Here is a 112811-nt window from a genome sequence, read left to right on the forward strand (position 1 = left end):
ATCGGGTGTGACGGGCAGGGTTGGCGCTGATCACACGGGGTATCCGCGTGGTACCCCTGAGTGGGAAGGATGCGATGACGATGCGCGGACGACGCAACCGCCGTGATCGAGAAGTGCGCGAAGTACGAGAAATCCAGGCCCGACCACCTCATCAGACCGCCAAGTCCCTCCTGTCGCTGCTCGTCATGGCCTGGCTGCTCGCCGGGCTGGTCGCGGCGTTCCAGCGGGACTACTTCACCGACACCCCGACCAACTGCGGTGACTGGGGGACCATCGCGCTCACGGTGGCCGCGGGCCCGCTGAACTATCTCGGCATGAACCCGAAGGTCGGCGAATGCCAACTCCCCGAACCGAGCCAATGACCCGACTACTTGGCGTCCCCGTAACAGTCCACCACCGCCGTGGTGAAGGGGAATCGGACCGGGGTCTGCCCGAACGTGAGCCTGCCCGCGAGGTCGGCGGCCGCCGCGATCGCCTCGGCCACCGCCGGGGCTTCCTCGGCCGGGCAGTGCACGATCACCTCGTCGTGCTGGAAGAACACCAGTTCGGCGCGCATCGGCGCGATCGCCTGCCGTAACGCGGCCAACACGAGTAGGGCCCAGTCGGCCGCACTGCCCTGCACCACGAAATTGCGGGTGAATCGGCCCCTGGCCCGGGCCGCCGAACCGCTGCGTTCGGCCGGTGGCACATCGACTTCTTCCGGCGTGGCCGATACCGGCGGGCAGGTCCGGCCCAGCCAGGTGCGCACCAGCCGACCCTCCTCCCCGGCGTAGGCGGCCTCGTCCACGTAGGCCACCGCGGCGGGGTATCGACGTCGTAGCCCCGCGAGGTGGGTGAGCGCGTCGCCGGAGGTCTGACCATAGATGGCGCCGAGCAACGCGAGTTTGGCCTGGGCCCGGTCGCCGCCGAAACCACGCGCTGCCAGATCCGCGTACAGATCCTCACCCCGCCCGGCCACCTCCATCAGACCGGGGTCGCGGGAGATGGCGGCCAGCACCCGCGGCTCCATCTGATCGGCATCGGCGACGACGAGACACCAACCCGGATCGGCCCGGATCGCCTGCCGGATCACCTTCGGAATCTGGAGGGCGCCACCACCATTGGTCGTCCATCGCCCCGACACCGTGCCGCCGGGCAGGTACTCGGGCCGGAACCGGCCACCGTGCACCCACTGCTCGAGCCACGCCCACCCGTGCGCCGTGTGTAGCCGGTAGAGCGTCTTGTACGCCAGTAGGGGCGCGACGGCCGGATGATCGACGCGCTGCAACTCCCACTTGCGCGTCGACGACAGCGCGACGCCCGCCCGCGCGAAGGCCCGGATGATGTCCTGCGGGAGATCAGGGCGCACCCGGGTGCCGAAGGCCCGCGACACCTCCTCGGCGAGTTCGGCCATTCGCCGGGGCTCCGCACCGCCGGGAAAACGGTCACCGAGCATGGTGTCGAGCAGTTCGCGATGCACATCGGCGCGCCAGGGAATCCCGGCGCGCGACATCTCGGTGGCCACCAGCATGCCCGCCGATTCCGCCGCGATCAGCAACCGCATCCGATCCGGGTGTTCGGTCAGCGCGGCCCGCGTGAGCTGACCCGCGTACACCTCGACGAGCGCGGTCAGCTCATCGGTACCCGGCGGCAGCGGAACCGGACCCGAATCGAACAGGGAGGGTTGCGTCTCGGCGCTGCGTGCGGGCGCGTCCGGTGGGACGGGCAGGTCGCGCGACCGTGCCCAGGCCGCCGCCAGCGAACGAGGCTGGCCGGATTGCCCCTGCTCGTACCCGATCAACAGGGCCTCCGCCGCCTGCACGTCGTAGCAGCGATCCACGCGCACGCCCGCCGCGAGCAGCGCGCGATAGATCTCGGCCGTGCATCGCCACACCCACCGATGCACCTGCGGGCGCGTACGGATCGCCTCGACCAGCGACGACTCGGTGACCACCGGACCCGCCGGGCGACCGGCACGGTCGAGCGGGCACAGGCGAGCGCCACCGTCACCCGTCTCCGCCACCGCCCACCGCATGCGCAGAGTCTGTCAGCAGGGTCCGACAACCACTGTTTACCGGCTCCGGCGCCGGGTAAGCGGCCCACGATCGGGAGAACCCGGACAGGAGGTAACGCGATGGCGCACACGCAGACCGGCCCGCCCACGCAGCACACCCGGTCGGTCACCGAACTCGTCGACGACGCCACCCGGCAGATCACCCGGCTGGTACGCGACGAACTCCAGCTGGCTCGCGTCGAGATGCAGGACCGCACAAAGGGCATCGCCCGCGGCGCCGGTATCGCGGGAGCGGGCGGACTCATCGCGTTCTACGGCGGCATCGCCCTGACCGTTGCCGCGATCTTCGCCCTGGCCCTGGTCTTGCCGGAATGGGCCGCCGCGCTGATCGTCGGCGTCGCCCTGCTCGGCCTCGGCGCGGTCCTGGCGCTGGTCGGGAAGAGGAACGTCAGTTCGGCCGCGCCACCCGTGCCGCAAGAAGCCGTGCACGGCATCAAAGACGACATCGACACCATCAAGAACGGGAGCAGACGATGACAGACGACCCGGAGGCTTTGCGCCGGGACCGTGATCAGGCCCGCCGAGAGCTCGGCGAGACCGTCGCCGAGCTCACCGACAAATTCGACGTCCCCGCCCGCACCAAGGACAAGGTCCACGAGACCACCGAGGCCGCGCGACATCGCGTCACCGACGCCAAATACCAGGCGCTCCACACCGCCGACAAGGCCCGCGACAAGGCCGGACAGGTGGTCGACAAGGTGGAGTCGTCGGTCCCTGACCCCGTGGTCGACCGAGGCAGACAGGCCGCCGACCTCGCCGCCCGCAAACCTCAGGTTCCGGCTGCGGCGGCCGCGGTGTTCGCCGCTCTGCTGGTCTGGTTCCTCACCCGTCGGCGGCGCGCATGAAGACGCTGTACAAACCGCTCGGCATGGCCGTCGGCGTCCTCGGCGGGATCGCCGCGAGCGCGGTGTTCAACCGGGTGTGGGGTGCGGTAGCCGACGGCGGCGATCCGCCGACCTCGACCACCCGCAACGCGACCTGGCGGGAAGTGCTGCTGGCGGCGGCCCTGCAGGGGGCCATCTTCGGCCTGGTGAAAGCCGCGGTCGACCGGGCGGGAGCCACCGGCTACCAGTCGCTCACCGGAACGTGGCCCGACTGACGACAGGAGAACCATGTCCGAACAGGTAGGCGATCATGTGCTGGCCCGGCTACGGGAGTGGGGCGTCGAACAGGTCTTCGGATACCCCGGCGACGGCATCAACGGCCTGATCGCCGCCTTCGGACGGGCCGACGACACACCGCGTTTCGTGCAGAGCAGGCACGAGGAGATGTCGGCGTTCCAGGCGGTGGGGTACGCCAAGTTCAGTGGGCGTGTCGGCGTGTGCGCGGCGACCTCGGGCCCCGGTGCCATCCACCTGCTCAACGGCCTCTACGACGCCAAACTCGATCACGTGCCGGTGGTGGCGATCGTGGGGCAGACCGCGCGCAGCGCGATGGGCGGCAACTACCAGCAGGAAGTGGATCTGCAGGCGCTGTTCAAGGACGTGGCGTCCGAGTACCTCGTCGAGGTCAATGTCGCCGACCAGCTCCCCAACGCACTCGATCGGGCGTTTCGCACCGCCCTGGCGCGACGTGCGCCGACGGCCGTCATCATCCCGGCCGATCTCCAGGAGGAACCCTACGAACCACCTGCGCACGCCTTCAAGGAGGTGCCGTCGAGCCCGCCGAGCGCACCCCTGACGACGTCGGTACCGGTGCGCTCCGAGCTGGAACGCGCGGCGGCCGTACTCGAAGCGGGCACCAAAGTGGCCGTCCTGATCGGGCAGGGCGCACGGGGCGCGGCGGACGAGGTGCTCGAGATCGCCGAGCTGACCGGTGCGGGCATCGCCAAGGCACTGCTCGGCAAGGACGTACTCAGCGACGAATTGCCGTTCGTCACCGGCTCGATCGGTCTGCTCGGCACCCGCCCCAGCTACGAGCTGATGCGCGACTGCGACACCCTGCTCATCGTCGGCTCCAACTTCCCCTACAGCCAGTTCCTGCCCGAATACGATCAGGCCCGCGCGGTGCAGATCGACCTCGACGGCGCCCTCGTCGGGATGCGCTACCCGACCGAGGTGAACCTCGTCGGCGACGCGAAAGCCACCCTGCGCCAGCTGATTCCGATGATCCGGTACAAGCAGGACCGGTCCTGGCGTGACACGGTCGAGGAGAATGTGGCCCGCTGGTGGCAGACGCTGGAGAACCAGTCGATGCTCGACGCCGAACCGGCCAATCCCATGCGCGTCGTGTGGGAACTGTCGCAGCGCATCCCCGACGACGCGATCGTCACCGCCGACTCGGGTTCGTCCACCACCTGGTACGCCCGCTGCCTGCGGATGCGCGGCACCATGCGGGGATCCCTGTCGGGCACGTTGGCGAGCATGGGCGCGGGTGTGCCGTACGCGATCGGCGCCAAGTTCGCCCACCCGGAGCGTCCCGTGATCGCCCTGGTCGGTGACGGTGCCATGCAGATGAACGGGCTGAACGAACTGCTGACCATCCAGCGCTACCAGGACCGGTGGTCCGATCAACGGCTCATCGTGTGCGTGTTCCACAACAACGACCTCAACATGGTCACCTGGGAACTACGCGCCATGGGCGGCGCCCCGAAATTCGAGGAATCGCAGACACTTCCGGACGTTTCCTACGCCGACATCGCGCGCTGCGCGGGCATGGTCGGGATCAACGTGGACAGATCCGAGGACATCGGCACGGCCTGGGACCGCGCTCTGGCCGCGGATCGGCCGGTGCTCCTGGACATCCGGTGCGATCCCGAGGTGCCGCCGCTGCCGCCGCACGCCACCGCCGACCAGGTCAAGGATCTCGGACGTGCTGTGCTGCAAGGTGATCCGGGCGCGTGGCGGCTGCTGGTGCAGGGTGTGAAGACCAAGGCTCAGGAACTGCGTCGCTGAGGGTGGTGGCCGACCACGGGTCGGCCACCACGGCCTCGCTACGGCGTGGAGTAACCGATCAGAGCGCCGATGCCCGCGCCGATCGGAATGGTCACCAGCGCCCCGACACCACCGAGGAAGAAGCCGAGCACAGCGCCGATTCCGGCACCGATGAGCGCGCCGATCCCCGCGTTGTGCTGCTTACGGGCCTGAGTGTCGGCCGCCTCGTCGACGAACTCGGCCATGTTGGCGGTGACGGCGGCGGGCGCGGCCACCGGCGTCAGCGTGAGCGAACGACCGTCGGCGGCGATCGACGCCGCCAGATCGAATGTGCCTGCGGTCGAGGCGATCCGGGTCGGAATCGACGCGACCACGCGGCCCTCGCGATCGGCGAGCGTGACGGTCCCGCCCGCGAGGGTGAAGGTGCCGTCGACCACCGAGGTGGTGAGTCCCGCCCCGTCGGTGGAGGGGCTCGCGGTGAACGCCACTCCGCTCTCGGTGCCGTGGACAACCGGGGCGGCCGTCGGTGCGGCGTGGGCGTTGGTGGTGGCGGTGAGGCCGACAGCCCCGACCGCGAGGACAGCGACCGCGCAGAATCTCTTCATCTTGCCCCTCCAGTCTGCCCGCCTACGTCCGGCGGAACATCCTCTGCCGGACCGGATCTCGGCCCGAGATCATCTTCACACTGTCTGCATCGAATGTGAACCCACCAGCGGTCATACCGGAAAAACATCACCGAATGGACGCATCGGCCGAATGAGATTGCCACACCATAGATTTCGTTGTGCACCGGAAATTGCCATATGCGGGATCCGAATTTTCTCGGCAGGATGAGATTTCGAGTGTTCGACCGAGAGGAACGTCATGACGATCCTGGTGACAGGAGCAACAGGCAGTGTGGGGCGCAAGGTCGTGGATCAACTGGTCGCGCGAGGGGTGTCCGATATCCGGGCGTTGACGGTGAACCCGGCGAAGGCGGCGCTGCCCGCCGGGGTGGTGCCGGTGCGGGGCAATCTGCGACGACCGGAGACCCTGGGCGGAGCCTTCGACGGGGTGGAACGGATCTATCTCGCCCCCGCGCCAGAGGTCGCCGGGGAGGTGCTCGCGCTGGCTGCCGCGTCCGGCGTCCGGCATGTCGTCGACCTGTCCGGCGAACCCGACAGTTGGTGGGGGAGTGTGAACAACGCTGTCGAGGACAGTGGGTTGGCGTGGACACACCTGTGGCCCGCCGACTTCATGGAGAACAGCACGGTGTGGGCGCGACAGATCCGCGAGACCGGCGCGGTCCGCGAACCGCGGCCCGACATGGCCACCGCGCCCGTCGCGATGGACGACATCGCCGCCGTCGCCGCCACCGCCCTACTCGATGACACCCACTTCGGTCGCGCCTACCCGTTGGCAGGCCCCGAAGTCATCACCCGCGTCGAACAGGTCGCCCACATCGCCGACGCCATCGGTCGCGAGATCACCTTCATCGAGTCCGATCGGGCGGCGACCATTGCCGCCCTGGCACCGAGCATGGGCGAGAACACCGAGTGGTTCGTCGACAACGTCCTGCTCGGCTACTCCCCGCCGACCGACACCCTCCCGATCACCAGCGTCGAAGACATCGTCGGCCGCCGCGCCATCACCTTCCGCGAATGGGCGAAAGCCAATGCCGAGCAGTTCATCGGCGGTAAGCCGACACCGCCGACGACTTAGGGGCAACCGAGGCCGCGGACGCGGAGTTCGCGCGCGAGGTGATCGCGCTGTTCGACCACCAGCCGTCGCAAGGCGGCCGGTGCCTCGGTGTTCGCGGTGAGCCAGTTGTCCACGGGCGCAAGGGAGTCGGCGGCAGGGAAGAGGCCGATGACGATGCGTCGGGCGAGTTCGATGCTGCGCTGCTCCCAGGTCGGGCGAAGACGGGCGAAGTACTCCGTGTCATAGGTGGCGATCAGGTCTCGGCGAGCGCCCGCGCGGAAGCCGTCGATCGCGGCGTCGAGGTGGTCGTTGGTGAGTGTTGTGTCGTCGAAGATCTGTGACCATGCGGCGGCTTTGACCTCCTGGTCCGGGCGGGCGGCCATGGCACGCAGGTGGGCGGTGCGACCCGAGGCGGTGTCGTCGCGTTCGAGTTCGGTGTCCAGGTCCTCGATGGACGCGGCGCCCGTCGCGGCCAGCGCCGTCCAGAAGGCCCAGCGCAGATCGGGGTCGAGGGCAAGGCCCTTCGGGGCGGCGGCGTCGCCGAGCAGGATGGCGCGCAGAACGGTGGCACGACTCGCGTCGACGGTGGCGGCACTCGCGGTGGCCCGCGCCCACGCGAGCTGCTCGCCGGAACCTGGAGCAGCCGAATGCACCGCTGTCCAGCAGGATTCGAGCCATTCGTGCCGCCATCTGTCGCGTTCGGCGGTGGGTAGGTAGTGGGCGATGGCGAAGGAGGCGTTGCCGAGGACGGCGGTGAGCAGGGCCATGTTGGATTCGGCGGGAGCGAAATCACGGGCCATTGTCAGATAGCGGCCGACGGCGAGTTCGCCGTCGCGGGTGGCGTTCCACAGCGCCGACCAGATCAGCCCGCGGGCCAGGGGGTCGAGTACGCGATCGAGCGAACGCTCCACGGTGGCGAGGGAATCACCGTCGAGGCGCACCTTCGCATAGGTGAGATCGCCGTCGTTGAGCAACCGCAGGGGAGCGGGGGACAGGGTGACCGGGGTGCGCTCCTCGGCGATGTCGACCTCCACCCGGTCGCGGCGCACGAGGTTGCCGTCGGGGTCGAAGTCGTAGAGGCCGACCGCGAGCCGGTGCGGGCGTGGATCTGTCTGCACGATGTGATTGCCGTCGAGCGACACGGTGGAGACTCCGGTCGTCTGCAACCAGGCCCGCGCCCACCCGCTCAGGTCCCGGCAGGACTCGGCGGACAACTCGGTCAGCAGGTCGGTCAGCGTCGTGTTGCCGAAGGCGTGCGCCCGGAAATAGCGTCGCGCCCCGGCGAAGAACGCCTCTCGGCCGACGTAGGCCACGAGCTGCTTCAGCACGCTCGCGCCCTTGGCGTAGGTGATGCCGTCGAAGTTGAGCTTGGCCGCCTCGAGATCGGTGATGTCGGCGACGATCGGGTGCGTGGTTGGCAGCTGGTCCTGCAGGTACGCCCATGCCTTCCGGCGATTCGCGAACGCCACCCACGCATCGGTCCACTCCGTGGCTTCCGCGCTGGCCAGCGCACCCATGTAGTCGGCGAAGGATTCCTTGAGCCACAGGTCGTCCCACCACACCATGGTCACCAGATCGCCGAACCACATGTGTGCCATCTCGTGCAGGATCGTGTTCGCCCGGCACTCGTACTGCGCGGCCGTCGCGGCACCGCGGAACACGTAAGCCTCGGTGAAGGTGACCAGGCCCGGGTTCTCCATGGCGCCGAGGTTGTATTCGGGAACGAACACCTGGTCGTATTTGCCCCACGGATAGGGGTAGGCGAAATGCTCGGTGAAGAAGTCGAGGCCCTGTCGGGTCACCTGGAGAATCGTGTCCGCGTCGAGATACCGGGCCAGCGAAGCACGGCAGAGCACACCGAGCGGGATCGTGAGTTCCCCTCGGCTCCAAGAGGATTCGACTCGGTGATACGGACCGGCCGCGACCGCGGTGATATAGGTGGAGATCGGCAGCGTCGGTGCGAACTCCACCGTCTGGTCGGCACCCTCGACGGTCACGGCGTCGGCCGACTGGTTCGAGACCACTTCCCAGCCGTCGGGTGCGGTGACGACGAAAGTGAACGGCGCCTTCATGTCCGGTTGTTCGAAGCACGCGAACACCCGCCGCGCGTCCGCAGGCTCGTACTGGGTGTAGAGGTAGGTGCTGTCGTCGGTCGGATCGTGGAACCGGTGCAGACCCTCACCGGAACGGCTGTACTCGCCGACCGCGCGCACCGTGACGACGTTCGTTGCCGACAGCCCGGTCAGGACGATACGTGCGCCGTCGTAGTCGGCCGCTACCTCTTGCCCGTTCACTGTCACCGATTCGACTGCGAGACCGAGGAAATCGAGCCAGGTCTCCACCACTGTCGCGTCGAAGGTGACGGTCGTAGTCGTGGCGAACCCCGCACGTGAGTGATCGGCGGCGCCGGACAGATCGAGTTCGACACGGTAGTCGCGCACGGTGACCGTGGCGGATCGCGCGGCGGTCTCGGAGCGGGTGAGGTTCGCGGTAGTCACGGTCCGATCCTGCCAGCCCTCGGCCAGGGTAGGGGAGTCGTGATCAGAAGAGCCCGAATTCTGCTGGGGCCGAGGAAGGTTCCGTGGGGCCAGGTGGCGCGATGTAAGGCACCGCGACCGCAGTGCATCCGTGAACACCGATAGCAAACAAAGAACATGCTGTTAGGTAGATATGCGCATCTAACCATATATCGACTAATCGACCCCACATGACCGGCTGCGCCGGTCTGCACAGGAAGGAGGGGGGCCCCTTCGGCTCATCGTGAACAAAAGGCTGTTCGCCGCCCGCGGCGACTGGTTTCGTGTGTCCTGTTCGCGCAGGTTCGATCGAAAGGCCCTCGAATGTCCGTTCCAGCCGACACCGTGCGTGTGGTGAAGCTCGGTGCCCACATCGGTGCCCGCGTCGACGGTGTACGCCTCGGTGGCGACCTCGACGCGCATTCGGTCGACACCATTCGCGCGGCACTCGCCGAACACAAGGTGATCTTCTTTCGCGGGCAGGAACATCTGACCGAGGACGGGCAGTACGAATTCGCGCGGTTGCTCGGTGTGCCGACCACGCCGCATCCCACCGTGACCTCCGCCGGGGCGAAGAGTCTGGCGATCGACTCGCATCAGACCCGATCGAACGTGTGGCACACCGATGTCACGTTCGTGGATCGGGTGCCGAAGGCATCGATCCTGCGTGCGGTGACGCTGCCCGAATACGGCGGCACGACCACCTGGGCGTCCACTGTCGCCGCGTACGACTCGCTCCCGGCACCGCTGAAGTCGCTCGCGGAGAACTTGCGCGCGCGTCACACGAATCGCTACGACTATGCGGCCGATGTCGTTGACCGGACGGATGATTTCGGCCGGGCATATCGACGTGAATTCGAATCGAGGTATTTCGAGACCGAGCATCCGGTCGTGGAGGTGCACCCCGAAACCGGTGAGCGGGCGTTGTTGCTCGGTTGCTTCGTGAAGGAGATCGTCGGTGTCTCCAGTAGCGAATCGCGTGCGTTGTTCCGGCTGTTCCAGGACCGGGTGACGCGCCTCGAACACACGACGCGCTGGGATTGGTCGCTCGGCGATGTGGCGATCTGGGACAACCGGGCCACTCAGCACTACGCGGTCGACGACTACGACGGCGCACATCGGAGGCTCACCCGGATCACGCTCGGTGGACCGGTCCCGGTCGGTGTCGACGGGCGCACGAGCACGGTGATCGCGGGCGACGCACGCGACTACGCCAGTGCGGCCTGACGCGAATCCACCGTCGAGTGAGCGGAATCGGTTAGTCTGCGACCGCAGGTGTATCCGGCGATCGCGCGCGAATCGGTCCAGCCCGACGATGGGAATGCCGTGAATTTGTGGAGCTATGTCCAGGGTCGGGGCGAGGTGCTGACCTTTCTCACCTATCAGCACGCGTCGCTGGCTTTTCAGACCGTGCTGGTGGGAACAGTTGTCGCGGTGTTGATCGCGGTGGCGGTGTACCGGCTGCCGTTGGCGTCGGCCTTGACTCTCACGTCGAGCCGGGTGGCCTTGACCATTCCGTCGCTGGCGCTGCTCGCCCTGTTGCTCGTGCCGTTCGGACTCGGTGTCGTTCCGTCGTTTCTGATGCTGGCGTTCTTCGCGGCGCTACCGGTGATCGGTAACGCGATCGTCGGTCTGCGGTCGGTGCCCGCCACGGTGGTGGAGTCGGCGCGGGGGATCGGGTTGTCGCGGTGGCGGATCCTGCTGACCGTCGAGCTGCCGATCGCCTGGCCGGTGATCCTCACCGGGATCAGGGTGTCCACGCAGATGATCGTCGGGGTCGCCGCCATCGTCGCGTATGTGCTCGGTCCCGGGCTCGGTTCGTTGATCTTCAACGGGCTGTCTCGACTCGGCGGGGCGAACGCGCTCGAAATGGCGCTCACCGGAACCATTCTCATCGTCGTCGTCGCGTTGGTGTTCGACGCGCTGCTCGTCCTGCTCGGACGACTCACCATTGCCAAGGGGCTCGCATGACCACGGTGACCAACCAGACCGAACGTGACGTGACCGGTGCGTCCATCGTCCTCGACTCGGTCGTGAAGCGGTACAAAGGTCAGGACAAGCCCGCCGTGGAGCGGCTCGACCTCGAGATCGAGGCAGGTGAGATCGTCGCGTTCGTCGGGCCGTCGGGGTGCGGGAAGACGACGACCCTGAAGATGATCAACCGGTTGATCGAGCCGACGGAGGGGCGGATCTTCATCGGCGGACGCGATGTCACCAGGGAGGACCCGGACAAGCTGCGTCAGTCGATCGGTTACGTCATCCAGTCCGGTGGGTTGTTCCCGCACTGGTCGGTGGCCAAGAACATCGGGGCGATTCCCCGGGTGCTCGGGTGGGACAAGAAACGCATCGCCGAGCGGACCGAATACCTGCTCGATCTGGTGGGTCTCGACTCGGCCACCTTCGCCGACCGGTTGCCCAAGGACATGTCGGGTGGACAGCAGCAGCGGGTGGGGGTGGCGCGGGCGCTGGCCGCTGATCCGCCCGTGTTGCTGATGGACGAGCCGTTCGGCGCCGTCGACCCGATCACGCGAGTTCGCCTACAGGACAGTCTGATCGCGATCCAGCACGAGCTCGGTAAGACCATCGTCGTGGTCACCCACGATTTCGAGGAGGCGACCAAGCTCGGCGACCGGGTGCTGATCCTGTCCGAGGGCGGGCATGTCGAACAGTACGCACGGCCGGAGGAGATTCTGACCGATCCGGCGACACCCTTCGTGGAGGAATTCGTCGGGTCGGGCGCGAAGTTGGCGTATCTGACGGTGTCGCGGGTGGGTGACGTGGCGGTCGATCCGGTGACGACCGCGCGGATCGGTGAACCGGCGAAAGAGGTGATCGGTCGGGCGACGCGCGCCGGACACACCTGGGTGGTCGTGGTCGATTCGGCGGACCGGCCGCGGTCGTGGCCGTCGCTGCGGGAGGTGGCGAGCAAGCCGGAGGTGTCGGACTATCTGGATCGGCGGCTACCGGTGGTTTCGCAGTCGTCCACGCTGAACGACGCGCTCGACGCCATGCTCGCCGCCAGTCAGGGCGCCACGCTGGTCACCGACGGGCGGGGCAGGGTGGTCGGTTCGCTCAGTATCGGCGCGGTGACCGATGTGATCCAGACCAAGCTCGCCGAAGCGCACAATGCCGAGGACGAGACCTCGTACGAGACCTATGTCGACGGTTCGGACCCGACACCGACGCCGGTGGTCGCGGCCGAGCCGGGGCCGGGTGATCCCGCGTGAAGCGGCTGCGGGCGTTGCCGATCGATGTGTGGTTCGAACCGTTGATCATCGCGGTGATCGGTATCGGGTATGTGCTGTGGTATCGGGCCTCGACGTTCACCGCGACCGAGCAGGCGTCGCTGGGGTGGGCGAATCTGCGGACCACGATCGTCGAGCATGTGCGGCTCACGGTGGTGGCGACATTGATCGTGGTGGTCGTCGCGATTCCGCTGGGAATCGCGTTGACGCGGCCCGCGTTGCGCCGGTTCGAGCCGGTGGCGGTGAACATCGCCAATATCGGGCAGGCCGCCCCGGCGGTCGGTCTGCTCGTGCTGTTCACCTTCTGGTTGGGGACCGGGTTCCGTACCGCGGTGGTCGGCCTGGTGGTCTATGCGATCCTGCCGATCCTGCAGAACACGATCGTCGGGTTGCGTCAGGTGGATCAGCGCACGATCGAGGCGTCGCGGGGGATCGGGTACTCCGGATTGCGGACGCTGGTGCAGGTGGAGTTGCCGCTCGCGGTGCCGGTGATCCTCAACGGTGTGCGCACGGCGCTGGTGATTCTGGTCGGCACCGCGACCCTGAGCACGTTCATCGGCGCGACCAGCCTCGGGACGCTCATCACGACTGGTGTCACCTTGTTCCTGCCGAAGCTGCTCATCTCCGGCGCGGTGCTGGTGGGGTTGCTGGCGTTGGTCATCGATTGGCTCGGTCGGCTCGTGGAGCTGGCCGCGACGCCGCGGGGTATCTCATGAAACGGCTGGTGTGCGCGCTCGTGGCGAGTGTTTCGCTGCTCGCGGGGTGTGGGTTGGTGAGTTCGTCGGGAACATTCCACGACGCGAGCCTGCCGGATGGGGCGCGGCCGCTCGACGGGGCGAAGCTGACGGTGACGTCGAAGAGCTTCACCGAGGGCGTGTTGCTCGGCAAGATCACCGCCACGTATCTGGCGGCGGCGGGCGCGACCGTGTCGGATCTGACGGGTGCGCCGGGGTCGGCGTCGTCGCGGCAGGCCCAGCTCAACGGTGACGCGGACATCCTGTGGGAGTACACGGGTACCGGCTGGGTGAACTACCACAACGAGACCGAGACCATCGTCGACCCGCAGGAATTGTGGCAGCGGGTGCACGATGTGGAGAAGCGTGACCACGATCTGGAGTGGTTGGCGCCCGCCAATTTCAACGACACCTATGCTTTCGCGGCGTCGACGCCGACGGCCGAGCGGTTGGGGGTGCGGTCGCTGTCGGCGGTCGCGCAGCTTCCGGTGGCAGAGCGGACGTTCTGTGTCGACGACGAGTTCTTCAGTCGCTCGGACGGGTTCATTCCGATGCTGGCGAAGTACGGCATTCCCTACAACGATCCGAACGGGGTGCCCTCGGGCAACGTCACCAGGATGGACGCGGGGGTCGTCTACACCGCGACCGCCAAGGGTGAGCCGTGCCGGTTCGGCATGGTCTACACCACTGACGGCCGGGTGAAGAACCTGAATCTGGTTGTGCTGGACGACGACAAGAAGTTCTTTCTGCCCTACAGCGGGACCGCTGTGGTTCGTGGTGCGGTGCTCGAGGCGCATCCGCAGCTTCGGCCGCTGCTCGGTGCGATCTCCGAGCGGCTCACCGATGATCTGATGCGTGAGCTCAACGGTCGGGTCGATATCGACGGGGAGGACCCGGCCGACGTCGCCTACGAGTGGTTGAAGAGCGCGAATCTGATCGAGTAGGCGCTGGTCAGAGGTGGTTGTTGAGGCCGACCATTTTGGTCGCGGTGGCCATGGCGGCAGCCAGGCCGAGCGCACCGAGGGCGGCGATGGCTAGGGATCCGGTGAGGGTCGTGAGACCGAACAAGAAGAACACGCAGGTGGCCAACATGATGGCGGTGCTGGTCAGATCCGTACTCGTCGTATTCGGCGTCCGATTACGTGAGTGGGTCATATCTTCACAGTTGCCAGAAACCGGGGTTACTAAACCGTTATTTCTGGCGCGGTCGACGCGTTTCGGCAGCTCCGGCGTGGGTAGCGCCCCAGTGACCGCGAGAGAAGGGCTGTCGAGATGCCGAAGACCACCAGATCGGGGCGGGCACGGACGGCGGGCGCGATCCTGACATGACCGCCGACGGCGATGACGACCAGGCGTACGGCCGTGCCGTGGTGTATGGCGGGTGCGTGATCGGTGCCGCGGCGCTCGTCTTCGCGGCGGTGAACTTCTGGGCCGCGACGCGTACGAATTGCGCGGGCGCGCGGACACATCTGTGTGACACGCCCGCCCAGGCCGCTGTGATGATCGGTCCGTCGCTGGTGCTGTTGGGCGGTGGGATCGGTGCGTTCGTCCACACTTATCAGCGCTATCGCGACGGGCGGTCGTGGCGGGTGTGGCAGGGGGCCGGATGGTTTCTGTTCATCCTGATGACCGCGTATCTGATGATCTCGGCTGGAACCATGTCGACCGGTTGACCAGTTCGGACGGCACCGCAGGGCGGGGGTTGGCCCTGCGGCACCGATCGGACTAGTTCTGCGGCAGGGGGGAGGACGTCTGCCCGCCGGTGCGGGCACGTGGCGGCTTCACGCCGTGCATGATGTCGTTCCACCACGACTGCAGTGGGCTCGGTTCGGGCCAGCTGACCACGGTGGTGTCCGGCTCGGCCGCCGGTTCGGAGGTGTCGAAGACAGGATGATCGGAATAGCGCATCGCACAACTTCCTCGAGAGAACTGAACTGCTTCTTCACTGATGTGTTGGGGTGCCCCGGTCGATTTCGTGGTGTGTCCACACCCGCGGATTCGGTCGGGGCGGATCGGTCGTCGTCGGGATGACGTCGGCCAGGTCTGTGTGCACGGTCAGCCACGGGGTGAGCCCGGCGGCGGTGATGACGCGGTCGACGACCGAGGGGGCCGCTTTGACCACGCTGACCCGGAGGGTGTCGTGGTGCTGTTGGGCACGGCAGGCCAGATCGAGGATCGATCGGCAGGACATGAAGGTGACGCCGTTGAGTTCGACGACCAACTGCCCGCTCTCCGAGGCGCGTCGGAAGGCGTCGTCGAGGACGCGACGCCAGCGGGTGATGGTGTAGGCGTCGATGTCGCCGCGCACGTACAGGACGGTCGTGGTCGACCGTGTTTCGAGGTCGGCGCCGACCCGGGCGGACACATCGGGTGGTTCGCCGTCGAAGGCGGGTAGTTCGTATCGTCGTACGTGGCTGGGATTGGTGTTCACGAGTACTCGATTTCCTCGGCACCGGCAGGCCTCACGCTGCGCCGACCGGTCCTGGATCCTCAAGATCGGCTGGTACTACCCATTTGAGCACGCCGGTACGCCGCTGTCATGGACTGTGACTGACTCGATGCCGAAATTCGCGACACAGTTGTGACTCGCGGCGCACCGTGCGTCGGTCAGTGACGGCCTTCGGCGAACTCCTCGACGATCTTGGCGCAGAACGCGGGTAGGTCGTCGGGATTGCGGCTGGAGACGAGGCCGTTGTCGGTGACGACCTCCTCGTCGACGACGGTACCGCCCGCGTTGCGGATGTCGGTGCGCACGCTGGGGTATGCGGTGAGGGTGCGGCCGCGGACCGCGTCGGCTTCGACGAGAGTCCAGGGGCCGTGGCAGATGACGCCGATCGGTTTGCCGGTGGCGGCGAATTGCTTGACGAAGCCGACCGCGGAGCTGTCCTGGCGGAGTTTGTCGGGATTGGTCGTGCCGCCGGGCAGGATGAGAGCGTCGTAGTCGTCGGGGCTGGCCTGGCTGACGACCTGGTCGACGGTGAAGGTGTCGCCCTTCTCCACGTCGTGGTTCATGGCCTGGATGCTGCCCGGTTCCAGGGAGATCAGGGTCGTGGTCGCGCCCGCGTCTTCGACGGCGGTGCGGGGTTGGACGAGTTCGACCTGTTCGACACCGTCGGTGGCCAGGATGGCGACGCGCTTACCGGTCAGTGCTTGCTGGGGCATGGTGCACTCCTCACGTGGACGACTTTCACGGTGGTCATTTCGTCGAGCAGTTCGGGGCCGTAGCCGAAGCCGTTGCCGGATCGGCCTCGTGGTTGGGCGGCTCCGCCCGGCGCGCCGCCGAATACGGCGTTGATCTTCACGGTCGCGACGGGCAGCGTGCGCCAGGCTCGTTGGGCGTGGTCCATGGAGTTGGTGAGGACGGTGGCGGCGAGGCCGTATTCGCCGGTGGCGGCTTCGTCGAGGCCGGTGTCGAAGTCGGGGACCACGCGCACGGCGGCGATAGGACCGAAGGTCTCCTCGCGCAGCACCCGCATCTGGGGCAGGCAGTCGGTGAGGACGGTGGCCGGATAGGTCGCGTCCGGGCCGTCGGGGATGTGGCCGCCGACGAGGACCTGGGCGCCGTGGTCGACGGCGTCGGCGACGTGGTCGTGCACGTGGGCGCGTTGGCGGGCGTCGACGAGTGGTTGCGGGTGTTCGTTCCACGCGGTGGCGCGGGCGCACAGTGCCTCGAGGAATCGCGGGGCGACGGCGCTGTGGACGTAGATGCGTTCGACCGACACGCAGATCTGGCCCGCGTTGGCGAAGGCGCCGAGCGCGGCTTGCTCGGCGGCCCATTCGGGGTCGACGTCGGCGTCGACGAGCAGCGGGTCGTTGCCACCGTTCTCGAGCAGGACCTTGGCGCCGGTGCGGGCGGCCGCGGCGGCGATGCGTTGTCCGGTGTCGCTGCTGCCGACATGGGCGATCACGTCGACCTCGGGGGAGGTCGTGAGCAGGGCGCCGATGTCGGCGCCGCCGGTGACGGTGGCCAGGACCGCGTCGGGAAAGTGCGGTGCCATGATCTGTCCGAGGAGTTCGCCGGTGCGGGGACAGCGTTCGCTCGGCTTGTGCAGCACGGTGTTTCCGGTGACGACGGCGGCGCCGAGCAGCCCGCAGGCGATGGCGACCGGGTCGTTCCATGGGGTGAGGGCGACGACGAGCCCGCGCGGTTCGGGGATCATGAAGTCGGTGGCCTCGGGGGAGCCCTGGAGGGACCTGCCCCGGTGCAAGGGGCCGAGTTCGGCGTATTGGTCGAGGGTGGCCGCTCCCGCGAGGACTCCCTCGCGGCCGGAGGAGGAGGGCCGCCCGGTTTCGGTCGCGAGGGTGTCGGCGAGTTCGTCGGCGTGCGCGCGGACGGCCGCCGCGGCGGCACGCAGCATGGTGGCGCGATCGGCGGGTGGGACCCCGGCCCAACCGGGCTGGGCGGCGCGTGCCGAGCGCACCGCGTCGGCGATGTCCTCGGTGGGGGTTGGTGCGGGTGCGGTGGTTGTGGTCATGTGCTCGGCATACCCGGTAGGGGGCGGGGTAACAGGAATCATGTTGGGGGAGTGTCGTTTTGGTCGGCGCGGCCGCGCCTGCTGCCGGTGTAGGCGCTTTCGCGGAGCCGGTCGAGTGCGTGCGGGACGAGGGCGACACCGGCCGGGCGGTTGAGGATCGGGTCGAAGAAGTCGGTGCGGTGTTCGCCGGGTTCGGCGCGGCGCAGGTCGAGTTCGCCGACGGGGATCGCCGTGCCGCCGAGGGCTTCGGCGGTGAGGGCGAACCGTAGGAGGCGGTCGTTGTCGAGGTGGTCGCGCAGGGCTTGCAAGGAGGCGGTGCCGGGGAGGTCGTCGAGGGGTTCGGCGAACAGCCACACCGGCGCGTCGTCACCGAAGCGGTAGGGCATGAGCGAACCGAAGCAGGCGCGGTCCCAGCCGCGTGCGGCGGTGACGACGAATCGACCGAGCGTGCCGCGTCCGGTGGTGGCCAGGGCGAAGTCCCAGGGGTGGTCGTCGCGGTCGAGGACGCGGAAGGCCAGCCCGAGTACGTCGGGGATGCCGGTGGGGGTGCCGATGCCTTTGGACAGTCTGCCGATGACGGCGCGTTCGCCCGGCCCGAACCAGGGCACGAAGTCGGCGGCGGCGTGGAAACGTCCGGCCAGGCGCAGGCCGCGCGGATGGAACACCCGCGCGTGCCTGACTTTCGCACCGGCTTGGAAAGCGTTGCGCACCAGAGTGTTCGGGATTCCGGTGAGGGTGTCGATCATCGGCGGTCCAAGGTGGTTGCGGTGGACACGGCGAGCTCCTTTCGGTGGCCGGGCTCACCCGGCCCTTCTTCCTGGATGACGGGCGCATGCCCGCTGGTGTGGGCGGTAAACGCGGGGTCAGGTTTCGCGCAGCTGTGTTTCCACGGCCGCGATGACCTGGGTGGCGGTCAGGGCGAGTAGACCGGGGTCGGGGGTGTCGGCGAACGGGTCGCCGGGTAGCCCTGCCCACAGCGCGTGGTGTCGCCGCAGGTATGGAGGGGGTCCCCACTGGGCCGGGGAGACGGGACCGAACAGCAGGACCAAGGGGGTGGACACGGCGGTGGCCAGGTGTCCGACGCCCGTGTCGGCGCTGACCAGCAGACGGGCTCCTGCCACGAGGTGGACGAGTTCGTCGATGCTGTGGTCGCCCGCGCGCGAGGCCGATGCGGGCAGCCCGGCCAGCATGGCGACGGTGTCGGTGAGGGGGCGTTCGTCCGCGCTGCCGGTGAGCACCACGGTGAATCCGCGTTCGCGCAGATGGGCGGCGACGGCACCGAAGTGGTCGAGGGGCCAGCGTCGGGCGGGCGCCGACGCACCGGGGTGGACGATGACGTGGCCGAGTCGGGGTGCGTCGACGGCCAGCTCCAGTCGGTTGCGGTCGGTGGGAACGGCTGCCCATTCGAGCAGTCGGCACCAGCGGTCGACTTCGTGCGGCGACGGATCCCACGCGGGCCCGGCCAGGTGGGGAAACTCGGGATGCGCGTGGGTGAGCAGGGTGCCCGGGCGGGTGGCGGCCAGCGCGGTGATGCTCTGGGGACCGCTGCCGTGCAGGTTGACGGCCAGCTCGGGCGGTGGGCCTGGCCATTCGAAGGCGGCGAGGTCGGAGGTGGGGTGGAGGGCGTCGGCGCAGTCGGCGCGTTTCAGCAGTGGCTGCAACGACGCGGGGGCGGCGACCACGAGCCGGTCGTCGGGGTGGGCGGCGCGCAGGGCCCGCAGCGCGGGCAACCCGGTGAGCAGGTCGCCGATGCCGAGGGCCCGCAGCGCCAGGATCACCGCCACCCGACCACCTCGACCATGGTGTTCCCCAGGGGCGGTTCGGGTTCGGCGAGCGAGGAGGCGGCACCGTTGCCGACGAAGTCGGCGGCCGCGCTCACCGCGTGGCGCACCGCGGGCTCGGTCGACTCGCCTTCGGCCAGCACCACGGTGACCGCCGCGGCGAACCGGTCACCGGCACCGCAGATGTCGACGCCCTCGGGTGCACGGCAGCCCGGCGGTACCTGGATGCGCAGCCCGGCGGGAAATTCCGCGCCGCACAGGTAGGCGCCGTCGGGTCCGAGCGTCACCGCGACAGCGTGGGCCGACCACAGGCGGGCCAGGGTGCTGGTGTCGCGGATCGTCGAGGCCGAATCGAGGAGCCGCAATGCCTCGCTGCGGTTCGGGGTGACGATGGCGGTGTCGGGGATCGGCAGCGAACCCAGCGGATGCGGATCCCACACCACCGGGATACGCGGCGCGAGCGTGCGCAGCAGGCCACGGATCTGCGGGTGTGCGGTCATGCCGCGGCCGTAGTCGGACACCAGCACCCCGGAGGCGCGGGCCAGGACGCTGTCGATATCAGTGGGGATCGGCCCGGGCGCCACTTTCCCGGTGCCCGAATCGCAGCGGGCGATCACTACGGGCTCGTCGCTGTCGGTGCAGCGGCCGTCGGCGCGCACGCGCTGCTTGCACACCGTCGACCCGTGCAACGGCACGGCGATGACCTGCACGTACGGCTCGAGCAGGGCACGCAACTGGTGTCCGGCGTGGTCGTTGGCGAAGCCGCCGACCAGGACCACCTCGTCGGCGTCACCCGCGGCGAGGCGAGCGGCCAGGCCTGCCCCGCCGGGCCGGTAGCGGGTGGTGGTGACGTCGACGATCGGGGCGTCGTCCTGGCTGTAGCGTTCGCAGTGACCGTCGACGTCGATGTCGAGGAAGACGTCACCGAGCACGACGATCGGTCCGGGGTGGGCGGTCACAGTGCCTCCAAGGCGGCGTCGAGGGCGGTGCACAGGGCGTGGGCGAGCACGAGATGTATTTCCTGGACGGTGGCGACGGTGTCGGCTTCGACCGCGATGGCGTCGTCGCAGACCGAGGCGAGGGTGTTGGGTGGTGGTCCGGTCAGCGCCCAGGTGGTGATGCCCATTTCGTGCGCGGTCTTGGCGGTGGCGACGACGTTCGGGCTGGTGCCGCTGGTGGAGAGCACCACCAGGGCGTCGCCCGGTCGGCCGTGGGCGCGCAGTTGGCGGGCGAACATCTCCTCGATGCCGTAGTCGTTGGCGATGGCGGTGGTCGCGGAGGTGTCGCAGTGCAGGGCGATCGCGGCCAGCGGGCGGCGTTCGGCGCGGAAACGGCCGGTGAGTTCGGCGCTCAGATGCTGGGCTTCGGCGGCGCTGCCACCGTTTCCACAGGCGAACAGCCGACTGTTGCGTTGGTAGATGTCGGTGAGTTGTTCGCCCCACGACCAGATGCGTCGGATCGCGGCGGTGCGGTTGCGTTCCAGGGCGACACCGAGCGCACCGAAATGCTGTTCCAGATCCGACCCGGTCTCGGGGACCAGGTGCTGGGTGCCGGGCGAGTCGTTCATGGCGCGAGCTCCTTTCGGGTGGCGCCCGCCATGGCCAGGGCGACGGCGGTCGGCAGATCGGGGGCGACCAGGGCGGTGGCGTGGGCGTGGTCGATCTCCGCGCGGCGCGTCACCGGGGTCGGCACCAGGATCGCGGCGCATCCGGCGGCCTGGGCGGCGGCGATGTCGGCACCGATGTCGCCGATCAGGACACAGTCGGCGGCCGCGACACCGAGTTCGGCCGTGGCGCGAAGGATCATGCCGGGAGCCGGTTTCCGGCAAGCGCAGCTGTCGTCGGGTCCGTGCGGGCAGATCTGCCAGGTGTCGAAGGAGCCGAGTAGTTGTTCGACGGCGGTGTTGACCGCGCGGACCTGGTTGTAGGTGATGAGGCCGCGGGCGATGCCGGACTGGTTGCTCACCACCCCGAGTGGGATGTTCTCGGCGCGTAGTCGGGTCAGTGCGTCGACGGCACCGGGCACGGGACGCACCAGCGTCGGGTCGCCGAGATAGGGGACGTCGTCGATCAGCGTCGCATCGCGATCGAAGAGCACCGCCGCCGGTGGGGAGGACCGCGACCGGCCGTTTCGAGCGGATCCGTTCGTCCGCGTCAGTGACCAGGTGTTCATGCGGGCCGCCTCGTGTCGGCTGGTGGGACGCACAAGGCGTCGACCGCGTCGACGATCTCCTCGGAGGTGATGGTGTCGAGGCACGGGTGTCCCGGAACCGGGCAGGTGCGGGCTCTGGTGCCTTCGCATGCGGCGGAGCGGCCGAGCACGACGGCGGGAACACCGTAGGGCGCCCACCGGGCGGCGGGGACGACCGGCGCGAACAGGGAGACCACGGGTGTGCCGACCGCGACGGCACGATGCGCGGGCCCGGTGTTCGGCGCGACGACGACCTCGGCGTCGCGCAGGATCGCCGCCAGCGTGGCCAGGTCCGTGCGGCCGCCGAGGTCGGTGGCGAGCCCGTCGGCGACGACGGCGGTGTGCTCGTCGGGCCCACCGGTGACCAGTACCCGGTATCCGGCCCGGACCAGCGCTGCCACATGTCTTCTCATGCGCTCGGGGGCGGGGCGGCGGGCAGGTACGGCGGCGCCGGGATGGACGACGATGTAGCCGGGTCCGCCGGTGCGGGCGGTGACATCGGGTAGCAGGTCTTCGCGGATCCGGAGCCGGTCGCCGTCGCCGGTGAACCCGGCGGCCTCGGCCAGGGCCAGATTGCGGACCTGTTCGGGCCGGTCCTCGTCGCGGGTGTCGCGCACATCGAGCAGTGCGCCGGGGTAGTCGATGCTGATGCCCGCGATGCGACCGACCCCGGCCATGCGCAGCACCAGTGCCAACGGCAGCGGCGACTGGTGGAACGAGGTGAAGACGACGGCTCCGGTCGGTGCGACGGCGCGGATGGTGTCGAGCAGTGCGTCGATGACGTCTCCGGTGACCGGGGGCGCGTCGAAATCGACCCATCCGGCGTGGAATTCGACGACCTCGTCCACGCCGGGCAGCAGGTCGGCCGCGGCGGCACCGCGTGGTCCGGCGAGGAAGGTGACCCGGTCGGCGCCCGCCGCGATCGCGCGGACGGCGGGCCCGGTGAGCAGAACGTCGCCCGCGCTGTCGAGTCTGGCCACCAGGACATGCCTCATCGGCGCGCGCCCGCCACGGTGTCGGTGAGCAGTTCGTTCCAGCGTTCGACGAACTGATCGATACCGAAATGGGTTTGCGCCCACTGCCGGGCGGCCTTGCCGGTGAGCTGGGCCAGATCCGGTTCGGCCACGAAACGGTGCAGTGCGGTGGCCAGGGCCGACACATCGGTGGACACCACCCCGGCCTCGGGCGGGATCGCGGCGGCCGCCTCGGTGGTGGCCACGGCGACGACCGGCATCCCCAGATGCATGGCCTCGAGTACCGACAGGCCGAGCGAGGTCCAGCGTGGGGTGTGGACGAATACGCGGCGGCGGGCGACTTCGACGTGGAGTCGGTCCTGTCGCAGGTCGCCGTGCCCGCAGACGCGGTCGTGAGGTCGATCGAGGGCGGTGTGGACGTGGTCGGTTTCCATGCCGAACACGTCTATCGGGGTGGTGTCGGAGAGTTCGGCGAGCAGGTCGGTGCCGGTGACCCGCCAGCGGCGCACCGGTTCGTTGACGATCGTCGCGGCCCGTTCGAGTTCGCCGGTGTAGAGGGGGCCGGGATCGAGGACGCCGTGCGGGACGACGCGCACCCTGGTGTGCCCGTTGTCCCACATCAACCGGTTGAACTCGGTGACATGGACGAGCGTCAGATCGTCGCGGTCGGCCATCGGATGCCGGGTCGTCGCGGCGTGCCCGGACGGGGTGTTGTGCTCGACGTAGATCATCGGGACGTCGACACCGGGGGTGCGGCCGAGCCAGCGCTGGGCCAGTTCCAGTTCGCGGGGGCGTTGGATCACCACGACATCCACGTGTTCGTCGGCGAGCGCCTCGGGGGTATCTCTTCGGCGGCGACCGGCCACGGTCGTCCGCAGCGGCCGAGGGCCCACCCGCCCCAGCGTGGGTCGTGCGGAATCAGGTAGCGGTGGGTCCCTGGACGAACGAGCTCATCCAGGACCCGTGCACGTGCCAGGCCAGGATCGTCGTCATGGCCACGACGGCTCCGTCGACGGGCACACCATGAGTTCGCGTACCTGGCAGCCCGGTGGTTGGGAGAGCGCGAAGACGACCGCGGCGGCGACGTCTTCGGGGCGGTTGAGTTTCGCGTCGGCCGGTGGCTGGTACTGCGGGGTCCGGTCGTCGAAGAACGCGGTGTCCATGCCGCCGGGCACCAGCAGCGTGACACCGACCTCGCCCGCGGTTTCGGCGGCCAGGGCGCGGGTGAAGCCGACGACCCCGAATTTCGACGCGCAATAGGCGGTGGCGTCGGGCAACGCCCGCATGCCGAGGGTGGAAGCGCAGGTGACGACGGTGCCCCGGCTCGCACGCAGGGCGGGCAGTGCCGCGCGGACGACCGCGGCGGTGCCGAACAGATTCACCTTGACCACATTCTCCCACTTGTCGGCCGATACACCGTCGAGCGGACCGCAGGCGTCGGTCCCCGCGGCGGTGAACACCGCGTCGAGGCGGCCACCGGTGCGGCGGAGTACGCGTTCGACGGCGACCGTCGCCGCGTCGGTGTCGGCGAGATCTGTTTGCTCCCAGTCGATTCCGTCGGCGGGGGCGTTGCGGTCGAGTACGACGGGGGTGCCGCCCGCGGCGCGGATCGCGGCGACGGTCGCGGCGCCGAGACCTGAGGATCCGCCGGTGACGAGGACGGTGCCGAGCGGGCGTGTTGTCGGATTCACGGGGATGGAACTCCTTTCAACGCGGGGTCATGCCGACATCGCGGCCCGGTCGACGCGGCGCGCGGATACCTTGCGGTAGGCGGTGAGGGTTCGGGTGGCGACCCGCTCCCAGGAGTAGGTGTTCTCGGCTCGGCGGCGGCCGGCCGTGCCTCGGGTGGCGGCCAGTCGCGGGTTGTCGAGCAGTGGGCGGATCGCGGCGGCCAGGACCTCGGGGGAGTTGGGTGGCACCAGGGCGCCGGTGGCATCGTCGACGACGGTGTCGAGCATGCCGCCGACAGCGGTGGCGACCACGGGTCGCGCGCAGCCCATCGCCTCGAGCGGCATGATGCCGAACGGTTCGTACCAGGGTGTGCAGGCCACGACGTCGGCGGAACGGATCAATTCGGGCATGGCGGTGTGCTCGACCGAACCGCGCAGGTGCACACGGTCGCCGACGCCGACGCGTTGCGCGCAGCCGCGCAGCCGCCGCGCCTCGGCATGGGGTCTGCCCTTGTCGTCGGCGCCGCCGACGACGACCAGTTCGGTGTCGGGTAACTCGCGTAGGGCGGCGATGGCCAGGTCGTAGCCTTTGCGCGGCACCATCCGCCCGACCGACAGGATGCGGTGCGGTGCGCCGCGTTCGGCGACCGGGCCGTCGGGGTGAACAGATCCAGGTCGACACCGCACGGAACCACCGACACGTGATGCGGTGGCACACCCATCTTGCTCAGTTCGCCGACCTCGTCGGAGCAGGTGGCGATGACCCGCGCCGACCGCGACGCGACCAGGCGTTCGATGCGGATGCGGGCGGGTGGGCTGGTGTCGGCGCGGCCCTGGTACCGGTGTTTGACGGTGCCGAGCGCGTGGAAGGTGACCAGGACGGGGATGCCGGTGCCGTGGGCGGCGAGTTCGGCGGCCATCCCCGACATCCAGAAGTGGGCGTGCACCACGTCGGGGTGTTCGCGGGCCCAGTCGTCGCGCAGAAACGCCGCGAATTCGCCCAGGTGCGGCAGGATTTCGTCCTTGGGGATCGGACGTGGAGGGCCCGCGGGGACGTGGACGACGCGGTAGCCGTCGTCGGTGTGGACGGTGCGCTCATCGTAGGTGCCGTCGTGCCTGGTGTAGACGATCACGTCGTGCCCGCCCCGGGCGAGAGTGGCCGAGAGGGCGGCGACGTGGACGTTCTGGCCCCCGGCATCGGTGCCACCCAGCGGCGCCAGCGGACTCGCGTGTTCGGAAATCATGGCGATCTTCAACGCGGACTCCGTTCGTCGGGCGAGCGGCGGCCGGGAAGTGCACCGCCTTGCGGGGCTGACCGGTTTCTCGCTGTGCGCTATGCCCTGCGAAGACCAGCCCAAACAGCGGCATGCCGGATTCGCCGCCGCTGTTTCAGGGCGGGGCGGCGGGGTACTGCGGCCGAAGCGATCACCGCCACCGAGGAACGTCGGGTAAGGAGTGCCGAGATGACGACCGTGTCCGGCGAGAGCGTTTTCGGGCCGATCGCACCGCCGTTCCCGGAGGTCGAACGCATCGTGGTACTCCGTGGCGGCGGTCTTGGCGACCTGTTGCTCGCCCTGCCCGCGATCCAGGCGTTGGGCGCGGCCTACCCGTCGGCACGGATCACCCTGTTCGGTTCGGCGCTGCATGCCGCGCTGCTGCGATCACGGCCGGGGCCGGTGCACGACGTCCGGGTGCTGCCACCACCGAACTCACCCGCCGAGGACGCGCTGCTCGACGAAACCGCGAGGGAGCGTGTCGATCTCGGGGTTCAGCTGCACGGCGGTGGGGCCTGGTCGAACCGGTTCCTTCGTCGCACGGGAGCTCGGTGGACGGTCGGTTCCCGGGCCGACGGGGCGATCGGGCTGACCAGGACCACCCCGTTCCGGTACTACCAGCACGAGATGATCCGTGCGCTCGAAGTGGTCGGGTTGGCCGGGGCCGCGCCGGTCACGCTCGAACCGAGGATCACCGTCACCGCCGACGACGAGGCCGCGGGCGAACGTCTCGTCGGGTCGGCGTCGGGTCCGGTGGTGACCGTGCACCCGTCGGCGACCGACCCTCGAAGGCGCTGGCCCGCAAGCAAATTCGCCGAAGTCATCGAGCATTGTGTACGGGCAGGGGCCGATGTCGAGGTGATCGGTGCCAACGACGACCGTCCGCTGTTGCGCGAAATCCTCGACCGGGTGGGCGGTTGCGACACCCGCCGCGTGCACTGCCTCGTCGATGCCGACATGACCGAACTGTGCGGGTTGCTCACGCGCACCACGGTTTTCGTCGGCAACGACAGTGGGCCACGGCACCTGGCCAAAGCGCTCTGCATCCCGACGGTCGGGATCTTCTGGATCGGCAATCTCGTCAACGCCGGTCCGCTCAATCGGGCCAACGATCGGGTGCTGACCGCCTGGACCACCCGCTGCCAGCTCTGTGGGGCCACCCTCACCGACGAGGGCGCCCCGCGCTGCGAGCACGACAACTCGATCGTCGCCTCGGTCACCGTCGAGGATGTGTGCCGTGAGGTGGACGAACTCCTCACCGCCGCCACCGTGGTCACTTCGCTGCGGCCGGAACGTCGCTGGCGTGCGGCGATCAGCCTGGACGCCACGGTCGGCGACCGTCGGCGATGATGCCGAGCCGACCGACTCACCGTTCCCCGACGCGGCCGCGGATTCGGTCGATCATCGTGGTCGTCGAATGGTCGGCCAGGTAGTCCAGAACCCGGACCTGCCCGCCGTATTCCGTGACCACCGCGGTCTCGGGCAGCATCTCGGGGCTGTAGTCGCCGCCCTTGACATAGAGCTGGGGCTCGGTGGCGCGCAACAGTTCGGCGGGGGTGTCCTCGTCGAAGACGGTCACGTGGTCCACACAGCTCAGGGCAGCCAGCACCGCACACCGGTCGCCCGCGGTGTTCACCGGTCGTTCGGGGCCCTTGAGGCTGCGCACGCTGCTGTCGGAGTTCACCGCGACCACCAGGATGTCGCCGAGGTTCTTGGCCTCGTTGAGGCAGGCGATGTGACCGGCGTGCAGCACGTCGAAGCAACCGTTGGTGAACACCACCCGCGCACCCGAGGCCCGCTCGCGGCGCACCGTCGCGACGAACTGATCGCGCGAGAGCACCCCGGAGCCCTCGCCGCCGAGGCGGGCGCGCAGCTCGGGACAGCGGCACACCGAGGTGCCGGGACTGCGCAGCACCACATCGGCGGCCGCCTGGGCGAACTCGACCGCGCCGGTCAGCGGCATCGCGTCGAGGACGGCGGCGGTGAGGGCGGCGACGAAGGTGTCACCGGCACCGGCGCAGCGGTTCTCCGGCACCGCGACCGCCCAGGTGCGGTGCGCGGGCTTGCCGTCCACGAGCAGCACGGTGCCGTCCTTGTCGAGGGTCACCACCACCGCGCCCGCCCCGGTGCGGGCCATGAGCTCGGCACGGTGGTCGACGAACGACCCCGCACGGTCGGTGCCGACACTCGTGTCGAGCAGCGCCGCCGCCTCCTCGGCGTTGGGAGTCACCAGATCGGGGCGCAGTGACTGCCAGCGGGCCGGTGCGTGTGCGTCGAGCACCAGCAGGGGAGGCTGTCGCGGCGGGCGCACAGCGCGGCACGGACGGTGTCGTCGAGGGTGGCGCCGTAATCGCAGATCAGCAGGGCGTCGGCGTCGGCGAGGGCGGTGTCGAGCGCGGCGAGCAGGGCGGTGGTGTCGGTGGGTGCCGTGGCGCGGTCCTCGTCGTAGCGCAGCAGGATCTGCTCGTCGGCCAGCACCCGCACCTTCAGCTCGGTGTGCCGGGCGGGGTCGGCGAGCAGGGTGTCGGTGTCCACGCCCGCGTGACGTAGCGAATCGCGCAGCGTGGCACCCGCTTCGTCGTCGCCGACCGCGGCGACCAGCCGCACTCGGGCGCCGAGGGCGGCGAGGTTGACCACCGTATTCGCCGCCGCACCAGGCACTTTCGCGGTGTCGGCGACATCGACCACCGGCACCGGGCCTTCCCGGCACAACCGGTGACAGCGACCCCACTTCCACACGTCGAGCACCGCGTCACCGAGCACGACGACGCGGGGGCGGCGCGCGGCGACGTGATCGACGGATTCGGGGCCGGGCCCACGGAAGCTCGGATCGATCTGGTCGAACGGCATGAGCGTCCTCCCTCGGACGGTGGTCGTCGACGAGGCGATTCCACGTGCGCGGCGCGTCAAACAGATCGGGTCGGAGCGGTGTCGGCGGCGCGGGCGCGGGTAATGGCCAGGGTGCGAACCGAGCCGAGGAGGGTGCGATGCGGGTGGTCGTGGTTGGCGCGACGGGCAATGTCGGCACCGCGGTGGTCGAGGCACTGACCGCCACACCGGCGGTGACGTCGGTGCTGGGAATGGCGCGACGCAGACCCGAGCGTGGGCTCGGCGGCGTCGACTGGGTCGGCGCCGATGTCCGCGATGCCGACCTGGTCTCGCTGTTCCTCGGTGCCGACGCCGTGGTGCACCTGGCCTGGGTGTTCCAGCCGACGCACCGACCGCTCGATACCTGGCACACCAATGTCGACGGCACCGAGCGGGTGCTCGCCGCCGTCGCCGAGGCCGAGGTCCCCGCCGTGATCTGCGCCTCCTCGGTCGGTGCGTACGCACCGCGCGACGACGACGAACCCGTCACCGAGAACTGGGCGACCGAAGGCTGGCCCGCCGCCGCGTACATGGCCGAGAAGTCGTATGTCGAGCGGTTGCTCGACATCTTCGAACGCGACAACCCCGACGTCCGAGTGGTGCGGATGCGTCCGGCGTTCACCTTCCAATACGCCTCGGCCAGCTCACAGCGTCGTCTGTTCGCCGGGCCGCTGCTGCCCAACCCGTTGCTGCGACCCGGTGTGCTGCCCGTGCTGCCGTACCCGTGGGGGCTGCGGTTCCAGGCGCTGCACAGCAGCGATGTGGGGCGCGCCTACGCCCTGGCGGTGACCGAGCAGGTGCGGGGCGCGTTCAATCTGGCCGCCGACGATGTCATCGACCGTGCCGCGCTCACCCGCATCCTGCGCACCAGAACGTTCCCCGTCCCACCCCGCGTTGTGAAAGCCGTGCTCACCCTCGGCTGGTGGTTTCGCTTGGTCCCGGCCACCCCGGAACTGTTCGACGCGATGATGCACCTCCCGCTGCTCGACACCACCCGGGCCCGCACCGAACTCGGATGGGCACCGAGGATCAGCGCCGCCGACGCCCTCACCGAGGTGCTGCACGGATTCGGCGACGGGGCGGGCGGTGACACCCCACCGCTGGCCGCCGACGCGGGCGGCACCCTGCGCTACCGCGAGTTCGCCTCCGGCGTCGGCGGACACGACCCGGTCGACCAGCTCACCCGCCACGCGCACCGCTGACGTTCACGGCCGAAAGACCGCGCGCACGCAATCGCTCTTGTCGTTCTTGAAGATGTCGTAGCCGGTGACCGCCTCCGCCAAGGGCAGGTCGTGGGTGATCAGGTACGAGGGTCCAGCTGTCCGCTGGTGATGAAATCGAACATGCGGGCCACGTCGCGCTGCCCGGACTGTTGGGCCGTGCGCAAGGTGAGCCCTTGTTGGTGAGCACACCCATCGGGAATTTGTCGGTGACGCCGTACACACCGAGCACCGACACCACCCCCGTCTTGCGGCACGCCATGATCGCCTCACGCAACGCGGTGGCCCGGTCGGTTTCCAGGCGCAACAGTTGCTTGGCCCGATCGTAGAGGTGCTGGACGCCGGTGCCGTTGGCTTCCATCCCGACCGCGTCGATGCACGCGTCGGGGCCTCGACCGCCGGTCATCTCGCGCAGCGTCGCGGGCACGCTGTCGACAGCGGTGTAGTCGACGGTCTCGGCGCCCGCGTGGCGGCGGGCCAGGTCGAGACGTTCGGGGACACGGTCGATCACGATCACCCGGCCCGCGCCGAGCAGGCGGCTGGTGTGGGCGGCCATCAACCCGACGCCACCGCTGCCCCAGACCGCGACGGTGTCGCCGGGGGAGATGTCGCAGAAGTCGGCGCCCATCAGCCCGGTCGGCAGCGCGTCGGAACAGAACAGGGCCTGCTCGTCGGTGATCGACTCGGGAATCGGGAAACAGTTCACCTCGCCGAAAGGCACCCGGATGTATTCGGCGTGCGAGCCCTGATAGCCGCCGAAGGGATGGGTGTAGCCGTAGATCCCGCCCGACGGGAAACCCAGGATCGGTTGTTGCAGTGCGGCGTTCGGGTTGGTGGTGTCGCAGGCGGAAAAGTGTCGTGTCCCGCAGTACCAGCACGCGCCGCAGCCGATGAACGACGGAACGACCACCCGGTCACCGACGGCGATCCGCGCCACCTCGCTGCCGATCTCGAGCACCTCGCCCATGAACTCGTGCCCGATCACATCGCCTTCGCGCATGCCGGGCAGGTAGCCGTCGATGAAATGCAGATCCGAACCGCAGGTGGTGCTCAACCGAACCGCGACGATCACATCGTGCGGATTCACCAGGCGGGGGTCGGGCACCGTCTCCACGGCCAGGTCGTTCACGCCGTTCCAGCACAGTGCGCGCATCAGTCTCCTGCTCGCGTCCGCTCGGATTGTGGGTCAGTGTCGGCGCCTCCCCGGTCTGCAGAATCGCGCGCGCCCGATAGAGGGCGGTGAACGCGGCATGGCCGGTGAGCTGTTTCGGCAGCGGGCTGGTGACGCGGATGGTCACCTCGGTACCGAGGTCGCCGGGGGCGTCGGCGAAGGTCAGCCGGATCTGGGACCGGCCAGCCGCGTCGCGACCGCCGACGAAGCGGATCTCGCCGGGAGCGCGCACCGTGCGACTCACCCACCGCGCGGCGGCGGCGGTGTTTTCCACGAACGACCACGTCAAGCGGTCCGGGGCGGTCGATTCCACGTGGGCGATACCGGCCAGCGCGGCGGACAGGTTCGCCGGATCGAGCCAGAACTGCTCGACCGTCGCCCGCGGACACGCGATCGTCACCGCGTGCACACTGGCCCCCGCCGTCGGCGCGACCCGATGCGGCAACTGCCCGAGCCGGTCCTCGACCCAGGTCACAGCGCACCGGTTTCCGGCTGCGAATGGTCCCGTTCGACGGTCATCGTGCCTCCCTGCCGATCAGCGGTGTCGGATCCTGTTCACCGCGCGCTTACCCGGCCTCGCCCACCCGAACCACCACGACGGAATCGCCTGATCTGGCAGGTCAGGGGTGTTCGGGCGGATAGGTGACCGTCGTTCCGTCGACGCGGGCGAAGGAGGTCAGGTGGTGCTCGGGGGCCCGGGTCGGGGTCATGATGTCGCGGACGTCGACACCTCGTACCAGCAGCGCGTCGCCGACCAGGGACTCGGCGGGTCCGGGGTCAGCTGTCGGCGATGGACTTGGCCCGCCGCAGCACCTCTTGCACCATGGCGGGGGTGAGCATGCCGGTGAAGGTGTTGCGCTGGCTGACGTGGTAGCAGCCGAGCACCGTCACCGTTCGTCCGTCGGGGTGGGTGAGGAGCACCTGCGCGCCGTGGCCGAAACGGGGACGCGGGCGGGGGATCGTCCACCCGCCCTCGGCGAGCGCGGTGAACAAGGCCTGCCACCCGAACGCCCCGAGCACGACGATCACCTTCACGGTGTCGGCGAGCAGTTCCAGCTCCCGGCTCAGATACGGCGCGCAGCGCAGTGTTTCGTCACGGGTCGGTTTGTTCTGCGGCGGTGCGCAGTGTACGGGGGCGGTGACGCGCAGGTCGATCAGTTCGATTCCGTCGTCGGCCCGCACCGGATGCGCACCGGTCGACAGGCCGACCGCGTGCAGGGCGGCGAACAGTACGTTGCCGCTCTCGTCACCGGTGAACATGCGTCCGGTCCGGTTGCCGCCGTGGGCGGCCGGTGCCAACCCGACCACGAGGATGCGGGCGTCGTCGGGGCCGAAACCGGGCACCGGTCTGCCCCAGTAGTCCTCGTCGCGGAAGGCGGCCCGCTTCACCCGCGCCACCTCCTCGCGCCAGGCGACAAGACGTGGGCAGGCCCGGCACGAGGACACCAGGGCGTCGAGTGCGGCGACAGTGCGCACGGTACCCGCCGCGAGGGGCGCCTGCTCGGGATCGACCTGGGGCGGATCACGCCTCGATTCGGCGGCCATCACCCCATCCTAAGTGGTGGGAATCCGGTGCCGGTCGCACCGAACGACCCACGCGGTACCAGCGGTACCACGTACTGTGAAGGAATGACGCCCCTCGAGATCGTGACCGCCGACGGAGTCGTGCGCGGTCGAGCGGGCCGCAGTGTCGTGCGCTGGCGCGCCCTCCCGTACGCGGCCCCTCCTGTCGGTGACCTGCGCCTGCGCGCACCTCAGCCGGTGCGCCCCTGGACCGGTGTGCGCGACGCCGACCGGTTCCGGTTCGCGGCGATCCAGCACCCCAGTGGTGCCCGCGTCGGGCCGCGCACGTGGCAACCGGTGGCCGAGGACTGCCTCACCCTCAACGTCACCGCACCGGTCGCGCCCGCGCGGAGCCCGCGCCCGGTGATGGTGTTCATCCACGGCGGCGGCTACGTCATCGGCACCTCCAGCATGTACTCCGGCGCCCGCCTGGCCGTTCGCGGCGACGTGATCGTGGTGTCGGTGAACTACCGGCTCGGTGGGCTCGGTTACGTCGACTTCAGCGAATTCTCCACGCCGGAGCGCCCTTTCGACGCGAACCTCGGATTGCGTGACCAGGTGGCCGCGCTGCGGTGGGTGCGGGACAACATCGGCGCCTTCGGCGGCGACCCGGACAATGTGACGATCTTCGGCGAATCGGCGGGCGCGCACGCGGTGATCAGCCTGATGGCCACCCCCGCCGCGCGTGGCCTGTTCCATCGCGCCATCGCCCAGAGCGCCCCCGCCGACTGGACGTTGCGCCCCGAGGACGCGCAGCGCTTCGCCCGCCGCTGCCTGCAGCGCCTCGGCGCCGACCCGGCCGACGCCGTCACCGCCCTCACCACGACCTCGGCCGGTGCCCTGTGCCGCGCCACCGACCGCGCCCTGGGCCGGGCCCTGCGCGAGGAACCGGGCAGCTTCGCCTACGCACCCGTCGCCGACGGCGAGTTCCTGCCCGAGGCGCCGCTGGACGCGATCGTCGCCGGTCGCGCGCACCCGGTGCCGCTGATCATCGGAACCAACCGCGACGAGGCGACCCTGTTCCAGCGTTTCGTGAAGTCGGTACCGCACACCGAGGACCAGCTCACCACCACCTTCGCCCGCTGCGAAGCCGGTGCCCTCGAACGGGTCGCCGCCTGTTATCCCGGCTACCCGAGCCCGGCGACCGCTGTCCGCATCGGCGGTGACTTCATGTTCCTGCGTCCAACCCTCGAGGTCCTCGACGGACACAGCCCGCACGCGCCCACCTACGCCTACCGTTTCGACTTCGCCCCGCGCGCACTGCGGTTGGCCGGTTTCGGCGCCACCCACGCCCTGGATCTGATCCCCGTCTTCGGCTGGGTGAACACCCCGGCCGGGCGCATGCTGACCGCGGCGGGCGGATACCGGGCCTTCCTCGCCGTCCAGCGCGCCATGCAGGACAACTGGCTCAGTTTCGCCCGCACCGGCAGCCCCCTGCCCACCTGGCCCGCCTACACCGCCGACCACCGAGCCACCCAGATCTTCGACCACCCCTCGCGTGTGCTGATCGATCCCGAACCGGCCATCCGCCGCGCCTGGCGCGGGGTGCGCGTCGCGACCCCGACCGACGGGCAGTCCAGGACGGAGAACGCGGGGTGAGCCTCGATCAGGACACCGGTGCGCGGCGGCTCACCGCGCTGCTCACCGAGGACCCGCAGGTTCGAGCCGCACGTCCCCTCGGCGACGTGCACGCCCGCGTGACCGCTCCCGGATCGCCGCTCGGCGCGATCGTCGAGGCGGCGATGACCGGGTACGCCGACCGGCCCGCCCTCGGGTTCCGGCGCACCGAACTCGTGCCCGACCCACACGGTGCGACGGTCCGGCGGACGGTCGCCGAGTTCGAGGTGATCACCTACCGCACGCTGTGGGAGCGGGCCCGGGCCGTCGCCGCGGCGTGGTACGCCGACGGGGTACGGGCGGGGGACTTCGTGGCGATGCTCGGGTTCACCGGTGTCGACTACACGGTGCTCGACCTGGCCGTCATCCACCTCGGTGCCGTGGCGGTGCCGCTGCAGTCGGGGGCCGGTGCCGCCCAGACCCGCGCGATTCTGGACGAGACCACGCCGAAGGTCGTCGCCGTCGACATCGGGCATCTGGGAACGGCCGTCGAGGTGCTCGCCGCCGCAACCGCGCCGCCGATGCTGGTGGTCTTCGACTACTTCGCCGACGACGACAGCCACCGCGAGGCACTCGGCGCCGCCCGCGACACCGTGCCCGACATCCGCACTCTTGCCGAGGTGCTCGCGCACGGGTCCCGCGTCACTCCCGCCCCGCACGTGGAACCCGACGACGACGCGCTGGCCCTGCTGATCTACACCTCCGGCAGCACCGGCACACCCAAGGGCGCGATGTACACGCGGCGTCTCGTCGCGGCCGGGTGGCAGCCGACGCGACCGTACGCCGTGATCAACGTGAACTTCCTGCCGATGAGTCACATCGCGGCCAGGCTCACCCTCGACGCCGCCCTCGCTCGCGGCGGCACCGCCTACTTCACGGCCGCACCGGATATTTCGACCCTGTTCGAGGACATCGCGCTGGTGCGGCCCACCGAGATCTTCCTCGTCCCGCGCGTGTGCGAGCTGATCCAGCAGCACTACCGCGACGTCCGCGAACGCCATCCCGAACTCACCGACGACCAGGTGCGGACCTCGCTGCGCGAAGAACTCCTCGGCGGGCGCCTGCTGACCGTCTCCTGTGGCAGCGCCCCCATCGCCGCGGACCTGTGCGCGTTCGTCGAATCCGTGCTCGAGCTGCGCCTGCACGACGGGTACGGCTCGACCGAGACCGGCGGTGGAGTCATCTTCGACACTCGCGTGATGCGCCCACCGGTGCTGGACTACAAGCTCGTCGACGTGCCCGAACTCGGCTATTTCGGTACCGACAAGCCGTATCCTCGAGGCGAACTGCTCCTCAAGACAACCACCATGATCGCCGGTTACTACCGGCGCCCCGAGGCCACCGCGGCGGTCTTCGACGCCGACGGTTTCTGCCGCACCGGCGACATCGTCGCCGAACTCGGCCCGACCGGCTGACCTATGTCGACCGACGCAACAATGTCATCAAGCTGTCCCAGGGTGAATTCGTGACGGTCTCGCGCCTGGAAGCGGTGTTCGCCGAGACGGAGGCGATCCAGCAGATCTACGTGTACGGCAGCAGTGATCGCGCGTTCCTGCTCGCCGTCGTCGTCCCGGCCAGCACCGTGCCCGCCGAGCGGGCCGAGGCCACGATCCGCGACGCCCTGCACCGGGCGGCGGCGCGAGCGCGGCTGGAACCGTACGAGATCCCACGCGCGTTCCTCATCGAGCCCGAACCGTTCACCGTCGCCGACGGGCTGCTCTCCGGGGTGGGGAAGTTGTTGCGCCCCAAGCTCAAACAACGGTACGGGCCACGCTTGGAAGAGCTCTACAACGAGCTCGCCGACCGCCAGGACGACGAACTGCGACGATTGCGGCTCGAGGCGTCCGGTCTGGCCATCTCCGACATCGTCGTCAGGGCCGCGGGTGCGGTGCTCGGCCGCGATCCCGCCACCGTGCGTACCGACACCCGATTCTCCGATCTCGGTGGGGATTCGCTGGCGGCGCTGTCGTATTCGACGCTGCTGCGGGAACTGCTCGATGTCGATGTTCCCGTCAACGTCCTGCTCGGCCCCGACAACACCCTGGCCGCCCTCATCGACCACATCAGCACGGGTGCGGCGACCCTCGACGCCGACGCGGTCCACGGTCGCGGCGCCACCGAGATCCGGGCGGCGGAGCTGACCCTGGACAAGTTCCTCGACACCGGCACCCTCGGCACGGCCCCCGGCCTGCCGAGAGCCGCGACACCCGCACGGACCGTGCTGCTCACCGGCGCCAACGGCTACCTCGGCCGGTTCCTGCTGCTCGAGTTGCTCGACCGTGTCGTCCCGCTCGGTGGCACCGTGATCTGCGTGGTGCGCGGCGCCGATCCCGCGTCGGCCCGCGCCCGCCTCGACGCGGCCTACGACAGCGACCCCGACCTTGCCGAACACTTCCGTGACCTCGCCGACCGGGCCCTCGAGGTACTGCCCGGTGACATCGGCGCACCCGAACTCGGTCTGCCCCGACAGCAGTGGCAGCGGCTGGCGCGCGACGTCGACCTGATCGTGCACTCGGCGGCTCTGGTCAACCACGTGTTGCCGTACCACCAGTTGTTCGGACCCAATGTGGTCGGCACCGCCGAGATCATCCGGTTGGCCGCCACCACCACCCGCAAGCCGGTCGGGTACCTGTCCACGGTGGCCGTCGCCGCCCAGGCCACGGACTTCACCGAAGACGGTGACGTGCGGACCATGAGCCCCGTGCGCCGCCTCGACACCGGCTACGCCAATGGCTACGGCAACAGCAAATGGGCCGGTGAGGTGCTGCTACGGGAAGCGGCCGACCGGTTCGGGCTGGCGGTCACGGTGTTCCGGTCGGACATGATCCTGGCCCACAGCCGCTACCGTGGACAGCTCAACGTGCCCGACGTGTTCACCCGACTGCTGCTCAGCGTCCTCATCACCGGGCTGGCGCCGAAGTCGTTCTACCGCACCGACTCCGAAGGCCGACGGCAGCGCGCCCACTACGACGGGCTGCCCGCCGATTTCGTCGCCGCCGCCGTCGCCGCGCTCGCCCCGACCACCGGATTCCGCACCTACGATGTGGTGAACCCGCACGACGACGGGATCGGCCTCGACGACTTCGTCGACTGGCTGATCGAAGCCGGACATCACATCACCCGCGTCGAGGACTACGACGACTGGCACGACCGCTTCGCCACCGCCCTGGGTGCGCTGCCCGCAGCGCAACGCCGACACACCCTGTTGCCGTTGCTGCACGCCTACCGTCACCCGGTCCGTCCCCTGGCCGGTTCGGCGTTGCCCGCCGACGGATTCCGCGCCGCCGTCCAGGACGCCGACATCGTCGGCGCCCCGGACATCCCGAGGCTGGGCCGCGAACTGATCGCCAAGTACGTGCGCGACCTGGTTCAGCTGCGGATGCTGGCCACCGGCTCGGGCTCGGCGTAGCGGACCGGGCGCAGCGCCGGGTCGGGCGCGAACGACGTGAGCCCGACCCGGCGGTACTTCGCGGCCAACCGTTCGTAGCGGCGACGGTTACGCGCCATCGGGGAATCGGTGACGGTGGCGGGCAACCGGTCGAAGACGGTGCGTAGCACCGCGGTGAGCAGCCGGAACTCGAGGTCGTGACGCGCTGTCCAGGTGATCGGCATGCGGTCGCGCACCCGAGGATGCATGATGCCGCAGCCGAGCAACATCACCACGTGACTGAACATCGGGGCACCGGCGCGCCACAGCGGTCCGGCGAGGGCGGGAACGAAATCCGGCCGGGGCCCCTCGCGCACCGAAACGGTGGCGGCGACCAGCGCATCGGTGATGCGCAGTTCCTCGGTGGCCATGCGTTCGTAGTGGGCGACCAGGTCGGTGTAGTCCTCGATCGGGGTGTTGTGGCCGCGCAGGTGCAGGCCGCGAGTCTTGTAGCGGTAGTGGTCCCAGATGGCCTGATTCTGCGCGAGCGTCGGTTCGGTGCCGGTCAACGCGATGTAGGCGCCGCGCTGGACGAAGAAGGTGGAGTACAGAATCCAGTTCCAGGCCTGCGGCTCCAGCGCCGAATAGCGTTGCCCGTCGGGGCCGACGCCCTTGACCTCGCGGTGCAGCAGCATCAGACGCTCGGCCTCGGCGGCCGCGTCGGCGTCGGTGCCGTGGTAGATGAGCTGGTCGGCGGCCGCGGTGCGCACCGCCCGCGCCCACGGCTGGTACCGCGACCGTCCCGTCGCCTCGAGTGCGGCCGACACCGGTGGCAGCATCGGCTGGTCGAACAGCCCGACGCCGAACAGTCCGAACAGCACCGAACCGCCCACTCGCTCGAATCTCTCGACCGCGGCCGAGACATCGTGCGGGAGACCGGCGGCCGACGACGTCGGTTCATGAGGCACGGGACACGTCATGGGTGAACTCCTTTGTTCCAGCGCCCGGACCGCACGGGCCCGGACGGCACACCTCCGCAATTCTGGTGCCGTGCGACACCAGAAACTCGTGTGGTGTCAGGGTGCACCACAATAGGGGCATGGTCAAGAGCGAGGACACCGCGACATCCCCCCGCACCTACGGGGGAGTGGCCGCCGACGAGCGCCGCGCCCGCCGACGCGCGGCCCTGCTCGACGCCGCCCTCGACCTGCTCGCCGCCGACGGCGCGGCCGCTGTCACCAAACGCGCGGTCTGCGCCCGGGCCAAGCTCAACGACCGCTACTTCTACGAACAGTTCACCGATCGCGACGCCCTGCTCACCGCCCTGGTCGAGGACCACACCGCCGAGGGCATCGTCGCCGTCGTCGCCGCCACACACGCGGCCGGACCCGACATCCACAGCCAGGTCCACGCCGCCGCCGACGCCGCGCTCGGCTTCCTGCTCGACGACCCACGCAGACACGCCCTGCTGCTCAACGCCCACAGCACCGAAGCCCTGCAGCGGGCCCGGCTCGCCACCCAGCACGCCATCGCCCGCGCCATGGCCACCGTCAGCCGCGAACTGCGCCCGTCACCGGTGGCACTGCCCCTGGACACCGACATGGCCGCCTATACCGTGGTCAGCGGCACCCTCGAACTCGTCGCGGCCTGGTTGCGCGGCGAATTCGACACCACCCGAGACCATCTCACCGACCTGATCGCCCGCCAATTGCTGCACGTCGACACCGTCCCCGGTGCCTGAGCTCAGGGGGCGACCATGCGCGCCGCCGCGAGGACGGTCGCCGCACGCTGTGTCGCCACATGCGCGCCACCGGCCTGGGCGGCATGTACGGCAGTCGTGCGGGCCAGGTCGGTGAGCATGCGCAGCAGCAGCGCCGCCGGGATATCGGGGGTCACGAGCCCCGCGTGTTGCCCGCGCCGCAACTCGGCCAACTTGCCTGCGACCATCGTGCGCAACGCGCGTGCCACCTCTTCCTCGGCGGGCTCGAGATCGGCCCAGGCCTGCAGGCGCGCGTCGTCGGGATTGGCGAGGAAATGATCGAAGAGCCGCCCGACGTAACCGGGCAGATCCTCGGCGCGCATGGCCGTTCGCGAAGAAGCCTCGCTGGCCCAGCGTTCGGTGACGGCGGCGTAGAGCTCCTTCTTGCCGGGGAAATAGGCGTAGAGGCGGTCCTTGCTGGCGTGCGCGGCCTCGGCGATCCGGTTGATCCGCGCACCGGCGATCCCGAACTCGGCGAATTCCGCCTTGGCCGCGGCGAGAATTCGCTCCCTGGTTGCCTCACCTGCCGCTCGCATGCGCTGGATGTTACCTCTTGCCGAACCATCTGGTTCGGAACTATGGTCAATCCCGAACCACCTGGTTCGGGTAACGGCGAGACGAGGACACCCATGGCCGAACAGCCGCGCTGGCAACAACTCCGGGCACAGACCGAGGCAGTCTCCGCCGCCGAACTCGACGAGATATGGACGCGGCTACGCCCGGCCCGCGCCGAGGACATCCTCGGCCAGTGGCGGGGCGGGGCGTTCCAAACCGGTCACCCACTGTGCCGGGCCCTGCCCGCCAGCCGCTGGTACGGCAAGAACTTCCTGGCCCTCGACGACGCCAAACCGCTGATCTGTCGCGCCGAGGACGGCACCCTGTTCTCCAACGTCGAGATGGGGCAGGGCGAGGCGACGCTGTGGAACATCGAGTTCCGCGGTGAGGTCACCGCGACGATGGTCTACGACGGTCGCCCGGTGTTCGACCACTTCAAATGGCTCGATGACAACACCCTGATGGGCATCATGAACGGCCGCTCCGAGCTGGTGCTCAAGGGCGGTCAGTACTTCTACTTCCTGCTGGAACGGGACAGCTGATGCGCACCACCGCCGTGCTCTCGCGTGATCCCTCGGCGGAGTTCTCCGTCGAGGCGGTCGACATCGACGAGCCACGCGCCGGGGAGATCCTGGTCCGCACGGCCGCCACCGGCATCTGCCACACCGACCTGGCCACCCGACGTGCCGGTGCGGCGGACCGGCCGATCCTGCTCGGCCACGAAGGCGCGGGCGTGGTCGAGGCGGTCGGCCCCGGCGTGCGCACGGTCCGGCCCGGCGATTACGTGGTACTCACCTTCCGGCACTGCGGCGACTGCGCCAACTGCGGCGCGGGCCGACCCGCCTACTGCCTGCACGCGACCACGCTGAACAACTTCGGCCGCCGCGCCCACGACACCCCACGGGTCCTGGTCGACGGGTCGCCGGTGCTGTCCGGCTTCTTCGGGCAGTCGAGCCTGGCCGGTTACGCGCTGAGCACCGAGGACAACACCGTCGTCGTCGACCCCACCGTCGATCCGGCGCTGGCCGCCCCGTTGGGGTGCGGCTTCCAGACCGGGGCGGGCGCTGTTCTCAACGTCCTCCGCCCCCGACCCGGTGCCCGCCTCGCGGTCTACGGTGCGGGCGCGGTCGGCATGGCCGCCCTGCTCGCCGCGCGCACCGTGGACGACGTCGACGTCATCGTCATCGAAACCTCCTCGGCGCGCCGGGAACTCGCCCTCGAGCTCGGCGCCTGCGCCGCGCTCGACCCGGCCGAGGAGACGACGGCGGCGCGGGTACGGGAACTCACCGGCGGCGGCGCGACACACGCCGTCGACACCACCGGAATCCCGGCCGTGCTCGGCGACGCCGTCGCCGCACTCGGCATCGGTGCCACCGTGGTCGCCCTCGGCCTCGGCCGGGGCACCCCACCCCTCGATGTCGGCGATATCGTCTTGCAGGGCAAGACGATTCGCGGCTGCCTCGAAGGCGACAGCATCGCCGCCACCTTCATCCCCCACCTGCTCGACCTGCACGCACAGGGCCGCTTCCCCATCGAGCGACTCGTGAGCCGCTACCACGCCCACGACATCGCCGCCGCTCTACACGATCAGCGCACCGGTAAAGTCATCAAGCCGGTGCTGACATGGTGAACGGCCCGACCCGCGAGACCGAGGACAACGCATGACGATTCTCCACAGCGAAGACCTCGCGACCGGACCGGCAGCGAGCGTGGACGCCGCCCGCGCCCAACGGCGCCAGGTGGTGCTCGACGCCGCCCGTGACGTGTTCGTCGCCTACGGCTACCACGGCACGAGCATGGAGGACATCAGCAGCCGCGCGGGCATGAGCAAACCGGTGCTCTACACCCACTACGCGAGCAAACTCGACCTCTACCTGGCGGTCCTGCAGCGCTACCTCGACCGCATGGTCGGCGGTGTGCGCAAGGCGCTGGCGGGCACCAAGGGCGAGCAGAAGGTGCGCCGCGCGGTCGGCGCCTACTTCGATTTCGTCGACGAGGACGCCGGTGGGCACACCCTGGTCTTCGAATCACCGGTGCCGAGCGAACCGTGCGTGCAGTGGCGGGTGCGCGATGCCATGAACACCTGCGCGGTCCTGGTCAGTGCCGAGCTGCGGGCCGCGGGCATGGACGACGTGCGCGCCTTCGCCTGCGCGTTCAGCCTCGTCGGCGCCAGTCATTCCACGGCACGGCACTGGCTCGACGCGGGCCGCCCGATCCCCAAGCACGAAGCGGTCGAGATGACCGTGACCCTGTGCTGGCACGGGCTCTCGTCGGTGGGTGTGGTCAACCGCGACACCAAGGGCTCAGCCCGCTGACGCGGTGAGCGGCAACGGGCTGCCGTCGAGCAGCTCGTCACCGGGCAACTGCCCCACCAGCACGGCCAGCGCGCGCTTCCAGCGCCGCACCACCGCCTCGCGTTCGCCGAGCGTGCCGGTGAGCATGGCCGTCATCGACAGGCCGGTGAGCAGGTCGATGGTGAACTCGACCAGCAGTTCCGCGCGCGGGTCGGCGGCATAGGGTTCGCCGAGTACCTGCAGGTAGAGCCTGCGCATCTCGGTGAACACCCGCTGTTCCTCGTGCACGAGCCGGTCACGCAGTTCGGCGTCGGTGCGCGCGGCCACCCACAGATCCAGTGCGGTGAAGAAGGCAGGACTGTTGAGGTCGCGCCAGGCCAGATCGACCACCGACTGCAGCCGGTCGCGGCCCGGCGGCAGCATTTCGGCCTCCCGCCGGAACTTCTCGAGCCGCTGATCGACCACCTGGGTGGTCGCGGCCACGAGTAGTTCGGCACGGGTAGGGAAGTGGTGCTGCACGGTGCCACGCGCCAGCCCGGCGCGTTCCTGTACGGCGCTCACCGTGGTTGCCGCGTAACCACTTTCGAGCAGGCACTCGGCGGTGCAGGCCAGAATGCGGGCACGGGTCGCGGCACGGCGCTGCGCCTGAGTGCGACGGGGACGTTGCTCGGTCACGAAAGAAATCGTACGCCCTGCCGAATAGTTACGCGATTCTGTGAGGCCCGTCTCCGACACACCCGGCGGCAACTGGCTATTGACGTGGAAGTGCGGGACTGGTGAAATCAAGAAACCGTACGGAGTAACTGTTTCCTGCATGAAGGGCTGCGATGACGCAGATCTCCCACCACCGCCGTGGAACCGGCGCGCCGATCGTGCTGGTCCACGGGCTCGGCAGCCGCTGGCAGGTATTCGCCCCGATCATCGACGAGCTCGCCGAAACACACGAGGTGATCGCTGTCGACCTGCCCGGCTTCGGCGACTCACCGCTCGTTCCCGGGGTGCGACCAGGACCGCGCGGATACGCGGCGTGGCTCACGCGGTGGCTGGCCGACAACGCGATACACCGCCCCCACGTGGTCGGCAGTTCGATGGGCGGCGGGATCGCGCTCGAACTGGGGCGCACCGGGGTCGCGTCGGCGGTCACCGCGTTCTCCCCGGTCGGTTTCTACGGACCGGCCGAACTGCGCTGGACCAAGGGTCTGCTCACCGGCATGCGCGGTGCCGCCCGGGGATTCGGCGCGGCCCTGGGCCGCACGGTGGATCACCGGGCGGGGCGGATACTGCTGCTCTCGGCCATGTTCGGCCGCCCCGCACTCGTCTCCCCGCCCGCCGCGCGACTCGACCTGGCCGGGCTGGCCGGGGCCAGCGCGTTCACCGCCGCCCGTGACGACTTCGACAACTACGTCCTGACACCAGCGCACGACCTCGGCGCGCTCACCGAGATCCCGGTGACGATCGCCTGGGGCACCCGCGATGTCGTCCTCGTGCACCGCACCCAGAGTGCGCGTGCCCGCACCGCACTGCCCTTCGCCCGGCACCACGACCTACCCGGCTGCGGCCATCTGCCGTTCAGCGACGCGCCGCACCAGTGCGCGCGTCTGATCCTCGAGAGGAACGCATGACACCGTCCATCGCGGTCATCGGCAGCGGTTTCGGCGGCCTGGCCGCCGTCATCGAACTGAAGAAACGGGGCTTCGACGACATCGTCGTCTTCGAGAAGGCCGACGAGGTCGGCGGAGTATGGCGCGACAACACCTATCCCGGCGCCGCCTGCGACGTGCCGTCACCATTCTACTCGTACTCCTTCGCGCCCAATCCGCGCTGGCCGCACCGGTTCTCGCGGCAACCGGCGATCCTGGACTACATCCGCGGCATCGTCGACACCTTCGATGTGCGCCGCCACCTGCGCCTGGGCACCGAGGTGTTCGGCGCAACCTACGACGACGCGAGCGGCAAGTGGACCGTCGCCCTGGCCGGTGGTGAGACCGTGGTCGTCGACGTTCTCGTCTCCGCGGTCGGGCAGCTCTCGCGCCCGGCGCTGCCCAACATCGCGGGACGCGAGACGTTCACCGGCGACAGTTTCCACTCCGCGCAGTGGAATCACGACGTGGACCTGACCGGGAAACGGGTCGCGGTGATCGGCACCGGTGCCAGTGCCATCCAGTTCGTGCCCGAGATCCAGCCGCGCGTAGGCGCCCTGACGGTGTTCCAGCGCACCGCGCCCTACATCATTCCGCGACCGGATCGCGAATTCGGGCGCCTGCACCACCGGCTGTTCGAGAAGGTGCCCGCCACCGAACTGGCCGAACGTGGCACCTGGTATGGCGTCGTCGAAGGGCTCAGCCTGGCCTGGGTCTACGCCAAGCCCCTGGCCCGTGCCATCCGGGCCTGGTCGAGATGGCACATGCGCCGCCAGACCAAGGCGGTGCCGGGACTGTTCGAGAAGGTGTGGCCCGACTACGACGTCGGGTGCAAACGAATCCTGTTCTCCGACAACTACCTCCCCGCGCTCGCCCAGCCGAACGTGCAGGTGTGCACCGACACGATCAGCGAGATCACGCCCACCGGGGTCCGCACCGAGGACGGGCGCGAGCACGAGGTGGACGTCATCATCTGGGGGACCGGGTTCAAGACCACCGAATTCCTGGCACCGATGACGATCACCGGTGCCGGTGGCCGGGCACTGAGCCAGGAGTGGCGGGCAGGCGCGCGCGCCTACTTCGGCGTCACCGTGCCCCGGTTCCCGAATCTGTTCCTCATGTACGGGCCCAACACCAACACCGGTGGCGGCTCGATCATCTACTTCCTCGAGGCACAGGCGAAATACCTCGGGCGCTACGTCGCCCATCTCGCCGCGACCGGTCGGCCCCTGGCCGTGCGCCCCGAAGTGGAGAAGGCCTACGACGCCCGCATCCAGGAACTCCTGGCGGACAGTGTGTGGAGCCGGTGCTCGTCCTGGTACCGCCAGGCCGACGGCCGCATCACCACCAACTGGCCCCTGCTGGGAATTCAATACCGCAAACAGGCGCGGTTCGACCCCGCCGACTACGAGGTGATGGTTCCATGACCAGCTACGACTACGACGTGATCGTCGTCGGTTCCGGATTCGGCGGCAGCGTGAGCGCCCTGCGACTGACCGAGAAAGGCTACCGGGTCGGTGTGCTCGAATCCGGTCGGCGCTGGAACGCCGAGGACTACCCGAAGACGAACTGGAACGTGCCCAAGGCGATCTGGGCGCCCCGCCTCGGGCTGACCGGTCCGCAGCGGATCAGTGCGCTCGGCAAGTGCCTGGTGTTCAGCGGGTCCGGGGTCGGCGGTGGGTCGCTCATCTACGGCAACACCCTCTACGAGCCGCTGCCCGAGTTCTACCGCGACCGCGCGTGGGCCCACATCACCGACTGGAAATCCGAACTCGCCCCGTACTACGACCAGGCCAAACGTATGCTCGGCGTGGTCGAGAACCCGAAGCTGGGACCCAAGGACGACGTGCTGCTGCAGGTCGCCACCGATCTCGGGGTGGCCGACACCTTCCACCGCACCCACGTCGGCGTGTTCTTCAACGAGGGCGCCGAAGGGGTGGAGGTCGAGGACCCGTACTTCGGTGGCGCCGGACCGCGCCGCGCGGGCTGCGTCCACTGCTCGGAATGCTTCACCGGCTGCAAACACAACGCCAAGAACACCACCACCCTGAACTACCTGCACCTGGCCGAAAGTCTCGGCGCACAGGTGCATCCACTGACAACGGTCACCTCGGTGGCGCCCGACGGCACCGGCGGCTACCGGGTGGAGACCGTGCGGTCCAACGGTCTGCTGCGCAAGGACCGGCGCACCTTCACCGCCGAACAGGTGGTGTTCGCGGCCGCCGCGCTCGGCACCCAGAAGCTGCTGCACAACCTGCGCGGCAACGGTGCCCTGCCCGAACTGTCGTCGCGGCTCGGGGAACTGACACGCAGCAATTCCGAGGCGATCATCGGCGTCACCAGCAAGACGCGGCGCGACTTCGCCCAGGGTGTGGCCATCACCTCCTCGATCCACCCGGAACCACAGACCCACGTGGAGGTCTGCACCTACGGCAAGGGGCAGAACGCGCTGTTCGTGCAGACGGTGCCGATGGTCGACGGTGGGGCGTTCCGATTCCTGCGGTTGCTGCTGACCATGCTGCTGCACCCGGTGCAGTTCCTGCGGTCGCAGAACGCGCGCGGCGCCTCGGAGCGGTCGGTGATCCTGCTGGTGATGCAATCGCTGGACAACTCGCTCACCTCGTATCTGAAGGGACGCAGGCTCGTCACCAAACAGGGCGCCGGAGAACCCAATCCGGAGTGGATTCCGCTCGCCCACGACATCGCCCGCCGTTACGCCGGTAAATCCGACGCCATCACCGGCAATATCGCCACCGACATCTTCAACATCCCCGCCACCGCCCACTACATCGGCGGCTGCACCATCGGCGACTCCCGCGACACCGGTGTCATCGACCCGTATCAGCGTGTCTACGGTCATCCGGGACTGCACGTCGCCGACGGCAGCGCCATCACCGCCAACCTCGGCGTGAACCCGTCGCTGACCATCACCGCCCAGGCCGAACGCGCCATGGCGTTCTGGCCCAACAAAGGCGAGCCCGACCCGCGTCCCGAGCTCGGCGCCGCCTACGAGCGCATCCGTCCCGTCGCGCCCCGTCGACCCGCCGTGCCCGAGCACGCCCCCGGCGCCCTTCGCCTGCCCGTCTGAGAGGAAACCCATGTCCGCCGCCGACCGTCTGGCCGCCCTCGAACCGGCCTGCCACCGAGACGACGCGCTCGCCCTGTTCGACAGCCTGCCGCCCGTCGCGCCCACCGACCTCACCGGCCGCTGGCACGGTCGCGAGCTGGCCACCGGCCACGGGCTCGACGGCCTGCTCGCGGCCTCGGGCTGGTACGGCAAACAATTCGACGGCCCCGACGACGTGCACCCGCTGCTGTTCGCGACCCCCAAGGGCGACATCTTCCCGGTGGATCCGAAACGCATCCCGCTGTCGCTGGCCGACAGAGTCCCCACCTCGCTCATCGCGCAGACCCGTAAACGCCTCGACCTGCTCGCACCCACCCTGCGCACCACCCACCACCGTGCCCGGCTCCGCGAGATCAACCACCGGGGCACCGTCACCACCGCGATGATCTACGACCATCTCGCGATCATCGACACGTTCCGCCGGGTCAGCCCGACCACGGTCCTGGGCATCATGGACTACCGCCGCCTGCCCGACCCCTACTTCTTCATCCTCACCCGCGACTGAGCTCAGCCGGTGCAGGCGACGCCGGTCCCCACCCCGACGACCATCGCCCCACCCACACCGCCCACCGCCTCGAGCCGACGCGGCGACCGCGCGAACCACCCCCGCGCGGTCGCCGCGACCACGGCCCACACACTGTCGCACAGCAGTTGGACGACGAGGAAGATCACGCCGAGGACCAGCATCTGCACCGGCAGCGGCCCCGCGTCGACGGCGGTGAACTGCGGCAGAACCGCACCGAAGAACACCGCGGTCTTCGGGTTCGTCGCGCCGACGACGAACCCCTGCCGCACAGACCGGCCCCCGGCACCGGTGTTCGCGGTGAGCGAGAGCTTCTTGCGGTCCCGAATCGCGGTGACACCCAGATAGATCAGATACAGCGCGCCGACGACCTTGACCGCCGTGAACAGCAGCGCCGAGGTCATCAGCACGGTGCCGAGGCCAAGTGCCACCACGGTCAGCGGGACGATCGAACCAACGACCGAACCGAGGACCGACAGCAATGCCTGCCTGCGTCCCAGCGTCAGCGCCCGCCCGATCGCGAACAACACATTCGGTCCGGGGATCACGATGATGAGCAAGGCCGCGCCCACGAAAGCGATCAGATGGGGGATCGGCACCATCATCCGAACCTAACAGCCCGCCCGTTCGCGGCGGTGCCGATCGGCTATCGGACGCCGTACCAGCGGCCCGCGGTCCGGTCGGAGTGTGTCGCCACCGGTTTGCCGGGTATCTGCGGGCTATGGCACATTTTCGTCGCTGGGGAGCTGTCTACCTGCTGATGTTGCTGTTCATCGGCTCGTGGGGCGCGCAGTTCGTGTTCCAGCTCATCGAATACCGCAATACTCAGCAACAGCAGGGACAACCATTCCAGTGGTCGGGTTATTGGCCGGAGTTCCTGTCCAGCACCTTCGAGAACTGGCAGAGCGAATGGTTCCAGCTGGTCTTCCAAGCGGTGCTGCTGCTCGGGGCCAAACATTGGATATTCCGGGTCGACGCCGAGAACGCCGAGCGCATCGAATCCAAGACCGACGACCTGCGCGCCTACCTGGTTCCGCCCGAGCGGCAGAGCCCGGTGCCGGGGGACTGACACCGCCGCGCCCGGCCCGCATCGACGGACCGGGCACGACACGGCTCAGCCGCGCGGTTCGATCCGGTCCCAGGCGCGATGCTCGCCCAAGTCGGTCACCACCTGGGTGGTCGCCTGCGGCGCCTCGGCCACCGTCACCCCCGGTGCGTCGGCGTCGACACCGTTGCGCTGCAGCAGACTCGCCGCCGCACCGACCGCCGCGATCGCCTTCCCGTGCCGCCATATCTCGTTGACCAGCACATCCACGCGCGGATCGGTCGGCGCGCCGAGCGCGACCAACCCGTCGAACTCGATCGAGCGCATGGTGGCGAACGTGCGATCCACCTTCCGGCCCTCGACCTCCCCGCCGTGCGCGGCGACGAGCAACGGCCGCACCTTGGCCTGCTCGAGATCGGCACACACCTGCTGCACCGCACCACCGGCACTGGTCTCGTCAACCAGGACCGCCACGACCCGCCCGTCGACCGGGAACGCGCCCCGCTTCTGCGACAACGCCGGACTCGTCGACAGCTCGACAGCGGTCGCGGTGGGCGCGGGCACATCGACACCGAGCTGGTTCGCCACATAACCGGCCAGCTGCTCGTCGACATTCACCAGCATCTGCACCGCACGCCCCCGAATCGTCACCGAGGTGCATTTGCCCAATTCGAACGAGAACGCGTCGGCCAAGCGCCGCTGCTCACCGTGGGTGAGGCTGCGGTAGAACATGCGCGGCTGGGAGAAATGATCGGCGAACGACACCTGCGCCTTGTCGGTGTTCGCCGAGGTGCGCAGCTTGGCCTGCGGCGGCGGAATCGGGGCAGGCGACTCGACGTACGCCTCACCGGCGAAACTCGCCGCGTACGGGCAGCCACCGTCGAGCGAATTCGGTTTGTACGGTGCCACCCCGGTGTGCACCGCGCTCTGATGCATGCCGTCGCGGAACATGTCGTTGACATCCGTGTGGGGCGTATTGATCGGCAGCTGCGCGAAATTAGGTCCGCCCAGGCGGCTGAGCTGGGTGTCGAGGTATGAGAACAACCGGCCCTGCAACAGCGGGTCGTCGGTGATCTCGATACCGGGCACCAGATGACTCGGGCAGAACGCCACCTGTTCGGTCTCGGCGAAGAAATTCACCGGATTCGCGGTGAGCCGCAACGTGCCGATCACCTGCACCGGCACCAATTCCTCCGGTACGAGCTTCGTCGGATCGAGCAGATCGATGTCGTCGAACACCTGCTCCGGGGTATCGGGAAAGACCTGAACACCCAGATCCCATTCCGGGAAATATCCGGCCTCGATCGCGTCCGCCAGATCTCGGCGATGGAAATCGGGATCGAATCCGGCGGTGAGCTGCGTTTCCTCCCACAGCATCGAATGCACACCAAGGCGCGGCTTCCAATGGAATTTCACCAGGCTCGTCGCGCCGTCGGCGGCGACCAACCGGAATGTGTGGACACCGAAGCCCTCCATCATCCGCAACGATCGCGGCAGCCCACGGTCGGACATGTTCCAGAAGGTGTGCGCGGTGGCCTCGGTGTGCAGGGAGACGAAATCCCAGAACGTGTCGTGCGCCGACTGCGCCTGCGGGATCTCCCGGTCCGGATGCGGTTTGGCCGCGTGCACCACATCGGGAAACTTGATCGCCTCCTGGATGAAGAACACCGGAATGTTGTTACCGACGAGGTCGTACACACCTTCCTCGGTGTAGAACTTCGTCGCGAAACCGCGCGTATCGCGCACGGTGTCCGCCGAACCACGCGAACCGAGCACCGTGGAGAACCGTACGAACACCGGTGTACGCGCGTCGGCGGCGAGGAATTTGGCGCGCGTCAGTGAGGCGGCGGCACCGTTGGACACGAAAACACCGTGCGCGCCGACACCACGCGCGTGCACGGCCCGCTCCGGAATTCGTTCGTGATCGAAATGGGTGATCTTCTCGCGCAGGTGGAAGTCCTGCAACAGCACCGGTCCGCGCGGCCCTGCCTTGAGCTGATGGTCGGTATCGGCCTGGCGCAGGCCCTGTGGGGTGGTGAGCGCATCACCCTGCTGGGCTCGGACGTTCGCCTCACCCGGAATGGGTGCGCCGGTGGGACCACGCAGCTCAGGACCCTGCTGATCCGGTTTCGGGCCGGGCGGCTCGCACTGGCTGCCGTCCTCGTCCGGCGGAACCGGTGGGCGCGTGAACTCCGGGGGAATGTGCTGCTGCTCGGTCATATATGCGCAACCCTTCTGTCCTGGATCGACGTGCTCGCATTCGGGAAAACACCGTGGTGCGGTTACCGCCTCGCGGAGTCGGCAAACGACGATTGGGCTGTCGGATCAGGGGTACGCGCAGACCAGCGGATCCCCTCGAAAGGACGGCCCGGCCATGAACGATGCCGCTCTCCCTCATCATCACAAATTTCCCGACACCGAGCGCACTACCCGTTCGCATGTCGGTGAATCCATCGAAGACGCGTGGAACTGGCCCGGCCTGATCTTGATCGGTGTCGGTGTCGTGTTGCTGGCGCTCACCCTCACCGCCGCCGGATACGGATTCGAAGGGTGGGCGGTGATCGCCGCGATCCTGTGCGTGCTCTGCCTACTCGGCGGCGTCGCGATCGTGCTCGCCGAACACCGCCGGATCAAAGCCCGTGAAGGGCTGCGATTACGCGACCCGTGCGGGCACTGACCTGTTTGCCCGTGTCGCGGTGAGGTAGTCCGATCGAAGACCCGTTCCCGGCGAGGAGGACTTCGATCATGGGATTTCCCGAACAGCAGCAGCAGGTTCCCGGCATCCAATCGAAAATGGACCCCGTGCCCGACTGCGGCGAGAACAGCTACCGGGGATCGGGCAAACTGACGGGCAAAGCCGCTGTCGTCACCGGTGCCGACAGCGGAATCGGACGCGCGGTCGCCATCGCGTACGCCCGTGAAGGCGCCGATGTGCTCATTTCCTACCTCGACGAACACGACGACGCGAAAGAAGTGGCCGACCTGGTGACCGCGGCGGGGCAGCGGGCGGTACTGGTGTCCGGTGACCTCTCCGACCCCGCCCACTGCCGAGCGGTGATCGACAAAGCCGTCGAGGAATTCGGCACCGTCGACGTTCTGGTCAGCAATGCCGCGTTCCAGATGTCGCACGACGACATCACCGAGATCAGCGACGAGGAATTCGCCTACACCTTCGCCCTCAATGTCGGCGCCTATTTCCACCTCGTGAAGGCGGCGCTGCCGCATATGCGGCCCGGTTCGTCGATCATCGGCAGTTCCTCGGTGAACTCCGACATGCCCTCGCCGACCCTGGCGCCGTATGCGGCGACCAAGGCCGCGATCGCGAATTTCTCGGCCAGCCTGGCGCAGATGCTGGGGGAGAAGGGCATCCGGGTCAACAGTGTGGCGCCGGGCCCGATCTGGACACCGCTGATCCCGTCGACCTTCCCGACGGAGAAGGTGAGCAAGTTCGGCGACGACACCCCGCTCGGCCGGGCCGGGCAGCCCGCCGAACTCGCCCCGGCCTATGTGCTGCTCGCCGCCGACGACGGCAGCTACATCTCCGGTGCCCGCATCGCCGTCACCGGCGGTCGCCCGATTCTCTGACCCCACCCCGGCCTACCGGGTCACTGGTAGGCCGGGTACTGGTTCGTTCGCAACAGCCGGGCCAGATGCGCGGCATTGCGTGCCATCGCGGCCGTGGTCTTGCGCACCGCCTCGGGAGTGTCGGGCAGATCCTTGAAATCGGTGCCGCCCATCGCCTCCCCGTTCCAGTAGGTGCAGCCCTGAGCCGGGATGGTGAACCCGATGTCGTCGAGCGCCTGGAAGGTGTCGGCCACGATCTTGTGCGCGCCGTCCTCGTTGCCGACCACCGCCGCGATCCCGACCTTGCCGAGCATGACGGGCCTGCCCGCGTCGTCGGTCTCGGACAGTTCGGCATCCAGCCGTTCCAGCGTGCGCTGAGCCACCGAGGACAGATGACCCAACCAGGTCGGCGTCGCGAGCACGACGATGTCGGCCTCGATGATCCGCCGACGGATCTGCGGCCACTCGTCACCCTCACCCTCGTCGGCACTCACCCCCGGCCGCACCTCGAAATCGGCGATGCGCACCGTCGACCCGGACACATCGTTGGCGGCCAGTTCGGCCAGCACCTGATCGGCCATGAGCTGACTGCTGGATTCGGCGGGCGAGGGCTTCAACGTGCAGACCAGCGCCACTGCGCGCAACTGTTCGGCGGCCACGACAACACTTCCTCTCGGTAGTCGATCAGGACTGGCGGACGACCCGGATGTGGTGCAACCGCGGATCGCTGGCATCGGGCACGTTCATCCCCGCCTCGACACCGGTACGCAGGTATTCCACGACCGTGTCACCGATCCGCTCGCCGGGCACGATCGCGGGAATACCGGGCGGGTAGGGCGTGAGCTGTTCGGCGGCGATCCGGCCAGGTGCCTGTTCGATGGGCACCATCTCGGTGGGGGCGAAGAACGCATCGCGAGGCAGCATCACGGTGTCGAGCTGCAGGTCCTGCGGGGACGGCAGGGTGATGTGGTGCGGTGCCGGGTCGAGACCGGCCCGCCGCCACAGCGCGAGCGCGTCGATGAGGGCCTCCGTGGAGGCGTCGTCGTCGGCCGTCGACATCGTCGCCAGGATCCGCCGGTGATCGCTGAGGCCCACATCGAGATGGTGGTGCTCGCGCAACCAGTCCGCCACCTCGTACCCGGTGGCGCCGGTCGCGGACACATCGACGAGCACCTGCATCAGGTCCAGGTCGTGGGAGGCCTCCACTCCGAGCAGTTCGTCGTGCATCACCGTCAGACCGTTGATCCGGTCGATCTCGGCGCGGGTGCGTTTGGCCAGTCCGAGTGTTCGCCCGAGCAGGTCGTGGCCGAATTCGACCATCTGGCGTCGCCACCCGTCGAGCGCGGCGTAGATCAGGACGTTCGGGCTGGTGGTCATCAGCAGATCCGCGCACCGGCGCAACCGACCCGGATCCACGAGATCGCCTTGGTGATGGAACACCGAACCCTGTTCGAAACCCATGCCCATCTTGTGCACGCTCACCACGCACACATCGGCCCCCACATCCATTGCCCACGTGGGCAATTCGGGGTGGAACGGCAGGTGCGCACCCCACGCCTCGTCGACGATGACGGGTTTGCCACGCGCATGACACACCTCGGTGATGCCGCGCAGATCCGCGCAGGTGCCGTACGGGCTCGGGCACACGATCACCGCGCCCGCCGCGTCCGGGTGCTCCTGCCACGCCTGCTCCACCTGCTCCGGCGAGGGCGGGTGGGAGAAGTGGCGATCGGGGTCCCAGCGCGGGCTGATCCAGTGCGGTTGCACCCCGGAGAAGATCAGCCCCGCGACGATCGACTTGTGGCTGTCGCGCGCCACCAGCAGGCCGCCGTCGTCACCACCGGCCACCGCCAGCATCGCCGCCTTGACCGACAGCGAGCTGCCGCAGGTGGAGAAGAACGCGGTGTCGGCGCCGACGGCGTCGGCCATCAGGTCCTCGGCTTCGGTCAGGTAGCCGTTGCGGGCGAGCCGGTCGTCGAGCCCACCGTTGGCCAGCAGGTCGGCGGCGAAGGCATCGGCACCGAGCGCGGCGAGAACCCGGTCGTCCACACCGCGACCCTGCCGGTGCCCGGGCGGGGTGAACCCGTACCGATGTTTGTTGCGGTAATCGGCGACCGCGGCGACGAGCGGGGCTGTGCTGTGGTCCATGCCCGGGTAATAGCCGATCGGTTGCGGCCGAAACGACGGTGTGTAGCTGCTCGCGGTCGGGGTACCTGCCCGACGAACGACGTACTCCGACCCGTGAGGAGGCTGCGATGACCACCCCGATGGCGACCAGCCCACCGATTCCCGAACCGCGAGACCCGATTCCGCCCACCCCGGACCCCGCGCCCCCGCCGGACCCGGGACGTCCACCACCGCCGCCGGAGCCGGGTCATCCACTGCCGGGCGACCCGCCGCCCGGACCCGGACCGGGACAACCGCCACCCCCGGATGTCCCCGACCCGTTCCCCCCGATCCCCACTCCGGGCGAGCCACTGCCCGAGCCGGGTGCGAGGGCGTGTTGAGCGCCGCGCGGGGGGTGGGGACCGGATCGGGCGCCGCGTGTGTGCGGGCGCGTCGGTCACGAGATACTTCTGGAATGAAGCACAGTGAGGGTCTTCCGACGAGTGGCGCGCGGTCGTTGCGGCGCGTGCTCGGCGAAGGCAGGGCGCAGGACGCGGGCGGATTCAAGTTCTGGTTCGCCGATCAGCGCTGGGAATGGTCCGACGAGGTCGCCCGCATCCACGGTTACGAGCCGGGCACCGTGTCCCCGACCACCGCACTGCTGTTGTCGCACAAGCATCCCGACGACCGCGACCACGTCGCCACCATGATCGAGAAGTCGGTCACCGAGGGCGAACCGTTCTGCAGCACCCACCGCATTCTCGACACCGGGGGTGCGGTCCACGACGTGATCGTCGTAGCCGACCAGATGCTCGACGACACCGGTGTCCTGGTCGGTACCACCGGCTACTACATCGATGTCACCGACACCCTCGAGCGGCGTCGCAAGCAAACCCTCGACGATGAACTCCCGAGCCTCTACGCTGCCCGCGCCGTGATCGAACAGGCCAAGGGCGCGGTGATGCTCGTCTACGGAGTCAACGCCGAGCAGGCATTCGACGTGCTCACCTGGCGCTCACAGGAAACCAACACCAAGCTGCGCGTACTGGCGCAGCGCCTGATCACCGAACTCGGTTCGCTCACCGATGTGTCCGGTGTGCTGCGCACCCGCTTCGATCATCTGCTGCTGACCGTGCACGAGCGCGCCGGGCAGCACGATCAGGGCGCGGACTGAGAAACGTCACGGTCGGGTAACCTGCGACCACGACAGCAACACAGGGAGGCGGCATGCGAGCGGAGGATCGCGAGACCGCGCCCCGGTCGACAACGGTCGGGTTTCAAGTCCCGGCGGAGCTCGAGCAGCTCACCATGGTTCACGCGCTGGCCGAAACAGTCCTGCTGGTAGGAGGTTTCGCGCTCGACGAGGTCACCGACCTACTGCTGGCGCTCGACGAGGTGGTGACCGCGCTCGTTCTCGCCGCGGCACCGGAAGCACTGATCGATTGCGCGTTCACCGGCGGCGGCGGGGCACTCGGCGCGCGAATCTCGACCGTGGCGCGCACCGAGGAAGCCATCGACGAGGACGCCTTCGGCTGGCACGTCGTCGCCACCCTCACCGACGCGCTGCGCACCGAATACGGCCCGTTCGACCCGGCCCGTGACGGCTATCCGACCACCGTCGAATTCGGTTGGATCCGCCGCTCGCACGGGCCGGTCGGGGGGTGATGCGGGCACCGGGATCGAAAGCGTAGGCTTATTTCGCACACAGATCGGGTAGTCCTGAAGCATCCGACCCCACGGAATCGGAGGCACATGTGATGACGACTGCTGAAGCGACAAAAGCCAACGACTCGACCGTCCGGCGCTCCCACTCGAAGGGCGACAGCTACGACAACATCGAGCCATGGTTCGAGAAGCTGCAAGCGCTTTCCCCGAACGACCCCCAGCGTGAACCCCTCCGCGAGGAGGTGATCAGGCTGTGCCTTCCGCTGGCAGACCACATCGCCCGCAAGTTCGCCGGGCGCGGAGAACTCTTCGACGATCTCGAACAGACCGCTCGCGTCGGGTTGGTGCTCGCCGTCGACCGGTACGACGTGAGCCGAGGCTCCTCGTTCCTGTCCTTCGCGATCCCAACCATCATGGGCGAAGTGCGCAGGCACTTCCGCGATCACACCTGGGCGGTGCGCGTGCCGCGCAGGCTCAAGGAGATCCAGCTGCGGATCGGCCCGGCCACCGAGGAACTGTCGCAGCGGCTCGGCCGCGTACCCAATGCCCGCGAGCTCGCCGACGAACTCGAGGTCGACCTGGTCGAGGTCACTCGCGCGTTGGTCGCGGGCAACGGCTACCAGACCAACTCCATCGACGGGGTCACCCAGGACGACCGGGACAACTCCTCGCAGCCGATCACCGAGACCCTCGGCGCCGAGGAACACTGCTACGAGCTCACCGAGGACGCGATGGCGGTGCGCCCGCTGATCGCGGCCCTGCCCGAGGAAGAACGCGATGTGCTGATCATGCGCTTCTTCGAGGGCAAGACCCAGAACCAGATCGCCGAGCACCTCGGTGTCTCCCAGATGCAGGTCTCGCGCATCCTCTCGCGCACCTTGAGCTCGCTGCGTGAGCAGGCGCTCACCGAGGAGACCCCCGTGCAGTGACAGCGGCGGCCGAGCATGCCAGAATTGTCCTAGGTTGAGACTTCCAGCCGACCCCGGTCTTCGTGCATTCCGCACCCGGAACGTCGGTTGCGTGATGGCGTGAAGTCCGGAATCCCCCTGTCGCCCAGGAGGTTCTATGTCTGTCGTCACGGATCCGCGACGCTCGAGCAGGTTGCGTTGGTACCGCGGCTCCGCGGCGCACGACGAAGCCCTGCTCCGCGTCGATCCCGGCAGACAGGGCTGCTGGGTGCTGCGTGCGGGATGTGAACTGGACGCGGCTCGGCAGCCGCAATTCTGCGCCCTGCTCGACCGTGCGATGCGGTCGGGCGCTCGAGTGGTGGTGCTCGACCTGCGCGGCACCGACTTCCTCAGCATCCGCTTGGCCGCCCTGCTCGGACCGGCCAAAGCCACGGCCTGGCAACACGGGGTGGAGTTACGCCTGCTCATCGGCAGCCTGGAGGTGGAACGCGCACTCGAATTGGCCGGAGTGCGCCCGCTGTTTCGCCACTACAGCTGTGTCGAGGACGCCTGCGACCACCCCGTCGATGTTTGACCGGCCGACCGGCGGGTAGGCGCAGAGGGATCGACCCACCCGGAACACGGCATCGGTGAGGAGGCTCCGTCGTGGCTTCGAGCGAGCGGATCGTCGCGGATTCGACCCACGCGACCTCGACCCACCTGCGGATCGACGCCGATCTCGGGCAGTTGGTCATGGTGCGGGCGGTCGCCGAGACCGCGGCCCAGCTGGCCGGTTTCACGCCCGACGAGATCGCCGACATCCGGGTCGCGGTGGACGAGGCGGCGACCAGCCTGATCCTCGCCGCCGTGCCGGACACCCGCCTGCACTGCGACGTCAACGCCGACGGTTTTCGTCTGCGCATCGCCGTGCAGGCCCTGTGTGTGGAGCCCGACGCCGTCGACGAGAACGCTTTCGGCTGGAACGTGCTGCACAGCATCACCGACCACCTGAGCACCGGCTCGGAACTCGATCGCGGTGAGCTCGACGGGTTCCCGGTGACGATCACCTTCACCAGGGTCCGCCGAGTGCCCGCCGTTCACTGAGCGCGCAGTGAGGTGCGCCCGGCGCGCCAACAGTCGAGCACGTGCTCGGCGAAGCGGTCCTCGAGCAGGTCGGTGGCCTGGATCCCGAACACGATGTTCGCCGCCGACGCGGGTTCGGTGCGCAGCAATTCGGCGATGACGTCGCGGCGCATCACCTGCTCGTGCACGGCGTCGGCTTCGACATGCTCGGTGTAGAAGCCGACGCAGGCGGGGTGGGGGAGCAGGGCGCGCGCCAGATCCGCCAGGCGCGCCGAGGCGGGCGAGGACGTGATCTCGTTGGCCGCGAAATGACCAACCGACGCCGCACGCAGACCCCGGTGCAGACCGAACAGCGACATCATGTTCACCAGCACCAGCATGGGAGCTGGCACCTCGTCGAGGTAATGCAGGTAGCCGGGTTCCAGTCCGGCGCCCGCCAGCAGATCCGCGTAGAGGCGCGCGTGCACGCGGTCGCCGTGCCCGCCGCCGTATTCGTCGAATTCGACGGCGACGAGCGCGGCTTTGGCCTGCCCGCGCAGACGCGGGATCACCCACGCGTACGGGTCCGCCTCGATGTGGTGATAGATCGAGCGGTGCACGAAGTACTCGCGCAGCTGATCCGCGGTGCCCTGCTCGGCGAGGTGGGCGGCGATACCGCCGGGAGCCGACGGCTCGAGCAGTCGGTCGAGTTCGGCGTCCACGTCGTCACCGCCGGGTACATCGGCGCGCAGGGCGGCGAGGAACCGCTGTTCGAGGCCTCGCCGCAGACCGAGCAGCCCCGGGTCCCACTCCCAGTCCTCGTCGACGCACGCGAAACCCTGATAGTGCAGCTCATAGCAGGTGTGCAAGGCCAGCGCGGCGTCCTCACCGTAGGGGTCGGTGCCCGGGTCCGGCGGGAGGGCCGAACCCGGTGCACGCGACAGGGCTTCGACAAGGGCGGCCGACAGTTCACCCCTGGGCGCGGGGAGGGTACGGCCGAGGGTGACAGTGCTGGTCATCAGGTGCCGCTTTCGTGGTTGCGTCGGCGTCGCCGCCGGTGGCTGGTATCGCACAGCGGGTAGGTGGCCGAGCGTTTGCACAGGCACAGCGCGACCTGGAAACGGTCGCAGTGCAGCACCGTGCCCTCGCGGGTCACCAGGTCGACGGGTCCGTCGATCAGCGCGGGGCCGTCGTCGGTGAGCACGACCCGCCTGCGTTCAGGCGGGCTCCCCGATGGCCGGGCAGCAGTTTCGTTCGACACGGATCACCACCAATTTCTCATTATGCTGGTCCTTCGCGATCAGCCCGCGCGCGGCCAACCGTCGTGCCCGCGACCGCAATACGGGACCGAACGGCACCGTGTCCACCGCCACCACCTGGGCCTCGGCACCGCCCGACCGCAGCTGGTCCAGGCTGCGGTCGGGATCGCTGATCGCCGAGTGCACGATCAGGCCGACACCGTTGTCGGTGAGCAGGTCGGGCAGCGTCGCGCACAACCGGTCCAGCACGCTGCGCCCGGTCGGACCCGCGTCCCAGGCCAGCGCCCGGCCGCGACCCACCGCGCGCTCGGCGGGCACATACGGCGGATTGGCGAGCACTACGTCGAAACGGGGCAGCCGGGCCGCTGCCGAGAAGTCACCGTGCAGCAACTGCACGGCCACGCCACGCAACCGGCAGTTGAGCCACGTCGAGGCCAGCGCGCGTCGCGACAGGTCGACGGCCGTTACACTGGCGGCTCCGGCCTTCGCCGCCGCCACCGTGACCGCCCCGGTCCCCGCACACAGCTCGAGGACCCGACCGCCGCGCAGGCGGGGCACCGCCCGCAGTGCCTCGGCAAGCATCCAGGTATCGGCCTGGGGTCGGTACACACCCGGCGCCCGCAGAATCATCATCGCTGGGCCTTCACCCTGCGGTGCTCGGCCACTACCAGAGCGGTCCCCGTGAGCAGGCACACCGCGCAGGCCAGACCACCGATGACGGCCCACCCGCCGAAACCGTATCCGGCGGCGGTGAGGGTGATGCCGAGCAGCGCCAACCCGAGCCCGATCAAGATCAGGCCCGGCCAGTTCCTCGTGTCCTCGATCGACTCGCCCGCGTGCGGCCGCATGGTGCGTGATTCATCCGGGAACTCGTGGTCTGGCTGGTTCATCGAGCGCATCCTTTCGCAGGGACAACACAGTCCTGAGGGCCGAATGCCCCGCCGGTGAGAAACCAATCAGCAACTGATGAGGGCCTGCTCACACGGGCGACGGTCACTGTCGATCATGAAGCGCGCGACGCCGTCGCACCGCGATTCCGGCGAACTCGACCGCCTGCGGTGTGAAGATCACCGCGCGAAAGCCCTTCCCTCGCTGACTATTGTCAACTAAAGTCTGCTGCGATCCAGTAAACAGCGGAAGGTGTTCACAAACATGTCGGCAGTCAAGCAGCAGGTACTCGAACTCGGTGGCGCGTTCATGATGTCGCGTGAGGCGCGCCAGTTCGGGGTCGACGTCGGCGTGCCGGGTTTCCACGGCCCGTACACGCGCGGACGTGGCGGAGTGCTCGGGGAGGTCGACGCCGATGTCGTGGTCGGCGCGTTCGGCTTCTTCGAGCCCGAATGTATCCGTGCCGCCTGGAAATCCGTGCCACTTCCCGCCGCCGAGGCGGCTACCGGCTACCTGGCCGCCTGTCACGAATTCGGCCGTCGCAGACTCGACGGCTTCGACGGAGCCGAACGCCTGGCCGAACTGCTCGGCAAGGTCGTCGAGGCGGCAGAGCCCACCGCGGTTCCTCTGTTCGCGGGCTGGCGGGCCATGCCGCTGCCCGACGACAGTCGCGCGGCGGTCCTGCAGCTCACCCACGTCCTGCGTGAGCTGCGGGGCGGCCTGCACCTGGTCGCCGTCCTCGCCCAGGGACTCACCCCACTGCAAGCCGTCCTGATCGCCGGTTCCCCGATCGCCGACGGCCCAACCCACGCGCAGCGGCTCGGCTGGACCGAACCGTTCGAACCGATCACCGACGACATTCGGTTGCGCTGGGCGGCGGCCGAGAAGCTCACCGACGAACTGGTTTCCCCGTTCTTCGCGGTTCTCACCGAGGCGCAGGGCGCCGAGCTGGCCAGTCTGATGGGAGAGGCGCACCGCGTCGCGTTGTCGCGCTAGTTTTTCGAAGCCCGTGTGGCTCGCCGAATCCGGCGACCCACACGGGCTTTGTCGTGCCCCTCGGCCGTGATAACGCACCGGCCCCTCGGATGAAAGAAATCACACTCGACAGCAATCGGAACGGTTGCGGAACAACGCGCGTCCACTTGTTGTGCCAGCGCATGCGATCTACGCCACGTAGGCCCCGATATTTGGTTGATTTCCCCGATCTCACAAACTTTGCCGTCGTCACGGCAGGGCGCACCGCTTCGTGCGCGCCGAATTCGAGGCGCGCGACACTCTGCCTCGCAAATGGCTATCAGCAGCGAGCCATCATCGCCACCGCACTGGCGCCATCGCCACTCACCGACCGCTGCACCTCGACGTGCGGGCAGGGGAGTGGCACTACCGAGGGCCCGCCACGACGATCGGCGTCCTCGAGAGCGTGCACTTCGCCGGTGGCATGCGCTACGACACCCCCGTCACCCGCACCGACGGGTCGTTCGACATCAACCTGTGGACCGGCACCCGACGGATCCGCGTCCTCACCCTGATCGCCGGGCTCTACCAGGGACGTTTCACCGGACGGCCCGGCACCGCCTGCCATCGCGCCTCCGCGCTGGACCTGCGTCCCGACCGGGCCGCCCCCTTGGAACTGGACGGAGAGATCATCATCGCCGAATCGGCACGCCTCGACGTGCGCGATACCGCCGCCGTGTGGAACTGGGTGCGCCAGGCGCATTCTCGGTACGGACGCATCGACGCCGCCGTCACCTTCGCCGCACTCGGCTTCGTCGGCGCCGTGGAGGAAACCGACCCCGACGAAGCCGCAGCCATCCTCGACACCAATGTCATCGGCACGCACCGGGTCCTGCGCGCGGTCCTGCCGATCATGCGCGCGCAACGCGCCGGTCGGGTGATCGTGGTGAGCTCGGGCGCGGGCGCGGTCGCCGAACCCTACGGCGGCTGGTACTCGGCCACCAAGGGCGCGGTCGAACGTCTCGGCGAAGCCGTGCGGAGGGAGGTCGCCCCGTTCGGTGTGCACGTCTCGATCCTGGCGCCCGGCTGGACCGTCACCCCGATCGATGCCTACGACACCACCCGCGCCGACGTCCTCGCCCGTGTCACCGGATATCTCGAGGCAGGTCAGTCACCCGAAGCGGTCGCGCGCCGCGTCCAGTCCATCCTCACCGCCCGTCGCCCCCGCCAGAGCTATCTGTGCGGATCCGACGTCCGCACCTCCTTCTGGACCCGACGCCTCGTCCCGGCCCGGCTCTACGAACATCTGGTCCGCCGGTATTGCGGTCTCTGAGCACGAGACCTTCCGCCCGACAGCGAGTTCAGTGCTGTCGGCGTAATCCGGCGACGATGAGCTCGACGACGCGCCGCGCGTCGTAGCGCTGGTCGGTTTCCGCGCCGATGCACGCATTGCCGATGCCGCGCAGCAACAGGTAGGGCTCGATGTCGGTGCGGATCTCACCGGCCGCCGCAGCGGCATCGAGCAACTCGCCGCATGCGGGCAGCAGCCGGTCGAGGAAATCGGCGTGCAGGGCCTGCAAGGTCGGGTCGTCGGACCGCAATGCAGCGGCGAGACCGTGCTTGGTGACCAGGAAGTCGGTGAACAGGTCGATCCACCTGGTCAGCGCGTCATAGGGGTCGGTGCTGGCCAGCAGTCGCGGTGCGGCTTGTGCGCAGGCCTCGACCTGGTGTCGATAGACCGCGACAATGAGGTCGGCTCGGGTCGGGAAGTGTCGATAGATCGTGCCGACTCCGACACCGGCCGCGGTGGCGATCTCGCGCACCGGGGCGTCGACTCCCGAGGCGACGAAAGTCGCGGCGGCCGCCTCGAGGAGGGTTCGTTCATTCCGCTCGGCGTCGGCGCGCTTGCGCGGAGTCTTCGCCGTTCCGGTGTCCCTGCCTGCCACGTGGCGTTCCCTCCATCGGATTGCTTGAAAAACGGAACGCTGTTCCGTATGTTGGTTATCGGAACAACGTTCCGCTTCTTGCAGGATACCTCCGGGAGAGGAAAACCCATGCAGTACCGCACCTTGGGCCGCACCGGCGTACAGGTCAGCACCCTGGCGCTCGGCGCAATGAACTTCGGCCGGATCGGCAACACCGGCCAGGACGAGGCCACCGCGATCGTCGATGCCGCGATCGAGGCCGGGATCAATCTGATCGACACCGCCGACGCCTACAGCGACGGCCAGTCCGAAGAGATGCTCGGTAAGGCCATCGCCGGTCGCCGTGACGACCTGGTCATCGCGACCAAGGCCTACCTGCCGATGGGCGAGGACCGCAACCGGCGGGGCAGCTCACGCCGCTGGCTGGTGACCGCGCTGGAAGACAGCCTGCGCCGCCTCGACCTGGACCACGTGGACCTCTATCAGATCCACCGGTGGGACCCGAACACCAGTGACGAGGAGACGCTCTCGGCGCTCACCGACCTGCAGCGGGCCGGGAAGATCCGCTATTTCGGCTCGTCGACCTTCCCCGCCTACCGCATCGTGCAGGCGCAATGGTCGGCCCGCGAGCACCACCTGAGCCGTTATGCCACCGAACAACCCGGCTATTCGATCCTGCAACGCGGCATCGAATCCCATGTGCTCCCGGTGACCGAGGAGTACGGCCTCGGAGTGCTCGCCTGGAGTCCGCTGGCCTCGGGCTGGTTGTCGGGCGCCATTCGGGCGGGTCACGAGATCACCACCAGCCGTTCGGGATTCATGCCCCATCGTTTCGATCTCGACGTTCCCGCCAACCGGGCCAAACTCGAGGCCGTCGAGCGGCTGGCGAAGGTCGCCGAGGAGGCGGGGTTGACGATGATTCAACTGGCGCTCGGGTTCGTCACCGCCCACCGGGCGGTGACCAGCGCGATCATCGGCCCGCGAACCATGGAGCATCTGCGTTCGCAGCTCGCTGCCGCCGATACCGTCCTGTCGGCCGAAGTTCTCGACGAAATCGACGAAATCGTTCTTCCAGGAGTCGATCTCTCGGCCGAAGAGAAGTTCGACACGCCACCGGCCATTCTCGACGCCACCCTGCGACGTCGATGACGACCCATCCCCGCGTCCGCGAAACGGAGGTGCCGACAGACAGCGGCGGGCAGTACATTTCCGCTGTGACACAACAATCCTGGGTTCCTGAGGCGCGGAGCCCGCAGGCTTACCTCGACGGCGACTCCATCATCCAACTCGACGACGACGCGGTGACCGCCGTCGCGCGCGACCTGCGGCGAACCGCCCCCGACGACGTCGACTTCGCCCGCGCGGCCTTCAACTGGGTCCGCGACGAGGTCGACCACTCCTACGACATCCAGGATCCCCGCGTCACCCTGACCGCCGGGGAGGTGGCCCGCGAGCGAGTCGGCCTCTGCTACGCGAAATCCCACCTCCTCACCGCCCTCCTGCGCAGCGCGGGCATCCCCACCGGGCTGTGCTACCAGAAGCTCACGGACGGCGACGGCCACGTCCTCCACGGTTTGGTCGCCGTCCACCTCGATGGCGGTTGGCACCGTCAGGACCCGCGCGGCAACAAGGAGGGCATCACCGCCGAGTTCTCCCTCACCGAGGAACGCCTCGCCTGGTCGGTCGACCCCACCCTCGGCGAGATCGACTACCCCCAGGTGCTGGTCGCCCCCGCCGCTTCGGTGGTGAAGACCCTGCGCGACGCCGAGCCCGGCCGCTCGATCCTCGACATCGCGTTGCCGACGTCGTTGGCAGGACACGACATCGGTTGATCCTCAGTCGTTTCCATCCGCGGCGGAGTCGATTCCCCACCGGGCACGCAACACGCCGTCGCTGTCGGGCAGGACGCCGGTGAGCAGGGGGCGAGGCCCTGCATCGCCCGTACCCACGATGCTCGCGGCCCGTGCACGAGCCACGTGCGTCGTGAGGTCGGCGAAACTGGTGTCATCGACGGTCGCGCTGATGATTCGTCCGAGTTCGTCCTCCCAAACCATTTCGACGAAGCCATCGTCGGGGAGGTCGGCGAGGACGGTCTCGACATCGCTGGACAGGTCCGGCCAGAGGATGAGTCGAGAACGAGGGGTGAGCCGGGCGCGGGTCGCCTCGACCGTGTCATCGGTGAGGCGATGCCAGCGCGACGCGCCCTGGATGTAGCGCTCTTCGAGAAGGACAGCGCGATGCTCGGTCACATGGCGGCGGAGCCGCATCCAGAAGGAGTCGTCGGCAGGTCGCCGCTCACCGCACTGGTCGTCGAAGGCGGCATCGTAAGGCGACGCAACCAGGGGTTCGGCGAAGAGTCCGAGCGAGTGTGTGCGGGCGGATGCGTTATCACACACCTTATCGGTTCCGACGTAGACGTATTGGTCCCAGCCGACGTGAACCGCGAACACGTCCTCGACCTCCAACCGGCACCAGGCACCGTTGTCGCGCAGCATCGCACGCACCAACTCCAGGCAGACGGCGATCGAAACCGCCGCGCCGTCGTGGAATCCGGTGAGGTCGGGCGGGAAGAGCCCGGCCAGACCGTATCCTTCGACACTCGGTTCCAGCCCGAAATGGACAACGTCGGGTATCTGGGGTTCCCGAATCATCACGTGGTCGACGCCGACCTCTGCGGCGAACGCGGCCACTGCGCGCAGATAGGCGGATTCGACCGGGCCGTGGTCGCAGCTCGCTTCCTCAGCACCGACATATCGACCACACTCGTCGCGGTCGTCGGGGTCGTACTTGGTGACTCGGTAGGTGTACCGCACATCAACGCCCGACGGGGGCCGCTGCTCGGCTGACCAGGGCCAACTCGGCTCCGGTCAGGGCGGACATCATGATCGCCTCGCCGAGGTTGCCCAGCGGGGGACAGACCGTCGCCGCGCCGGAGGCCACGACCAGCAGCACGATGCCGATCAGGGGAAAACGCAAGTGCTCGGTCCGCCACAGCGACACCGCCGCGGCCAACAGCACGGCGGAGACCACCAGCGCGGGGATCGGGACCGCCGGATGTTGTGAGCCGTAGCGGAAGGTGTCGGCGAACGTGCGTGGCACCAACCGCACATGGGCCAACTCGCCGAGCACACCCCACAGCACCATCGCGACCGTGAGAACCAGTGCCGCCCGGCGCAACCACGCCGTGGCATAGACCCGGTCGACGGCCCACAGCACCAGCAGCGGAGTCAGCAGGGCGTGGGCGACGAACCTGCCGACGCTCAGCCCGTGCAGCAACGCTCCTTCACCGATCAGCGCTCCGAGGCCGAAAACGGCCGAGTCGTAGGCGATGCCGACCCCGACCACCCCGAGTAACAGCACCCGCAGCCGACGCTCCGCCCGCGCCCACAGCAGTCCGACACACAACAACTCGACGCCCGCGACCACGAGCACAGCGAAGGACACCACAGCACAGCTCTCCAGAAAATCGCTCACGTCCGCGCCGGACGGTCGCTGCCACGCTATCCGACACGCGACCGATCACCGACCGACGGTGGGATATCGCCGTCGGACCGCAGGCAACCTGGCTATTGTGGGCGACAGCGGCGGTCCGGCACCGCCCACCGCGTTCTGTCGCCCAATGACCTGCGATGACTGCCTGATTCGAGCCAGGAGGAAGACGTGGACATCACCGAATTGATTCTCGACGACCACCGTGAGCAGCGACGCCTGTTCGCGATTCTGGAGCAGATCGATCCGAAGGACGTCGAGGTACTGGCGGCGATCTGGGACCGGCTCGCGGCCTTCCTCGAACTGCACGCCCAGGCCGAGGAGGAGATCTTCTACCCGGAACTGCTGCGGGTCGGCATCTCCGCGCGGCGCACCCGCCGGGTGGAGGACGAGACACTCGACGCCATCGGCGACCACAACGACATCCGCGACGCGGTCGGGGAAGTGGCGTGCCACAAGGTCGGGTCGCCCGGGTGGTACGCCGCCGTCGCCGCCGCGAACACCGCCAACGGCGATCACATGGCCGAGGAGGAACGCGAGGGACTCACCGAATTCCGCCGCCTCGCCGGTCTCGGGGAACGACATCGGCTCGCCGTCGACTTCGCGGCGTACGAGGCGCGCAACTACGCGGGTGTTCGCCCCGTCGACAAGGACCCCGAAGGCTATGTCGAGTTGGTGGAGGAACAGGCCGCGTCCTGGTCGAAAGGGTCGTTGGGCATCGGCCCGATGCGGTGACGCGGCGAGTTCCGTGGCAGGCGCAACTGCCGACTCAGCCGATCGTGTCCCGGAGGATGCGGGCGAAGGCCTCCGGCTGGCCCGGGTAGCCGGACTCGGGGCCGGTGAACCCGCCATGATGACTGGGAAAGACCACCGGCCGCTCGCCGAGTCGCTCGGCCAGTGCCGTCGAGGTGCGTTCGGTGACCGTGCCGGTCGATTCCTCGCCGTACCCGATGACGATGCGGGTCGGTGCCGCGGTCAGCGCGGCGATGTCGGGGCGATAGGCCAGGACAGGGCGGGAGCGCTGCGACAGCAGCGGGTGGTCGCGGGAGCCGTCGTCGTCGACCGGCAGCCCGAACGCGGCGGGATCCGCGGCGGGCGCGGCGAAGTAGTCGTCGCTGAATTCGCCGTCCCAGGATGTCATCGCGATGAACGTCGCCATTCCCGCGCCGAATCCTCTCGCCGCGTAGGCGGCGCGGTACCCGTCGGCCGCGCGTTCGGCGGCAGCGGCGTCGGGAAGCACGGTCAGCAGGGGCGGTTCGTGCGCAACCAGGGTCGTGACGTCCTCGGGGTGGGCGGTCACCAGCGCCAAGGCGACAATGGCGCCACCGCTGCTGGCGAAGAGTTCGACCGGCCCGGCCCCCAAGGCCTCGATGACGGCGTGCACGTCCTCGGCGTGCACGGCGGGAACGTTGTCGACCGCACCGTCGGAACGGACGCTGCGGCCCAGTCCGCGCGGGTCGTAGGTCACCACGGTGCGATCGGGAAAGAACGCGGCCAGCGCCGCGAACCCGTCGGCTTCCATCGGGAGACCGGTCATCAGCAGCGGCGGCCGCCCATCGGCGGTTGGCAGCGGCCCGTGGACGTCGTAGGTGAGGGTCGCGCCTGCGGTATCGAGCTTGTGTGTGGTCATGTCTCTATTGACGAGGTGGGCGGCGAGAACTCATCGGCCGCAGGCCGCCGCCGAGGTCGAGCGCGGACAGCTCTCTCGACACGCCGCCTCACGTCCAGTCGTATCGGCGCGGATCCATGCGCTGCCAGGCGCGGTTCATCTTGGCGTAGGCCGCCTTGCGGTAGTGGTTCCAGGTGAAACCACCGGCCCGCAGCGCCCGATGATGACCTACCCACACCAGCGCCATGACTACGGCGAACAGGACGCGGTGGGCGATCATGGTGAGGTGAAACCGGGTGCGTGAGCGGTCGGCCAGCAGGGTGGCCAGGCGTTCGCATTGCAGTTGGACGTGGGGGACCTCGTCGGCCAGGATCTGCGCGCATACCGTGCGGATCACCGGTGAAGTGGTGGCCCGCCGGATCGCGTTGTAGTAGACCATCGCGAGGGTTTCGACCATGACGACCGGTGTTGTCCACACCTCGATGTTCGTGATGCTGTACCGCAGGCGACGAAACAGGCTGTCGCCCCAATCGGTCTGTCGGCGTGGAATTCCCGCGTCGTCGAGGATTCGCCCGAGCAGAGCGCCGTGGCGTTGCTCCTCCCGAATGAACAGCGCGATGACCTCACGGTAGGCAGGGTCGTCGGTCTCGGTGGCGAAGCGGTCGGCCGCCGCGGCCAGATGCCGACCGTCGGAGGTCTCGCCCAGCTGCCAGCCCTGTAATGAGCGGCGAATCGGCGCGAGCTCGGCAACATCGACACCGATGCCGTTCTCCTGCCACGGAATAGCGCGCTGCCTGGCGGCATTGCCATGAAAGTGATCCAACCACTCCTGGCTGGACCGCACCCGGCGCGTTTCCGCCCGCGAACGTACCTCCGACGACGAACCGACCCGTTCCCCCACTGCTTCCCCCTCTGTTCGCCTCCACTCCTACCTCATCAGCAGCGAAGACGCCACCACGATGCCGCCTGTCCGCGACTAGCCAGCGCCGTCACGGACGAAGGCCGCGAAGGCCACGGCGATCAGATCAGGGGAAGGCCGACTATCGAGACGGGCCGGTAGAAGCAGCGAACGTCCGTTCAGGTCGCGAAGTTGTTCCGATGCCGGGTCATCGCCCTCCACCATCAGCCGATCGGCGATGCGGATCGTGTAGTCCGGTGTGATTCCCAACAATTTCGCGGCGAAAGCGCGGTGATGGTTGCTACAGAGGAGCAATCCGTTCTCGATGCTCGATGTGGTGTAGAGCTTTCCGGATGCGTCGTCGATGGGCCGTGCGGCATCGACGATATGGACGGCATCGAGGAGTTGAGCGACACCGAGACCGCATACGGCGCAACGGATGCCGTACGCGTGGAGCAAGCGCGCACGGAACTCGGCCGAGTGAACACGATTTCGGGTTTGCTCGGCCCGGTCGGGGACCCGCGCACCGACCTGACCCGGCAGGTCGGTGTCGATGGTGAGCATGAATCGACGACGTTCTCTGTCGTCGGCGACGACATAGACAGGAAAGATCGGCACGTAGGTGCCGTGGCCGATCATCCGGAACAGGATCAACGGCAGCCTGAATTCCAGTGCCTTGCGTAGCTTCTGGTTGTCGCCGTCGATCGTTCCGGAACGGTAGGCGTAACCGAACCCCGAATCGCCGTATTCCTCGTCGCTGGAGTCTTGGCCCCCGCGGGACATCACCGACAGGGTGGCGAGCATTCCGCGTGGGCTGCGGATTGCGCGATTGCGGTCGATGAGGGGGAGCGAGGTCCCGTCGATGGTGAAGTCCAGCAGATCGGCCCTGCTCAGAGTGCCCCGCTGGTCGATAGTTTCTCTCAGACGGCGGAAGATCCGCTGCCGCAGAGCCGCTTCGACACCGACCGCATCTGCGCGGCCGGTCAACGGATCCACGTAGCGCGACTGCTCGACGGTGGGGCGTTCGCCCGAGGTCGGGTCGGCTGGCCCGTCGTGGTCGACAGCCGTGGCCAGTTCGTTCTGCAACTGAGCCCACCTGGCACGCCACCGCTGAGCCACCGCCATGAGCAGTGCTGGGTCGCAGTTCGGGTCCTCGTATCGTGACAGCGCGCGAACGAAAACTCTGACGGTGTCCCACCGTGGTCGGCTCTTGCCGCTCAGCAGGTTGCTGATGCTGCCCTGGGAAATGGCGGTTCCGTCTTCGGCTGTGAGCTTGGCGATCCGCGCATAGGCCGGACTGCCTGCCTCGACCCACCGCTCCTTGACCTCTGCGCTGAACTGCTGCAGAGCCGGATGGGGTGTTCGGGCCACGGCCGCTCCTCGCTTCGCACTGCCCCCGGACGGAGCGCTGATGCACAGGCTAGCCGATTCGCCGATAGTGTTCAATCTTGTTCAATTATGTGGTGATTCAGGAGAGGAGGTGGCATCGTGTCGATCATGAGTTCGAACCGGCCGGGAAGGTCACCAGCACCCTCGATCCGGCAGCACCGCAACCGATTCGGCAATGGAGCGGCCATGGTGGACCTGGGTGCGCTGATGTCCATCATGATCGGCTTCTCGGTGATCTACCTGGTCGCCGGGGCCACGGCATTGGTGCCGGTGGCCTCGGCGACGATCGCGCTCTATTCCCTGTGGAAGGGGCGAAACGCCAAGTTGTAGTGACGAACGCTCGTCGGCGCTACCTGTCCGATGCGGTGTCTCACACGACGAACGTGAGCGCCGCCGCTACCGACAGGGCCAGCATGCCGAGGCAGTTGATCCAGAACTCGGAGCCGAGGAATCGGGCGCGGTAGTGGGCGTAAGCGGCGCACACGAAATAGGCGACTACGCCGACCGCGGTGGCGAACCCGGCACCGGGATACTTCAGTCCGACTAGGAGGCCAGCTGTCGCCGCCAGCTTGATGGTGATCAGGGTCCACCACCAGTCACGCGGAAAGCGGACGCCGTCGAGGCATCGCTGAATGAACATCGGTGGGCGCACCGATATGAGTGCGTCCGAGAACAGCGACAGGGCGAGTAGTGCCGGTAGCCACCATGGTTGGGAAGCGTGGATCATTGGTTTCCTTCGGGATGCGCGATGACGAATTCGATGGTCTGACGTAGTTGGTCGGCCGCCTCGGGCATCGCGATGGCACCGCTGGCAGCGGTCATCAGCAAGCCGAGATAGGCGAGATAGATGGTCCGAGCGCCGGGACCGACCTGGCTGACGGGCAGCGTTGTTCGGGCGAGCACGGTTTCGAGTTCGCCGAGCAGAGCCAGCGCGAGGTCTCGAAAGATCACCGACTGATGGGTTCCGCGGACGAGGACCGCCAGGTACTCGCGTGAGAGCTCGGAATCGAGCGCGAAGTATCCGACGAAGGGCTCGAAGAGCCGCAGCACATCCTCGGTGGTCGCGGTCTCCGTTGAGGGCGTGAGGTCGGTTTGCCTGCTGTTGTGCACCGAGCTGATCCAGTTGTCGAAGATCGAGACGAGCAGTGCGTCCTTTTCGCCAGCTGCCATGACGGTCCCGGTGCTCACGTTCGCTTCGGCGGCGATCTGCCGAATCGTGGTCGCCTTGAAGCCGCGAGTGCGGAAGAGCTGTTCGGCCGCCGCCAAGACCCGCTGTCGCGTCGCGGCTTGTTGCGCCGACCGTGACTGAACATGTTCATTGAACATGTTCAGAATGCTATCCCAAGGTAAGGCGCAGACGCAACGGCAATCTCGTCGACCCACAGCGAGTGGTACCGGCGTACAACCGCACCCAGTTTTCGGCTGCTATCGACGCGGTTACGTAGCGTTGGTTGCTACCAAACGTAAACGGAACAGAGTGGACGTCATGGAGAAGGATCCGTCATCCTGACCCCCGATAATGTTCACTTATCGGGAGTCAGAATGGAACGCCTGCGAACATCAAGCTCGCGACCCGGCACTGTTTTCGTTTCGTCTAATACGTAACTACAAAACGAAATCAACGCTACGATATGCCGGTGTCGAGTGTCTGCAACTACCCCGGATGTGCACGTCCCATTACCCGCAACGGTGGCCCCGGCCGACCGTCGGAATACTGCGACCACCCCGACCACACGCGATGGCGCGCTTGGCGAGAAAGACAACGGCAGCAGCAGGAGGCAGCGGAGGGGGGAGAAACCGTCACTGTGACGGCAGCGCAGGGCCCGGTGACGGTCGCGCGCTTGCGAGCCGACGAGTTGCTCGGACAATTCCGAGGGCTGGCCGAGCAACTCGGCACCACCCTGAACGCCGCCGTGGCGGAACTGGCCACGATCGGGGATCCCTCCGTCGCCGAGGCGCAGGTCCAAGCGGTGCAGGCCGATGCTGCCCAGCGGATCGCCGAGGCGGACGTGAAAGTGGTTGCCGCGGACCGGGCACGGCGGGAGGCCGAGCAGGCGAGAGAGCAGGCGGAATCGGCGGCCGAGGACGCGGCAAGCGTCGCGGAGCAGGCCGACGAGCTCATCGCGGCGGCGCGGTCGGCCCGCGATGAAGCGCTCGCCGAGCTGGAACGCCTCAGCAAACAGACCGCCGATGACATCTTCGCGGCCCGCAGCGCCGCCGAGGAACAGGTGCGCCAGGCTCAGCGCGACGCCGCCGACGAAATCGAACGCCTCCGCGAGGAAACCGCGGCGCAGGTGGCGCGCGCCGAGCAACGCGCCGACACCGAGATCACCCACGTCCGCCGCGACGCCGAAGCCCGGATCAGTGCCGCCCACGCCGAACGTGACCTCGCCGTGCAACGCGCCGCCGATGCGGACCGGGCAACGCAGCGGGCCGAACTCGCCGTCGCCGAACGGGTCGAAGCGGCGAACGAGGCCCGCGAGGAATGGCGTCGGGCTCGCGCGGAACTGGACACGACCCGGACCGAACTCGACCGCACCCGAAGCGAACTGGCGGAGTTGCGACGCACCACCGACGCCGATGCCGAGGCCAGGCGCACCGAGGCTGCCGCGGCACTCGAGCGAGTCAGAACCGAAACCGCCGAACGCTTGGCCGCCCTCGACGACGCACGCGCGCAGACCCTCGCCCGTGCCGAGCGCGCCGAACGTCAACTCGACGAGCTCCTCGCCGCCACCAGGACAACGGATACAGCAGGGGTATCGGCAGCGGCGATCGACACACTCGACTAGCGTCAGCGCACATGACCGAGCAGCCCGGGCCCCTGGAGACGACCCGCGAGTTCGCGGCCGTCGATCTCGCCGACATGTTCAACGACGACGACACCTACACCGGACCGTCGTCCCGCACCAGAATCATCGCGATCGTGGTGGTCGCGGCGCTCGTGCTCGGCGCCGCGGCCACCACCCTCGCCCTCCTACTCGGCTGACCCGGCCCCGGCTCGTGCGTTACGCGGGCCGGTCCAACGGTGTGTCCGGATCACCCGAGTGTCGCAGCGCGATGACCTGTTGCGGCGCCCAATAGATGCGCCCGAACTCGAACTCCTGGTATCGACCATCGTCGTGGGTGATCTCGTCGGACGCGGGCCAACCCAACGGACCGTTCTCGAATCCCGATGCGCGCCACCGTTCGCCGATCGCGCCGTGCACTCGGTGGGCGGGCTGCCCGGCGCGGCGGTAGATCGCGCCACCCTGAAACGCCTGGGCCACCGCAGGCCCGGTGCCGCGCGGGTCGGGCAGCTGTGCGTGTTCGGCGATCGGGTAGCCGAGCGACCCCGCCTCCCAGCCGGATTCGGCGTACTTGGTCATGATCGCGGTCGGAATGGCGTGGGCGCCGGTGGCCGGGTGCCAGTACACGTAGCCGTGTTCGAACTCGGCGAAGCGGCCGAGCCCGTCGGGAGTGGCGATCTCACCATCGGTGCGCCGCACACCGAGCCACGGCGAGGCCGCCGCGCGATCATCGATGGCGTTGGGTCGCCCTCCGGCGAAACCTGCCACGTGCGAAGCGAAGACATCCCAGGGAAAGTTCGGCCCCACGTCGGTGTGGGAGCCGATGCCGAGCGCCCTGGTCACATAATTGTGGTCACTGATGCCCTCGGCGACACGATAGGGGGGTGCGATCACCTCGGTGGAGTACCCGTGCCGGTGTGCGCTGCGCGCCGCGAGATAGGCGGCGATCCGCAGATCGCCGTCGATGGACAGCCACTGCTCGCGTGACCAGGCGACGCGGCTGCCCGCGAAACACAGATTCACCGTGAACGGGTTGGCCGACAACACCGACCACGCCGCCAGCTCTTCCGGCACCACACGTACCACTACACCGTCGCGCACCGTGTAGTGGTACGAAACCCCGTTGGCCGGGTTGTTGAGATAGGCGGCCAGAGACTCGGCGGTGCCGTTGCCCTCCTGGGTGTGCAGCAGGAAGTTGGTGATGCGGGCGCCGTCGCGCGGTGAGTGCGACGGACCGAGGCGGTCGAGCTCGGTGAACTGCGGGATCGTCACGGACCGGTCCTTACTCCACTGGCCGAAATCGGGGGCGAGAATGTCGTTGACGTCGACCCGGGTGCCGTCGATGAGCGGTCCCGGATTGCTCGGGGTGTCGATCACCCGCTGGTACAGCACCGCCCGTGGTTCGCGTTCGGTGCCCGACCACGCCCGCGTCTGCCAGGCCCAGCTGAATTCGCCGCGCGTGCCGATCACTCCGTCCTCGACGGCCCACGCGCATACCCGCGAATGCCCGTAGATTCCGGTCCACGCCACACCGAGCACCGCGTTGACGCCACGGAAGAACTCGACGGCGGCGCTGTTCCACTGCGTCAGGGAGATGTCCTCGTCGACCGCGAAGAAGATCGGTGCCTCGCGTGGTGCGCCGAGGCCCAGATGCGTGGCGAGTGCCTGCTCGGCCATGCGTCTGCCGCCGTCGAAACCGGTGGTCCAATCCGACGGGGTCGGGTCTCCGGGCTTGCCGTACTGCCAGATCGACACGATGTCGAGCCCCGCGGCAGCGAGCGCGCGGGCGTAGTCGACGGTGATGGGTTTGGCCCCGAAATTCGCGCCGGGTCTGCTCGGTGACACATAAGCGAGCACGGCCGAATGGCCTGCTTCGGCGATAGCCGCCGGGTTGATGAGCCGCGCCGCGAAATCGACAGCGGTAGACATGATGACCCCCTGCATGACTGCGTATCCGATGGAATTCCGAGAAATGGTGGAACTACCGAGATGATTCACGCTGGTACCGACAACCGGCACGGGTGACCGAGGAACTCACCCTGGAATGATTCTAATCGAAACATGCACGGCGGCATTCTCATTCGCCGATGCCGGGAGGGTACCCAGGTTCGGCGAGATCTAGACCCCGAAGTCGCCCTGATCCGCCGATGGTTACCGAATGGCTAACCTCTCGCCATGATGCCGGAGTCCCAGCGGCTCGGCGTGTCGCGAAAGATGATGGGGCACAACGGTAGCGGTGCGCGTGGATGCCCTGTTCACTGGTAGCCATGGCCTCCACCCGATCCAGCAAGCAGCGCAACCCCGGTGCACCGGCGCCCGTGGCACCACCTGCGGAACTGATCGTCGTCACCGCCCCGACCGGGCCCGACCTGACACCGGCCGCTGTGCGCGAGGTCGGTGCCGTGCGCGGTCAGGTCGACAGCCTTCTCCCCGGTGACGCGCACCTTGTGCCGATCTTCGGCCCGGGTAACCGGCTCGCGAACAAGCTCGCGGATGCCCCACACGCCGGTTCCTACCTCGGCTATCACCGGGTGGTCGGGCCGATCGCGGACTTGGCGGACGTGGCGGACCGGTTGCGCGCCGAGGACACCGTCACCGCGGCATACGTGAAACCCGCCGCGGAACTGCCGCTCGCACCCCGCACGACCGTCGCCCGCGCACCCGAGGCGCCGTCGGTGACACCGGATTTCCGCGCCAGGCAGGCGTATCTGGACGCCGCACCGAACGGGATCGACGCGGCCTGGGCGCATACCCGTCCCGGTGGCCTCGGCACCGGCGTCCGGGTGATCGATATCGAGGGTGCGTGGCGATTCACCCACGAGGACCTGCGGCACAACCAGGGCGGGATCATCGGTGGAACCGCGTCGACGGACCGAGGGTGGCGCGACCACGGAACGGCAGTGGCCGGTGAGATCAGCGGTGACCTGAATCCGTTCGGCATCACGGGTATCGCGCCCGAAGCCCACATCCGGGCGATCTCCATCTTCGGAATCGGTTCGGCGACGGCCATCCGGTCAGCCGCCGACGCACTCGATCCCGGTGATGTGCTGCTCATCGAACTGCACCGCCCCGGACCCCGATTCGATTACCGGGCGACCCCCGACCAGCGCGGCTACATCGCCGTCGAGTGGTGGCCCGACGATTTCGCCGCCATCCGTTACGCGGTCGGGCGCGGCGTGATCGTGGTCGAAGCGGCGGGCAACGGTGCGGAAGACCTCGACGCGCCGGTCTACGACACGCGACCGAGCGACTTCCCCGCCGACTGGCGCAACCCGTTCCGCGACAACGATTCCGGGGCCGTGATCGTCGGTGCCGGTGCGCCACCACCCGGTCTGCACGGTCGTGACCACGGTCCGGCCCGCTCCCGCCTCGGTTTCTCCAATTACGGCTCCCGCCTGGACGTGCAGGGCTGGGGTCGCGAGGTGACCACCACCGGTTACGGCGATCTGCAGGGCGGTGACGACGAAGACCTCTGGTACACCGACCAATTCAGCGGCACCTCCAGTGCGTCGCCGATCGTCGTCGGCGCGATCGCCGCCTACCAGGGCATCAGCGCCACCGGACCTGGACGCGCCACACCCGACGCTGTCCGCACCCTGCTGCGGACGACCGGCTCGACCCAGACCGCGGCTCCCGGTCGGCCGGTCACCCAGCGCATCGGCTCGTTGCCGGACCTGCGCGCGATGACCGCCCGGCTGTAGCCTGCGATATGGCGATCATTCACCAGACCACGCTGACCCCGAGCAAGCTCGAACTGCTCGAAGCCTGGTTGCCGACACGACGGTGGTATCGCGGTGCCACACCACGGCTGAGCAAAGCGGGTGGTTTCCGGCTCGACGACCCCGACGGCGTGGTCGGCATCGAATTCCTGCTCCTCATCGATGATTCGGCCACCGGCCCGCAGCTTTACCACGTCCCGCTGACCTACCGGGGAACGCCGCTGACCGGGGCAGCGGACGGCTTGGTCGGCACCACCGAGCACGGTGTCCTCGGGCGTCGATGGGTCTACGACGCCACCCGTGATCCGGTCGCGGTGAACGCCGTCGCCGACCTCCTCGCGGGTCGCGCGACCGCCCAAGCCCAGAACTACAGCGAGACCGTCGACTCGACCGTGCGGGTGCGCCGAGTCGACGTGCCGAGGACCGTCGTCGCTCCGGTCGACACCGACACCCACACCGATCTGCCGACACCGTCGGGCCCGACACTGCGCGTCCATCGCCTTCCCGTCGACCCGCTACCGGATTCGACGGGTACGGTCGCCGTACCGTATGTGCTTGCCGGAGTGCGCCGCTCGGTGGTGGAGGTCCTCAGCGTGAGCCCCGCTCCCACCGGACCCTGACGACCACGACCCGGTTACGGCGGGCGTGGGGCCGTGCGTCCGGCACGCCGGGCCGGGGCGGCCGTGTGCAAGGACCGAAAATCAGGTGTGGTCGGGAGCGCGGCGTGGGAGTGTTCGGTGCATGACTTCGGTGCAGACGATTCGGGTACGGGAAGCTACTCGCGCGGACGCGGAGGCGATCGTGCTGTTGCAGGAGACCGGGTTCGGGATGCGGTACGAGGAGGCCGAGCTCGACCACAAGCTGCGGATCTTCCCGGTGGAACGGTCGTTGGTCGCGGTCGACGGAGATCGCGTCGTCGGGCACACCGTCGATATCACCATGAGTGTCACGGTGCCGGGGGAGCGCAGCGTATCGGCGTGTGGTGTGTCGGGCGTGGCCGTGGCACCGACGCATCGGCGCCGTGGCATCCTGCGTGCCCTGTATTCCGCGCAGCACGAACGCACCGAGCGTGACGGGCTGCCGCTGACGATTTTCACGGCCAGTGAAGGCTCGATCTACGGGCGATTCGGGTACGAGACCGCGATCTTCGAGAACACGGTCGTCGTGGATCGGCACAAGGCGGAGTTCCGCGCCGGCACACCCGATCCCGGGGGCGTGGAGATCAGCACGATCGCGCAGGCCGCCGACCGAATTCGCGCTGTCTACGATCGATGGCAAGCGCGCACACCTGGTGCGCAACGGCGACCCGACGCGAAATGGGACCTCGTCTTCACCGATCCACAACGTCATCGCGGCAACGCCACCTCGCTGTTCGTCCTGCTCCACGCCGACGGCTACGCCCTGTACCGTCGGCGCTACGACGAGGGGAAATCGATTGTCGTCGTCGCCGAATGGCGCGCCGTCACCCCGGATGCCCGGATCGCGCTGTGGCGGGTTCTGCTCGGTATGGACCTGGTCGACTCGGTCGAGGCCACCGTCGCCGACGACGACCCGTTGCCCTATCTGCTCACCAATCCGCGCGCCGTTCAGCTGACGAATCGGGGCGATTCGCTCTGGGCCCGCCTCATGGACATTCCCGCGGCTCTCACCGCCCGGTCCTACCGCCACGACCTCGACACGGTCATCGCGATCCGCGACCCCTTCCGCGACGCGGGCGGCACCTTCGCCCTCCACATCAGCGGTGGCCGCGCCGAATGCGCCCCGACCACCCGCCATCCTGCGCTGACGTGCGACATCAATGTCCTCGCCGGGCTCTACTTCGGTGCCAACCGAGCCACGGCCTACGCCGAGGCCCACCGCCTCCACGCCGAGAATCCCGGCACCCTCGAAGCTTTCACCGAGGCCTTCGCCACGCCTCACGCGCCCGAACTCGGCTGGTTCTTCTGAGACCGGAATCGCGAGTCGTCCGAGGTTGATCCGGGGCAACAACCCGTCCTGGGCGTAGAAGATTCGGCCACCCTCGTTATAGAGCACATGCTCTGTTATGCTCAGCTCATGCCCCGGCCTCGGATACACGACCTCGATGACCTGCTGGACGCCGCTGAGCGCGTGGCCGTCGAGTCCGGACCCGCTGCCGTGACCGTGCGGGCGCTATCGGAGGCGACCGGGGTGTCGAATGGAGCGATCTACCACGCCTTCGGGTCCCGAGCCGGACTGCTCGGCCGCACCTGGCTGCGGGCCGCCCGACGGTTTCTCGAGATGCAACGTCGCGCCGTGGACCAGGCGCTGCCGATGAGTCCCTCGTCGGATCAGGCGGTCGAGGCCGTGGTGGCGGCAGCCGACACACCCGCCGAATTTCTGTTGCAGCACGCGGCATCGGGGCGCTTTCTGCTCACCGTGTCGCGACAGGAACTGCTGGGCGCCAACGAGATCCCCGATGACATCGCCGAGGAACTGCGACGACTCGACGAATCGCTCACCGAGTTGTTCGTCGTCCTGGCGCGCGGCGTCTACGGGCGGGGTGATCGGGAAGCGGTCGCCGTCGTGCGAGATTGCGTGGTCGAACTGCCGACCGCCTTGCTGCTTCGTGGCCGCCGCGACCCCGAACCCGCGGTGCGTCAACGGCTTGCCGCCGCTGTGCGCGCCGTTCTCGCCCAGCCGCTGGGCGACTCCAGCATCGAGAAACGAGAGAGGTAACACCATGACCGCCACCCTGCGCTACGAGGACAAGATCGCCGTCCTCACCCTCGGCGACGACGAAAACCGGTTCTCCCCGGACTGGATCGACGGTGTCGACGCCCATCTGGACACGGTCGAACGGGAGGCCCAGGGCCTGATCACCGTGGGCGGCGACAAGTTCTATTCCAACGGCCTCGACCTGGAATGGCTGATGGCCAATGGTGACCGTGCCGACTGGTACGTCAACCGGGTGCAGGAACTGTTCGCCCGCGTCCTCACCTTCCCGCTGCCGACCCTCGCTGCCGTGAACGGCCACGCCTTCGGTGCGGGCGCCATGCTTGCCATCGCCCACGACTACCGGATCATGCGGGCGGACCGGGGCTACTACTGCTTCCCCGAGGTCGACATCAACATTCCCTTCACCGAAGGCATGGCCGCGCTCATCCAAGCCAAACTCACCCCGCAGGCCGCGGTGACCGCCATGACCACCGGCCACCGCTTCGCCGGTCCCGACGCCTCGGCCGTCGGCCTCGTCGACGCCACCGCCGCCGAATCCGAACTGCTCACCGACGCCGTCACCACACTCACTCCGCTCCTCGGCAAGAACCCCGCCACCCTCGCCGCCATCAAGAACACCATGTACGCGACCGTGACCGCTGCCCTGCGCTGACCGGCTCAGCCGTCACGGCTCGACCCGACTTCGTCGTCGGCCCCGCGAAACTTCTCGTGGCGCCGACCAGCCTTCGCCGCTCGAGAGTGCGGCCCCGAGATGCCCTACGCGCGCCGGTAGGCGACGCCACACCACACTGGTTGAGGCGCACCCGGCCGGATCGGGCATAGGGTGGAACGTATGTCCTTGACCGACGGGGAGGGGCAGCACAGCGGGGGGACCCGGCAGGCGATGATGATCGCGGGCGGGGCGTCGTTCGTGCTCGGAGTGGCGATCCTGCTGTGGCCCGAGCGCGACGAAGCCACCCTCGCGGTCGTTTTCGGGGTCGCCTTGCTGATCAGTGCGCTGGTCCAAGGCTTCCTGGCGTTGTGGGCGCGGCTCGGGTTCCTGCTCCGGGTGCTCGTTCTGGTGAGTGCTGTGCTCACCTTCGTGCTCGCGGGCCTGGCGTTCTCGGGCGGCAACATCGAACTGCTCGCACTGTGGATCGGGCTCGGGTGGACAGTGCGGGGAATCGTGCTCGCACTCGTCGCGGTGTGGGACGACGACCGGGCCGACAGCTGGGTGGCCGAGCTCTGCGGGCTCGGGACCCTCGCGATCGGGATCACGGTCATCGCCGTGACGTTCAGGACCGTCACCGGCCTGGCGACGATGTCCGGTGCCGGGCTGATCGTGATCGGCGCGCTGGACCTGCTCGCCGCCGGTATCGTGCGGGCCACGCGCAACGACACCGGGCCCGCCTCGACGATGAGCACTCAGGCGGTCGCCGAGCGTTGAGGCCCAATCACGCACCCGCAGTGCACTTTTCGCGGCGATGGACGAACATCCGGACAACATGACGTTGCCGGGAGCGGAGCGGGTGCTGAACTCTGCGTGCCGGGCCGTTCACAGCTGGGGTAACTGTGCTGCGCGCCGGTAGCGTGGCCCGCGGCGTGCGCAGGTCGCCGCGCGCCGCGTCCGCAGCCCCGAAGTAAGACCAGGAGAATTGTGGTGTCGCGCGTAATCCCCGGCGTAGCTGCCGATGCCGTCGAACGTGAGAAGCAGGCCATGCGGCGCATGACCGAAAGCCTGGTCGAAGATCTGTCGGACAATGTGCCCGTGGAGCAGGTGACTTCGGCCGTCGGCGCCGCCCACACCCGCTTCGAAGGCAAGCCGATCCGGGAATTCGTGCCGATTCTGGTCGAGCGGATCGTGCGCACCGAACTCGCCGATTCCGACCCGACCGTGCGGGTACCCGCACCCGTCGCGCGCACGGCGGCTGCCGAGCAGCCTGCCGAACCGGTCGTCGTCGAGGAGACGTCGGCCGCGTCGTCGATGAGCAGGCGCAAGCTCGTTTCGCTGTCGGTGGGTGCGGTCGGTGCGGTGGCCGTCGTCACCGCCGGGATGACGGTGTTCACCAGCGGTACCGACAGTTCGACCGCCGCACCGGTGCACGAACCGGTCGGCGCGCTCACCCTGGTGCGCGGGGTGGTCGGATCGGAGAAGATGTCGTTCTTCGCCGACGAGCGCGTCGTGAAGGTGCTCGCCGACAACGGGATCCGTGTGGAGGCGCAGCCCGCGGGGTCGCGTCAGATCGCCACCGACGTGAACCTGGACAACTTCGACTTCGCCTTTCCGTCGAGCAGGCCCGCCGCCGAACGCATTCAGCGACTGCGCAACGTCACCGCCAAGTACACGCCGTTCTCCTCACCGATCGCGATCGCCACCTACCGGCCGATCGCCGACCTGCTCACCGCGGCCGGTGTCATCAAGCCCGGTCCGGTCGCGACCTTCGACATGCAGCGCTACCTCGAGCTCACCGCCCAGGGTGTGCAGTGGGATGACCTGCCGGGCAACACGACCTACCCGGTGGCCAAGAACATCCTGGTCTCCACCACCGACCCCCGCAGCTCCAACTCCGCCGCCATGTATCTGTCGATCGCCAGCTATGTCGCCAACGATCACACCATCGTGCGCGGCGGCACGGCCGAACAGCATGTACTGCCGACGCTGTCGAAACTGTTCCTCGCCCAGGGATACACCGACAACAGCAGCGAGGGGCCGTTCACCCAGTATCTGACCAACGGGATGGGTCCCACGCCCATGGTCTGCATCTACGAGGCCCAGTTCGTCGAGGCGGCGGGGCAGGGACGGATCACCCAGGACATGGTCCTCACCTATCCGACGCCGACCGTGCTGTCGAGCCACACGCTCGTCCCGCTCACCGACACCGGCGACCGTATCGGCAAACTGCTGACCGAGAACGCCGAACTGCGCCGTCTCGCCGCCGAACACGGTTTCCGCACGGGCGACAACGCGCAGTTCACCGCGGTGGCCGCCGAACGTGCGGTGCCGGTCCCCGCCGAGCTGATCGACGTGGTCGACGTGCCCGCCTACGAGACCCTCGAGAATCTGCTGGACGGGGTGGCCAAGTCCTACAACTGAGTTCGGTTCGCCGACCTGCGGAGATCCCGGTCCGAAAAAAGTTTTCGCGAACAGCGATGAGTTCTGGCGGCGGGCACCGTCTTTACGGGTGCTACCTGTAGGCCGAGATCCGGGAGAGGCTCATGACCGCCAGTTCCGCCGTCACCACCGGCACCCTCGTGGTGCCGGATGCCCGTTTGTACTACGAGGTCAGAGGGTCGGGGCCGCTGATGGTGCTCGCGGGCGCACCGATGAACGCGGCCGCGTTCGCCCCGCTGGCCGAGCAACTCGCCACCACCAACACGGTCCTCACCACCGACCCGCGTGGCCATCACGCCAGCCCCCTGAACAGCCCGGACCGGGACTCCACCGCCGCGGCTCGCGCGGACGACCTGGCCCGGCTCATCACCCACCTCGACGCGGGCCCGGCGGTGGTGTTCGGTTCCAGCGGCGGCGCGGTGTCCGCGCTCGCCCTCACCCAGAATCACCCCGACCTGGTCACCACGGTCGTCGCCCACGAACCACCACTGCGCGAACTGCTGCCCGACGCCGACGCTCAGCGCGCCCGCACCGACGATGTCATCGCGACCTTCGTCGGCGGCGATGTGCTCGGCGCGTGGCGAAAGTTCTTCGCCCAAGCCGATATCCCGATCCCTGAGGCCGTCTTCGAGCAGATGTTCGGCGGCGAGCGCGATCCGCGGCAGGTGGCAAGCGAACGCTCCTGGTTCACTCACGAAATGGCCCACACCACCGCCTGGGTGCCCGACCCGCCGCTGCTCCGCTCGGTTCCCACTCGCGTCATCGTCGGTATCGGCACCGATTCCACCGGGCAGCTCTGTGACCGCACCTCCCGTCAGCTGGCCTCGGCGCTTGGTCTCGACCCGGTTCTGTTCCCCGGCGACCACGTCGGATTCGTCGACGACCCGGTCGCCTTCGCCGCGCGCCTGCGCGAAGTGCTCGACGAGCCGTGAGCGCCGCACCCGCAGCTCGGTCAGGTCTGCGGTGCGGCACGCCGAATTGCCCAAGGGGACTGCCTGGAAGGTAGCGGTCGTCCGCGACCACCGAGACCGACTACCAGTGCGGTTCGATGACCAAGCCTAAGCCGCGCTGGTATTGATGCGGCTCGTCGACGAGGGACGGTCGACCTGGACGGACCTATGGCATCTCCTGACCTACTCCGGCGCAGTGAAGACGGCGTGGGCGGCACGGCGGACGTCGGGGTCGGGATGGGTGCGCAATCCTGTCAGCCCAGCGGCCCATTTCTCCGACCAGCCGAACTTGTTTCCGCAGCGGTCGATGACAGTGAGTGCGGCCAGTGCAATGGCAGGCGCCGTACTTCGGGCGAGTTCGGTGCCGACCGCGTGAAACGTTGTCTCCGGGGTGGTGCCGAGTTCGGCAGTGATCAGCTGGGCGAGGTGGTAGGCCGGTCGCGTGACGAGGGTGCCGGTGGCGTACGTGGCGGCTCCCTCGAGGGCTGCGACGACACCGGTGGGGTCGGTCCAGCGGATGGTCGTCATGATGAGTTCGATGACCTTCCCGTGCCAGATCGGGTCGTCGGCCAGGGCGGCGACGACGGGTGCCGACAAGACTCGCGGGCTGGTCGGGTGACCGCGGACGACCGCCCCGAAGCCGTCCAGCACCGCCGAAAGGCGTTGGTGCGCAGGGATGTCCCGGTCGGCGGCAGTGAACTCGGCGCCGCGCAATCTGCGGACGGTCTCGACCACCGCCGTCGCGTCGTCCTCGGTTCGGGCAGCGGTCAGCAATGCGCGCATCGCGGCGGTCCAGGTGCCGACCGTGGCGAGGTCGGTGAGCCGGTCGACGATCGTCTCGCGCGTGCCCGGCGCCCACCAGCGCTGCCAGGAACACAACGCGCTGAGTGCGGCGGCAGCCACGCGGGGATCGTCAACGGCGGCGAGATCGCGCACCGAGGCCGCGAACCGTTGCCGCTGCGGAACCGGCAGCAGGGCAGGCCTGATGTCGAGGACGGCGCCCGCCACCTCGGCGTCGGCCGTGGCGTCGGCGAGCAGCGCCCATGTCCGTTCGTCGTCGAGGAGGAATCGGGTGGCGAACACGGCGGCGCGCCGCACGTCACGGTGTGCGTCGGCGCGGGTGGCGAGTCCGACGATGATCGGCAACGCGTCAGGAGCCCGCAGCTCGGCGAGGAGCCGGATCGCTTCTTTTCGTGCGGTGATCTTGGGTGAGTCGAGCAGCGGCATGACGGTGCTCGACACCCGATTCGGTGCGATCCCTCTGGCACAGGTGGCGATACCGCTGACCGCGACCCGAGCGCGATCGTCGCCCACGTAGCGGGCGAGGACGCCGATGGCCGCTTCGGGGTCGTCGCTGGCGCCGAGCGCGGTGAGGGCGGCTTCGACATCGATGAGGTCGCCGTTGTCGACGAACCAGGTCAACCGCGCGACACTGCCGGGCAACCGACCGAGTTGGCGGATCGCCGAGGCTCGCTCGTACGCGGTGGTCGTGCGACCGCGCGCGTAGTCGTAGAGAAGTCGCGCGTACCGGTCGACGTGGTGCGCTGACCACCGATGGAATCCGGTGACGAACATCGGCACGAACACCACCTTGCCCGACAGGAATCTGCCCGATGTCCTGGTGTTCAGCAGGGCGTCGAGCAGGTCGGTACGGCGGTCGCCGATCAGCGACTGGACCAGCGGCAGCGTGATCAGGGAACGGTCGCGAGCGAACAGTTCGTCGAGATGGGCGTCACGGGTGGCTGGCGCCGCGAGCGCGAGCCGGACAGCGCGGCGGACAGTGGAATCCGAGGTCGCGAAGCAAGCCCGCAGGATCAGCCGTTGCAGGTCGGGCAGGTCGAAGGCTCGATGGTCGAGTCCGTCGGCCAAGCTCAGGCACAGGTCGAAGCGTTCCCGCTGCGCCTCGGACATGAGGTGGGGGAGCAAGGTGGTGAGAATCTGCTGTTCGGCACCGCGGGGCAGGTTCCGGTGCAATCCGGACAGATTCGGGTCGACGGACAGGTCGGCGAGCCCGCCCATGATCCTGAGCGCGGTCGCGGTGAACGCGGGCTCGGCCGCGATACTGCCGCGCAGCAGCAAGGTGCGCGCGAGCGTGCCCACCGCGTTCGAGGTGTTCCACGATCGGTCGCGCGCTTGCAGCGCGTCGGTGGCCAGTTGTTCCAGACCGGGTATATGGTCGGTGGTGAGCAGCGACATCGGGATATCGGCGATGGCGCGGAGCGCGGTGGTGCGAACCGGATCCTGTTCGTTGCGCAGCCTCGTCGTCAGGGCGAGCAGTTCGGTGATCACCGACGGGTCACGGCTTCCCACCGCCGCCGTCACGAGTAGCGGGTAGGCGATCGCGCGTTCGTCCGCAGTCGGGCGCCGGATCGCCTCGATCAGCGCCGGTTTCGCTTCCGCCCAGGTGAGTCGTGCGGTGAGCCGGTCGTTCACCGCCGGAATGTCGGTGCCGGTGGGACGGGACAGCAGTTCGCGAGCGATCCGCGCACGGGCAGGGCCGGGGATCAGGTCGAGCAGAGCGAGATCGACCGAGGCGGGCGCGACCCCCGGCCGCGCGAGGTCGGCTCCGGCGACCGCGGCGCGCCGCGACGGGGGGAGCGCCCGCAGGAAGTCGCGCTTCGAACGGACGCCGAGATAGACCTGCCGCAGGTTCTCGTCGGGCAGGACACGCATCGCCCGCCACAGGGACGGACCTGCCAGCGCGCGGCCGTTTCCGCTCGGGTGCAGGATCAGGCGATACATCGCCCGAGGGTCGTGGCGAGTGAGCTTTCCCGCCACCGGATTCAACCTTGTCACCGGCGTGAACTCGACGGCCGCGGTGGCCAAGGCGAGCAATCGGTGCGGGCCCTCATGCGCTGCGGTCACCGGGCTGGCGGTGGCCCACGCCCACAGTTCCGCCCACTCCGCACGGTTCGCACCACGCGATCGGGTCTCGATGAAATCGAAGACTGGACCGATGTGCCTGTCGGCCAGGGTGGTCCAGTTCGTGACCGCGTACGCGAGGGTCGGCAGCCATTCGGTGACCACCGAGGCCGAGCACGACGGCAGTACCCGCGCCGCCTCCGCGTCGCCGTACAAGAGCCGGAGAGCGGGGACCAGCGCATCGGCGATCTCCCACCGACCACCGCGCCCGAGCACCCGGTAGATGCTCTTGCGGGTTCGCTGCGAAGCGCCCGGCAGCCGGTCGACTACCACCGTGGGATCGACCTCGAGGCGGATCAACCCCGTCAGAGCGCGGCCAGCCAGCTCCTGATCCGTCGAATCCAGTTGCGCCAGTAGGAAATCGCGCTCCCCACCGACGACCGCAAGAGAAATCGCTGTCCGCTGCCCCGCGCGGCCCTGCGCGGCGATCTCGCCGAGCAGACGCGACAGTTCGGCGCTTCCGGTCAGTCGTCGCGCCTCGAACGCCAAGGTGCGCATACGCTGCGGGACCGACATTCTCACCACGTCGTCCAACAGAACCCTCCCCGTACCCTTCATGGGGCCTACCGTATCCGTCGATACCGACGAGTGGTTGTGGCGCTGAATCCGGCGCCGTTTGTCGCTGCTGGGGGCGTGGTTCGTGGCGCCCGGGTTTGTGCGGACGGGACTTGGAGTTGTCCGGTGCTCGAAAGCAGTGGAGCGGTCGCACGACGGAGCGGTTGGATGACTTATCTGCGGCGGCCCGCGAACACCGAGGACTGAGGAGTAGACGATGCCGAAAGCCACACTGCGAGGCGTGACTCTGGACTGCGCCGATCCCCGGGCTCTTGCCCGGTTCTACCAAGAGCTGACAGGCATGCGGCTCGGCTACGAGGCCGACGAATTCGTCGCTCTGACCGATGGTTTGGGTTGTGACCTGGGCTTTCAACGGGTCACCGGTTACCGGGCCCCCCTCGTGGCCCGGTCAGGACGTGCCGCAGCAGTCGCACCTCGACCTCGGGGTCGAGGACCTCGACGCGGCGGAGAAGTTCGCGGTAGGGATCGGCGCGGTCAGGGCGGACCACCAGCCGGGCGGCGACCGCTGGCGGGTGCTGTTGGATCCGGCCGGTCACCCGTTCTGTCTGGTCGTCGGCTGATGGCCGCAGGATCTTGCCACCACACCCCGCACCCACCGGCTGGTACCGCAGTGTGAGGGCGGTTCAGTACCGCGGACCGATGTGGCTGTGCACCAGCGCTTTCTACCGTCTCCTCATGCTGAAACGTAGGTTGGTCCTGCCGATGTGCGCCATCGCACTGTTGCTGACGAGTTGCACCACGAGCTCTGCCGACGCGCCGGTCGTCGCCCCCGCGCGACTGGACTCGGTCCGAGCCGACCTCGCCGAACTGATCGGCTCGGGAGCTGTCGGTGCCGTCGCCACGATCACTGACAACGGTGCGACGGCGGTGGTGACCGCCGGTGTCACCGACCTGGTCGAGGGCGCACCGATCCCTGACGATCGAGCGCAGCATGTGCGGGTCGGCAGCATCACCAAGACATTCACGGCGGCGATCGTGTTGCAGTTGGTCGAGGAGGGGCTGGTGGTGCTCGACGCACCGGTGGAGCGGTATCTGCCGGGCCTGCTTCGGGGTGACGGTGTGGACGCGAATGCGATCACCGTCCGTCAGCTGCTCGGTCATCGCAGCGGATTGCCGCTTCCGCGTACGTTCGAACTCACCGAGCACCAAGCTGCCGTCCTCGGGCGAACCTTCACCCCCGAGGAGGAGATGACGTTCATCCTGGGGTTGCCCGCCGAGTTCGCACCCGGCGCCCGTTTCCAGTACAACAACACCAATTACCTGGTGGCGGGAATGCTGATCGAGGCCGTCACCGGGCGCTCGTATTCCGCCGAGCTCACCGACCGCATCATCGCCCCCCTCGGCCTGTCGCACACCTATCTGCCCACCACCGGCGAAACCGGCCTACGCAGCCCCCATCTGTCCGGATACACCACGGTCGACGGAAACGTCGTCGACGAAACCCTGATGGAGCCGTCCCTGCCGTGGACGTCGGGCGCCCTGGTCAGCACCGGCGCCGACCTCAACCGGTTCTACCTCGCGCTGGTCTCCGGCCAGGTGGTCCCACCCGCTCAACTGCGCCACATGCTCGACGGGGTCGACATGGGCGAAGGCAATGGCATGTCCTACGGCCTCGGCATCGGCTACACCCAACTCCCGTGCGGCACACGCTTCATCGGCCACACCGGCAACGTCCGCGGCTTCGGCGCCATCGCAGGCGCGACCACCACAGGCCGCGCCTTCACCTACTCCTACACCGGCACCCCGACCACGACGACCATGAGCACCTGGCTCACCAGCGGCCTCTGCGGCTGACCGAGTACACCGCTTGTCACGTCGCTCGGATCGGCCGTTCACGGCGAAAGAGTTCATTAAGGTTCCAGCATCCGGTGCCCGATAGTTTCGCCACATCGAGCCGAACAGGTTCGACTGCAAGGCAATTCGCATCGCATCGGTGCGTTGTGGAGGGGAACACGCGTGAAGAACTCAATGTCGGCAGGCGCGGAACGCACTGGCGAAGGTCGGTCCAATCGGTCGATTCGCCGACTCGCGGGTCTACTCGGTAGCGGCGCCGTTGTCGCCGCCGCGTCGATGATGGCCTTCGCGCCCGCGAGCACGGCCGCCGCGGGTGTGACGATGCCCAACGGCCTCAACGAACGCGTCTGCCTGGATGGGCTGACGCTCGACGGACGCACGCTCCAGGGAGGGGTACAGGTGTGGGCGTGCAACGGCGGAGCGCAGCAGCGGTGGGTTCCCGGACCCAACGGCAGTCTGCGCAACGCTCTCGATCAACGCCTCTGTCTCGATGCGGTGACCCTCGACGGGCGCACTCTCACCGGACGCGTCCAGGTGTGGGCCTGCAACGGCGGCGCGCAACAGCGGTGGATCGTGGGGCCGAGCCATAGCCTGCGCAACGGTCTCAACGATCGTCTGTGCCTGGATGCGGTGACCCTCGACGGTCATACCCTCAACGGGCGCGTGCAGGTGTACCCGTGCAACGGAGGGGCACAGCAGCAATGGTGACGTCGATCTAGCTGGCGCATCAGCGGTCGGATATCGAACAGGGCCCCACCCGGAATCACGCGGGTGGGGCCCTGCCCGGTGCTCAACGGATGAGGTGGGCTGCTTGTTCTGCCAGGTCGAGGACCGGCTGGGGGAACAGGCCGAGGAGGACGGTGGCGCCCGCGGCGAACGCGACGACGAGGACGGTCGCGAACGGGGAGGTGACGGTCGGGGCGTCGGCGGGTGGGTCGGTGAAGAACATGAGGACGATGACGCGGACGTAGAAGAACGCCGCGATGGCACTGCACACCACACCGATGACGACCAGGAAGGCGTAACCGGCACCGGAAGCGGCGGCGAACACCGCGAACTTGCTGACGAACCCGCTGGTCAACGGGAGCCCGGCGAAGGACAACAGCAGCAAGGCGAACACCGATGCCAGCCAGGGGGAACGCTTACCGAGACCGGCCCACTGCGGCAGGGCGGTCGCCTCGTCTCCGGAACTGTCACGCACCAGACCGACCACCGCGAACGCCGCGACCGTCCCGAGCCCGTAGGCCAGCAGATAGAACATCACCGCCGCCACACCGGCGGAATCGGCGGCGGTCATGCCGACCACCAGGAAACCGGCGTGCGCGATGGAGGAGTAGGCCAGCATGCGCTTCACATCGGTCTGGGTGATCGCCATGATCACACCCACCACCATGGTCGCCACCGCGACGGCGGCGAGTACCGGCCGCCAATCGTCGCTGAGCGGACCGGTGCCAACCATCAGCACCCGCATGGTCGCGCCCACAGCCGCGATCTTGGTAGCCGCCGCCATGAACGCCGTGATCGGGGTCGGCGCGCCCTGGTACACGTCGGGCACCCACGCCTGGAACGGCACCGCACCGATCTTGAACAGCAGTCCGACGGCGAGCATGGCGATCCCGAGCAGGGCGAGGGTGGCGTCGTCACCCTGCTTGTCCAGGGCCGCACCGATTTCGGGCAGTGACACCGTCCCGGTCTGCCCGTAGAGCAGGGCGACACCGTAGAGGAAGAACGCCGAGGAGAACGCGCCGAGCAGGAAGTACTTCAGTGCCGCTTCCTGTGACAGCAATCGCCTGCGCCGGGCCAGCCCGCACAGCAGATACAGCGGCAGCGACAGCACCTCGAGCGCGACGAACATCGTGAGCAGATCGTTGGAGGCGGGGAACAGCAGCAGCCCACCGAGGGCGAGCATGGTCAGCGGGAAGACCTCGGTGGTCGACACACCCGCCCGCACGGCGGCGAGTTCGTCGGCACTGCCTGGCACCGACGACGCCTGCGGGGTGAACGCGTCGACGCCGCGATCGAGGACGGCCGCGGCCCGGCTCCAGGTGCCGGGTCCGCTGCGTACCCGCCGCACCGCGCCGCGTTCGGCGATCAGCAGCAGGCCCAGCAGACCGATCACGAGAATGGTGCCCTGCAGAAACAATGTGACACCGTCGATCGCGACGGCGCCGACCACGGCGGTTGCCTCGGTACCGGCGAGCGACACCACCGCGACCAGCGCGGCGAGTACTCCGGCGATGCCGAGCACGACGTGTGTGCCGTACCGGTAGGAGCGGGGCGCGAACGCCTCGACCAATACACCGACGACACCGACGCCGAACACGATCAACATCGGTGCGAGCAGGTGGTATTCGATGCTCGGCGCGGCCAGTGGTGCCGCGAGCTCGTTGATGGTCACGGAGTCCGTCCTCATTCGTGTCCGCCGGTGGGGGCTGCTTCGGGCGCGGGGACCTTCGGCGCCGGATCCTGCTTACCGATGGTCGACAAGGTCTGTCCCACCGCGGGATTCACCAGATCCAGCATCGGTTTCGGATACAGACCGAGCACCAGCAGAGCAGCGAGCAGCGGGACGACCACGGCCAGTTCACGCGGCACCAGGTCGCGCAGGTGCTCGTTGCCCTCGTGCAGTGGGCCGGTCATCAGGCGCTGGTAGAGCCAGAGCACGTAGATCGCGGCCAGCACCAGCGCACCGGTCGCCACCACCGCCGCCACCTCGTAGCGGCTGAACGTGCCGACCAGGACCAGGAATTCGCTGACGAACGGGGCGAGCCCGGGCAGCGACAGGGTCGCCAGGCCCGCGATGAAGAATGTGCCCGCCAGCACGGGGGCGACCTTCTGCACGCCGCCGAAGTCGGCGATCATCCGGCTGCCGCGCCTGCTGACGAGGAATCCGGCGATGAGAAACAATGCGGCCGTGGACAATCCGTGGTTCACCATGTAGAGCGTGGCGCCGGATTGGGCTTGGGAGGTCATGGCGAAGATGCCGAGGATGATGAACCCGAAGTGCGAGATGGAGGTGTAGGCGATCAGGCGCATCACGTCGGTCTGCCCGATCGCGAGCAATGCGCCGTAGAGCACACCGATCACCGCGAGCGTGATGACCAGCGGGGCGAAGGTGTCGGAGGCGAGGGGGAACAGCAGCAGGCAGTAGCGCAGCATGCCGAAGGTGCCGACCTTGTCGACCACCGCCATCATCAGCACCGCGCTCGACGGGGTGGCCGACACCGCGGCGTCGGGCAGCCAGGTGTGCAGCGGCCACAGCGGCGCCTTCACCGCGAAGGCGAACATGAACCCGAGGAACAGGGCGTTGAGCACGGCGGTGCTGCCGCCGAGTTCGCCGTTGTTGGCGGCCGCGACCACGACCCGCAGATCGAAGGTGCCCGCCGACCCCTGCCCGAGTCCGGCGCGGGCGGTGAGCACGTACAGCCCGATCACCGCGGCGAGCATGATCAGTCCACCGAACAGGTTGTACAGCAGGAACTTCACCGCCGCGCGGGATCGTTGCGCGCGCACGGCGGCATCGGTGGTGCGGGTGCCGAAGCCGCCGATGATGAAGTACATCGGGATCAGCATGGCTTCGAAGAAGATGTAGAACAGCAGGATGTCGAGGGCGAGGAACGAGATCAGCACCATCGACTCGACCAGCAGCATCAGCGCCATGTAGAGGTGGGCGGACTTGCGACCGTCACCGCTGTCGTCGTTCCAGCCCGCCAGGATCAGCAGCGGCACGAGCAGTGCGGTGAGCAGTACCAGCGCGGTGGCGATGCCGTCGAGGCCCAGGGTGTAGCCCACCCCGAACGCCGGGATCCACTCGTGGGATTCGACGAATTGATACTGCTCACCGCCGGGCTGGAACCGCACGGTCAGCACGACGGCGAGCACGAGCACACCGAACGACACCGCGAAGGCGATTGAGCGGGCGAGAGTGCGCTGGGCTGCGGGCACCACGAGCACCGCGACGGCGCCGATCGCGGGGGCGAGCCAGAGCGTCGTCAGCCAGGGAAACGAGTTCACCAGAACCTCACCGCGAGCAGGGCAGCGGCCACCAGGGCCGCGCCGGTGAACATGGACAGGGCATACGAGCGAACGAAACCTGTTTGGACGCGCCGGGTCCGGGCCGACAGTCCGCCGATGGCGGCGGCCGTCCCGTTGACGATCCCGTCGACCCCCTTGGCGTCGAGGAACACCAGCGCCCGGGTCAGGTAGCGGCCCGGCCGTTCGAAGGCGGCCTCGTTGACAGCGTCGCCGTAGAGATCCTTGCGTGCCGCGCGGGTGAGGACGGTGACCGGTTCCGGCGCGACCTCGGGCACCGACGATTCGGCGTACTTGCGGTAGGCCACGGCGACACCGATCGCGACCACCGTCAACGCCAACCCGGTGACGACGATCGGCGGCACGACCGGCTCGGCGTGATGGGAGCCGACGACCGGCTCGAGCCAGTGCACGAGCGAGGATCCCCACACGAACAACCCACCGGCGAAGACGGATCCGAGGGCGAGCAGGATCATCGGACCGGTCATCACGGCCGGTGATTCGTGCGGGTGGGTGTCGGGGCGCCAGCGGCGTTCACCGAAGAACGTCATCAGCATGACGCGGGTCATGTAGAACGCGGTGAGCCCGGCACCGAGCAGGGTGACCACGCCGAGCAGGACACCGGCGGCTCCGCCGTGATCGAAGGCGGCCTCGATGATCTTGTCCTTGGAGAAGAAGCCCGACAGCGGTGGCACTCCGATGATCGCCAGGTAGCCCAGCCCGAAGGTGACGAAGGTGATCGGCATCAGGGTGCGCAGTCCGCCGTAGCGGCGCATGTCGGTCTCGTCGTTCATCGCGTGCATCACCGACCCGGCGCCGAGGAACAATCCGGCTTTGAAGAAGCCGTGGGTGAGCAGGTGCATGATCGCGAAGGCGTAACCGGCGGGGCCGAGGCCGACAGCCAGGATCATGTAGCCGATCTGACTCATCGTCGAGGCGGCGAGCGCCTTCTTGATGTCGTCCTTGGCGCAGCCGATGATCGCACCGAACAGCAAGGTCACCGCGCCGACGGCGAGCACCGCGGCCTGCGCCCCGGGGGCGAGGTCGTAGATCGGGTTGGCCCGGGCGATCAGGTACACACCCGCGGTGACCATCGTCGCGGCGTGGATGAGCGCCGACACGGGGGTGGGGCCCTCCATGGCGTCACCGAGCCAGGACTGCAGTGGCACCTGCGCGGATTTGCCACACGCGGCGAGCAGCAACATCAACCCGATCACGGTGAGCGTGCCCTCGCTCGCGCCCGGTGCGGCGGCGAACACGGTCCGGAAGTCGAAGGAACCGAACGTCGCGAACATGACCATCATGGCGATGGCAAGACCCATGTCACCGACTCGGTTCACCACGAATGCCTTCTTGGCAGCCGTTGCGGCGGAAGGCTTCTCGTACCAGAACCCGATCAGCAGGTACGACGCCAGACCCACACCTTCCCAGCCGAGGTACAGCACGAGGAAGTTGTCGGCCAGGACGAGCACCAGCATGGCGGCCAGGAACAGGTTGAGGTAGCCGAAGAAGCGACGCCTGCCCGGATCGTGGCTCATGTAGCCGATCGAATAGAGGTGGATCAAGGAACCGACACCGGTGATGAGCAGCGCGAAGCAGATCGACAGCTGGTCGAGTTGCAGTCCGAAGGCGACCTGCATCTGTGCCACCGGTACCCAGGTGAACAGGTCGAGATGCTGGGCGCGGTCGGCGTCGGCACGACCGAGCATGCCGACGAACGCGACTGCCGCGACGACGAACGAGCCGAGCGCGGCGGCGGTACCGAGGAAATGGCCCCACTTGTCGGCGCGGCGCCCGAGCACCAGCAGAACGACGGCCCCGGCCAGGGGGATCGCGGGCAGCAGCCACAACGTCGCGGTACCCATGTCAGAACTTCAGCAGGTTGGCGGCGTCGACCGAGGTCGACCGGCGGGCACGGAAGATCGTCATGATGATCGCCAGGCCGACCACGACCTCGGCGGCGGCGACGACCATGGTGAAGAAGGCGATCACCTGACCGTCGAGGTCGCTGTGCAGTCTGGCGAAGGTGACGAAGGCCAGGTTGACCGCGTTGAGCATGAGTTCCACGCACATGAAGACCACGATCGCGTTGCGCCGCAACAGGACTCCGGCGGCGCCGATGGTGAACAACAGCGCGGACAGGAACAGGTAGTTCTGGGGGTTCACCGCTTGCCTTCCTCGTCGGCCGTCGGGTTGTCGCCGCGTGCCGCACCCGCCGCCAGGAAAAGCGCTTCCTCGTGGGCACGGGTACGGCGGTGGCGCAGGATCGTGCTCACCGAGTGTTCGGCGTAGGAGCCGTCGGGCAGCAGGGCCGGGCTGTCGACGGCGTTGTGCCTGGCGAAGACGCCCGGTGTCGGCTGCGGGGTGGCACGTTCACCGCCGGTACGGAAACGGTCACGTGACATCTCGCGCTGACCGCGTCGTGGCGTGAAGTGTTCGCGGTGGGCCAGCACCATGGCACCGATGGTCGCGGTGATGAGCAGGGCGCCGGTGAGTTCGAATGCCCAGACGTAGCGCAGGAAGATCAGCTCGGCGAGCTCGGCGATCACATCGCGGTCATCGAAGCCGTTGCCCGCGAAGCGAGTTCCGTCGCCGCCCAGCGCCGAACCGATACCGCCGATGAGCAGGAACCCGAAGCCGACACCGACTATCGCCGCCGCGATGCGTTGCCCGCGTAGGGTTTCGCGCAGTGATTCGGCCGAGTCGACACCGACGAGCATCAACACGAACAGGAACAGCATCATCACCGCGCCCGTGTACACCACGATCTGCACGACGCCGAGGAACAGGGCGTCCTGGGCGATGTAGAGCACGGCGAGCGCGATCATGGTGGCGGCCAGGCACAGTGCCGAGTGCACGGCCTTGGCCGCGGTCACCATGCCGAGCGCGCCGAGTACCGCGATCGGGGCGAGCACCCAGAACAGGACGGCTTCCCCGGTGGAGGTGGCGGCGATGTCGGCGGCCAGCAGGGTGCTCATCGCAGGACCTCCTGTTCGGTCGGTGCGGGTCCGACCCGGCCGAGGTAGTAGTCGGCGGCGTCGGTGCCCGGCGCCATCGCGTGTGGGGGCGCGACCATGCCGGGCTCCATCGGTGCCAGCAGCCGGTCCTTTTCGTAGATGAGGTCAGCGCGGTTGTCGTCGGTGAGCTCGTATTCGTTGGTCATGGTGAGAGCCCGGGTGGGGCAGGCCTCGATGCAGAGTCCGCAGCCGATGCAGCGCAGGTAGTTGATCTGGTACACGCGCCCGTAGCGTTCACCGGGGGAGAAGCGTTCGTCCTCGGTGTTGTCGCCGCCCTCGACGAAGATGGCGTCGGCCGGGCACGCCCAGGCACACAGTTCGCAGCCGATGCATTTCTCGAGTCCGTCGGCGTAGCGGTTGAGTTGGTGGCGGCCGTGATAGCGCGGTGCGGTCGGGACCTTCTGCTCCGGGTAGAACTCGGTGTTGGCCTTCTTGAACATGGTCGCCCCGGTGACGGCGAACCCGGCGAAGGGGTCGAGCAGACCGATCCGCGGTTCGGCGTCGGCGGTGCGCGGCGGAATCGGTGGTGTCGGGAAGCCGAGGAACACCGATGAGGTGGTGGGTTCCTCCGGCAGCGGCGGCAGCCCCTTCTTGCGGCCCGCTCGCACGAACATGCCGATCAGCCAGGCGGTGAGAACGATGCCGACTCCGACCAGGATGGGCGTCTGCCCGGGGATCCCTTCGACGTCGAGCACCCGCGCACCGGCCACGACCATCACCCACACCAGTGAGGTGGGGATGAGCAGCTTCCAGCCGAGGTTCATGAACTGGTCGTAGCGCAGACGGGGCAGGGTGCCACGCAACCAGACGAAGACGAACAGGAACGTCCACACTTTGGCGGTGAACCACAGCACCGGCCACCACCCGGAGTTGGCGCCCTCCCACAGGCTGATCGGGAACGGCGCCCGCCATCCGCCGAGGAACAGGGTGGTGGCGAGCGCGGAAACCGTTGCCATGTTGACGTATTCGGCGAGCATGAACATCGCGAACTTCAGCGAGGAGTACTCGGTGTGGAAACCACCGACGAGCTCGCCTTCGGCCTCGGGCAGGTCGAACGGTGCCCGGTTGGTCTCGCCGACCATCGCCACGCAGTAGATCAGGAACGACGGCAGCAACAGGAAGACGTACCAGGTACCCTCCTGAGCGGTGACGATGCCGGAGGTAGCCATGGTGCCCGAGAGCAGGAACACCGTGGCGAAGGTGAGCGCCATCGCGATCTCGTAGGAGATCACCTGCGCGGTCGAACGCAACCCGCCGAGCAGCGGATACGTCGAGTTCGACGACCAACCGGCCAGCACGATGCCGTACACCCCGATGGAGGTGATGGCCAGGATGTAGAGCACTCCGACGGGCATGTCGGTGAGTTGCAGCGCGGTGCGGGTGCCGAAGAACGACACCTCCGGACCGAACGGGATGACCGCGAACGCCATGAACGCCGGGATCACCGAGATGATCGGCGCGAGCACGTAGATCGGTTTGTCGACGATGGCGGGGATGATGTCTTCCTTGAGCGCCATCTTCACACCGTCGGCGATCGACTGGAACATGCCGCCCGGGCCGACCCGGTTGGGGCCGACCCGCATCTGCATCCAGGCCACGACCTTGCGTTCGGCGTATACCGCGACCAGCGGAATCAGCATCAGGTAGACGAACACCGCCAGCGCTTTGACCACGACCAGCCACAGTGGGTCGGTGCCGAAGACCGGCCCAGCCTCGGCCGCGAGGAGTAGCACACGATCACTCATGACGGTGTTCCTTCATCCTGTCGTCGGCGCGGCGCAGGCGCACCACGGCGCCGGGCGTCACACCGAGGGTGGTACCGACCGTGCAGCCGGGGGAGTGCAGCGGCAGCCACACGACCCGATCGGGCAGGTCGGTGATCATCAGCGGCACGGTGATCTCGCCGTGGTCGGTGGCGACGATGATGTGGTCGGCGTCGTCGGCTTCGATCTCGGCGGCGGTGGCGGCCGAGAGCCGGGCGACCGGTGGGCGCGCGACACCGGCGAGGTTGGGTTCGCCGTCCTGGAGGCGACCGGCGTCGAGCAGCATCCGCCACCCGGCGAGCACCGCCGTGCCGGGGCCCGGCTGGGGCCTGGTCTGACCGGAGCGAACCGGTGCCGTGACCGGTTCGCCGGTCCAGGCGCCGAGCGCGTCGAGTTCGGCCCGGGCCGCGGCGGCGTCGGGGAGCGCGATCGGGATGCCCATTTCGGCGGCGAGGGAATGCAGCACGCGCAGGTCCGACAGGGGTGCGGCGACGCGGCGGGTGGTGTCGAGTGGCGCGGCCGTGAACGGCCGCGGCCTGCCTTCCCAGGTGCGGAAGGTCCCCGTCTTCTCGACGACGGTGGCGACGGGGAACACGACGTCGGCGCGTTCGGTGACGCTGCTGTGGCGTTGTTCGAGGCTGACCACGAACCGGGCGGTGTCGATCGCGGCCAGCGCGGCGGCCGGATCGGGCAGGTCGGCGGGGTCGACGCCACCGATCACCAGGGCACCGAACTGGGCCGCACCCGCGAGGATCGCCGCGGTGTCCCGCCCGGGCCCGGCGGGCAGTTCAGGGCTCTGCCAGCGATGGCGAACCTGCTGGCGCGCCGTGGGATCGATGACGGGCCTGCCACCGGGCAGCAGACTCGGCAGGGCCCCGGCTTCGAGGGCGCCGCGCTCACCGGCCCGGCGTGGTACCCAGGCCAGGGCTGCGCCGGTGGTTTCGGCCAACCGGACCACCGCCGACAATGCGCCAGGGCTGCCCGCGAGTCGTTCGCCCGCCATCACGACCGCGCCGGGGGTGCGCAGCAGGTTCATCAGTTCGGCCGCGTCCGACGATGTTTCGGCGCGCACCGCATCGAGAACCTCTGCTTCGGCGCCCGGCGGAGTCTGGATCAGCGCCCCGGCGAGACGTTCGAGCCCACGCGAGGCGAACGGCGCCGACGACACCACCCGCAGGCCTCGGGTGCGGACCGCTTTGCGCAGGCGCAGGTAGACGATCGGTGATTCCTCTTCGGGCTCGAAACCGACCAGCAGCACGACGGGGGCCTTGCTCAACGCGGCGTAGTCCACGTCGAATCCGCGCCCGGCGACGCACGCGGCGAGGAACTGCTCCTCCTCCTCGGAGTGCACCCTGGCGCGGAAGTCGATGTCGTTGGTCGACAGCACCATTCGGGCGAACTTGCTGTAGGCGTAGGCCTCTTCCTCCGTGACGCGCCCACCGACGAGCACACCGGCGTTGCCGATCGCGGCGTGCAAGCCGGTCGCGGCGGCGGCGAGGGCCTGGGGCCAGGAGGCGGGGGCGAGCACGCCGTCCCAACCGCGTACGAGGGGGGTGGTGAGGCGGTCGCGTTCGGTGGTGTAGGCGAAGGCCCAGCGGCCTTTGTCGCAGTTCCATTCCTCGTTGACCTGCGGGTCGTCACCGGCCAGGCGGCGCAGCACCTTCCCGCGTCGGTGGTCGGTGCGTTGGGCGCAGCCCGACGCGCAGTGCTCGCACACACTGGGTGTGGAGACCAGGTCGAAGGGGCGGGCACGGAACCGGTAGGAGGTGCCGGTGAGCGCGCCGACCGGGCAGATCTGCACCGTGTTGCCGGAGAAGTAGGAGTCGAGCGGTTCGGCCTGGGCGATGCCGACCTGTTGCAGCGCACCGCGATCCATCAGTTCGATGAACGGGTCACCGGCCACCTGCTGGGAGAACCGGGTGCATCGGGCGCAGAGCACGCACCGTTCCCGGTCGAGCAGCACCGCCGAGGACAGTGGAATGGGTTTCGGGTAGGTGCGTTTCTCTCCCTCGAAGCGGGATTCGGCGCTGCCGGTGGACATGGCCTGGTTCTGCAAGGGGCATTCGCCGCCCTTGTCGCACACCGGGCAGTCGAGCGGATGGTTGATGAGCAGCAGTTCCATCACCCCGCGCTGGGCCTTCTCGGCGATCGGCGAGCTGAGCTGGGTCCGCACCACCATGCCGTCGGTGACCGGGATCGTGCAGGAGGCCACGGGCTTTCGCTGGCCTTCGACCTCCACGATGCACTGCCGACAGGCGCCGACGGGATCGAGCAGGGGATGGTCGCAGAAGCGGGGGATCTGCACACCGATCAGTTCGGCGGCACGGATCACCAGGGTGCCCGCGGGGACCTGGATGGTGGTGTCGTCGATGGTGACGCTCACCAGGTCGGCGGGCATCACGCCGGAGTTGTTGCCGGGTGCGATCGCTGTCATCGGGTCGCCTTTCCTGAGGCCCAGGCCGTGGCGCGGGCCGGGTCGAACGGGCAGCCGCCGCGACGCTGATGCTCGAGGTATTCCTCGCGGAAGTACTTCAGTGAGGAGAAGATCGGGCTGGCCGCGCCGTCACCGAGGGCGCAGAACGATTTGCCGTTGATGTTGTCGGCGATGTCGGCGAGTTTGTCGAGGTCGGCTTCGGTGCCCTGACCGGCTTCGAGGCGCTGCAGCAGTTGCACCAACCAGTAGGTGCCTTCGCGGCACGGTGTGCATTTGCCACAGGATTCGTGGGCGTAGAACTCCGTCCAGCGCAGTACCGCGCGCACCACACAGGTGGTGTCGTCGAAGATCTGCAATGCCTTGGTGCCAAGCATGGACCCGGCGGCCGCGACACCTTCGTAGTCGAGGGCGATGTCGAGATGGTCGGCGGTGAACAGGGGCGTCGAGGAACCGCCCGGTGTCCAGAACTTCAGGGTGTGCCCGGGGCGCACACCTCCGGCGTAGCCGAGCAGTTCGCGCAAGGTGATGCCGAGCGGTGCCTCGTACTGGCCGGGCCGGGCGACGTGCCCCGACAGCGAGTAGAGGGTGAAGCCGGGCGATTTCTCGCTGCCCATCGACCGGAACCAATCCGTGCCGTTGCGCAGGATCGATGGCACCGACGCGATGGATTCCACGTTGTTGACCACCGTCGGGCAGGCGTAGAGACCGGCGACGGCCGGAAACGGTGGCCGCAGGCGCGGCTGACCACGACGTCCCTCCAGGGAGTCGAGCAGGGCGGTTTCCTCACCGCAGATGTAGGCACCCGCACCGGCGTGCACGATCAGTTCCAGGTCGAATCCGGAGCCGAGGATGTCGTTGCCGAGGAACCCCGCCGTGTAGGCCTCGGCGACGGCGGCCTGCAGTCGGCGCAGCACCGGTACCACTTCACCACGCACATAGATGAAGGCGGTGTTCGCGCGGATCGCGTAAGCGGCGATCACCACCCCTTCGATCAGCGTGTGCGGGGTGGCCAGCATGAGCGGAATGTCTTTGCAGGTGCCGGGCTCGGATTCGTCGGCGTTGACGACGAGGTAGTGCGGCGTGGTCGTGCCGTCGGGGCCGGGGCCCTGTGGGATGAACGACCATTTCATCCCGGTGGGGAAGCCCGCACCGCCGCGCCCGCGTAGGCCCGCGTCCTTGACGGTCTGGATGACGTCGTCGGGTCGCATCCGCAGCGCGGCCCGCAGACCTTCGTATCCGCCTGTCCTGGAATAGGTGTCGAGCGTCCAGGACCTCGGACTATCCCAGTGTCGGCTCAGTACGGGGGTGAGTGTGGTCATCGCATACCCTCGCCGTCTCCGGAGTCCGCTGCCGGGATGCCGGTTTCAGGGGCTGAGGCCGCCTCGTCGGCGACGCGCAATCCCGCCAGCGTCGGCTCGCCGGGCACGCCTTCGAGGACGCCCGGTCGTTCGTCGGGGAAACCAGCGAGGATTCGCGCGGTCTCGCGGAACGTGCACAGCGGGGCGCCGCGACTGGGCCGCACCTGATGACCGGCACGCAGCGCGTCGGTGATCTCGATGGCCGATTCGGGGGTCTGATTGTCGAAGAACTCCCAGTTCACCATCATCACCGGCGCGTAGTCGCAGGCCGCGTTGCATTCGATGTGCTCGAGGGTGACGGCGCCGTCGGGGGTGGTCTGACCATGGCCGATCCCCAGATGTTGTTGCAGCGCTTCGTAGATCGCGTCACCGCCGAGTACCGCGCACAGTGTGTTGGTGCACACGCCCACGTGGTAGTCACCGGTGGGGGTACGGCGGTACATCGAATAGAAGGTGGCCACGGCGGTGACCTCGGCGCCGGTGAGCCCCAATTGCTCGGCGCAGAAGTCGATCCCGGTGCCGGTAACATATCCGTCCTCGGCTTGCACCAGATGCAACAGTGGCAGCAGGGCCGAACGCGGATGCGGGTAGCGAGCGATGATGTCCTTGGCGTCGAGTTCGAGACGCTGGCGAATATGCGGCGGGTACGGCTCCGGCCGGACGGTGAGATTCAGCAGAACCGTTGGGCTCGCGGGCTTGTCGGTCATCGGTCTACCCCTCCCATGACGGGGTCGATGCTGGCGACGGAGGCGATGACGTCGGCGACCATGCCGCCCTCGCACATCGCGGCGACCGCCTGCAGGTTGGTGAACGAGGGGTCGCGGTAGTGCACCCGGTAGGGGCGGGTGCTGCCGTCACTGACCATGTGCACGCCCAGTTCGCCGCGTGGCGATTCGACTGCCGAATACACCTGTCCGGCAGGCACTCTGATGCCCTCGGTGACGATCTTGAAGTGGTGGATCAGCGATTCCATGGAGGTGCCCATGATCTTGCCGATGTGTTGGGGGGAGTTGCCGAGTCCGTCCGGGCCAAGCTTCAGGTCCGCGGGCCAGGCGATCTTCTTGTCGTCGATCATCACCGGGCCGGGGCGCAAGCGGTCGAGGCACTGTTCGATGATTTTGAGTGACTCACGCATCTCGGCGACCCGGATCAGGTAACGGCCGTAGCAGTCGCAGCCGGTGGTGGTCGGGATGTCGAACTCGTAGTTCTCGTACCCGCAGTACGGGTCGGATCTGCGCAGGTCGTGGGGCAGGCCGGTGGCGCGCAGCACCGGGCCGGTGATACCGAGGGCCATGCAGCCGGTGAGGTCGAGGTAGCCGATGTCCTGGGTGCGCTTCTTCCAGATCGGGTTGGCACTGAGCAGGTGTTCCATATCGCGCAACCGACCCGGCATGATGTCCAGCAGTTCGCGCACCTTGGTGACGCCGTCGTCGGGCAGGTCCTGGGCGAGGCCGCCGGGGCGGATGAAGGCGTGGTTCATGCGCAGGCCGGTGATGGTTTCGAAGACGTCGAGGATGAGTTCGCGTTCGCGGAAACCGAACAGCATCGGGGTGAGCGCGCCCAGTTCCATACCGCCGGTGGCCAATGCGACCAGGTGTGAGGAGATGCGGTTGAGTTCCATCAGCAGCACGCGGACCACGGTGGCGCGTTCGGGGATCTGCTCGGTGATGTCGAGCAGTTTCTCCACACCGAGGCAGTACGCGGTCTCGTTGAAGAACGGGGACAGGTAGTCCATGCGGGTCACGAAGGTGACGCCCTGGGTCCAGGTGCGGAATTCCAGGTTCTTCTCGATGCCGGTGTGCAGGTAGCCGATGCCGCAGCGGGCCTCGGTGACGGTTTCGCCCTCGATCTCGAGAATCAGGCGGAGCACCCCGTGCGTGGAGGGGTGCTGGGGGCCCATGTTGACGACGATGCGTTCCTCACCGGCACCGGCGAGCACCTCGCCGACCTGGTCCCAGTCCTGGCCCGCCACGGTGACGACCCGTGGTTCGTCACGGCGGAAATCGGTGTCGGTCATCAGCTGTAGGTCCTCCGCTCGTCGGGCGGCGGTATCCGCGCGCCCTTGTACTCCACCGGGATCCCGCCGAGCGGGTAGTCCTTGCGCTGCGGGTGGCCGCGCCAGTCGTCGGGCATGGTGATGCGGGTGAGCGAGGGGTGCCCGTCGAAGAGGATGCCGAAGAAGTCGTAGGTTTCGCGTTCGTGCCAGTCGACGGTCGGATACACCGGGAACAGTGACGGAATGTGCGGGTCGGCGTCGGGGACCGACACCTCGACGCGCACGCGGCGACTGTGGGTGATCGACATCAGGTGGTACACGGCGTGCAGTTCGCGGCCGGTTTCGTCGGGGTAGTGCACCCCGCTGACACCGAGGCACAGTTCGAAGCGCAACGAGTTGTCGTCGCGCAGGGCGCGCGCCACGTCGACGAGGTGCTCGCGGCGCACGTGCAGGGTGAGTTCGCCGCGGAAGACGACGATCTTCTCGATGACGGTGTCGAAGGCGATGACGCGGTGGGTGAGCGCGGCGCGCAGGGTGCCGACGAAGGCGTCGAACCAGCCGCCGTACGGTGGCGGGGTGCCGCCGGGCAGTACCACCGGGGTGACCAGGCCGCCGTAGCCGGAGGTGTCGCCGGTGCCGTGCACGCCGAACATGCCCTGGCGGGTGCCGATCACTTCGTCCTCGGCCGGTTTGCGGTGCCTCGGTGCCTCGGGCGTTTCCTCCGGAATGCCCTGCCCCGCGGTGTCGTCGGTGTTGTCGGGGGAGTCGAAGGTCATCGCAGCAGGCCCTCCATGCGGATGGTCGGGGTGCTGGCGAGCGCGGCCTGTTCGGCGGCGCGGATCGCTTCCTCGCGATTGACGCCCATCGGCATCTCCGCGATCTTGGCGTGCAACGCGAGAATGGCGTTGAGCAGCATCTCCGGGCGGGGCGGGCAGCCGGGGAGGTAGATGTCGACCGGGACCACGTGGTCGACGCCCTGCACGATGGCGTAGTTGTTGAACATGCCGCCCGAGGACGCGCAGACACCCATGGCCAGTACCCATTTGGGTTCGGTCATCTGGTCGTAGACCTGACGCAGAACCGGTGCCATCTTCTGGCTCACCCGGCCTGCGACGATCATCAGGTCGGCCTGGCGGGGCGAGGCGCGGAAGGCTTCCATGCCGAAGCGGGCGATGTCGAATCGTCCTGCACCGGTGGCCATCATCTCGATCGCGCAGCAGGCCAGACCGAAGGTGGCGGGCCACAGTGACCCTTTACGCAGGTATCCGGCGAAATCCTCGACGGTGCTCAGCAGGAACCCGCTTGGCAGCTTCTCTTCGAGACCCATTGTTTCCCACTCATTCCCAGCTGAGGCCGCCGCGGCGCCATTCGTAGGCGTAGGCGACCGACACATTGACGATGAACAGCGCCATCGCGGCGAATCCGAACAACCCGAGAGCGTCGAAGTGCACGGCCCACGGGTAGAGGAACACGATCTCGATGTCGAAGATGATGAACAGCATCGCGGTGAGGTAGTACTTCACCGGAAACCGTTGCCCCCCAATGTCTCCCGGACCCCCAGCGACCGCGTGCGGTGTGGGTTCGATGCCGCATTCATAGGGTTCGAGCTTGGCCCGGTTGTATCGCTTCGGACCGACCAGCGCCGCCATGATGACGGAGAAGACCGCGAACGCCGCGGCGATGGCGCCGAGTACGAGTGCGGGCACTTCGATGTTCACGACTGCACTTCCCCTCCTCGCTGGAGCAGGCCGTGCCGTGTGGCGCGGCCGCGGACGGCAGCTTTCGGCGAGACGGGGGCCGACAACGATGTCCGCCGAACCGGGGCCTCGCCCGCTGTGCAGCGATGGCGGAGCGTTATACAGAACCCGCGCTCGTGTGAGCTAGAGCACAGACTATCGCGGTTTCCGGGGTGCGCCGCGCGTTTCCGGGGCGCTGTTTGATCGAATTCAGTACCGGGATTCATGAGCGAAACGGTGGTAATCCGCTCAGCGCGCACACGACAGAACCACTGGAGTTACCAGTGGTTCTGTGAGGATCGAGATGACGTCGACTATCCGACGGAACGGGACACTGCGGTCAGCGTGCCTGGAGTACGCCCGCGACCGCGCGGGTGAGCTGCATGGGGTCGATCGGGTGTGAGACCGAGGCCTCGGCGCGCGACCAGTTGGCCAGCCACGCATCGTCGGGTCGACCGGTGAGCACGACCACCGGGGGGCACTGCTCGATCTCGTCCTTGAGCTGCTTGGCGATCCCGAGCCCCCCGGCGGGCACGGACTCCCCGTCGAGAATCGCGAGATCGATCCCACCGGCATCCATCTGCTCGATGACGACGGGCGCGGTCGCGACCTCGAGGTAGTCGAGCTCCGGTAGATCCGGCCGAGGCCGTGGCCCCAGCGCGAGAATCACCTGTTGACGGGTATCGGCGTCATTGCTGTAGACCAGCACACGCAGCGGGGTGGAACGATCTGATTCGGCCACAGACGGATCGTACGTCGGGTCAGCGGGCGTGGTGGCGGGTTCGGCCGAACAGCCGATGCCCGAATCTCCCACCACCGCCCGCCTATTCGCCGATGCGCTGCTAGCGGACCGGTTCATCTTTGAGCTTTGCGGCCATTTCGGCGGCGAGCTCGGGTTGTTCGGCCTCCATCTTCTGGACGTAGGTGACGGCGTCACCTACGGTGCGCAGACTCGACAGGTCCTCGTCGGGGATCTTCACGGCGTACTTGTCCTCGAGTTGGACGGCGATCTCGACGAGGGACAGGGAATCGATTTCGAGGTCTTCGATGAAGGACTTCTCCGGAGTCACCTCGGCGGCGTCGATGCCGGTCACCTCCTCGATGATGTCGGCGATGCCCGCGATGATCTCCTGCTGCGTGGTTGCCACGAATTGTCCTTAGTTCGAGGGGGTTACGTTCGTGCAGTACGGTAGGAGCTCCACTGGGGTGGAGGTTCAACTGGTTGTGACCGACGACACACAGACGACGTTGGTGAGTATCGGGGAGCTGGCGCGCAGGACGGGGCTCGCGGTGCGGACCCTTCGGTTCTACTGTGACGAGGGCATTCTCGACGCGTGTCGTAGCGTCGGTGGCCATCGGCTGTTCGAGGCGCGGACCGCCGTTGAACGGGTGTTGCTGATCAAGCGGTTGCGGGCGCTGGGGCTGGGGTTGGCGTCGATCACCGAGGTGTTGCGGAGGGAACGGTCGATCGCCGAGGCGGTGGCCGAGGAGAGCGCCCGCCTCGACGTCGAAATGCGGACGCTGGCTTGGCGGCGCGCCAGCTTGCGTGCGGTGGAAGCCGCGTCCCCCACGGGCCGGGCCGAGCGGCTGGCGCTGCTCGCGGCGGCTCAGGACGGCGGGTCGGCGCACGAGAGCCTGGTGCGGTTCTGGTTGGGTACGCTCGCGCCGATTCCGCCGGACGATGTCGAGGGCTGGATCGGCTGGAATGTGCCGAGGCCGCCGATCGATCCGTCGGTCGAGGAGGTGGTCGCCTACGCCGCACTGGTCGCGATGGTCTCCGATCCCGCACTGAAGGTGATTGTGCGGCAGCAGTATTGGCGGGGCCGGGCAGAGTTGGTGCGCGACCCCCGGGAGTTGTACGGCCGGATCGGCGACGTCATGGCCGATGTGGTGCCCCTCGTCTCCGCCGGGGTGCGACCGAGCGGGGGCCGTGAACTCGACCGGTTCGTGGACGCGCACGCCGGTGCCCGAGGGGAATGCGATACGCCCCGCTTCCGTGCGCGGCTACTCGACGAGGCCACCGACGGCGATCAGCGGATCCACCGATATTGGACGCTGACCGAACAACTCCTCGGGGCGCGAATCACCGTGGGACGTGCCCACGACTGGGTGTATCGCGCACTGGTCGACTCCCTCGGCCGCTGACGGAGCGCGATATCTACCAGTTCCCGTCCTGAACCGTCTTGTCGCCCAACGAGATCACCGGGAGATCGCCCTCGATCGGCGGATTCGGGTGCTCGTCGGCCAGCCAGTGGCCCGTGGGTTTCACCCCGGCGAGTTCGGTGGCCGGTGCCAGGTCCTCGGCGTCAGCGGCGTAGTAGTCGAACCACGGCAGCCCGTGCTGGGTGTAGGACTGGGCGGTGACCGGCGTCGACGGTGCCGGTTCGCCGGTGATGTCCTGCCATTCGGCGGCCGAGGCCAGGTGCACGAAGATCCGGGCGTCGGCCGCGCGGTGGTAGTCCTCGAGTGGGCGTCGGTCGGCGTAGATCTCCTGGCGCATGGTGCCACCGGCACCCATGCCCATCGCCCTCGACCCGCGGCGCCGCATATCTCCACCCGCGGGCCTGGCTCCCAGCGCGGGCGGCGCGGCCGGAGCCGGTGCGGGACCACTCGGTGCGCCGCCGTAGGCGGCCGGGCTGACCGGCATCGGCGCACCGGGCGTCATGGGCGCACCGTAGGGAGCGGTGAGCCATGGCGCCCCCTCGTCCGAGGGAGCGGGACGATGCAGTGCCTGCTCGTTCACCCATGCCTCGCGCGCGATGTCGGTGAGCCCGTGTACCGCCAGTTGCACCCCACCCCACTGCTCGGTTCCCGTGACCTGACCTTCGACGGTCGCGCCGAGCCCCATGGGCACCGCGACGAACTGGCGCACGCTGCCGTCGCCGGAGTTGATGCCGTCGAGCCACGGTTGCCGAGGCAGCGCGAGATAGTTCTGTGGGTCCTGGCCGAGCACATCGCTCCACGGCTTCCCGGATACCGCGCACACCTTGCCGACCGCCACTTTCAACGCGGCCGGGGTGGTGGCGGTGAACTTCAGCCACAGCGCTTCGCGCTGGTAGATCGGCAGCATCACCCCGCCGCGTTCCCGCCATTGCGCGGGCACGGTATCGGGATAGTCGGCGACGCGGCGCAGCGGGAAGGTGCCGAGGCCCGGGGGCAAAGGGTAGGTGCCCGTCTCGGGCAATCGCAAGGTCCGCACAAACGTCACGCGCACGCCGCCCGGCAGTTCGAGCGCATCGCCGGAAAGTTTCACTTCGGTCGCCATGCCCCACCCCTTCGTTCGACCGGACGCGATCTCGCCCCTCGTCGACGACGGTACTCATCGACCAAGCCTCCGTCCACGACTTCTCGGGTCGGCATCGACGACGGTCGCGGTTCCGATCGTGGCAGGCGGTACGCGAGCCGTGCCCACCCGCGGAACGTCTCCGCCGAAATAGGGGCATGTGCGTTGTAGTTCGTATGACAAAAACCAGTGGCGCGCTGTTGGACCCGCTGTTTACGGTGACCCCATGAGCAGCAAATTGCCTCACGTGGCCGAGGAGAACGAAGCGATCGTCGCCGAGGGCGGCTATCGCACCGGAGACGGCGAATTCGTGGACATCGCGGACCGCTCGGCTGCCGCGCGCGGTGCCACTGTGTCCTACACGCCACAGCATCTCGAGGAGATGATCCAGGGCGGTGGACCGGGGCCCGGGAACCCCGTGGTCGAGGTGACAGCCGAGGGCAGCATCGAGGCCGCGCGACGGCTGCACGCCGAGCAAGCGGGTCGCGTCGGCGTCCTCAATTTCGCTTCGGCCCGCAATCCCGGCGGCGGTTACCTGGGTGGTGCCCGTGCACAGGAGGAAGATCTGTGCCGCAGCGCGCTGCTCTACACCTGCTTGCTCGAGGCACCGGACTACTATGCCGCACACCGCGCTTCGCGCGACCTGGCCTACAGCCACCGGGTGATCGTGTCGCCTGACGTACCGGTGATCCGCAACGATCGGGGTGGCCTGACCACACCGTTCCCGGTCACCTTCCTGACCTGCCCCGCTCCGAACGCGGGGGAGCTGCGGCGGCGCTCGGCGACCGTGGATGTGGGGCCAGTGCTGTCGGAACGCGCCGAGCGGGTCGTCGCGGCCGCGGCGCGTCACGACATCGACACGCTGGTGCTCGGGGCGTGGGGGTGCGGGGTGTTCGGCAACGACCCCGTCGTGGTGGCCGACGCGTTCGAGGCCGCGCTGACCGGCTGGGGAGCGGCTTTCGACCGGGTGACCTTCGCGGTGTGGGACCGGGCGACACCCTCGATGAACCGCGCCGCCTTCGCAACCCGGTTCGCCAGCCGCTGATCAGGGACCGATGGCTGCGTGGAAGGCATCGGCCGGCCCCGTTTCGGCGGGGTCGATGAGGTGCGCGAGGAACAGCCGGGTGGTGAGTGTCGGGGTGGGTGTGGTGACCGCGTGCCAGGGGCGGTCGAGGGGGGTGCCGGGGACGTCGATCGTATGCAAGGCGCCGGAGCGCAGGTGTTCGTCGACGGCGTCGGAGTGGATGAGGGTGATGCCGAGTCCTTCGCGGGCGGCGGCGATGACGGCGCCGTGGGAGCCGAGAGTCAGGGTGGGCGGGTCGATCTGGAGGCGATCGAGCAGGGCGAGGGTGGCTTCGCGGGTGCCCGAACCGGTCCCGCGCAGCAGCCAGGTGGCGTGGCGGGGGTCGGGGTCGTCGGTGCCGACGACGACCAGGGTGCTGGGGCGACGCGCCTGGATGACCAGACCCGCGTCGTGGGGTGGGCGACCGGCGATGACGAGATCGGTTTCGTGGTGCTGTAATTCGAGGAACAGCACGTCGCGCGGCTGGATCGACAGACTCAGTTCCACATCGGGGTAGCGGCGCCGAAACGACGCGAGCGGCCGCAGCACCACGGATTCGCCCGCGGTGGCGACGACGCCGATGCGTAATCGTCCGGCGTCGGCCTGACGGACGGCGGCGTGTGCCTCCTTCATCAAACCGAGGATCCCCCGGCAGTATTCGGCGTACACCCGGCCCGCCTCGCTGAGCGCGATACCCCGTCCTGAACGAACGATCAGTTTGGCGCCGAGCTGTTTTTCGACATGGGTGACAGCGGCCGAGACGGCGGCTTCGGTGACGTGGAGTTGTGCCGCGGCACGGCGGATGGATCCCAGGCGGGCGACAGCGAGAAAAGTTTCCATCCGACCCGAACTGACCCTGCCCATACCCGACGGTAGCAAACTCAACGTTTCGGTTGAGCGTTGTCGGAAACATTCTGATTGTTTCCACGCCGGGTGGCCCCCATCCTGGAATTCGCTACGGGACAGCGGATTCCACAGGAGGAACCATGGCGGAAGAAACCGAACGGGATCGTTGGGATCCGGGCGTACAGTCCTACGCTTCGATGGGCTATTACGCGCCCGACTACGTACCGGCCGATACCGATGTGCTCGCCGTGTTCCGGGTGACCCCGCAGCGCGGCGTCGACCCGATCGAGGCCGCCGCCGCAGTGGCGGGTGAATCATCCACTGCCACTTGGACTGTCGTGTGGACCGACCGGCTCACCGCGCACTCGAAGTATCAGGCCAAGTGCTACCGGGTCGACCCGGTGCCGGGGCGCGAGGGCGAGTACTTCGCCTATATCGCCTACGATCTGGACCTTTTCGAAGAAGGGTCGATCACCAACCTCACCTCCTCGGTGATCGGCAATGTGTTCGGGTTCAAACCATTGCTGGCATTGCGCCTCGAGGACATGCGCATTCCGGTGGCGTATGTGAAAACCTTCCAGGGTCCGCCGCACGGCACGGTGATGGAACGCGAATACCTCAACAAATACGGCAGACCACTGCTCGGCGCGACGGTGAAGCCGAAGCTCGGTTTGTCGGCCCGCAATTACGGGCGCGTGATCTACGAGGCCTGCAAGGGCGGCCTGGATTTCACCAAGGACGACGAGAACATCAATTCCCAGCCCTTCATGCGCTGGCGCGACCGGTACCTGTTCGCGATGGAGGGGGTGAACCGGGCGATGGCCGAGACAGGCGAGATCAAAGGCCACTACCTGAATGTCACCGCCGCCACCATGGAGGACATGTACGAGCGGGCCGAGTTCGCCAAGGAAATCGGGTCGGTCGTCATCATGATGGACCTGACCGTGGGTTATACGGCGATGCAGTCGATGTCGAAGTGGGCGCGACGCAACGGCGTGCTGCTGCACCTGCACCGGGCCGGACATTCCACGTTCACCCGCCAGAAGACGCACGGGGTGAGTTTCCGGGTGCTGGCCAAATGGTGCCGACTGATCGGGGTGGATCACCTGCACGCGGGAACCGTGGTCGGCAAATTGGAAGGCGATCCAGCGACGACCCGCGGTTTCTACGACACCCTGCGCGAGAACCACATTCCGGCTCAGCTGAGCAACGGCATCTTCTTCGATCAGGAGTGGGCGAGTCTGCCCGGCGTGATGCCGGTGGCCTCCGGCGGTATCCACGCGGGTCAGATGCATCAACTGCTGGACCTGTTCGGTGACGATGTGATCCTGCAGTTCGGTGGCGGAACGATCGGTCATCCGCTCGGTATCGCGGCGGGCGCCGAAGCCAACCGGGTGGCACTCGAGGCGGTGGTCAAGGCCCGCAACGAAGGACGTGACCTGATCAAAGAGGGCCCCGATGTGCTGCGGACCGCGGCCTCGACGTGCCGCCCGCTCGAGGTCGCGCTGTCGACCTGGGGTGATGTCACCTTCGATTACACATCCACCGACGCGCCCGACGCGGTGCCGACGCCGAGCCTGTAGGGAGACCGGTCATGTATCTGCGACACGGGACGTTCTCGTATCTGCCCGAACTCACCGACGCCGAGATCGCCGCCCAGGTGCGGTACGCGCTGCTCAACAGTTGGCCGGTGTCGATCGAGTACACCGACGACCCGCATCCGCGTAACACCTACTGGGAGATGTGGGGGTTGCCGCTGTTCGATCTGGACGAACCCGACGGGGTACTCGCCGAGATCAACGCGTGCCGCTCGACGTTCCCGCGCCACTACGTGCGGGTCAACGCCTATGACGCCACCTACACCAAGCAGACGACCGCGCTGAGTTTCCTCGTGCAGCGTCCGGCGCAGGAGCCCGGCTTCGAGTTGGCTCGCGCCGAGGGTGCCGATCGCCGCCAGATCTACAGCGTGCGGTCCTATGCCACCGAACGTCCGCAGGGACAGCGGTATGGGGGCTGAGGGAACCGCCAACGGTTTCCGGTTGCCGCGGCCGGGCGTCACCGACGTCCGGCCGTCGCGTCCGACCGAGGACGCGCCGCAGACCGAGGAACTGCTGGCTGCCGACGCGCTGCTCGATCTTTCGCAGGATCTGGCCGGTCACGATGTGGCCGAGACCTTGACCGCGCTGGATGCCGAGCTGATCGGGTTGGCGAATGTGAAGCTGCGGGTGCGCGAGATCGCGGCGCTGTTGATGATCGATCGGGCGCGCCGCCGGTTCGGCCTCGAGTCGTCGCGCCCGACCATGCACATGAGTTTCACCGGTCCGCCGGGCACCGGTAAGACGACGGTGGCGCTGCGGATGGCGCAGATGCTGCACGCACTGGGCTACATCCGTAAACCGAAGGTGCACACGGTGACCCGGGACGACCTCGTCGGCCAGTTCATCGGCCACACCGCCCCGAAGACCAAGGAGGCGATCGCCAAGGCCGCCGGTGGGGTGTTGTTCATCGATGAGGCCTATTACCTGTTCCGACCGGAGAACGAACGCGACTACGGGCAGGAGGTGATCGAGATCCTGCTGCAGGAGATGGAGAACGAGCGGGCGAATCTGGTGGTGATCTTCGCGGGCTACCCGGATCGGATGGACCGGTTCTTCTCCGCCAATCCGGGTTTGTCCTCGCGGGTCGCCCATCACCTGGAGTTCGTCGATTACACCCACGAGGAATTGCTCGGCATCGCGGAACTGATGGTGACCGCGGAGAATTTCGCTTTCGATGCCGCCGCACGCGACGCGTTCTCCCGGTATTTGACGGTGCGCATGACGCGGCCCCGGTTCTCCAA

General features: G+C 68.3%; 111 protein-coding genes and 5 pseudogenes (1 of these 116 cut by a window edge). 56 read left to right on the forward strand and 60 right to left on the reverse strand.

Going from position 1 to position 112811, the window contains the following annotated elements; all coding sequences use genetic code 11:
- Positions 1–74: 74 nt before the first annotated feature.
- Positions 75–362, forward strand: coding sequence for a hypothetical protein (locus NC7_RS14545; RefSeq protein WP_157102007.1), 288 nt, complete (start codon positions 75–77; stop codon positions 360–362).
- 5 nt (positions 363–367) lie between these two features.
- Here the strand turns inward: NC7_RS14545 and NC7_RS14550 are convergent, their stop codons facing one another.
- Positions 368–2014 carry a bifunctional 3'-5' exonuclease/DNA polymerase gene (locus NC7_RS14550; RefSeq protein WP_067983258.1) on the reverse strand — a complete coding sequence of 549 codons (1647 nt, stop codon included), beginning with the start codon at positions 2012–2014 and terminating at the stop codon, positions 368–370.
- A gap of 99 nt (positions 2015–2113) precedes the next feature.
- Between NC7_RS14550 and NC7_RS14555 the strand changes: the two genes are divergently transcribed.
- From NC7_RS14555 to NC7_RS14570, 4 genes are read left to right on the forward strand one after another with little or no spacing between them, the layout of a single operon-like run.
- The gene (locus NC7_RS14555; protein ID WP_067983260.1) at positions 2114–2530 is read left to right on the forward strand and encodes a phage holin family protein; all 417 of its coding nucleotides are present in this window, start codon (positions 2114–2116) and stop codon (positions 2528–2530) included.
- Entirely contained in the window at positions 2527–2898 is a 372-nt protein-coding gene (locus NC7_RS14560; RefSeq protein ID WP_067983262.1) for a DUF3618 domain-containing protein, read from the forward strand. The genes NC7_RS14555 and NC7_RS14560 overlap by 4 nt, the downstream gene beginning before the upstream one ends.
- On the forward strand, positions 2895–3152 hold the full coding sequence (locus tag NC7_RS14565; protein ID WP_067983264.1) for a DUF4235 domain-containing protein: 258 nt from the start codon (positions 2895–2897) through the stop codon (positions 3150–3152). The genes NC7_RS14560 and NC7_RS14565 overlap by 4 nt, the downstream gene beginning before the upstream one ends.
- A gap of 13 nt (positions 3153–3165) precedes the next feature.
- Positions 3166–4947, forward strand: a complete 1782-nt coding sequence (locus tag NC7_RS14570; protein ID WP_067983267.1) for a thiamine pyrophosphate-requiring protein — start codon at positions 3166–3168, stop codon at positions 4945–4947.
- A gap of 38 nt (positions 4948–4985) precedes the next feature.
- Here the strand turns inward: NC7_RS14570 and NC7_RS14575 are convergent, their stop codons facing one another.
- Complete coding sequence (locus NC7_RS14575; protein ID WP_067983268.1) at positions 4986–5531, reverse strand: DUF8020 domain-containing protein; 546 nt, start codon at positions 5529–5531, stop codon at positions 4986–4988.
- Positions 5532–5790: 259 nt separating this feature from the next.
- Here NC7_RS14575 and NC7_RS14580 point away from each other — a divergent pair, with 259 nt between their 5' ends.
- Positions 5791–6627, forward strand: a complete 837-nt coding sequence (locus tag NC7_RS14580) for an SDR family oxidoreductase (protein ID WP_067983270.1) — start codon at positions 5791–5793, stop codon at positions 6625–6627.
- Here NC7_RS14580 and pepN read toward each other — a convergent pair.
- The gene (pepN, locus tag NC7_RS14585; RefSeq protein ID WP_067983272.1) at positions 6624–9104 is read right to left on the reverse strand and encodes an aminopeptidase N; all 2481 of its coding nucleotides are present in this window, start codon (positions 9102–9104) and stop codon (positions 6624–6626) included. The two genes, NC7_RS14580 and pepN, sit on opposite strands and share 4 nt — an antisense overlap.
- A 342-nt stretch (positions 9105–9446) precedes the next feature.
- Here pepN and NC7_RS14590 point away from each other — a divergent pair, with 342 nt between their 5' ends.
- The 5 genes from NC7_RS14590 (at position 9447) to NC7_RS14610 (ending at position 14045) form a co-directional block, all read left to right on the forward strand.
- A complete protein-coding gene (locus NC7_RS14590; RefSeq protein WP_067983274.1) occupies positions 9447–10349 on the forward strand; it encodes a TauD/TfdA dioxygenase family protein in 903 nt (300 codons plus the stop codon).
- A gap of 99 nt (positions 10350–10448) precedes the next feature.
- Positions 10449–11093 (forward strand): ABC transporter permease, encoded by a 645-nt coding sequence (locus NC7_RS14595; RefSeq protein ID WP_067983733.1) that lies wholly within the window; start codon positions 10449–10451, stop codon positions 11091–11093.
- Positions 11090–12349, forward strand: coding sequence for an ATP-binding cassette domain-containing protein (locus tag NC7_RS14600; RefSeq protein ID WP_067983276.1), 1260 nt, complete (start codon positions 11090–11092; stop codon positions 12347–12349). The genes NC7_RS14595 and NC7_RS14600 overlap by 4 nt, the downstream gene beginning before the upstream one ends.
- Entirely contained in the window at positions 12346–13083 is a 738-nt protein-coding gene (locus NC7_RS14605) for an ABC transporter permease (RefSeq protein ID WP_067983278.1), read from the forward strand. The genes NC7_RS14600 and NC7_RS14605 overlap by 4 nt, the downstream gene beginning before the upstream one ends.
- Positions 13080–14045, forward strand: coding sequence for a glycine betaine ABC transporter substrate-binding protein (locus NC7_RS14610; RefSeq protein WP_067983280.1), 966 nt, complete (start codon positions 13080–13082; stop codon positions 14043–14045). Before NC7_RS14605 ends, NC7_RS14610 begins: the two co-directional genes overlap by 4 nt.
- Positions 14046–14052: 7 nt before the next feature.
- On the opposite strand, the gene NC7_RS29155 is transcribed toward NC7_RS14610, so the two are convergent.
- Positions 14053–14256: a hypothetical protein gene (locus NC7_RS29155; RefSeq protein WP_157102009.1), complete on the reverse strand. Its 204-nt coding sequence runs from the start codon at positions 14254–14256 to the stop codon at positions 14053–14055.
- Positions 14257–14426: 170 nt separating this feature from the next.
- Here NC7_RS29155 and NC7_RS14615 point away from each other — a divergent pair, with 170 nt between their 5' ends.
- A complete protein-coding gene (locus NC7_RS14615) occupies positions 14427–14774 on the forward strand; it encodes a hypothetical protein (protein ID WP_067983282.1) in 348 nt (115 codons plus the stop codon).
- A 52-nt stretch (positions 14775–14826) separates the two neighbouring features.
- On the opposite strand, the gene NC7_RS14620 is transcribed toward NC7_RS14615, so the two are convergent.
- From NC7_RS14620 to NC7_RS30510, 13 genes and pseudogenes are all read right to left on the reverse strand, one after another.
- Positions 14827–15009, reverse strand: coding sequence for a hypothetical protein (locus NC7_RS14620; protein ID WP_067983284.1), 183 nt, complete (start codon positions 15007–15009; stop codon positions 14827–14829).
- Between the two features lie 34 nt (positions 15010–15043).
- Positions 15044–15532 carry an STAS domain-containing protein gene (locus NC7_RS14625; protein ID WP_067983286.1) on the reverse strand — a complete coding sequence of 163 codons (489 nt, stop codon included), beginning with the start codon at positions 15530–15532 and terminating at the stop codon, positions 15044–15046.
- Positions 15533–15708: 176 nt separating this feature from the next.
- The gene (locus NC7_RS14630) at positions 15709–16263 is read right to left on the reverse strand and encodes a type 1 glutamine amidotransferase domain-containing protein (RefSeq protein WP_067983288.1); all 555 of its coding nucleotides are present in this window, start codon (positions 16261–16263) and stop codon (positions 15709–15711) included.
- Positions 16245–17576, reverse strand: coding sequence for an aldehyde dehydrogenase family protein (locus NC7_RS14635; RefSeq protein WP_067983290.1), 1332 nt, complete (start codon positions 17574–17576; stop codon positions 16245–16247). Before NC7_RS14635 ends, NC7_RS14630 begins: the two co-directional genes overlap by 19 nt.
- Positions 17577–17614: 38 nt before the next feature.
- A complete protein-coding gene (locus tag NC7_RS14640; RefSeq protein ID WP_067983292.1) occupies positions 17615–18322 on the reverse strand; it encodes a phosphodiesterase in 708 nt (235 codons plus the stop codon).
- Between the two features lie 117 nt (positions 18323–18439).
- On the reverse strand, positions 18440–19360 hold the full coding sequence (locus NC7_RS14645; protein ID WP_067983293.1) for a glycosyltransferase family 9 protein: 921 nt from the start codon (positions 19358–19360) through the stop codon (positions 18440–18442).
- The gene (locus tag NC7_RS14650) at positions 19351–20316 is read right to left on the reverse strand and encodes a PfkB family carbohydrate kinase (RefSeq protein ID WP_067983295.1); all 966 of its coding nucleotides are present in this window, start codon (positions 20314–20316) and stop codon (positions 19351–19353) included. Before NC7_RS14650 ends, NC7_RS14645 begins: the two co-directional genes overlap by 10 nt.
- Positions 20313–20924, reverse strand: coding sequence for a D-sedoheptulose-7-phosphate isomerase (locus tag NC7_RS14655; RefSeq protein WP_067983296.1), 612 nt, complete (start codon positions 20922–20924; stop codon positions 20313–20315). Before NC7_RS14655 ends, NC7_RS14650 begins: the two co-directional genes overlap by 4 nt.
- Positions 20921–21529 carry a D-glycero-alpha-D-manno-heptose-1,7-bisphosphate 7-phosphatase gene (locus tag NC7_RS14660; RefSeq protein WP_084458524.1) on the reverse strand — a complete coding sequence of 203 codons (609 nt, stop codon included), beginning with the start codon at positions 21527–21529 and terminating at the stop codon, positions 20921–20923. The genes NC7_RS14655 and NC7_RS14660 overlap by 4 nt, the downstream gene beginning before the upstream one ends.
- Positions 21526–22542, reverse strand: a complete 1017-nt coding sequence (locus tag NC7_RS14665; protein ID WP_067983298.1) for a glycosyltransferase family 9 protein — start codon at positions 22540–22542, stop codon at positions 21526–21528. Before NC7_RS14665 ends, NC7_RS14660 begins: the two co-directional genes overlap by 4 nt.
- On the reverse strand, positions 22539–23414 hold the full coding sequence (locus NC7_RS14670; protein WP_307613595.1) for a glycosyltransferase: 876 nt from the start codon (positions 23412–23414) through the stop codon (positions 22539–22541). The genes NC7_RS14665 and NC7_RS14670 overlap by 4 nt, the downstream gene beginning before the upstream one ends.
- Before the next feature lie 96 nt (positions 23415–23510).
- A complete protein-coding gene (locus tag NC7_RS14675) occupies positions 23511–24218 on the reverse strand; it encodes an SDR family oxidoreductase (protein WP_373861254.1) in 708 nt (235 codons plus the stop codon).
- A 21-nt stretch (positions 24219–24239) separates the two neighbouring features.
- A pseudogene (locus NC7_RS30510) lies at positions 24240–25447 on the reverse strand (glycosyltransferase).
- 207 nt (positions 25448–25654) lie between these two features.
- On the opposite strand from NC7_RS30510, the gene NC7_RS14685 reads away from it, so the two are divergent.
- On the forward strand, positions 25655–26815 hold the full coding sequence (locus NC7_RS14685; RefSeq protein ID WP_084458490.1) for a glycosyltransferase family 9 protein: 1161 nt from the start codon (positions 25655–25657) through the stop codon (positions 26813–26815).
- Between the two features lie 16 nt (positions 26816–26831).
- On the opposite strand, the gene rfaE2 is transcribed toward NC7_RS14685, so the two are convergent.
- Together rfaE2 and NC7_RS30165 are read right to left on the reverse strand one after the other, a co-directional pair.
- Positions 26832–27746: a D-glycero-beta-D-manno-heptose 1-phosphate adenylyltransferase gene (rfaE2, locus tag NC7_RS30160; RefSeq protein WP_255285054.1), complete on the reverse strand. Its 915-nt coding sequence runs from the start codon at positions 27744–27746 to the stop codon at positions 26832–26834.
- Entirely contained in the window at positions 27692–28315 is a 624-nt protein-coding gene (locus tag NC7_RS30165) for a PfkB family carbohydrate kinase (protein ID WP_255285055.1), read from the reverse strand. Before NC7_RS30165 ends, rfaE2 begins: the two co-directional genes overlap by 55 nt.
- Positions 28316–28452: 137 nt before the next feature.
- On the opposite strand from NC7_RS30165, the gene NC7_RS14695 reads away from it, so the two are divergent.
- Positions 28453–29535, forward strand: a complete 1083-nt coding sequence (locus NC7_RS14695) for an NAD-dependent epimerase/dehydratase family protein (RefSeq protein ID WP_067983301.1) — start codon at positions 28453–28455, stop codon at positions 29533–29535.
- A 3-nt stretch (positions 29536–29538) separates the two neighbouring features.
- Here the strand turns inward: NC7_RS14695 and NC7_RS14700 are convergent.
- A pseudogene (locus tag NC7_RS14700) lies at positions 29539–30706 on the reverse strand (zinc-dependent alcohol dehydrogenase).
- 795 nt (positions 30707–31501) lie between these two features.
- Complete coding sequence (locus NC7_RS14710; RefSeq protein ID WP_067983306.1) at positions 31502–32269, reverse strand: uracil-DNA glycosylase; 768 nt, start codon at positions 32267–32269, stop codon at positions 31502–31504.
- Positions 32270–32353: 84 nt separating this feature from the next.
- On the opposite strand from NC7_RS14710, the gene NC7_RS14715 reads away from it, so the two are divergent.
- Both NC7_RS14715 and car read left to right on the forward strand, forming a co-directional pair.
- Positions 32354–33886 (forward strand): carboxylesterase/lipase family protein, encoded by a 1533-nt coding sequence (locus tag NC7_RS14715; RefSeq protein ID WP_067983737.1) that lies wholly within the window; start codon positions 32354–32356, stop codon positions 33884–33886.
- Positions 33883–37313: pseudogene (gene car / locus NC7_RS14720) on the forward strand (carboxylic acid reductase). The gene NC7_RS14715 and the pseudogene car overlap by 4 nt, the downstream one beginning before the upstream one ends.
- On the opposite strand, the gene NC7_RS14725 reads toward car, so the two are convergent.
- Positions 37274–38251: an oxygenase MpaB family protein gene (locus tag NC7_RS14725; protein ID WP_067983308.1), complete on the reverse strand. Its 978-nt coding sequence runs from the start codon at positions 38249–38251 to the stop codon at positions 37274–37276. The pseudogene car and the gene NC7_RS14725 overlap by 40 nt on opposite strands.
- Before the next feature lie 119 nt (positions 38252–38370).
- Between NC7_RS14725 and NC7_RS30385 the strand changes: the two genes are divergently transcribed.
- Entirely contained in the window at positions 38371–39012 is a 642-nt protein-coding gene (locus NC7_RS30385; protein ID WP_067983310.1) for a TetR family transcriptional regulator, read from the forward strand.
- Between the two features lie 2 nt (positions 39013–39014).
- On the opposite strand, the gene NC7_RS14735 is transcribed toward NC7_RS30385, so the two are convergent.
- Entirely contained in the window at positions 39015–39566 is a 552-nt protein-coding gene (locus NC7_RS14735; protein WP_067983312.1) for a TetR family transcriptional regulator, read from the reverse strand.
- A 93-nt stretch (positions 39567–39659) separates the two neighbouring features.
- Here NC7_RS14735 and NC7_RS14740 point away from each other — a divergent pair, with 93 nt between their 5' ends.
- From NC7_RS14740 to NC7_RS14750, 3 genes are read left to right on the forward strand one after another with little or no spacing between them, the layout of a single operon-like run.
- Positions 39660–40127, forward strand: coding sequence for a DUF4334 domain-containing protein (locus tag NC7_RS14740; protein ID WP_067983314.1), 468 nt, complete (start codon positions 39660–39662; stop codon positions 40125–40127).
- Entirely contained in the window at positions 40127–41215 is a 1089-nt protein-coding gene (locus tag NC7_RS14745) for an NAD(P)-dependent alcohol dehydrogenase (RefSeq protein ID WP_067983316.1), read from the forward strand. The genes NC7_RS14740 and NC7_RS14745 overlap by 1 nt, the downstream gene beginning before the upstream one ends.
- Positions 41216–41246: 31 nt before the next feature.
- Positions 41247–41900 carry a TetR/AcrR family transcriptional regulator gene (locus NC7_RS14750; protein ID WP_067983318.1) on the forward strand — a complete coding sequence of 218 codons (654 nt, stop codon included), beginning with the start codon at positions 41247–41249 and terminating at the stop codon, positions 41898–41900.
- On the opposite strand, the gene NC7_RS14755 is transcribed toward NC7_RS14750, so the two are convergent.
- On the reverse strand, positions 41889–42554 hold the full coding sequence (locus NC7_RS14755) for a TetR/AcrR family transcriptional regulator (protein ID WP_067983320.1): 666 nt from the start codon (positions 42552–42554) through the stop codon (positions 41889–41891). The genes NC7_RS14750 and NC7_RS14755 overlap by 12 nt on opposite strands.
- A 152-nt stretch (positions 42555–42706) precedes the next feature.
- Between NC7_RS14755 and NC7_RS14760 the strand changes: the two genes are divergently transcribed.
- From NC7_RS14760 to NC7_RS14775, 4 genes are read left to right on the forward strand one after another with little or no spacing between them, the layout of a single operon-like run.
- Positions 42707–43501, forward strand: coding sequence for an alpha/beta fold hydrolase (locus NC7_RS14760; protein ID WP_067983321.1), 795 nt, complete (start codon positions 42707–42709; stop codon positions 43499–43501).
- Complete coding sequence (locus NC7_RS14765) at positions 43498–44946, forward strand: flavin-containing monooxygenase (protein ID WP_067983324.1); 1449 nt, start codon at positions 43498–43500, stop codon at positions 44944–44946. Before NC7_RS14760 ends, NC7_RS14765 begins: the two co-directional genes overlap by 4 nt.
- A complete protein-coding gene (locus tag NC7_RS14770; protein WP_067983325.1) occupies positions 44943–46607 on the forward strand; it encodes a GMC oxidoreductase in 1665 nt (554 codons plus the stop codon). The genes NC7_RS14765 and NC7_RS14770 overlap by 4 nt, the downstream gene beginning before the upstream one ends.
- Before the next feature lie 10 nt (positions 46608–46617).
- Entirely contained in the window at positions 46618–47151 is a 534-nt protein-coding gene (locus NC7_RS14775) for a DUF4334 domain-containing protein (RefSeq protein WP_067983327.1), read from the forward strand.
- Positions 47152–47153: 2 nt separating this feature from the next.
- Here NC7_RS14775 and NC7_RS14780 read toward each other — a convergent pair whose 3' ends face one another.
- Positions 47154–47771 (reverse strand): LysE family translocator, encoded by a 618-nt coding sequence (locus tag NC7_RS14780; protein WP_067983739.1) that lies wholly within the window; start codon positions 47769–47771, stop codon positions 47154–47156.
- A 119-nt stretch (positions 47772–47890) separates the two neighbouring features.
- Between NC7_RS14780 and NC7_RS14785 the strand changes: the two genes are divergently transcribed.
- On the forward strand, positions 47891–48238 hold the full coding sequence (locus tag NC7_RS14785) for a DUF6766 family protein (RefSeq protein WP_067983329.1): 348 nt from the start codon (positions 47891–47893) through the stop codon (positions 48236–48238).
- 45 nt (positions 48239–48283) lie between these two features.
- On the opposite strand, the gene NC7_RS14790 is transcribed toward NC7_RS14785, so the two are convergent.
- Positions 48284–50434: a catalase gene (locus tag NC7_RS14790; protein ID WP_067983331.1), complete on the reverse strand. Its 2151-nt coding sequence runs from the start codon at positions 50432–50434 to the stop codon at positions 48284–48286.
- Positions 50435–50588: 154 nt separating this feature from the next.
- On the opposite strand from NC7_RS14790, the gene NC7_RS14795 reads away from it, so the two are divergent.
- Both NC7_RS14795 and NC7_RS14800 read left to right on the forward strand, forming a co-directional pair.
- Positions 50589–50891 carry a hypothetical protein gene (locus tag NC7_RS14795; RefSeq protein WP_067983333.1) on the forward strand — a complete coding sequence of 101 codons (303 nt, stop codon included), beginning with the start codon at positions 50589–50591 and terminating at the stop codon, positions 50889–50891.
- 68 nt (positions 50892–50959) lie between these two features.
- The gene (locus tag NC7_RS14800; protein ID WP_067983335.1) at positions 50960–51799 is read left to right on the forward strand and encodes a glucose 1-dehydrogenase; all 840 of its coding nucleotides are present in this window, start codon (positions 50960–50962) and stop codon (positions 51797–51799) included.
- A gap of 20 nt (positions 51800–51819) precedes the next feature.
- On the opposite strand, the gene NC7_RS14805 is transcribed toward NC7_RS14800, so the two are convergent.
- Positions 51820–52437, reverse strand: a complete 618-nt coding sequence (locus NC7_RS14805; protein WP_067983337.1) for a flavodoxin family protein — start codon at positions 52435–52437, stop codon at positions 51820–51822.
- 25 nt (positions 52438–52462) lie between these two features.
- Positions 52463–53926, reverse strand: coding sequence for an aminotransferase class I/II-fold pyridoxal phosphate-dependent enzyme (locus NC7_RS14810; RefSeq protein WP_067983339.1), 1464 nt, complete (start codon positions 53924–53926; stop codon positions 52463–52465).
- A gap of 433 nt (positions 53927–54359) precedes the next feature.
- Between NC7_RS14810 and NC7_RS14815 the strand changes: the two genes are divergently transcribed.
- The 5 genes from NC7_RS14815 (at position 54360) to NC7_RS14835 (ending at position 57540) form a co-directional block, all read left to right on the forward strand.
- The gene (locus NC7_RS14815) at positions 54360–55058 is read left to right on the forward strand and encodes a PAS and ANTAR domain-containing protein (protein WP_067983341.1); all 699 of its coding nucleotides are present in this window, start codon (positions 54360–54362) and stop codon (positions 55056–55058) included.
- A 53-nt stretch (positions 55059–55111) separates the two neighbouring features.
- Positions 55112–55549 carry a hypothetical protein gene (locus NC7_RS14820; RefSeq protein WP_067983343.1) on the forward strand — a complete coding sequence of 146 codons (438 nt, stop codon included), beginning with the start codon at positions 55112–55114 and terminating at the stop codon, positions 55547–55549.
- Between the two features lie 92 nt (positions 55550–55641).
- A complete protein-coding gene (locus NC7_RS14825) occupies positions 55642–56478 on the forward strand; it encodes an RNA polymerase sigma factor SigF (RefSeq protein ID WP_067983345.1) in 837 nt (278 codons plus the stop codon).
- A 136-nt stretch (positions 56479–56614) separates the two neighbouring features.
- Entirely contained in the window at positions 56615–57031 is a 417-nt protein-coding gene (locus NC7_RS14830; protein ID WP_067983347.1) for an STAS domain-containing protein, read from the forward strand.
- A 71-nt stretch (positions 57032–57102) separates the two neighbouring features.
- The gene (locus NC7_RS14835; protein ID WP_067983349.1) at positions 57103–57540 is read left to right on the forward strand and encodes an ATP-binding protein; all 438 of its coding nucleotides are present in this window, start codon (positions 57103–57105) and stop codon (positions 57538–57540) included.
- On the opposite strand, the gene NC7_RS14840 is transcribed toward NC7_RS14835, so the two are convergent.
- Genes NC7_RS14840 through NC7_RS14855 form a run of 4 tightly spaced genes read right to left on the reverse strand, consistent with a single transcriptional unit; the run spans position 57534 to position 59647 of the window.
- On the reverse strand, positions 57534–58517 hold the full coding sequence (locus NC7_RS14840; RefSeq protein WP_067983352.1) for an iron-containing redox enzyme family protein: 984 nt from the start codon (positions 58515–58517) through the stop codon (positions 57534–57536). The genes NC7_RS14835 and NC7_RS14840 overlap by 7 nt on opposite strands.
- Complete coding sequence (locus NC7_RS14845) at positions 58517–58702, reverse strand: CDGSH iron-sulfur domain-containing protein (RefSeq protein WP_067983354.1); 186 nt, start codon at positions 58700–58702, stop codon at positions 58517–58519. The genes NC7_RS14840 and NC7_RS14845 overlap by 1 nt, the downstream gene beginning before the upstream one ends.
- 13 nt (positions 58703–58715) lie before the next feature.
- The gene (locus NC7_RS14850; protein WP_067983355.1) at positions 58716–59390 is read right to left on the reverse strand and encodes a HemK2/MTQ2 family protein methyltransferase; all 675 of its coding nucleotides are present in this window, start codon (positions 59388–59390) and stop codon (positions 58716–58718) included.
- Positions 59387–59647 (reverse strand): hypothetical protein, encoded by a 261-nt coding sequence (locus NC7_RS14855; RefSeq protein WP_084458525.1) that lies wholly within the window; start codon positions 59645–59647, stop codon positions 59387–59389. The genes NC7_RS14850 and NC7_RS14855 overlap by 4 nt, the downstream gene beginning before the upstream one ends.
- Positions 59648–59909: 262 nt before the next feature.
- Here NC7_RS14855 and NC7_RS14860 point away from each other — a divergent pair, with 262 nt between their 5' ends.
- Together NC7_RS14860 and NC7_RS14865 are read left to right on the forward strand one after the other, a co-directional pair.
- Positions 59910–60641, forward strand: a complete 732-nt coding sequence (locus NC7_RS14860; protein ID WP_067983360.1) for an SCO6745 family protein — start codon at positions 59910–59912, stop codon at positions 60639–60641.
- 250 nt (positions 60642–60891) lie between these two features.
- On the forward strand, positions 60892–61932 hold the full coding sequence (locus NC7_RS14865) for an SDR family NAD(P)-dependent oxidoreductase (RefSeq protein ID WP_067983362.1): 1041 nt from the start codon (positions 60892–60894) through the stop codon (positions 61930–61932).
- Positions 61933–61960: 28 nt separating this feature from the next.
- Here NC7_RS14865 and NC7_RS14870 read toward each other — a convergent pair whose 3' ends face one another.
- The gene (locus tag NC7_RS14870) at positions 61961–62545 is read right to left on the reverse strand and encodes a TetR/AcrR family transcriptional regulator (protein WP_067983364.1); all 585 of its coding nucleotides are present in this window, start codon (positions 62543–62545) and stop codon (positions 61961–61963) included.
- 108 nt (positions 62546–62653) lie between these two features.
- Between NC7_RS14870 and NC7_RS14875 the strand changes: the two genes are divergently transcribed.
- A complete protein-coding gene (locus NC7_RS14875) occupies positions 62654–63673 on the forward strand; it encodes an aldo/keto reductase (protein WP_067983366.1) in 1020 nt (339 codons plus the stop codon).
- A 65-nt stretch (positions 63674–63738) separates the two neighbouring features.
- Positions 63739–64356, forward strand: a complete 618-nt coding sequence (locus tag NC7_RS14880) for a transglutaminase-like domain-containing protein (protein ID WP_067983741.1) — start codon at positions 63739–63741, stop codon at positions 64354–64356.
- Between the two features lie 3 nt (positions 64357–64359).
- Here the strand turns inward: NC7_RS14880 and NC7_RS14885 are convergent, their stop codons facing one another.
- Both NC7_RS14885 and NC7_RS14890 read right to left on the reverse strand, forming a co-directional pair.
- Positions 64360–65214, reverse strand: a complete 855-nt coding sequence (locus NC7_RS14885; protein WP_201449885.1) for a hypothetical protein — start codon at positions 65212–65214, stop codon at positions 64360–64362.
- Positions 65215–65338: 124 nt separating this feature from the next.
- Positions 65339–65998, reverse strand: a complete 660-nt coding sequence (locus NC7_RS14890) for a hypothetical protein (RefSeq protein WP_157102011.1) — start codon at positions 65996–65998, stop codon at positions 65339–65341.
- A gap of 186 nt (positions 65999–66184) precedes the next feature.
- Here NC7_RS14890 and NC7_RS14895 point away from each other — a divergent pair, with 186 nt between their 5' ends.
- Entirely contained in the window at positions 66185–66748 is a 564-nt protein-coding gene (locus tag NC7_RS14895) for a hemerythrin domain-containing protein (RefSeq protein ID WP_067983371.1), read from the forward strand.
- 34 nt (positions 66749–66782) lie between these two features.
- On the opposite strand, the gene NC7_RS14900 is transcribed toward NC7_RS14895, so the two are convergent.
- The 3 genes from NC7_RS14900 to NC7_RS14910 all read right to left on the reverse strand — a co-directional run bounded on the left by NC7_RS14900 (position 66783) and on the right by NC7_RS14910 (position 69606).
- Complete coding sequence (locus NC7_RS14900) at positions 66783–67643, reverse strand: alpha/beta fold hydrolase (RefSeq protein ID WP_067983372.1); 861 nt, start codon at positions 67641–67643, stop codon at positions 66783–66785.
- A gap of 88 nt (positions 67644–67731) precedes the next feature.
- A complete protein-coding gene (locus tag NC7_RS14905; RefSeq protein ID WP_236573449.1) occupies positions 67732–68445 on the reverse strand; it encodes a ferritin-like domain-containing protein in 714 nt (237 codons plus the stop codon).
- 153 nt (positions 68446–68598) lie between these two features.
- Entirely contained in the window at positions 68599–69606 is a 1008-nt protein-coding gene (locus NC7_RS14910; RefSeq protein WP_159372872.1) for an HNH endonuclease, read from the reverse strand.
- A 489-nt stretch (positions 69607–70095) separates the two neighbouring features.
- Between NC7_RS14910 and NC7_RS29580 the strand changes: the two genes are divergently transcribed.
- Positions 70096–70239, forward strand: coding sequence for a hypothetical protein (locus NC7_RS29580; RefSeq protein ID WP_159372873.1), 144 nt, complete (start codon positions 70096–70098; stop codon positions 70237–70239).
- Positions 70240–70279: 40 nt separating this feature from the next.
- Here the strand turns inward: NC7_RS29580 and NC7_RS14915 are convergent, their stop codons facing one another.
- Positions 70280–70636: a DoxX family protein gene (locus tag NC7_RS14915; protein WP_067983378.1), complete on the reverse strand. Its 357-nt coding sequence runs from the start codon at positions 70634–70636 to the stop codon at positions 70280–70282.
- The gene (locus NC7_RS14920; RefSeq protein ID WP_084458493.1) at positions 70633–71235 is read right to left on the reverse strand and encodes a TetR/AcrR family transcriptional regulator; all 603 of its coding nucleotides are present in this window, start codon (positions 71233–71235) and stop codon (positions 70633–70635) included. Before NC7_RS14920 ends, NC7_RS14915 begins: the two co-directional genes overlap by 4 nt.
- Before the next feature lie 479 nt (positions 71236–71714).
- Between NC7_RS14920 and NC7_RS14925 the strand changes: the two genes are divergently transcribed.
- Both NC7_RS14925 and NC7_RS14930 read left to right on the forward strand, forming a co-directional pair.
- The gene (locus NC7_RS14925) at positions 71715–72698 is read left to right on the forward strand and encodes a coiled-coil domain-containing protein (protein ID WP_236573450.1); all 984 of its coding nucleotides are present in this window, start codon (positions 71715–71717) and stop codon (positions 72696–72698) included.
- 11 nt (positions 72699–72709) lie between these two features.
- Positions 72710–72895 carry a hypothetical protein gene (locus tag NC7_RS14930; protein WP_067983379.1) on the forward strand — a complete coding sequence of 62 codons (186 nt, stop codon included), beginning with the start codon at positions 72710–72712 and terminating at the stop codon, positions 72893–72895.
- A 19-nt stretch (positions 72896–72914) separates the two neighbouring features.
- Here the strand turns inward: NC7_RS14930 and NC7_RS30515 are convergent, their stop codons facing one another.
- Both NC7_RS30515 and NC7_RS30520 read right to left on the reverse strand, forming a co-directional pair.
- Positions 72915–73967: an LGFP repeat-containing protein gene (locus NC7_RS30515; protein ID WP_067983747.1), complete on the reverse strand. Its 1053-nt coding sequence runs from the start codon at positions 73965–73967 to the stop codon at positions 72915–72917.
- A 3-nt stretch (positions 73968–73970) separates the two neighbouring features.
- Positions 73971–74639 (reverse strand): annotated as a pseudogene (locus NC7_RS30520) (DUF1906 domain-containing protein); the annotation flags it as partial.
- 323 nt (positions 74640–74962) lie between these two features.
- Here NC7_RS30520 and NC7_RS14945 point away from each other — a divergent pair.
- From NC7_RS14945 to NC7_RS14980, 8 genes are all read left to right on the forward strand, one after another.
- Entirely contained in the window at positions 74963–76396 is a 1434-nt protein-coding gene (locus NC7_RS14945) for a S8 family peptidase (protein WP_067983381.1), read from the forward strand.
- Between the two features lie 8 nt (positions 76397–76404).
- Positions 76405–77034, forward strand: a complete 630-nt coding sequence (locus NC7_RS14950; protein WP_067983383.1) for a maltokinase N-terminal cap-like domain-containing protein — start codon at positions 76405–76407, stop codon at positions 77032–77034.
- Between the two features lie 121 nt (positions 77035–77155).
- Positions 77156–78361 carry a GNAT family N-acetyltransferase gene (locus NC7_RS14955; RefSeq protein WP_067983385.1) on the forward strand — a complete coding sequence of 402 codons (1206 nt, stop codon included), beginning with the start codon at positions 77156–77158 and terminating at the stop codon, positions 78359–78361.
- Positions 78362–78469: 108 nt separating this feature from the next.
- Positions 78470–79111, forward strand: a complete 642-nt coding sequence (locus NC7_RS14960) for a TetR/AcrR family transcriptional regulator (protein WP_067983387.1) — start codon at positions 78470–78472, stop codon at positions 79109–79111.
- Positions 79112–79115: 4 nt separating this feature from the next.
- Positions 79116–79763, forward strand: a complete 648-nt coding sequence (locus tag NC7_RS14965) for an enoyl-CoA hydratase-related protein (protein ID WP_067983389.1) — start codon at positions 79116–79118, stop codon at positions 79761–79763.
- Positions 79764–79943: 180 nt separating this feature from the next.
- A complete protein-coding gene (locus NC7_RS14970) occupies positions 79944–80537 on the forward strand; it encodes a DUF308 domain-containing protein (protein WP_067983391.1) in 594 nt (197 codons plus the stop codon).
- Between the two features lie 213 nt (positions 80538–80750).
- Entirely contained in the window at positions 80751–82184 is a 1434-nt protein-coding gene (locus NC7_RS14975; protein ID WP_236573452.1) for a three-helix bundle dimerization domain-containing protein, read from the forward strand.
- Between the two features lie 122 nt (positions 82185–82306).
- Positions 82307–83134, forward strand: a complete 828-nt coding sequence (locus tag NC7_RS14980) for an alpha/beta fold hydrolase (protein WP_067983393.1) — start codon at positions 82307–82309, stop codon at positions 83132–83134.
- A 201-nt stretch (positions 83135–83335) separates the two neighbouring features.
- Here NC7_RS14980 and NC7_RS14985 read toward each other — a convergent pair whose 3' ends face one another.
- Positions 83336–86632 (reverse strand): HEAT repeat domain-containing protein, encoded by a 3297-nt coding sequence (locus tag NC7_RS14985; protein WP_067983395.1) that lies wholly within the window; start codon positions 86630–86632, stop codon positions 83336–83338.
- A gap of 214 nt (positions 86633–86846) precedes the next feature.
- On the opposite strand from NC7_RS14985, the pseudogene NC7_RS14990 reads away from it, so the two are divergent.
- The 3 genes and pseudogenes from NC7_RS14990 (at position 86847) to NC7_RS15000 (ending at position 89152) form a co-directional block, all read left to right on the forward strand.
- Positions 86847–87210, forward strand: a pseudogene (locus tag NC7_RS14990) (VOC family protein).
- Positions 87211–87325: 115 nt separating this feature from the next.
- Positions 87326–88444 (forward strand): serine hydrolase domain-containing protein, encoded by a 1119-nt coding sequence (locus NC7_RS14995; RefSeq protein ID WP_067983398.1) that lies wholly within the window; start codon positions 87326–87328, stop codon positions 88442–88444.
- Positions 88445–88606: 162 nt separating this feature from the next.
- Positions 88607–89152, forward strand: a complete 546-nt coding sequence (locus tag NC7_RS15000; protein WP_157102013.1) for a ricin-type beta-trefoil lectin domain protein — start codon at positions 88607–88609, stop codon at positions 89150–89152.
- A gap of 82 nt (positions 89153–89234) precedes the next feature.
- Here NC7_RS15000 and nuoN read toward each other — a convergent pair whose 3' ends face one another.
- The 15 genes from nuoN to acpM all read right to left on the reverse strand — a co-directional run bounded on the left by nuoN (position 89235) and on the right by acpM (position 105928).
- Entirely contained in the window at positions 89235–90842 is a 1608-nt protein-coding gene (gene nuoN / locus NC7_RS15005; protein ID WP_255285056.1) for an NADH-quinone oxidoreductase subunit NuoN, read from the reverse strand.
- An 11-nt stretch (positions 90843–90853) separates the two neighbouring features.
- Positions 90854–92458: an NADH-quinone oxidoreductase subunit M gene (locus NC7_RS15010; protein ID WP_067983404.1), complete on the reverse strand. Its 1605-nt coding sequence runs from the start codon at positions 92456–92458 to the stop codon at positions 90854–90856.
- Complete coding sequence (gene nuoL / locus NC7_RS15015; protein ID WP_067983406.1) at positions 92455–94341, reverse strand: NADH-quinone oxidoreductase subunit L; 1887 nt, start codon at positions 94339–94341, stop codon at positions 92455–92457. The genes NC7_RS15010 and nuoL overlap by 4 nt, the downstream gene beginning before the upstream one ends.
- 1 nt (position 94342) lies before the next feature.
- Positions 94343–94642 carry an NADH-quinone oxidoreductase subunit NuoK gene (gene nuoK, locus NC7_RS15020; RefSeq protein ID WP_067489925.1) on the reverse strand — a complete coding sequence of 100 codons (300 nt, stop codon included), beginning with the start codon at positions 94640–94642 and terminating at the stop codon, positions 94343–94345.
- Complete coding sequence (locus NC7_RS15025; RefSeq protein WP_067983408.1) at positions 94639–95454, reverse strand: NADH-quinone oxidoreductase subunit J; 816 nt, start codon at positions 95452–95454, stop codon at positions 94639–94641. The genes nuoK and NC7_RS15025 overlap by 4 nt, the downstream gene beginning before the upstream one ends.
- Complete coding sequence (nuoH, locus tag NC7_RS15030; protein WP_067983411.1) at positions 95451–97238, reverse strand: NADH-quinone oxidoreductase subunit NuoH; 1788 nt, start codon at positions 97236–97238, stop codon at positions 95451–95453. Before nuoH ends, NC7_RS15025 begins: the two co-directional genes overlap by 4 nt.
- On the reverse strand, positions 97231–99690 hold the full coding sequence (locus NC7_RS15035; RefSeq protein WP_067983413.1) for an NADH-quinone oxidoreductase subunit G: 2460 nt from the start codon (positions 99688–99690) through the stop codon (positions 97231–97233). The genes nuoH and NC7_RS15035 overlap by 8 nt, the downstream gene beginning before the upstream one ends.
- Positions 99687–101009 (reverse strand): NADH-quinone oxidoreductase subunit NuoF, encoded by a 1323-nt coding sequence (gene nuoF / locus NC7_RS15040; protein WP_067983416.1) that lies wholly within the window; start codon positions 101007–101009, stop codon positions 99687–99689. The genes NC7_RS15035 and nuoF overlap by 4 nt, the downstream gene beginning before the upstream one ends.
- On the reverse strand, positions 101006–101755 hold the full coding sequence (gene nuoE, locus NC7_RS15045) for an NADH-quinone oxidoreductase subunit NuoE (protein ID WP_067983418.1): 750 nt from the start codon (positions 101753–101755) through the stop codon (positions 101006–101008). The genes nuoF and nuoE overlap by 4 nt, the downstream gene beginning before the upstream one ends.
- Entirely contained in the window at positions 101752–103065 is a 1314-nt protein-coding gene (gene nuoD, locus NC7_RS15050) for an NADH dehydrogenase (quinone) subunit D (RefSeq protein ID WP_067983420.1), read from the reverse strand. Before nuoD ends, nuoE begins: the two co-directional genes overlap by 4 nt.
- Positions 103065–103820, reverse strand: coding sequence for an NADH-quinone oxidoreductase subunit C (locus NC7_RS15055; protein WP_084458495.1), 756 nt, complete (start codon positions 103818–103820; stop codon positions 103065–103067). Before NC7_RS15055 ends, nuoD begins: the two co-directional genes overlap by 1 nt.
- The gene (locus NC7_RS15060) at positions 103817–104371 is read right to left on the reverse strand and encodes a NuoB/complex I 20 kDa subunit family protein (protein WP_067489943.1); all 555 of its coding nucleotides are present in this window, start codon (positions 104369–104371) and stop codon (positions 103817–103819) included. The genes NC7_RS15055 and NC7_RS15060 overlap by 4 nt, the downstream gene beginning before the upstream one ends.
- 10 nt (positions 104372–104381) lie before the next feature.
- A complete protein-coding gene (locus NC7_RS15065) occupies positions 104382–104762 on the reverse strand; it encodes an NADH-quinone oxidoreductase subunit A (protein WP_067983422.1) in 381 nt (126 codons plus the stop codon).
- A 358-nt stretch (positions 104763–105120) separates the two neighbouring features.
- Positions 105121–105522, reverse strand: coding sequence for an Rv3143 family two-component system response regulator (locus NC7_RS15070; protein WP_067983753.1), 402 nt, complete (start codon positions 105520–105522; stop codon positions 105121–105123).
- A gap of 100 nt (positions 105523–105622) precedes the next feature.
- Positions 105623–105928 (reverse strand): meromycolate extension acyl carrier protein AcpM, encoded by a 306-nt coding sequence (acpM, locus tag NC7_RS15075; protein ID WP_067983424.1) that lies wholly within the window; start codon positions 105926–105928, stop codon positions 105623–105625.
- A 76-nt stretch (positions 105929–106004) separates the two neighbouring features.
- Between acpM and NC7_RS15080 the strand changes: the two genes are divergently transcribed.
- Positions 106005–106925 (forward strand): MerR family transcriptional regulator, encoded by a 921-nt coding sequence (locus NC7_RS15080; protein WP_201449886.1) that lies wholly within the window; start codon positions 106005–106007, stop codon positions 106923–106925.
- A 13-nt stretch (positions 106926–106938) separates the two neighbouring features.
- Here the strand turns inward: NC7_RS15080 and NC7_RS15085 are convergent, their stop codons facing one another.
- Positions 106939–108045: a hypothetical protein gene (locus NC7_RS15085; RefSeq protein ID WP_067983426.1), complete on the reverse strand. Its 1107-nt coding sequence runs from the start codon at positions 108043–108045 to the stop codon at positions 106939–106941.
- Between the two features lie 244 nt (positions 108046–108289).
- On the opposite strand from NC7_RS15085, the gene NC7_RS15090 reads away from it, so the two are divergent.
- Positions 108290–109108, forward strand: a complete 819-nt coding sequence (locus NC7_RS15090) for a TIGR02452 family protein (RefSeq protein ID WP_067983428.1) — start codon at positions 108290–108292, stop codon at positions 109106–109108.
- Here NC7_RS15090 and NC7_RS15095 read toward each other — a convergent pair whose 3' ends face one another.
- Positions 109109–109966, reverse strand: a complete 858-nt coding sequence (locus NC7_RS15095) for a LysR family transcriptional regulator (RefSeq protein WP_067983757.1) — start codon at positions 109964–109966, stop codon at positions 109109–109111.
- A gap of 146 nt (positions 109967–110112) precedes the next feature.
- Between NC7_RS15095 and NC7_RS15100 the strand changes: the two genes are divergently transcribed.
- The 3 genes in view from NC7_RS15100 to NC7_RS15110 are tightly spaced (at most 11 nt apart) and all read left to right on the forward strand, a layout consistent with a single transcriptional unit that may run on beyond the window.
- A complete protein-coding gene (locus tag NC7_RS15100; RefSeq protein ID WP_067983430.1) occupies positions 110113–111555 on the forward strand; it encodes a form I ribulose bisphosphate carboxylase large subunit in 1443 nt (480 codons plus the stop codon).
- An 11-nt stretch (positions 111556–111566) separates the two neighbouring features.
- The gene (locus NC7_RS15105) at positions 111567–111989 is read left to right on the forward strand and encodes a ribulose bisphosphate carboxylase small subunit (protein WP_067983432.1); all 423 of its coding nucleotides are present in this window, start codon (positions 111567–111569) and stop codon (positions 111987–111989) included.
- Positions 111979–112811, forward strand: the 5' portion of a protein-coding gene (locus NC7_RS15110; RefSeq protein ID WP_067983434.1) for an AAA family ATPase. Its footprint extends 172 nt past the window's final position; only the first 833 of its 1005 coding nucleotides appear in the window; the start codon lies at positions 111979–111981; the stop codon falls past the right edge of the window. Before NC7_RS15105 ends, NC7_RS15110 begins: the two co-directional genes overlap by 11 nt.

Origin of the sequence: Nocardia caishijiensis NBRC 108228 (assembly GCF_001612825.1) — a bacterium.
Taxonomy (GTDB): domain Bacteria; phylum Actinomycetota; class Actinomycetes; order Mycobacteriales; family Mycobacteriaceae; genus Nocardia; species Nocardia caishijiensis.

Bases quoted from the DNA above. Each gene is read 5' to 3' on its own strand.
- NC7_RS14545 (WP_157102007.1), top strand. From the start codon at position 75: ATGACGATGCGCGGACGACGCAACCGCCGTGATCGAGAAGTGCGCGAA.
- NC7_RS14550 (WP_067983258.1), bottom strand. From the start codon at position 2,014: ATGCGGTGGGCGGTGGCGGAGACGGGTGACGGTGGCGCTCGCCTGTGC.
- NC7_RS14555 (WP_067983260.1), top strand. From the start codon at position 2,114: ATGGCGCACACGCAGACCGGCCCGCCCACGCAGCACACCCGGTCGGTC.
- NC7_RS14560 (WP_067983262.1), top strand. From the start codon at position 2,527: ATGACAGACGACCCGGAGGCTTTGCGCCGGGACCGTGATCAGGCCCGC.
- NC7_RS14565 (WP_067983264.1), top strand. From the start codon at position 2,895: ATGAAGACGCTGTACAAACCGCTCGGCATGGCCGTCGGCGTCCTCGGC.
- NC7_RS14570 (WP_067983267.1), top strand. From the start codon at position 3,166: ATGTCCGAACAGGTAGGCGATCATGTGCTGGCCCGGCTACGGGAGTGG.
- NC7_RS14575 (WP_067983268.1), bottom strand. From the start codon at position 5,531: ATGAAGAGATTCTGCGCGGTCGCTGTCCTCGCGGTCGGGGCTGTCGGC.
- NC7_RS14580 (WP_067983270.1), top strand. From the start codon at position 5,791: ATGACGATCCTGGTGACAGGAGCAACAGGCAGTGTGGGGCGCAAGGTC.
- NC7_RS14590 (WP_067983274.1), top strand. From the start codon at position 9,447: ATGTCCGTTCCAGCCGACACCGTGCGTGTGGTGAAGCTCGGTGCCCAC.
- NC7_RS14600 (WP_067983276.1), top strand. From the start codon at position 11,090: ATGACCACGGTGACCAACCAGACCGAACGTGACGTGACCGGTGCGTCC.
- NC7_RS14610 (WP_067983280.1), top strand. From the start codon at position 13,080: ATGAAACGGCTGGTGTGCGCGCTCGTGGCGAGTGTTTCGCTGCTCGCG.
- NC7_RS29155 (WP_157102009.1), bottom strand. From the start codon at position 14,256: ATGACCCACTCACGTAATCGGACGCCGAATACGACGAGTACGGATCTG.
- NC7_RS14615 (WP_067983282.1), top strand. From the start codon at position 14,427: ATGACCGCCGACGGCGATGACGACCAGGCGTACGGCCGTGCCGTGGTG.
- NC7_RS14620 (WP_067983284.1), bottom strand. From the start codon at position 15,009: ATGCGCTATTCCGATCATCCTGTCTTCGACACCTCCGAACCGGCGGCC.
- NC7_RS14630 (WP_067983288.1), bottom strand. From the start codon at position 16,263: ATGCCCCAGCAAGCACTGACCGGTAAGCGCGTCGCCATCCTGGCCACC.
- NC7_RS14635 (WP_067983290.1), bottom strand. From the start codon at position 17,576: ATGACCACAACCACCGCACCCGCACCAACCCCCACCGAGGACATCGCC.
- NC7_RS14640 (WP_067983292.1), bottom strand. From the start codon at position 18,322: ATGATCGACACCCTCACCGGAATCCCGAACACTCTGGTGCGCAACGCT.
- NC7_RS14655 (WP_067983296.1), bottom strand. From the start codon at position 20,924: ATGAACGACTCGCCCGGCACCCAGCACCTGGTCCCCGAGACCGGGTCG.
- NC7_RS14660 (WP_084458524.1), bottom strand. From the start codon at position 21,529: ATGAACACCTGGTCACTGACGCGGACGAACGGATCCGCTCGAAACGGC.
- NC7_RS14665 (WP_067983298.1), bottom strand. From the start codon at position 22,542: ATGAGGCATGTCCTGGTGGCCAGACTCGACAGCGCGGGCGACGTTCTG.
- NC7_RS14685 (WP_084458490.1), top strand. From the start codon at position 25,655: ATGACGACCGTGTCCGGCGAGAGCGTTTTCGGGCCGATCGCACCGCCG.
- NC7_RS30165 (WP_255285055.1), bottom strand. From the start codon at position 28,315: ATGCCGTTCGACCAGATCGATCCGAGCTTCCGTGGGCCCGGCCCCGAA.
- NC7_RS14695 (WP_067983301.1), top strand. From the start codon at position 28,453: ATGCGGGTGGTCGTGGTTGGCGCGACGGGCAATGTCGGCACCGCGGTG.
- NC7_RS14710 (WP_067983306.1), bottom strand. From the start codon at position 32,269: ATGGCCGCCGAATCGAGGCGTGATCCGCCCCAGGTCGATCCCGAGCAG.
- NC7_RS14715 (WP_067983737.1), top strand. From the start codon at position 32,354: ATGACGCCCCTCGAGATCGTGACCGCCGACGGAGTCGTGCGCGGTCGA.
- NC7_RS14725 (WP_067983308.1), bottom strand. From the start codon at position 38,251: ATGACGTGTCCCGTGCCTCATGAACCGACGTCGTCGGCCGCCGGTCTC.
- NC7_RS30385 (WP_067983310.1), top strand. From the start codon at position 38,371: ATGGTCAAGAGCGAGGACACCGCGACATCCCCCCGCACCTACGGGGGA.
- NC7_RS14735 (WP_067983312.1), bottom strand. From the start codon at position 39,566: ATGCGAGCGGCAGGTGAGGCAACCAGGGAGCGAATTCTCGCCGCGGCC.
- NC7_RS14740 (WP_067983314.1), top strand. From the start codon at position 39,660: ATGGCCGAACAGCCGCGCTGGCAACAACTCCGGGCACAGACCGAGGCA.
- NC7_RS14745 (WP_067983316.1), top strand. From the start codon at position 40,127: ATGCGCACCACCGCCGTGCTCTCGCGTGATCCCTCGGCGGAGTTCTCC.
- NC7_RS14750 (WP_067983318.1), top strand. From the start codon at position 41,247: ATGACGATTCTCCACAGCGAAGACCTCGCGACCGGACCGGCAGCGAGC.
- NC7_RS14760 (WP_067983321.1), top strand. From the start codon at position 42,707: ATGACGCAGATCTCCCACCACCGCCGTGGAACCGGCGCGCCGATCGTG.
- NC7_RS14765 (WP_067983324.1), top strand. From the start codon at position 43,498: ATGACACCGTCCATCGCGGTCATCGGCAGCGGTTTCGGCGGCCTGGCC.
- NC7_RS14770 (WP_067983325.1), top strand. From the start codon at position 44,943: ATGACCAGCTACGACTACGACGTGATCGTCGTCGGTTCCGGATTCGGC.
- NC7_RS14775 (WP_067983327.1), top strand. From the start codon at position 46,618: ATGTCCGCCGCCGACCGTCTGGCCGCCCTCGAACCGGCCTGCCACCGA.
- NC7_RS14780 (WP_067983739.1), bottom strand. From the start codon at position 47,771: ATGGTGCCGATCCCCCATCTGATCGCTTTCGTGGGCGCGGCCTTGCTC.
- NC7_RS14785 (WP_067983329.1), top strand. From the start codon at position 47,891: ATGGCACATTTTCGTCGCTGGGGAGCTGTCTACCTGCTGATGTTGCTG.
- NC7_RS14790 (WP_067983331.1), bottom strand. From the start codon at position 50,434: ATGACCGAGCAGCAGCACATTCCCCCGGAGTTCACGCGCCCACCGGTT.
- NC7_RS14795 (WP_067983333.1), top strand. From the start codon at position 50,589: ATGAACGATGCCGCTCTCCCTCATCATCACAAATTTCCCGACACCGAG.
- NC7_RS14800 (WP_067983335.1), top strand. From the start codon at position 50,960: ATGGGATTTCCCGAACAGCAGCAGCAGGTTCCCGGCATCCAATCGAAA.
- NC7_RS14810 (WP_067983339.1), bottom strand. From the start codon at position 53,926: ATGGACCACAGCACAGCCCCGCTCGTCGCCGCGGTCGCCGATTACCGC.
- NC7_RS14815 (WP_067983341.1), top strand. From the start codon at position 54,360: ATGAAGCACAGTGAGGGTCTTCCGACGAGTGGCGCGCGGTCGTTGCGG.
- NC7_RS14820 (WP_067983343.1), top strand. From the start codon at position 55,112: ATGCGAGCGGAGGATCGCGAGACCGCGCCCCGGTCGACAACGGTCGGG.
- NC7_RS14825 (WP_067983345.1), top strand. From the start codon at position 55,642: ATGACGACTGCTGAAGCGACAAAAGCCAACGACTCGACCGTCCGGCGC.
- NC7_RS14830 (WP_067983347.1), top strand. From the start codon at position 56,615: ATGTCTGTCGTCACGGATCCGCGACGCTCGAGCAGGTTGCGTTGGTAC.
- NC7_RS14840 (WP_067983352.1), bottom strand. From the start codon at position 58,517: ATGACCAGCACTGTCACCCTCGGCCGTACCCTCCCCGCGCCCAGGGGT.
- NC7_RS14850 (WP_067983355.1), bottom strand. From the start codon at position 59,390: ATGATGATTCTGCGGGCGCCGGGTGTGTACCGACCCCAGGCCGATACC.
- NC7_RS14855 (WP_084458525.1), bottom strand. From the start codon at position 59,647: ATGAACCAGCCAGACCACGAGTTCCCGGATGAATCACGCACCATGCGG.
- NC7_RS14860 (WP_067983360.1), top strand. From the start codon at position 59,910: ATGTCGGCAGTCAAGCAGCAGGTACTCGAACTCGGTGGCGCGTTCATG.
- NC7_RS14875 (WP_067983366.1), top strand. From the start codon at position 62,654: ATGCAGTACCGCACCTTGGGCCGCACCGGCGTACAGGTCAGCACCCTG.
- NC7_RS14900 (WP_067983372.1), bottom strand. From the start codon at position 67,643: ATGACCACACACAAGCTCGATACCGCAGGCGCGACCCTCACCTACGAC.
- NC7_RS29580 (WP_159372873.1), top strand. From the start codon at position 70,096: ATGGTGGACCTGGGTGCGCTGATGTCCATCATGATCGGCTTCTCGGTG.
- NC7_RS14915 (WP_067983378.1), bottom strand. From the start codon at position 70,636: ATGATCCACGCTTCCCAACCATGGTGGCTACCGGCACTACTCGCCCTG.
- NC7_RS14920 (WP_084458493.1), bottom strand. From the start codon at position 71,235: ATGTTCAATGAACATGTTCAGTCACGGTCGGCGCAACAAGCCGCGACG.
- NC7_RS14930 (WP_067983379.1), top strand. From the start codon at position 72,710: ATGACCGAGCAGCCCGGGCCCCTGGAGACGACCCGCGAGTTCGCGGCC.
- NC7_RS14945 (WP_067983381.1), top strand. From the start codon at position 74,963: ATGGCCTCCACCCGATCCAGCAAGCAGCGCAACCCCGGTGCACCGGCG.
- NC7_RS14950 (WP_067983383.1), top strand. From the start codon at position 76,405: ATGGCGATCATTCACCAGACCACGCTGACCCCGAGCAAGCTCGAACTG.
- NC7_RS14955 (WP_067983385.1), top strand. From the start codon at position 77,156: ATGACTTCGGTGCAGACGATTCGGGTACGGGAAGCTACTCGCGCGGAC.
- NC7_RS14960 (WP_067983387.1), top strand. From the start codon at position 78,470: ATGCCCCGGCCTCGGATACACGACCTCGATGACCTGCTGGACGCCGCT.
- NC7_RS14965 (WP_067983389.1), top strand. From the start codon at position 79,116: ATGACCGCCACCCTGCGCTACGAGGACAAGATCGCCGTCCTCACCCTC.
- NC7_RS14970 (WP_067983391.1), top strand. From the start codon at position 79,944: ATGTCCTTGACCGACGGGGAGGGGCAGCACAGCGGGGGGACCCGGCAG.
- NC7_RS14980 (WP_067983393.1), top strand. From the start codon at position 82,307: ATGACCGCCAGTTCCGCCGTCACCACCGGCACCCTCGTGGTGCCGGAT.
- NC7_RS14985 (WP_067983395.1), bottom strand. From the start codon at position 86,632: ATGAAGGGTACGGGGAGGGTTCTGTTGGACGACGTGGTGAGAATGTCG.
- NC7_RS14995 (WP_067983398.1), top strand. From the start codon at position 87,326: ATGCTGAAACGTAGGTTGGTCCTGCCGATGTGCGCCATCGCACTGTTG.
- nuoL (WP_067983406.1), bottom strand. From the start codon at position 94,341: ATGGGTACCGCGACGTTGTGGCTGCTGCCCGCGATCCCCCTGGCCGGG.
- NC7_RS15025 (WP_067983408.1), bottom strand. From the start codon at position 95,454: ATGAGCACCCTGCTGGCCGCCGACATCGCCGCCACCTCCACCGGGGAA.
- nuoH (WP_067983411.1), bottom strand. From the start codon at position 97,238: ATGAGTGATCGTGTGCTACTCCTCGCGGCCGAGGCTGGGCCGGTCTTC.
- NC7_RS15035 (WP_067983413.1), bottom strand. From the start codon at position 99,690: ATGACAGCGATCGCACCCGGCAACAACTCCGGCGTGATGCCCGCCGAC.
- nuoF (WP_067983416.1), bottom strand. From the start codon at position 101,009: ATGACCACACTCACCCCCGTACTGAGCCGACACTGGGATAGTCCGAGG.
- nuoE (WP_067983418.1), bottom strand. From the start codon at position 101,755: ATGACCGACAAGCCCGCGAGCCCAACGGTTCTGCTGAATCTCACCGTC.
- nuoD (WP_067983420.1), bottom strand. From the start codon at position 103,065: ATGACCGACACCGATTTCCGCCGTGACGAACCACGGGTCGTCACCGTG.
- NC7_RS15055 (WP_084458495.1), bottom strand. From the start codon at position 103,820: ATGACCTTCGACTCCCCCGACAACACCGACGACACCGCGGGGCAGGGC.
- NC7_RS15060 (WP_067489943.1), bottom strand. From the start codon at position 104,371: ATGGGTCTCGAAGAGAAGCTGCCAAGCGGGTTCCTGCTGAGCACCGTC.
- NC7_RS15085 (WP_067983426.1), bottom strand. From the start codon at position 108,045: ATGGCGACCGAAGTGAAACTTTCCGGCGATGCGCTCGAACTGCCGGGC.
- NC7_RS15090 (WP_067983428.1), top strand. From the start codon at position 108,290: ATGAGCAGCAAATTGCCTCACGTGGCCGAGGAGAACGAAGCGATCGTC.
- NC7_RS15095 (WP_067983757.1), bottom strand. From the start codon at position 109,966: ATGGAAACTTTTCTCGCTGTCGCCCGCCTGGGATCCATCCGCCGTGCC.
- NC7_RS15100 (WP_067983430.1), top strand. From the start codon at position 110,113: ATGGCGGAAGAAACCGAACGGGATCGTTGGGATCCGGGCGTACAGTCC.
- NC7_RS15105 (WP_067983432.1), top strand. From the start codon at position 111,567: ATGTATCTGCGACACGGGACGTTCTCGTATCTGCCCGAACTCACCGAC.